This window comes from Collinsella sp. LCP19S3_B7 (assembly GCF_052121795.1).
Taxonomy (GTDB): Bacteria; Actinomycetota; Coriobacteriia; order Coriobacteriales; family Coriobacteriaceae; genus Collinsella.
The window spans coordinates 1-93,958 of record NZ_JBQKDO010000009.1 but is presented as its reverse complement, the minus strand read 5'-3'; the positions used below and the strand labels follow the sequence as shown (position 1 = coordinate 93,958).

The 93,958-nt window shown below is 60.6% G+C and carries 87 protein-coding genes, 2 tRNA genes and 1 pseudogene; 68 read left to right on the top strand and 22 right to left on the bottom strand.

Going from position 1 to position 93,958, the window contains the following annotated elements; genetic code table 11:
- Positions 1 to 221 precede the first annotated feature (221 nt).
- Genes acpS through tsaD form a run of 6 tightly spaced genes read left to right on the top strand, consistent with a single transcriptional unit; the run spans position 222 to position 7,045 of the window.
- Positions 222 to 761: a holo-ACP synthase gene (gene acpS / locus ACTQW0_RS05465; protein WP_441567248.1), complete on the top strand. Its 540-nt coding sequence runs from the start codon at positions 222 to 224 to the stop codon at positions 759 to 761.
- Positions 762 to 2,378: an NAD(P)H-hydrate dehydratase gene (locus ACTQW0_RS05460; protein WP_441567246.1), complete on the top strand. Its 1,617-nt coding sequence runs from the start codon at positions 762 to 764 to the stop codon at positions 2,376 to 2,378. It begins immediately after the preceding gene.
- A gap of 2 nt (positions 2,379 to 2,380) precedes the next feature.
- A complete protein-coding gene (gene alr, locus ACTQW0_RS05455) occupies positions 2,381 to 3,526 on the top strand; it encodes an alanine racemase (protein ID WP_154515162.1) in 1,146 nt (381 codons plus the stop codon).
- 8 nt (positions 3,527 to 3,534) lie between these two features.
- Positions 3,535 to 4,155 (top strand): uracil-DNA glycosylase, encoded by a 621-nt coding sequence (locus tag ACTQW0_RS05450; RefSeq protein ID WP_441567244.1) that lies wholly within the window; start codon positions 3,535 to 3,537, stop codon positions 4,153 to 4,155.
- A 12-nt stretch (positions 4,156 to 4,167) separates the two neighbouring features.
- A complete protein-coding gene (tsaE, locus tag ACTQW0_RS05445; RefSeq protein ID WP_441567242.1) occupies positions 4,168 to 4,674 on the top strand; it encodes a tRNA (adenosine(37)-N6)-threonylcarbamoyltransferase complex ATPase subunit type 1 TsaE in 507 nt (168 codons plus the stop codon).
- Complete coding sequence (gene tsaD, locus ACTQW0_RS05440) at positions 4,661 to 7,045, top strand: tRNA (adenosine(37)-N6)-threonylcarbamoyltransferase complex transferase subunit TsaD (protein ID WP_441567240.1); 2,385 nt, start codon at positions 4,661 to 4,663, stop codon at positions 7,043 to 7,045. The genes tsaE and tsaD overlap by 14 nt, the downstream gene beginning before the upstream one ends.
- Positions 7,046 to 7,305: 260 nt before the next feature.
- On the opposite strand, the gene ACTQW0_RS05435 is transcribed toward tsaD, so the two are convergent.
- Entirely contained in the window at positions 7,306 to 7,620 is a 315-nt protein-coding gene (locus tag ACTQW0_RS05435) for a type II toxin-antitoxin system RelE/ParE family toxin (RefSeq protein WP_441567239.1), read from the bottom strand.
- Positions 7,604 to 7,879, bottom strand: coding sequence for a type II toxin-antitoxin system Phd/YefM family antitoxin (locus tag ACTQW0_RS05430; protein ID WP_152077364.1), 276 nt, complete (start codon positions 7,877 to 7,879; stop codon positions 7,604 to 7,606). The genes ACTQW0_RS05435 and ACTQW0_RS05430 overlap by 17 nt, the downstream gene beginning before the upstream one ends.
- A 594-nt stretch (positions 7,880 to 8,473) precedes the next feature.
- Between ACTQW0_RS05430 and ACTQW0_RS05425 the strand changes: the two genes are divergently transcribed.
- Together ACTQW0_RS05425 and ACTQW0_RS05420 are read left to right on the top strand one after the other, a co-directional pair.
- Positions 8,474 to 10,363, top strand: a complete 1,890-nt coding sequence (locus tag ACTQW0_RS05425; protein WP_441546445.1) for a carbon starvation CstA family protein — start codon at positions 8,474 to 8,476, stop codon at positions 10,361 to 10,363.
- Positions 10,364 to 10,545: 182 nt separating this feature from the next.
- On the top strand, positions 10,546 to 12,708 hold the full coding sequence (locus ACTQW0_RS05420) for a hypothetical protein (protein ID WP_441567237.1): 2,163 nt from the start codon (positions 10,546 to 10,548) through the stop codon (positions 12,706 to 12,708).
- A 411-nt stretch (positions 12,709 to 13,119) separates the two neighbouring features.
- Here the strand turns inward: ACTQW0_RS05420 and ACTQW0_RS05415 are convergent.
- The 4 genes from ACTQW0_RS05415 to ACTQW0_RS05400 form a co-directional block, all read right to left on the bottom strand.
- A tRNA-Gln gene (locus ACTQW0_RS05415) sits at positions 13,120 to 13,194 on the bottom strand.
- A gap of 38 nt (positions 13,195 to 13,232) precedes the next feature.
- Positions 13,233 to 14,138 carry a peptidoglycan-binding domain-containing protein gene (locus tag ACTQW0_RS05410; RefSeq protein WP_441567235.1) on the bottom strand — a complete coding sequence of 302 codons (906 nt, stop codon included), beginning with the start codon at positions 14,136 to 14,138 and terminating at the stop codon, positions 13,233 to 13,235.
- A gap of 138 nt (positions 14,139 to 14,276) precedes the next feature.
- Positions 14,277 to 15,290 (bottom strand): polyprenyl synthetase family protein, encoded by a 1,014-nt coding sequence (locus tag ACTQW0_RS05405; protein WP_441567233.1) that lies wholly within the window; start codon positions 15,288 to 15,290, stop codon positions 14,277 to 14,279.
- Between the two features lie 128 nt (positions 15,291 to 15,418).
- Positions 15,419 to 15,907 (bottom strand): HAD family hydrolase, encoded by a 489-nt coding sequence (locus ACTQW0_RS05400; RefSeq protein WP_441049365.1) that lies wholly within the window; start codon positions 15,905 to 15,907, stop codon positions 15,419 to 15,421.
- A 495-nt stretch (positions 15,908 to 16,402) separates the two neighbouring features.
- Between ACTQW0_RS05400 and ACTQW0_RS05395 the strand changes: the two genes are divergently transcribed.
- Both ACTQW0_RS05395 and ACTQW0_RS05390 read left to right on the top strand, forming a co-directional pair.
- Positions 16,403 to 17,122, top strand: coding sequence for a GntR family transcriptional regulator (locus ACTQW0_RS05395; protein ID WP_441055353.1), 720 nt, complete (start codon positions 16,403 to 16,405; stop codon positions 17,120 to 17,122).
- 274 nt (positions 17,123 to 17,396) lie between these two features.
- A pseudogene (locus ACTQW0_RS05390) lies at positions 17,397 to 18,245 on the top strand (ABC transporter substrate-binding protein).
- A 114-nt stretch (positions 18,246 to 18,359) separates the two neighbouring features.
- Here the strand turns inward: ACTQW0_RS05390 and galE are convergent.
- Positions 18,360 to 19,421 (bottom strand): UDP-glucose 4-epimerase GalE, encoded by a 1,062-nt coding sequence (gene galE / locus ACTQW0_RS05385; protein ID WP_154515134.1) that lies wholly within the window; start codon positions 19,419 to 19,421, stop codon positions 18,360 to 18,362.
- 266 nt (positions 19,422 to 19,687) lie between these two features.
- On the opposite strand from galE, the gene ACTQW0_RS05380 reads away from it, so the two are divergent.
- Complete coding sequence (locus ACTQW0_RS05380) at positions 19,688 to 20,893, top strand: PcsB-like coiled-coil domain-containing protein (protein ID WP_441567231.1); 1,206 nt, start codon at positions 19,688 to 19,690, stop codon at positions 20,891 to 20,893.
- Between the two features lie 217 nt (positions 20,894 to 21,110).
- Here ACTQW0_RS05380 and murB read toward each other — a convergent pair whose 3' ends face one another.
- The gene (gene murB / locus ACTQW0_RS05375) at positions 21,111 to 22,073 is read right to left on the bottom strand and encodes a UDP-N-acetylmuramate dehydrogenase (RefSeq protein ID WP_441038917.1); all 963 of its coding nucleotides are present in this window, start codon (positions 22,071 to 22,073) and stop codon (positions 21,111 to 21,113) included.
- 183 nt (positions 22,074 to 22,256) lie between these two features.
- Between murB and ACTQW0_RS05370 the strand changes: the two genes are divergently transcribed.
- From ACTQW0_RS05370 to hisE, 26 genes are all read left to right on the top strand, one after another.
- Positions 22,257 to 23,285: a LacI family DNA-binding transcriptional regulator gene (locus tag ACTQW0_RS05370; protein ID WP_441567229.1), complete on the top strand. Its 1,029-nt coding sequence runs from the start codon at positions 22,257 to 22,259 to the stop codon at positions 23,283 to 23,285.
- A gap of 204 nt (positions 23,286 to 23,489) precedes the next feature.
- Positions 23,490 to 26,018: a phosphoketolase family protein gene (locus tag ACTQW0_RS05365; RefSeq protein ID WP_441038904.1), complete on the top strand. Its 2,529-nt coding sequence runs from the start codon at positions 23,490 to 23,492 to the stop codon at positions 26,016 to 26,018.
- A gap of 422 nt (positions 26,019 to 26,440) precedes the next feature.
- A complete protein-coding gene (locus ACTQW0_RS05360; RefSeq protein WP_441560747.1) occupies positions 26,441 to 26,929 on the top strand; it encodes a hypothetical protein in 489 nt (162 codons plus the stop codon).
- Between the two features lie 38 nt (positions 26,930 to 26,967).
- Entirely contained in the window at positions 26,968 to 27,735 is a 768-nt protein-coding gene (locus ACTQW0_RS05355; RefSeq protein WP_441055349.1) for a GntR family transcriptional regulator, read from the top strand.
- Complete coding sequence (locus ACTQW0_RS05350; protein WP_427719867.1) at positions 27,720 to 28,433, top strand: GntR family transcriptional regulator; 714 nt, start codon at positions 27,720 to 27,722, stop codon at positions 28,431 to 28,433. The genes ACTQW0_RS05355 and ACTQW0_RS05350 overlap by 16 nt, the downstream gene beginning before the upstream one ends.
- A gap of 193 nt (positions 28,434 to 28,626) precedes the next feature.
- Entirely contained in the window at positions 28,627 to 29,742 is a 1,116-nt protein-coding gene (locus ACTQW0_RS05345; protein ID WP_441042619.1) for an SIS domain-containing protein, read from the top strand.
- A 60-nt stretch (positions 29,743 to 29,802) separates the two neighbouring features.
- Positions 29,803 to 30,864, top strand: coding sequence for an SIS domain-containing protein (locus ACTQW0_RS05340; protein ID WP_441069062.1), 1,062 nt, complete (start codon positions 29,803 to 29,805; stop codon positions 30,862 to 30,864).
- Positions 30,865 to 30,910: 46 nt separating this feature from the next.
- Positions 30,911 to 31,330, top strand: coding sequence for a PTS sugar transporter subunit IIA (locus tag ACTQW0_RS05335; protein ID WP_138374549.1), 420 nt, complete (start codon positions 30,911 to 30,913; stop codon positions 31,328 to 31,330).
- A gap of 57 nt (positions 31,331 to 31,387) precedes the next feature.
- Complete coding sequence (locus ACTQW0_RS05330) at positions 31,388 to 31,870, top strand: PTS sugar transporter subunit IIB (protein ID WP_427719850.1); 483 nt, start codon at positions 31,388 to 31,390, stop codon at positions 31,868 to 31,870.
- Between the two features lie 60 nt (positions 31,871 to 31,930).
- Positions 31,931 to 32,704, top strand: a complete 774-nt coding sequence (locus ACTQW0_RS05325; RefSeq protein ID WP_441567228.1) for a PTS mannose/fructose/sorbose/N-acetylgalactosamine transporter subunit IIC — start codon at positions 31,931 to 31,933, stop codon at positions 32,702 to 32,704.
- Complete coding sequence (locus tag ACTQW0_RS05320) at positions 32,685 to 33,518, top strand: PTS system mannose/fructose/sorbose family transporter subunit IID (protein ID WP_118935483.1); 834 nt, start codon at positions 32,685 to 32,687, stop codon at positions 33,516 to 33,518. Before ACTQW0_RS05325 ends, ACTQW0_RS05320 begins: the two co-directional genes overlap by 20 nt.
- Positions 33,519 to 33,606: 88 nt before the next feature.
- A complete protein-coding gene (locus tag ACTQW0_RS05315) occupies positions 33,607 to 34,497 on the top strand; it encodes a DMT family transporter (RefSeq protein WP_427719853.1) in 891 nt (296 codons plus the stop codon).
- 225 nt (positions 34,498 to 34,722) lie between these two features.
- Positions 34,723 to 35,496: a PTS mannose/fructose/sorbose/N-acetylgalactosamine transporter subunit IIC gene (locus ACTQW0_RS05310; protein WP_035137735.1), complete on the top strand. Its 774-nt coding sequence runs from the start codon at positions 34,723 to 34,725 to the stop codon at positions 35,494 to 35,496.
- A complete protein-coding gene (locus tag ACTQW0_RS05305) occupies positions 35,477 to 36,310 on the top strand; it encodes a PTS system mannose/fructose/sorbose family transporter subunit IID (protein ID WP_118935483.1) in 834 nt (277 codons plus the stop codon). Before ACTQW0_RS05310 ends, ACTQW0_RS05305 begins: the two co-directional genes overlap by 20 nt.
- 91 nt (positions 36,311 to 36,401) lie before the next feature.
- On the top strand, positions 36,402 to 37,616 hold the full coding sequence (locus ACTQW0_RS05300; protein ID WP_441567227.1) for an MFS transporter: 1,215 nt from the start codon (positions 36,402 to 36,404) through the stop codon (positions 37,614 to 37,616).
- Between the two features lie 170 nt (positions 37,617 to 37,786).
- Positions 37,787 to 38,848: an SIS domain-containing protein gene (locus ACTQW0_RS05295; protein ID WP_441567226.1), complete on the top strand. Its 1,062-nt coding sequence runs from the start codon at positions 37,787 to 37,789 to the stop codon at positions 38,846 to 38,848.
- Positions 38,849 to 38,921: 73 nt separating this feature from the next.
- A complete protein-coding gene (locus ACTQW0_RS05290) occupies positions 38,922 to 39,758 on the top strand; it encodes a sugar phosphate isomerase/epimerase family protein (protein WP_441031382.1) in 837 nt (278 codons plus the stop codon).
- Positions 39,759 to 40,222: 464 nt separating this feature from the next.
- Complete coding sequence (hisG, locus tag ACTQW0_RS05285) at positions 40,223 to 41,938, top strand: ATP phosphoribosyltransferase (RefSeq protein ID WP_441031380.1); 1,716 nt, start codon at positions 40,223 to 40,225, stop codon at positions 41,936 to 41,938.
- Positions 41,939 to 42,043: 105 nt separating this feature from the next.
- A complete protein-coding gene (hisD, locus tag ACTQW0_RS05280) occupies positions 42,044 to 43,480 on the top strand; it encodes a histidinol dehydrogenase (RefSeq protein ID WP_441031378.1) in 1,437 nt (478 codons plus the stop codon).
- Position 43,481: 1 nt separating this feature from the next.
- The gene (gene hisC, locus ACTQW0_RS05275) at positions 43,482 to 44,597 is read left to right on the top strand and encodes a histidinol-phosphate transaminase (protein WP_441031376.1); all 1,116 of its coding nucleotides are present in this window, start codon (positions 43,482 to 43,484) and stop codon (positions 44,595 to 44,597) included.
- On the top strand, positions 44,598 to 45,185 hold the full coding sequence (hisB, locus tag ACTQW0_RS05270; RefSeq protein WP_441567224.1) for an imidazoleglycerol-phosphate dehydratase HisB: 588 nt from the start codon (positions 44,598 to 44,600) through the stop codon (positions 45,183 to 45,185).
- Positions 45,186 to 45,322: 137 nt separating this feature from the next.
- Positions 45,323 to 46,024 (top strand): imidazole glycerol phosphate synthase subunit HisH, encoded by a 702-nt coding sequence (locus tag ACTQW0_RS05265; RefSeq protein WP_441567222.1) that lies wholly within the window; start codon positions 45,323 to 45,325, stop codon positions 46,022 to 46,024.
- Positions 46,021 to 46,764 carry a HisA/HisF-related TIM barrel protein gene (locus ACTQW0_RS05260; RefSeq protein ID WP_427718862.1) on the top strand — a complete coding sequence of 248 codons (744 nt, stop codon included), beginning with the start codon at positions 46,021 to 46,023 and terminating at the stop codon, positions 46,762 to 46,764. The genes ACTQW0_RS05265 and ACTQW0_RS05260 overlap by 4 nt, the downstream gene beginning before the upstream one ends.
- Positions 46,765 to 46,767: 3 nt before the next feature.
- The gene (gene hisF / locus ACTQW0_RS05255) at positions 46,768 to 47,550 is read left to right on the top strand and encodes an imidazole glycerol phosphate synthase subunit HisF (protein ID WP_117769949.1); all 783 of its coding nucleotides are present in this window, start codon (positions 46,768 to 46,770) and stop codon (positions 47,548 to 47,550) included.
- Between the two features lie 142 nt (positions 47,551 to 47,692).
- Positions 47,693 to 48,022: a phosphoribosyl-AMP cyclohydrolase gene (hisI, locus tag ACTQW0_RS05250; RefSeq protein WP_154515095.1), complete on the top strand. Its 330-nt coding sequence runs from the start codon at positions 47,693 to 47,695 to the stop codon at positions 48,020 to 48,022.
- A 46-nt stretch (positions 48,023 to 48,068) separates the two neighbouring features.
- A complete protein-coding gene (hisE, locus tag ACTQW0_RS05245; RefSeq protein WP_006235893.1) occupies positions 48,069 to 48,386 on the top strand; it encodes a phosphoribosyl-ATP diphosphatase in 318 nt (105 codons plus the stop codon).
- A 109-nt stretch (positions 48,387 to 48,495) separates the two neighbouring features.
- Here the strand turns inward: hisE and ACTQW0_RS05240 are convergent, their stop codons facing one another.
- Positions 48,496 to 49,407, bottom strand: coding sequence for a hypothetical protein (locus ACTQW0_RS05240; protein ID WP_441567220.1), 912 nt, complete (start codon positions 49,405 to 49,407; stop codon positions 48,496 to 48,498).
- A 338-nt stretch (positions 49,408 to 49,745) separates the two neighbouring features.
- On the opposite strand from ACTQW0_RS05240, the gene larC reads away from it, so the two are divergent.
- From larC to ACTQW0_RS05215, 5 genes are all read left to right on the top strand, one after another.
- Complete coding sequence (larC, locus tag ACTQW0_RS05235; RefSeq protein ID WP_441567219.1) at positions 49,746 to 50,231, top strand: nickel insertion protein; 486 nt, start codon at positions 49,746 to 49,748, stop codon at positions 50,229 to 50,231.
- A gap of 59 nt (positions 50,232 to 50,290) precedes the next feature.
- A complete protein-coding gene (yfcE, locus tag ACTQW0_RS05230; RefSeq protein WP_441567218.1) occupies positions 50,291 to 50,839 on the top strand; it encodes a phosphodiesterase in 549 nt (182 codons plus the stop codon).
- A 2-nt stretch (positions 50,840 to 50,841) separates the two neighbouring features.
- Entirely contained in the window at positions 50,842 to 51,702 is an 861-nt protein-coding gene (gene mazG, locus ACTQW0_RS05225; RefSeq protein WP_441567217.1) for a nucleoside triphosphate pyrophosphohydrolase, read from the top strand.
- A 168-nt stretch (positions 51,703 to 51,870) separates the two neighbouring features.
- Positions 51,871 to 52,632 (top strand): hypothetical protein, encoded by a 762-nt coding sequence (locus ACTQW0_RS05220; protein ID WP_441567216.1) that lies wholly within the window; start codon positions 51,871 to 51,873, stop codon positions 52,630 to 52,632.
- Positions 52,633 to 52,651: 19 nt separating this feature from the next.
- Complete coding sequence (locus tag ACTQW0_RS05215) at positions 52,652 to 53,653, top strand: Ppx/GppA phosphatase family protein (RefSeq protein WP_441567214.1); 1,002 nt, start codon at positions 52,652 to 52,654, stop codon at positions 53,651 to 53,653.
- Positions 53,654 to 53,802: 149 nt separating this feature from the next.
- Here the strand turns inward: ACTQW0_RS05215 and ACTQW0_RS05210 are convergent.
- Both ACTQW0_RS05210 and ACTQW0_RS05205 read right to left on the bottom strand, forming a co-directional pair.
- Positions 53,803 to 53,887: transfer RNA gene (locus ACTQW0_RS05210), tRNA-Leu, on the bottom strand.
- Between the two features lie 31 nt (positions 53,888 to 53,918).
- On the bottom strand, positions 53,919 to 54,542 hold the full coding sequence (locus tag ACTQW0_RS05205) for a hypothetical protein (RefSeq protein WP_427718884.1): 624 nt from the start codon (positions 54,540 to 54,542) through the stop codon (positions 53,919 to 53,921).
- 163 nt (positions 54,543 to 54,705) lie between these two features.
- Between ACTQW0_RS05205 and ACTQW0_RS05200 the strand changes: the two genes are divergently transcribed.
- Together ACTQW0_RS05200 and ACTQW0_RS05195 are read left to right on the top strand one after the other, a co-directional pair.
- Positions 54,706 to 54,993, top strand: coding sequence for a PTS sugar transporter subunit IIB (locus ACTQW0_RS05200; RefSeq protein WP_055252380.1), 288 nt, complete (start codon positions 54,706 to 54,708; stop codon positions 54,991 to 54,993).
- Positions 54,994 to 55,004: 11 nt separating this feature from the next.
- A complete protein-coding gene (locus ACTQW0_RS05195) occupies positions 55,005 to 55,379 on the top strand; it encodes a VOC family protein (protein WP_427718886.1) in 375 nt (124 codons plus the stop codon).
- 294 nt (positions 55,380 to 55,673) lie between these two features.
- On the opposite strand, the gene ACTQW0_RS05190 is transcribed toward ACTQW0_RS05195, so the two are convergent.
- The 3 genes from ACTQW0_RS05190 to ACTQW0_RS05180 are packed head-to-tail and all read right to left on the bottom strand — an operon-like array spanning position 55,674 to position 58,296.
- Positions 55,674 to 56,966, bottom strand: a complete 1,293-nt coding sequence (locus ACTQW0_RS05190) for a sensor histidine kinase (protein ID WP_441567212.1) — start codon at positions 56,964 to 56,966, stop codon at positions 55,674 to 55,676.
- Positions 56,950 to 57,735, bottom strand: coding sequence for a response regulator transcription factor (locus tag ACTQW0_RS05185; protein WP_441567210.1), 786 nt, complete (start codon positions 57,733 to 57,735; stop codon positions 56,950 to 56,952). Before ACTQW0_RS05185 ends, ACTQW0_RS05190 begins: the two co-directional genes overlap by 17 nt.
- A gap of 18 nt (positions 57,736 to 57,753) precedes the next feature.
- Complete coding sequence (locus ACTQW0_RS05180; RefSeq protein ID WP_441567208.1) at positions 57,754 to 58,296, bottom strand: DUF4342 domain-containing protein; 543 nt, start codon at positions 58,294 to 58,296, stop codon at positions 57,754 to 57,756.
- Positions 58,297 to 58,851: 555 nt separating this feature from the next.
- Between ACTQW0_RS05180 and ACTQW0_RS05175 the strand changes: the two genes are divergently transcribed.
- The 3 genes from ACTQW0_RS05175 to ACTQW0_RS05165 are packed head-to-tail and all read left to right on the top strand — an operon-like array spanning position 58,852 to position 60,492.
- Complete coding sequence (locus ACTQW0_RS05175; RefSeq protein ID WP_427718894.1) at positions 58,852 to 59,091, top strand: hypothetical protein; 240 nt, start codon at positions 58,852 to 58,854, stop codon at positions 59,089 to 59,091.
- Positions 59,092 to 59,101: 10 nt separating this feature from the next.
- The gene (locus ACTQW0_RS05170; protein WP_441567206.1) at positions 59,102 to 59,770 is read left to right on the top strand and encodes a metallophosphoesterase; all 669 of its coding nucleotides are present in this window, start codon (positions 59,102 to 59,104) and stop codon (positions 59,768 to 59,770) included.
- Positions 59,767 to 60,492: a metallophosphoesterase family protein gene (locus ACTQW0_RS05165; RefSeq protein ID WP_441567205.1), complete on the top strand. Its 726-nt coding sequence runs from the start codon at positions 59,767 to 59,769 to the stop codon at positions 60,490 to 60,492. The genes ACTQW0_RS05170 and ACTQW0_RS05165 overlap by 4 nt, the downstream gene beginning before the upstream one ends.
- 15 nt (positions 60,493 to 60,507) lie before the next feature.
- On the opposite strand, the gene gluQRS is transcribed toward ACTQW0_RS05165, so the two are convergent.
- Entirely contained in the window at positions 60,508 to 61,518 is a 1,011-nt protein-coding gene (gene gluQRS, locus ACTQW0_RS05160; RefSeq protein WP_441567204.1) for a tRNA glutamyl-Q(34) synthetase GluQRS, read from the bottom strand.
- A 525-nt stretch (positions 61,519 to 62,043) separates the two neighbouring features.
- Here gluQRS and ACTQW0_RS05155 point away from each other — a divergent pair.
- A complete protein-coding gene (locus tag ACTQW0_RS05155) occupies positions 62,044 to 63,984 on the top strand; it encodes a DUF2207 family protein (protein WP_441567202.1) in 1,941 nt (646 codons plus the stop codon).
- Between the two features lie 275 nt (positions 63,985 to 64,259).
- Here the strand turns inward: ACTQW0_RS05155 and ACTQW0_RS05150 are convergent, their stop codons facing one another.
- A complete protein-coding gene (locus ACTQW0_RS05150; RefSeq protein ID WP_441567200.1) occupies positions 64,260 to 64,901 on the bottom strand; it encodes a GNAT family N-acetyltransferase in 642 nt (213 codons plus the stop codon).
- A 277-nt stretch (positions 64,902 to 65,178) separates the two neighbouring features.
- Between ACTQW0_RS05150 and purH the strand changes: the two genes are divergently transcribed.
- Entirely contained in the window at positions 65,179 to 66,786 is a 1,608-nt protein-coding gene (purH, locus tag ACTQW0_RS05145; RefSeq protein ID WP_441560909.1) for a bifunctional phosphoribosylaminoimidazolecarboxamide formyltransferase/IMP cyclohydrolase, read from the top strand.
- 278 nt (positions 66,787 to 67,064) lie between these two features.
- Positions 67,065 to 67,775, top strand: coding sequence for a hypothetical protein (locus ACTQW0_RS05140; RefSeq protein WP_441068715.1), 711 nt, complete (start codon positions 67,065 to 67,067; stop codon positions 67,773 to 67,775).
- 18 nt (positions 67,776 to 67,793) lie between these two features.
- Here the strand turns inward: ACTQW0_RS05140 and ACTQW0_RS05135 are convergent, their stop codons facing one another.
- The gene (locus ACTQW0_RS05135) at positions 67,794 to 68,975 is read right to left on the bottom strand and encodes a PucR family transcriptional regulator (protein WP_441567198.1); all 1,182 of its coding nucleotides are present in this window, start codon (positions 68,973 to 68,975) and stop codon (positions 67,794 to 67,796) included.
- A gap of 217 nt (positions 68,976 to 69,192) precedes the next feature.
- Between ACTQW0_RS05135 and ACTQW0_RS05130 the strand changes: the two genes are divergently transcribed.
- From ACTQW0_RS05130 to ACTQW0_RS05115, 4 genes are all read left to right on the top strand, one after another.
- Positions 69,193 to 70,224 carry an ornithine cyclodeaminase family protein gene (locus ACTQW0_RS05130; RefSeq protein ID WP_441567196.1) on the top strand — a complete coding sequence of 344 codons (1,032 nt, stop codon included), beginning with the start codon at positions 69,193 to 69,195 and terminating at the stop codon, positions 70,222 to 70,224.
- Between the two features lie 24 nt (positions 70,225 to 70,248).
- Positions 70,249 to 71,379, top strand: coding sequence for an aminotransferase (locus tag ACTQW0_RS05125; protein WP_441054162.1), 1,131 nt, complete (start codon positions 70,249 to 70,251; stop codon positions 71,377 to 71,379).
- Between the two features lie 170 nt (positions 71,380 to 71,549).
- Positions 71,550 to 72,221, top strand: coding sequence for a response regulator transcription factor (locus tag ACTQW0_RS05120; RefSeq protein WP_427728526.1), 672 nt, complete (start codon positions 71,550 to 71,552; stop codon positions 72,219 to 72,221).
- Between the two features lie 9 nt (positions 72,222 to 72,230).
- Positions 72,231 to 73,274: a sensor histidine kinase gene (locus tag ACTQW0_RS05115; protein WP_441567193.1), complete on the top strand. Its 1,044-nt coding sequence runs from the start codon at positions 72,231 to 72,233 to the stop codon at positions 73,272 to 73,274.
- Positions 73,275 to 73,526: 252 nt separating this feature from the next.
- Here ACTQW0_RS05115 and ACTQW0_RS05110 read toward each other — a convergent pair whose 3' ends face one another.
- On the bottom strand, positions 73,527 to 73,964 hold the full coding sequence (locus ACTQW0_RS05110) for a universal stress protein (protein ID WP_154515052.1): 438 nt from the start codon (positions 73,962 to 73,964) through the stop codon (positions 73,527 to 73,529).
- 242 nt (positions 73,965 to 74,206) lie between these two features.
- On the opposite strand from ACTQW0_RS05110, the gene ACTQW0_RS05105 reads away from it, so the two are divergent.
- From ACTQW0_RS05105 to ACTQW0_RS05090, 4 genes are all read left to right on the top strand, one after another.
- Positions 74,207 to 75,187: an undecaprenyl-diphosphate phosphatase gene (locus ACTQW0_RS05105; protein WP_441016070.1), complete on the top strand. Its 981-nt coding sequence runs from the start codon at positions 74,207 to 74,209 to the stop codon at positions 75,185 to 75,187.
- Positions 75,188 to 75,333: 146 nt separating this feature from the next.
- Positions 75,334 to 78,234, top strand: a complete 2,901-nt coding sequence (locus ACTQW0_RS05100; RefSeq protein WP_441567191.1) for an ATP-dependent helicase — start codon at positions 75,334 to 75,336, stop codon at positions 78,232 to 78,234.
- A gap of 366 nt (positions 78,235 to 78,600) precedes the next feature.
- On the top strand, positions 78,601 to 79,623 hold the full coding sequence (locus tag ACTQW0_RS05095) for a hypothetical protein (RefSeq protein WP_441567189.1): 1,023 nt from the start codon (positions 78,601 to 78,603) through the stop codon (positions 79,621 to 79,623).
- The gene (locus ACTQW0_RS05090; RefSeq protein WP_441567187.1) at positions 79,611 to 80,378 is read left to right on the top strand and encodes a hypothetical protein; all 768 of its coding nucleotides are present in this window, start codon (positions 79,611 to 79,613) and stop codon (positions 80,376 to 80,378) included. Before ACTQW0_RS05095 ends, ACTQW0_RS05090 begins: the two co-directional genes overlap by 13 nt.
- Before the next feature lie 238 nt (positions 80,379 to 80,616).
- On the opposite strand, the gene ACTQW0_RS05085 is transcribed toward ACTQW0_RS05090, so the two are convergent.
- The gene (locus ACTQW0_RS05085) at positions 80,617 to 81,549 is read right to left on the bottom strand and encodes a type I phosphomannose isomerase catalytic subunit (protein ID WP_441567185.1); all 933 of its coding nucleotides are present in this window, start codon (positions 81,547 to 81,549) and stop codon (positions 80,617 to 80,619) included.
- A 72-nt stretch (positions 81,550 to 81,621) separates the two neighbouring features.
- Positions 81,622 to 82,341, bottom strand: a complete 720-nt coding sequence (locus ACTQW0_RS05080; protein ID WP_427795091.1) for a GntR family transcriptional regulator — start codon at positions 82,339 to 82,341, stop codon at positions 81,622 to 81,624.
- A 340-nt stretch (positions 82,342 to 82,681) separates the two neighbouring features.
- Between ACTQW0_RS05080 and ACTQW0_RS05075 the strand changes: the two genes are divergently transcribed.
- The 3 genes from ACTQW0_RS05075 (at position 82,682) to nhaA (ending at position 86,347) form a co-directional block, all read left to right on the top strand.
- Entirely contained in the window at positions 82,682 to 83,635 is a 954-nt protein-coding gene (locus ACTQW0_RS05075) for an ROK family protein (RefSeq protein WP_427728539.1), read from the top strand.
- A 166-nt stretch (positions 83,636 to 83,801) separates the two neighbouring features.
- Positions 83,802 to 84,725 carry a manganese-dependent inorganic pyrophosphatase gene (locus tag ACTQW0_RS05070; RefSeq protein WP_441567184.1) on the top strand — a complete coding sequence of 308 codons (924 nt, stop codon included), beginning with the start codon at positions 83,802 to 83,804 and terminating at the stop codon, positions 84,723 to 84,725.
- Positions 84,726 to 84,988: 263 nt separating this feature from the next.
- The gene (nhaA, locus tag ACTQW0_RS05065) at positions 84,989 to 86,347 is read left to right on the top strand and encodes a Na+/H+ antiporter NhaA (RefSeq protein WP_154515038.1); all 1,359 of its coding nucleotides are present in this window, start codon (positions 84,989 to 84,991) and stop codon (positions 86,345 to 86,347) included.
- 100 nt (positions 86,348 to 86,447) lie between these two features.
- On the opposite strand, the gene ACTQW0_RS05060 is transcribed toward nhaA, so the two are convergent.
- Positions 86,448 to 86,702, bottom strand: a complete 255-nt coding sequence (locus ACTQW0_RS05060) for a hypothetical protein (RefSeq protein ID WP_441537198.1) — start codon at positions 86,700 to 86,702, stop codon at positions 86,448 to 86,450.
- A 158-nt stretch (positions 86,703 to 86,860) separates the two neighbouring features.
- On the opposite strand from ACTQW0_RS05060, the gene ACTQW0_RS05055 reads away from it, so the two are divergent.
- The 7 genes from ACTQW0_RS05055 to ACTQW0_RS05025 all read left to right on the top strand — a co-directional run bounded on the left by ACTQW0_RS05055 (position 86,861) and on the right by ACTQW0_RS05025 (position 93,798).
- Positions 86,861 to 88,165 (top strand): aminotransferase class I/II-fold pyridoxal phosphate-dependent enzyme, encoded by a 1,305-nt coding sequence (locus ACTQW0_RS05055; protein WP_441567182.1) that lies wholly within the window; start codon positions 86,861 to 86,863, stop codon positions 88,163 to 88,165.
- A gap of 66 nt (positions 88,166 to 88,231) precedes the next feature.
- Positions 88,232 to 88,546 (top strand): STAS domain-containing protein, encoded by a 315-nt coding sequence (locus ACTQW0_RS05050; protein ID WP_154515032.1) that lies wholly within the window; start codon positions 88,232 to 88,234, stop codon positions 88,544 to 88,546.
- A 153-nt stretch (positions 88,547 to 88,699) separates the two neighbouring features.
- On the top strand, positions 88,700 to 89,272 hold the full coding sequence (locus ACTQW0_RS05045) for a twin-arginine translocase TatA/TatE family subunit (protein ID WP_427718929.1): 573 nt from the start codon (positions 88,700 to 88,702) through the stop codon (positions 89,270 to 89,272).
- Positions 89,272 to 90,069: a twin-arginine translocase subunit TatC gene (gene tatC, locus ACTQW0_RS05040; protein WP_427718932.1), complete on the top strand. Its 798-nt coding sequence runs from the start codon at positions 89,272 to 89,274 to the stop codon at positions 90,067 to 90,069. The genes ACTQW0_RS05045 and tatC overlap by 1 nt, the downstream gene beginning before the upstream one ends.
- Positions 90,070 to 90,075: 6 nt before the next feature.
- Positions 90,076 to 90,432 carry a hydrogenase maturation nickel metallochaperone HypA gene (gene hypA, locus ACTQW0_RS05035; protein WP_441567180.1) on the top strand — a complete coding sequence of 119 codons (357 nt, stop codon included), beginning with the start codon at positions 90,076 to 90,078 and terminating at the stop codon, positions 90,430 to 90,432.
- Positions 90,433 to 90,486: 54 nt separating this feature from the next.
- A complete protein-coding gene (gene hypB, locus ACTQW0_RS05030; protein WP_441567178.1) occupies positions 90,487 to 91,170 on the top strand; it encodes a hydrogenase nickel incorporation protein HypB in 684 nt (227 codons plus the stop codon).
- 54 nt (positions 91,171 to 91,224) lie between these two features.
- On the top strand, positions 91,225 to 93,798 hold the full coding sequence (locus ACTQW0_RS05025) for a DNA topoisomerase I (protein ID WP_441567176.1): 2,574 nt from the start codon (positions 91,225 to 91,227) through the stop codon (positions 93,796 to 93,798).
- An 88-nt stretch (positions 93,799 to 93,886) separates the two neighbouring features.
- Here ACTQW0_RS05025 and ACTQW0_RS05020 read toward each other — a convergent pair.
- A partial coding sequence (locus ACTQW0_RS05020; RefSeq protein ID WP_441038702.1) for an IS3 family transposase occupies positions 93,887 to 93,958 on the bottom strand: 72 nt, incomplete at its 5' end.

The window sequence follows — 93,958 nt, the reverse complement described above, 5'->3', positions numbered from 1 at the left end:
GAGTACTGCGGGGCCAGCCCGTGGGAGGCCAGGGCGCCGCTGACCGGTGGACGGCACCGAGCCGTGCGCTTGGACTGGGAAGGGGGAGGCCTCGCGGCCTCCCCCTTTTTTCGTTTCTCAGGCAATTTGTCTCACATAGTAGCTGTGTTTTATAACCCTCGTTTGTCGCATCTTCTTTGAACGGGCTACAATATCGTAGTCTGTGTAGCATGGAGGTGAACATGGCTGAAGCTGGTATCGGCGTTGATATCGTCGAGATTTCCCAAATGAAATCAATCCTTGAGAAGACGCCGTCGTTTGCCCGGCGCGTGTTTACCGATGAAGAGCGTGCGTATTGCGATGCGTCGTCTCGCCCTGCCGCTCATTATGCCAGCCGCTTTGCCTCTCGCGAAGCGGTACTTAAGGCACTTGGAACGGGGTTTAGTCAGGGCGTTGGACGTAAGGACGTTTCCGTAACACGCGATAGGCTCGGCAAGCCAAAGGCTCTGCTTTCTGGTCGCGCTCTCGAAATCGCCCAGGATTTGGGTGTTGTCGAGGTTGCTCTTTCTATTACCCTTACGGGTGACTTGGCTGTCGCTAATGCCATTGCGATCACCGAGGATGCTCGACCTAAGCCAAAGGAAGAAAATATGAGCACCAAGGAGCGCGTTGCCCAGACATTTAAAGAGGCTCGTTCTGTATTGGATGAGCTTGAACAGCTGCAACAATCTGCTTTGTCGGAGCATTTGATCGATGATCCGCAAGATACGCAAGGAGCATAGATGAAACCGGTTTTGAGTACCGAGGAAGTCGTTCGCCTCGAGGATATCATCGAGCGCGAGGGCACCTCGAAGGCCGAGCTCATGGAGTTGGCAGGTGAATTTGCCGCCAACGAAATTTTAAAGCTCAACCCTGATCGCGTTCTTGTGCTGGTCGGCTTTGGCAATAACGGCGGTGATGGTTGGGTCGCTGCGGATATCCTGACCCATAAGGGCGTTGATGTTGATATCGTTTCTCCAGTTGAGCCGGATGAGATTCCTGCTGCCCTTGCTCGTCACGTTGCCCGTCGCACCGCTGGTCGCGACGTTCATGTGTGCGTTGGGCCTTCGCGAGACGAGCTAGAGGTTCTCATTAACAAAGCGGATGTCGTGGTCGATGCTATTTTTGGTACCGGTTTTCACGGCAACCTTCGTGCGCCGTTTTCTATTTGGATTCCTACGGTTAACGAGTGCGCCGATCACGTTGTCTCTATCGATGTTCCCTCGGGCCTGAATGCCGAGACGGGCGTTGTGGATGACGACTGCATCCGTGCCGAGCGTACCGTGACGATGATTGCCCCTAAGATTGGCCTCTACAGCGCTGACGGTCCGGAGTATGCTGGCGACCTGGTGTGTGGCGGTCTGTACGACCGCCTCGACGAAGTCATCGATGATGTCGATCATGCTGCCGAGATCGTTGAGCCCGGTGATCTGGTGGACTACTTTGCCCCGCTGCCCACGAACATCGATAAGTATTCGCGCGGCTCCGTGCTCATCGTTGCCGGGTCGGCACAATATCCTGGTGCCGCCATCATGGCCGCAAAGTCTGCCGCTCGTGCTGGTGCCGGTTATGTGGCCGTTGCGACGCCCGATGCGTGCGCCAACCTTATTCGTATGGCGCTCCCGTCGATTCCCGTTTTCTCCATTCCGTCTGATTCCCGTGGATCTTTTGGTGCCGCTGCGCGTATGACAGTGTGCGAGATTGCTAAGAAGTACAGCTGCGTTGTGTGTGGGCCTGGCATGACGACGTCTGCCGGATCGATGCAAGTCGTTTCGGGCCTGCTTGAGCTCGATGTGCCGCTTATCCTAGATGCAGATGCGCTCAACTGCCTTGCCAAGATTGCAATCGACGGTATCGACAGTAATCCCGAGATGTACCGTCGCGAGCAGCCGCTCGTTATGACGCCGCATTATCGCGAGCTTTCGCGTCTCGTTGCCGGCGACGAGGTCAATGATCTTGGCACTGCGATTGCCGCTGCTCAAAAGATTGTCTGGGCTGCCGGTTCCGATAATCTCGTTGTTATCGCTAAGGGCCCGACGACGGCCATTTGCGGCGTCGAGCGCGTGCTGCTGCCGCTTTCGGGCCCAGCGTCGTTGGCGACCGCTGGCTCGGGTGATGTCCTCGCAGGTATCCTTGCAGGAACGCTTGCGACCATGCGTGACGAGATGGACCGTTGGGAGCTGCTGTACTCGTATGCCGTCGCACTCCACAGCTATGCCGGCTTTGCTGCGGCGACGGAGTATGGCGAGAAGAGCGTTATCGCGACCGATCTTATCGACTTGATCGGTCCCGCCATGGAATTGGCGGCAAAGGATGCGCTCGATGATCTGGGAATCATGGACGAAGGGTCGGATGACTAATCATGAATAAAGCCGATTTGACGCGTTGGTCCTGGGTCGAGATCGACCGCGGGGCGCTCCGCCGCAATACGAGGGCCTATAAGAACTTGCTAGATCCGCGTCAGCGCCTTTGCTGCGTGGTTAAAGCCGATGCTTATGGTCATGGAGCCGTCGAGTGCGCCAAGATCATGTATTCGGCCGGTGCCGACATGTTTGCCGTGGCGACGGTCAGCGAGGGTATTGAGTTGCGCCAGGGCGGAATCACCAAACCCATCCTGATTCTAAGCGAGCCTCCCATCGAGGCTATTCCTTCATTGCTCGAGTTCGATATCATGCCCTCGGTCTATACGTCCGATTTTGCTCTTGCGTATGGTGAATGTGCCGTCGCGGCGGGCAAGGTGGGCAAGTATCATCTTGCCATCGAGACGGGTATGAACCGCATCGGCGTTCACTACACGCAGGTGCTCGACTTTGTCCGCGGTATTAATTTCCATCGCGGTATTCAGTGCGACGGCGTATTTACGCACTTTGCCACGGCCGACGAACCATCGGGTTGGGACTACAAGTTGCAGTGCCAGCGCTTTACCGAGGCCGTTCAGGCCATTAAGGATGCGGGTTTTGAGTGCGGTATCGTGCACTGTGCCAACACGCCGTCCTCGATGCTCGATCCCTCGATGCATTTTGATATGATTCGCGCTGGCGTTGGCTTGTATGGCATGCAGCCGTGCGAGCTGAGCGGCCGCGTGATGCAGCTTGATCCCGTGATGAGCGTCCATGCGCGCGTGACGCGCGTGGCGCATCCTGCGATGGGCGAGGGCGTAGGCTACGGTTTTACCTACCGCGTACCGCGCACACGCGTTCAGATCTGCACGCTGCCGATCGGATATGCCGACGGCCTTTCGCGCACGCTTTCCAATCGTATGGACGTGCTGTATCGCGGTGAGCGCGTGCGTCAGGTCGGAAATATCTGCATGGATCAGTTTATGGTTGCCATTCAGTCCAACCCGGCTCACGAGATTCCCGAGGCCGAACATGGCGACGAGATGATAATTATCGGTCGCGATGGCGATGCCGAGATTACCATGGATGAGATGGCGCGCCTGCGCGGCACGATTAACTACGAGGTCGCCTGCGGCTTTGGCATGCGTCTCGACAAGGTCTACGTGTAGGAGCCGCTATGGGCGTTATGCACATCCCCGGCCATAGCCATCAGGCGCCGCGCGAAGTTGCACTCGAGGAGATCGAGGCCGTCCTGGGTGATTGCCACCTTTGCCAGCTTTACCAGTCGCGCCACAATATCGTGTTTGGGGTGGGAAACCCCCGCGCTCGCGTGATGTTTATTGGTGAAGCGCCGGGCCGTAACGAGGATTTACAGGGCGAGCCCTTTGTGGGGGCGGCGGGTGAAGACCTCAACGGCATTCTGTCCCTGGCGGGCCTTAAGCGTGAAGATGTCTATATCGCCAATGTGCTTAAATGTCGCCCGCCGGGAAACCGCAATCCGCGTCCCGAGGAAGTGCTTGCTTGCTCACCGTTTTTGCGCGAGCAGATTCGAAGCGTTTGGCCCGATATCATCGTGACGCTCGGTAATCCCGCAACGCACTTTGTGCTCAAAACCGAGATTGGCATTACCAAGCTGCGCGGCAGGTTCCATCAGATGGGGCACTTTGTGGTGATGCCGACGTTTCATCCCGCGGCGGCGCTGCGCAATCCGGCGTGGCAGGAGCTGCTGGAGGAAGACTTTAAGATGCTGGGCGACTATCTGGAGCGGCATCCCGCGCCAGAGGGCGCCTCGGAATAATAAGGAGCGTATATGTCCCTGGAGCGCCTGGGGCTAGGTACCTACAAAACGGCTCGTACTGCCGATACGGAGCATTTTGGCGAGTTGGTCGCACCGTGTCTAGAAAATGGCGATGTGCTGATACTGACCGGCGGCTTGGGCGTGGGAAAGACCCACTTTACCAAGGGCGTCTCGCGCGGCTTGGGCGATGAGCATATGGTCACGAGTCCTACGTTCGCGCTCATGGCCGTTCACGACCAGGGGCGTATTCCGCTGTTCCATTTTGATCTGTACCGCTTGGAGCATGCCTACGAGCTCGAGGATACGGGCATTTTTGACGTGCTCGGCTATGAGGGCGCTTGCCTGTTGGAATGGGGCGAGCAGTTTCAGGACGAGCTGGCGGATGAGTATCTCTCGGTGACGCTTAGGCGCGATGAGGACGATAGCGACGTGCGAACGATCGCGCTCGAGGCGCACGGCGAGCGCGCGACGGAGCTTTTCGATTTGATTGATAAGGCTGTACAAGATGAGCTTGCATAACGACAACGCGCTGGTAGTGGCGCTCGATACTTCGACCGACATGCTTGCCTGCGCGGCAAGCTGGATTGATGAGCAGACGGGCGAGGCGAGGCTGGTGAGCGGGGACCATCTGTGTCGTCGCCATGCCAACGTGGAACTTGTGAATACCGTCGATGGCGTGTTGGCGCAGGCCGGGCTGAATCGCGGCGATGTCGGCTGTTATGTGGTCGGGCGCGGCCCGGGTTCGTTTACGGGCGTTCGCATTGGCATCTCGACCGCCAAGGGTCTGGCGCGCGGTGCCAACGTGCCGTTGCTGGGCGTGTCGACACTTGACGCTTGCGCCTGGACGGCATGGAAGGCTGGCGTGCGCGGCAAGCTTGGTGTTCTTGCCGACGCCATGCGTGGCGAGGTGTATCCGGCTCTGTACGTGCTGGGGGACGAAGGTCCCGAGCGTCTGTTTGAGCGCGAACACGTGGTCAAAGCCGCCGTGGCGCTTGATGAGTGGCGCCAGGCCGCGGACTGGAGCCAGGTTAAGCTGACTGGTGACGGTCTCGTACGTTATGGCAAGCTGCTGAGTGAGGACGAGACTGCGCGCTGCGTGGAGCGAGACCTGTGGTGGCCCTCGGGCGAGGGCCTTCTGATGGCGCACGCCGCGGGCGACGGTAATCCGGCTCGCGTTTTGCCGATCTACACGCGTCTTTCGGATGCCGAGGAAAATGAGCGCAAGCGCCTTGGGCTTGCCGAGAGCGCCCAGAGCGAGATTACGGGTGTTGCCGACGAGCTCGCCGGCCGCCACCTGCAGTTCCGTCCCATGGGCGCGGCGGATGCCGAGGGCGCGAGCGCATTGGAGGCCGCCTGCTTTGAAGGCGCCGGACACGAGGCGTGGACGCCGGGCATGTTCCTGTCCGAGCTGGGCGAGGGCGTTGCCGCGCCGCGTAGCTGGTGGGTGGCGCACGACGACGGTCAGCTGCTGGGACTTGCCGGCGGCATGGTCGTCGACGGTGACGTTCAGATTATGGACGTCGCGGTTGATCCTGCTCATCGTCGCGAGGGCATTGCCCGCAAGTTGCTGTCGCACGTGAGCTATGACGCCCAGATGCTCGGCTGCACCACTGCTTCGCTTGAGGTTGAGGACGGCAACGAGGGTGCGATTGCGCTCTATAGCGCCTTGGGCTTTACCGAGGCGGGTCGTCGCCGTGGCTACTACGGCGTCGGCAAGGATGCCATCGTCATGACGGCGTCGCTGCCCCTGGTGCTTCCTCTCGACAATGCCTCGCCCGAGCCAACGGCTGCCGAGCAGCGCGTCTGGCCGCTGCCTGAGCCCGAGCGCACCGCCGAGGAGCGTGCCGAAATCGAGCGCCGTCGCCTAGTTCTTGCCATCGAGAGCTCTTGCGACGAGACGGCTGTTGCGATTATCGATGCGGACGGCAATATGCTGGCCAACCAGGTGTCGACGCAGATTGATTTTCATGCTCGCTTTGGCGGCGTGGTGCCCGAGATCGCCTCGCGCAAGCATGTCGAGGTGATTGTGAGTGTCGTAGATGCGGCGCTTGAAGATGCCGCGGTATCGCTTGGCCTTGAGGGTGGAGCGATTGCGCCAAGTGAGCTTGCCGCCGTGGGTGTGACGCAAGGCCCGGGCCTGGTGGGTGCCCTGGTGGTGGGCGTCGCCTTTGCCAAGGGCTTTGCGTATGCTGCCGGTAAACCGCTCGTGTGCGTCAATCATCTGGAGGGTCACCTGTTCGCCAACCTGCTGGCGCAGCCCGACCTTAAGCCGCCGTTTATCTTTACGCTTGTCTCGGGTGGGCACACCATGCTCGTGCACGTAAAGGCATGGGGCGACTACGAGGTGCTTGGCGAAACGCTGGACGACGCCGTGGGCGAAGCCTTCGACAAGGTTGCCAAGGCGCTGGGTCTGGGCTATCCCGGCGGCCCCATCATCTCCAAGCTCGCCGAGACGGGCAATCCCCGCGCGATCGATTTTCCCCGTGCGCTTAACAGCAGGGGAGACTACCGCTTCTCGCTTTCGGGCCTCAAGACGGCGGTGACGCTCTATATTGAGCAGGAGACCAAGGCTGGGCGCACGATTCACCTGCCCGACCTTGCGGCCTCGTTTGAGGCGGCGGTCTTTGACGTGCAGTACAAGAAGGCCAAAAACGCCCTGCACGCCACCGGGTGCAAGGAGTATTGCATCGGCGGCGGCGTCTCGGCCAACCCGCATCTGCGCGAGATGATGATTAAGAAACTCGGGCGTCAGGGGATTCGCGTAACGGTGCCGCCTCTCTCGGCCTGTACTGACAACGCCGCCATGATTGCGGAGGTCGCTCGCCGCAAATTCGACCGAGGTGAAATCTCGCCGTTCGACGTCGACGCCGATCCAAACATGACGCTGTAGTCGTATGGGTGCGGTCCCCGACCGGAGGGGCCGGATATAAGGTTTCCTGCTCTACAGTCCTGCTCACGACGGAGGCCACATTAAGTGGCCTCCTGTTCGTGCGGAACTCGCGATAAAGTTCATATGCGGCCGCTGGCGCCCGGGCAGCGTCGGGAACCTTTCTGTATCTATGCAGCTACTGAGCTGGATCGGCGTCGACAACGTCCGGCAAGGTTAGCCAGCCTGCGTCGAATTTACGGCGTGCTTTAGCTGAAAGAAACCTACCTGATAATCGACTCAATATCTCGGCTTTTATATAGCAGTCGGCGGACTTCCATGACGTCGTCGATGACGACATAAAAAACCATGTAGCTGCCAACGTAGAAGCGGTAATACGGGTGCAACCGTCTTCTTGTCGAAGGGTATGTTGGTGACATGGTTGGATTCTTGAGATGCTCGAGTATGCCTGCTTCAACATTGTCGACAAGCCTATTTGCTGCAGCGGGGTTATTGAGATCAAAGGCGATATATGACGCTGCTTGGCTGAGGTCCTCCCAAAATAGGGGAAGATAGCGGAGCTTATAGTGCCTGTTCATCGAGACCGCCGTCGAGCATTTTTCTGACAGAGCCAAAGACATCGTCGTGTGTATAGCGAAGTTGCATGCTGGCAGCCTGACGATCAGCGGCATCAAGTGCGCTCTCGATTGTATTGCTCAGTGACTTGTACTGCTCAAAGCTCATGACGACCATAGAGCCCCGCCCGTTTTTAGTTAGAAAAACCGGACCCTCCTGTTCGACTTCGCGTTCAACGTCCGGGTAGTGATTTCTAAGATCTGAGACTGGCCTAATATTCACAGCTACCTCCTGAGCTATCAGGATATTATCGTAATTATGATAACAGAGTTGAGATTTGGGATGGGAACTCCTCGGGGGCGGGGCGGGCGCCTGCCGCCATATGTGAACTTTATCGCGAGTTCCGCACGAACAGGAGGCCACTTAATGTGGCCACCGTCGTGAGCAGGACTGCCCGAGCAGGAAAGTTCATATATGGCGGCAGGCGCCCGCCCCGCCCCCGAGGAGCATCTCTCAAGCAAAAACTGTCGTTCGGTAAAGTCCGAGGCCAGTGACGTTTTATACCGAGTAATTCAAATAAAGTTGAAAATTCATTACATATTTGCGTTGACTTTAGGCAACTAAAGTTTCATACTCCTTTTCATCCACTGGGGGATGTGAACACGCACGGATCGTTCGCATCATGATCGAAGAGGATTTCTTAGACATGTTCACGCATCAGCTAAACATTATCAGCGTAGTAATTATCTGATGCGGGTTAGCACATACAGCTAGCCCGTACGATAACGGGCGGCTGATGAAGATGAGGGCCGTCGAGCGCAACCGACGGCCCTCATTTTTTATGTCTAGGAAGTTCTTTTTAGAGGAGGAAATGTTATGAACGGAGTTTTGCTCATGGTTGTGGCCGCGGCGGTGCTCGCCTGCGGCTATCTGGGCTACGGCCGCTGGCTGGCTAACAAGTGGGGCGTTGATAAAGAAGCCCTCACGCCTGCCAAGCGCATGAAGGACGGCAAGAGCTTCTCGCCCGTCTCCGCCTTCACCGCGTTCTCGCATCAGTTCAGCTCGATCTGCGGTGCTGGCCCTGTTACGGGTACGATCGTCGCCATGGCCTTCGGCTGGCTGCCCGTCGTGCTCTGGGTCCTCGTCGGCGGCATCTTCTTTGGCGCCGTTCACGACTTTGGCGCCCTGTACGCTTCGATGAAGAACAACGGCAAGTCCTTGGCTCAGCTCATCGAGAAGTACATCGGCAAGACCGGCCGTCGCCTGTTCCTGCTGTTCTGCTGGCTGTTCTGCATCATCGTCATCGCCGCTTTTACCGACATGGTCTGCAAGACGTTCATGTTCACCCCGGTCGTTGACGCCTCTGGTGCTGCCACCGGTGCCATCGACTTCACCAAGTCCTATGCCGCTGGCTGCGCTGGCACCATCTCCATCCTGTTCACCTTCGTCGCCATGGCCTTTGGTTGGGCTCAGAAGAAGTTCAACCTCACCGGCGCTGCCGAGTTCGTCACCGGCGTGGTGCTCATGGTCCTCATGTTCGCCGTCGGTATGCAGTTCCCGGTTTACCTGGACAAGTTCCAGTGGTTCGCCGTCGTCATGGTCTACCTGGTCTTTGCCGGTGCCATGCCCATCCAGATGCTCAAGACCCCTCGCGACTACCTCACTTCCATCATGATGATCGTCATGATTGTCTGTGCTGTCCTCGGCATCGTCGTCCTGGGCGTTAACGGCCAGGCCACCATCACCGCTCCGGTTTTCACCGGCTTTAGCAATGCCTCGGGCATGATGTTCCCGGTCCTGTTTGTCTCCGTTGCCTGCGGCGCTCTCTCCGGTTTCCACAGCCTCGTTTCTTCGGGCACCTCTTCCAAGCAGGTCGAGAAGGAGCAGGACGCCGTCAAGGTCGGTTTTGGCGCCATGATCGTCGAGTCCTTCGTCGGCATCCTCGCCATCATCGTCGCCGGCATCATGTTCTCCGACATGAACACTGCCGGTACCGGCGCCCTCAACGCCGGCGTCGCTTCCACCCCGTTCCAGATCTTCGCTGCTGGCATTTCTCGCGGTATGCAGGCCTTCGGCGTTGACGGCACGCTCGCTACCGTCTTTATGACCATGAACGTCTCCGCTCTGGCCCTGACCTCGCTCGACGCCGTCGCCCGCATCGCCCGCACCTCGTTCTCCGAGTTCTTTGCCCAGACCAACGACGCCCTGGCCATCGAGTCCAAGGCCGGCTACATGAAGGTCCTCGGCAACCCCTGGTTCGCCACGGTTGTCACCCTGCTCCCCGGCCTCGCCCTCGCCTTTGGCGGCTATGCCAACATCTGGCCGCTCTTTGGTGCTTCCAACCAGCTGCTCGGCGGTATGACCATGATCACCCTCGCTGTGTTCTGCAAGTGCACCGGTCGCAAGGGCTGGATGCTCTACGTGCCCGTCGCCTTCCTGCTCTGCTGCACCTTCACCTCGCTGGTCCAGAGCGCCATGGGCTGCATGACCGCCGTCCAGGCCTACGGCTTCTTCGGTACCATCCCAGCTACCGCCACCACGGCCGCCGTCTCCGTCGCCGCCACCAAGGGCCTGCAGCTCGTCTTCGCCGTCCTGCTGATGGTCCTGGGCCTCATCGTTGCCGTCAACTGCCTCAAGGAGTTCTTCGGCAAGGAGGTCGGTTCCATGCCCGACGAGGAGCCCGAGTGGTCCGAGATGGGCAAGGCCGAGTACGGCCGCGCCGCTGCCGCCGAGGCTCCCGCAAACGCCGAGGCCGCCAAGGCCTAATCGACCTAAGGGATTGAACGTCACATCTATATGACTCGGAAAGGCCGGGTCCGCAACTGCGCGGACTCGGCCTTTTTCCATGCAAAAGCTAGTGTGCCCGGGTGTTCTCGCAGATGTTTTGCGTGGATAGGGGCGTGCGTTGTACCATATAGACGTATATGTGTACATATGAAAGGGGCCCCGTGGCCAAGACGGTATATTCCGATAACCAAAACAACGTCGATGCCCTGGCTGAGCGTCTGAGCAGCCAGACGTCGCTTTCTGCCGAGCGTGCCAAGCTGGTTGCCTACGACCTGCTCTGCCGCAAGGCGCTCAAGATCAAGTCGAGCGCGCTGGCACAGATTTTCCGTTCCGTCGATAAGGAATGTGACACCAAGGCGATGCGCGATGAGCTCATCGCGGCAAAGATCGTTACCAAGATCGAGGGCAGCGGCATTAACGGGCGCCCAGCGTTCTATACCATTAATGCCGAGATTCGCGATGTCCAGGAGCAGCCTGCCGAGGCTGCCAAAGAGGCCGTCGAGGACGTTGTCGAGGCGCCTGCTGCGGTGGAAACGGCTCCGCGCGAGAACGTCGACACCGATGAGCTGCTTGACGAGAGCGTCGTTCGCGCCTTTACGGCCAAGGCGGGCCGCGGCGGTTTTGGCGGGGGCGGTAAACGCGATGCACAGCGCCGTGCCCAGCAGGAGCGCTTCCGTCGCGCCGTGGCTCAAAAGGATGCGACGGATGTCGAGCCCGTCGAGGATGAGTCTGTTGCCGAGCCGCAGTACGCCGCTGAGGTCCAGGAGCCTAAGCGTCGCCGCGGTGCTCACTTTAAGGCCGAGCAGGGAGGTGTTGTGTGCGACGTTCAGGAGTCCGTCGAGGCTGCTGATGCACCCGAGGGGCCCGTCAAGAAGGCTCCGGGTTCATGCCGTCCCGGACGCGGCTTTATGGATCGTGCGTATCCCGCAAGGCGTCAAGAAAAGACCGACCAGGCTCCCGCTGCACCAGCGGAGAAGGCTGAGAAGGCTGCCGAGCCGATGGTCCGTGAACAGAAGCCTGTTGAGCCGCGGCCTGCGGGCGATGTCGAGCCCCGAGGCCAGCAGTCTGCGGGCGAGAAAGCGGGGGAGAGCGCTTCGAGCAAGCCTCGCCGTCGTCGTCACCGTGGCGGCCGTGGCTCAAATGCCGAATCCGTGGCCGAGCAGGCGGCGGGGCAAAACAAGGATGCGAAGGCTGAGATCCCGGCGGAGCAGCCCAAGCGCCAGCCAGTAAAGGGGGGCAAGCCTGAGCGTTCGCAAAAGGGCTCGTCCGCGCCAAAGCAAGAGCGCAATGCTCGGACAGATTCCAAGTGCAAATCCCAGACGCAGCCCAAACCGACTGCAAACGATGCGGCCGCCCAGCAGCCTGAGTCGACCGCTCATGGCGAGGTTTCGGCGTTTGCTCTGGCCCGTGTCCTGGGCAGGCAGCTGCTCAAGGTCGTTCCCACGCCTGCTGCACTCTCCAAGATTAAGGAGCAACAGACTCAAATCGTTAAGGTTGAGGGCAAGGACGGCAAAAAGGTTTCGCAGCGCACTCAGCACAACGAGATGTCCAACCGCAAGATTGCCGAGGAGATTGCGACCATCCAGGCTTGGATTGAGCAGAATCGCGGCGCCGACACGCCGGTCGCCTCGCGTCGCCAGCGCGCCTACCAGATTTTTAACGATGAGAAGGCCTTTGACGGCAAGCACGGCGAGCGCTTGATTCGGCGTATGACCGAAAAGGGTATCAGCATGCAGGCGATTAAGGTCGCCCCCAACCGCCCCGTGCACTTTACGGGTTTCTTTACGCTGGGCGCCGACAAGCCGTTCATTATGGTCGAGAACCTGGACACCTATGACGAGATCGTCAAGCTCTTGCGCGGCCGCAAGCACGCTAAGCTTTTTGGCACCAAGGTGGGTGGCGTGATCTTTGGCGGTGGCTGCAAGGCGAGCGTCTCGCACGCACTGGATGATTATCTGGCCGAGATCGGCTATCGCTTTAACTATGTCTACTACGTGGGCGATATCGACCGAGAGGGTGCGCGCATCGTCGAGCAGGCCCGCAATGCCAATGTGGTTGAGATTCGCTTGCATGCCGGCATGTATCGTGCCATGCTCGCCGAGCACAAGCGTCGCGTGAAAGCTGGCGGCGAGTGCGAGCCTGCGGCTGCCAATCAGGGTGTGCCGCAGAATTTGGCGGCGACGATCAAGGATCTGCCTATGGTCACGCGCGTGCAGTTCCGCAATGTGCTGCGCGAGGGAGGTCGCATTCCGCAGGAGATTCTGATGACCGCCGACTATCGGGATGGCGACTCGGGAAGCTTCGACCGCATGCTGAACAATTAGTTCCGTCGGCCCCGGGAGAGCGGGGACACCGGCTTAGGTTTCCTGCTCTACAGTCCTGCGCAAGACGAAGGCCACATTAAGTGGCCTTCTTTGCGTGCGGAACTCGCGATAAACCTAAGCCGGTGTCCCCGCTCTCCCGGGGCCTGTGGCTACTTGGTTGTTATATGCGGCTCGCTTTTCGGAACTGGGCTGATATTTCTTGATGTAAGGCGCTCATGGCTGATATGGGACGGAGGGATTCCGCGTCCGCCTGCCGGCGGCCGCGCCCCGCTGCGTCGCTCCGCTCCTTGCGTGCTGCGCTGGAAAACGCTTCGCGTTTCCTCAGCTCCGCACCCTTGCGGGTTCGAATCCCTCCGCATGCCCACAAGAAAGCGCCCCGGGCTGATGAAAGCCCGGGGCGCTCAGTTACCTTGGCTGGGACGGAGGGATTCGAACCCCCAACAGCCGGCACCAAAAACCGGAGTTCTACCGTTGAACTACGTCCCAATGTGTGGTGCTGCCCAAAAGCAGCTCGTCTAGTTTACCTAATCTGCGAGGGCATCGCAAACGCCATCGAGCAGGCGTACGGCGAGTGTCTGTGCATCGCTTGCGGTGAAGGTTCCGTTGTAGCGCGTCATGCCCGTGAGCTCAATGCGGATGCGCGCGGGCTTTTGCTGCGCGGCGACATTAGCGGTGCGGATGCGCTGCGCCAGGTTGTGACATTCGGCAAGGGCGATCGTGGCGCGCGGCGCTGCATCTGCGGGCAGCTCATCGCTTGCGATCTCGAGTACCAGGTTCACGTCGGTCGGAACCTCGGAATCGCAAAGCATCATGCCGCTGTTGTCGGTCGTCGCCGTGGCGATGTTCCACATGCGCGATGCAACGCTGCGTGCGATGGGGTCCTCACCGATAACGGCAATCTGGAAGCGCTCGAGCACGTTGGCGGCGCGGGCAAAGCCGATGCGCGACTCGGCCTCGGTAACCGAGGGTTTGCCCTCCCACACGTGATGCAGACGGTTGATATAGGCGTAGGTATCCTGGAATGCCATGCCGTCGGCAAACAGGCCGACATTTTCTTGGAACTGCTGCAAGGCCGCCTCGGTGTGCGGGCCAAAGTAGCCGTCGTCCTCACCGCAGGCAAAACCCAAAACGTTGAGTGCCCTCTGCAGGGCACGAACGTCGGCACCATGGAAATTGGGCATACGCAGATAAAGCGTGCGGTCGCCCAGCTTATACGAGGCGTCTACCAGGGCGCTCCAACAGGGGATATCGACGGCGTAGCCAGCGGCAAGGCCGCTGTCGAGCCTAAAGGTGCCAACAGCCTGCTCGGTGGTGGTGCCAAAGCGCTTGTCGGCGACCTCGGCGTCATCGATTGTATAGCCGAGCTGCAGAAGGCGGGACTGGACGTCCTCGACGGCTGCTCCCTGCATGCCCGTTGTGATAGGTTCCATGAACGAGCCCCTTTCGGCGTACCATTCGTACTATTTGAGCGTGTGTCGGATAGACAACGCAAAGGGTTGCATAAACATGCACTCAACAGTGTAGCAAGTTGTACCCAAATGCGCTGCTGACAGGTTTTATAACCCCCGCTAGTTAAGGCGCTCCACAAAGAAATCTGCCATGGAGTCGAACAGCTCGCGTGCATGCGGGTCGAGCTCGACACCTTCGATAGCGGCCTTGGCCTTGGCGGTCAGGTTGAGTGCGTAAGTGTGGGCGAAATCGACAGAGCCGGTCTGCTGGAAGATCTCCACGGCGCGTGCGAGTTGCGCGGGGTCCTCGGTGCCCGAGGAAAGGATTGCCTCGACTTCGTCGTGATAACGCTCGTCTGACAGGGCATGCACGGCGACGAGCGTGCGCTTGCCCTCTGTGATATCGGTGCGGAAGTCCTTGTTGGCGGCCTCCTTGGTGCCAATAAGGTTGAGCAGATCATCTTGGATCTGAAAGGCAAGGCCCGTGTGCAGGCCAAAGGCACGCAGCGCCTCAATCTGGTCTTCGTTGCCACCACCGATAATGGCTCCGGCGGCAAGTGGCGTGGCTCCGCTGTAGTATGCGGTCTTGTGCGTCGCCATGTCCAGATAATCGTCGACCGAGATGTCAAAGCGCCCATCGCGGACCCAGCCCAGGTCGAGCGCCTGACCCTCGATGGTGCGAACGATCATCTCGGTGAGCTCGTGGAGCACGCGGAGCTTCACGTCTGCCTCGAGCGTGGAGTCGTCGAGAACCGTCTTGGTAACCATGGTGAGCGCTAGGTCGCCGCAGTTGATGGCAAGTCCCGTACCCTCGGTAAGGTGCATACAGGGCTTGCCGCGGCGCAGCTGGCCGTTGTCGGCGATGTCGTCATGGATAAGCGCTCCCGACTGAAAGTGCTCGATGGCCGCCGCCGCGCTTCGGGCGCTCTCAAAGCTGCCGCCTACCGCGGTGGCGGCGAGCATGCAGATGAGCGGGCGGTGGCGCTTGCCGGCGTTGGCCGTAAAAGCCGAGAGCGGCGCGTACAGATAGCGCTCGATATCGGCAGAGGTCGCCTGTCCGTCAAAGAACGTGGCCAGATAGTCGTTAATCTGGTCAAAATGCTGGGCTAAAAAGCTGGTAAACGGACTGGACACGGGTTCTCGCATTCTTTCTTAGGTTGCATCGTTGCGTTATGCAGACAACATATTGCCACATTAGGGCATCGAGCGCGGCGGTTGAAGACGATTGAGCCATGTTGTCGCAAATGCGGCAAGAGGCGCGGCTAGATAAGTCCAAAGTGCTCGAGCGCGGTGACGACGCCGTCGTGGTCGAAGCTGTCGGTGACGTAGTCGGCCTTTTCCTTGAGGAAGTCCGGCGCGTTGCCCATGGCGACGCCAACATCGACCGCCTCCATGAGGGCGATGTCGTTGCTTGCGTCGCCGATGCCGTACACAGTGCCGTGATCTGGCCCCAGGGCATCAAGCACGGCCTTGATTCCGGCCCGTTTGGTGCACTCGCGAGGCGAGATTTCCGTGACCTCGAGTTCGAGCTCGTTGAGGCAGAGCAGAGGCCCAAGCTCTTCGTCTTGGGCGATGCGGTTGGCGAGCGGTGTGGACATAAGAATTTTAATGCCGGTGTCGAGCGTCTTGATGCCGTCGATGATGGTGATGCCGCTGGCGGAGGTCAAAGACGACGGGTACTTAAGTCCAAGGTTGTCGCCGCTCAGCTTAATGATCTCGCTCAAAAAGAAGCAATAGGCAAAATAGGCCACGAGTGCCTCGAAGCAGCAGCGCGCCGGTTGCTTTTGGGCAAGGCCGATGGGCAGCGCTACGGCAAAAGCAGTGGGAGGCGTTTAAAGACCGTCCACGAGCCGCGCTGGATGATAGCCCAAAAACATACCAAGGGGTTCCGTATACGGCGAGGTCGCCGACGATGTCCGCAGACGTTGCGAGGGCGGAGACGCCGACCATAAGGCCCGATATGGAAAACAGCATGGCGGGCGCGAACATTGCCCCGCCAAAGCGTTGGATTTTCTGCAGCATAATATGCCTTCCGGATGCAACATGCTGTGCGAGCAAGAACGTTTAAACAATGAACTCATTGTAGAGGACTGGCTGCTTGCCGCATTGACGGTTTTGATTCGGTCCGATTTGGGTGCCGGGGGAACCGTCGACGGTAAATAATCCGTGCTTTGCCGATAGACGGTTTAAACAACCCCAAGAAATGCTATCGTGCCTAGCCATACATATTCATTAGAGGTGAAGCCATGCCAAAAGCGATTTACGAAGGAATCTACCGCGAGATCCGTTCGCGCATCATTAACGGGACCTATGCGTTCCAGGAGATGCTGCCAACCGAAGCCGAGCTGACCGCAGAGTTCGACTGCACGCGCAATACCGTCCGCCGCGCCTTGAGCATGCTGGCCGACGAGATGTTTGTGCAGCCCATACACGGCAAGGGCGTGCGCGTTATTTGGCTCAAGGGCGAAACCGACATGCTGGGCGCACTCGAGGAAGTCGAGTCGTTTGGCGAATTTGCAAAGCGCAGCAATGCCGTTGCATCGACGGACGTTAAGTCCTTTGAACATCTGGTCTGCACCGAGCAGCTCTCTCGTCGCCTGGGCTTTAAGGTGGGCGAGGAGCTGATTCGCGTAGTGCGTGTCCGAAGCCTCAACGGCAGCGCGCGCCAAGTGGACCATGGCTACTTTTTGGAGTCGATCGCCAAGGGTCTGACTCCCGAGATCGCGGCAGAATCTATCTACGACTATCTGGAGCACAAGCGCGGCATCAAAGTGATGGCGAGTCGCCGTACGGTGAGTGTCGAGCTCGCCAACGATGAAGACTGCAGCTATCTTGACCTCGGCAAATACAACTGCGTTGCCGTCATGGAGAGTCAGTCGTACACATCGGATGGCATCTTGTTCGAGGTGACGCATGCTCGCACACACCCCGAGATCTTCCATTACCGCGTCAATTCCAAACGATAGGTAACAGACGCATAAGCTTGCGTTTCGATATGAAGCGCCCCGTGCTGTCGATGGGATATCGGCCGCACGGGGCGCTTTAATTGTTTAGACAATATTTGTCAAGTACGAATGTATCAAGAACCGTTCACCGAAGTTTTTCTACCGCTCTATTAATACTTGTTCAGACAACTAGGCAAACAGCGTATTGCACAAATCAGAAAAAGGGGCAAAGTCCCCGAACCAATCTCCGAAGGCGGCGGCAAAGGGCGCCGCCACGGTCTTTGGCCTGGGTCTCGTGGGCTGCGGTGGCTCCGCCGGCTCCGGCTCCTCTGCTTCTGGTGACGCTGCCGAGGTCTACTTCCTCCAATTCAAGCCCGAGGTCGACAAGGAGTGGAAGGAGATCGCCAAGGCGTACAAGGAGGAGAAGGGCGTCGAGGTCAAGATCGTGACCGCCGCCTCCAACACCTACGAGGAGAAGCTCAAGTCCGAGATGTCCAAGAGCTCCGCTCCGACCCTGTTCCAGGTCAACGGGCCCACCGGTCTTAAGAACTGAAAGGACTACTGCGCCGACCTGTCCGATACCAAGGTCCGCGGTGAGCTCGTCGACGACTCCCTGGCTCTGCAGTCCGACGGCAAGGATCTAGGTATCGACTGGGTCCAGGAGAGCTACGGCATCATCTACAACAAGCAGCTCCTCGAGAAGGCTGGCTACAAGGCCGAGGACATCAACTCCTTCGACAAGCTGAAGGCTTGCGCCGATGACATTCAGGCCCGCAAGGACGAGCTTGGCGTTGACGGTGCCTTCACTTCCGCCGGCATGGATGACTCCTCCAGCTGGCGCTACACCACCCACCTCGCCAACCTCCCGCTCTACTACGAGTTCGAGAAGGAGCACAACCAGGAGGATGACGAGATTAAGGGCGAGTATCTCGACAACTTTAAGCAGATCTTCGACCTGTACATCACCGACTCCACCTGCGATCCTTCGCAGCTTGCCTCCAAGACCGGCGACGACGCCACCAACGAGTTCGCAACTGGCAAGGCCGTCTTCTATCCTTCTCGTTGTGGGGTCGGCCTGCCGATGGGTGTGCAGTCCGCCTCCGATGTTCTGATTCGATACACCTATTGTATACATGTTGTTTAAACATGTATAGGCAAGATAAAAAAGTTGGTCGATTTTCGGCGAATGGTTACATGCCATGAAAAAGCCCCGGTCTCACATCGTGAGATCGGGGCAAGAACGGTGTGTAGGTTTTTGCTACTCGGCGTCGGCGAAGCCGTTGGGGTTGTGGCTCTGCCAGTTCCAGCTGTCGCGGCACATGTCCGCGATGTCGTACTGGGCCTTCCAGCCCATCATGCGCTCGGCCTTGGAGGCATCACACCAGTTGGCGGCGATGTCGCCGGCGCGGCGCTCGCGAATCACATAGGGCAGCTCCTTGCCGCAGGCCTTGGAGAAGGCGGCGACGACCTCGAGCACCGAGGTGCCGGTGCCGGTGCCCAGGTTGAAGATCTCAACGCCGGTCTTGCCGTTCATCCAGTTGAGGGCGGCCACATGGCCCGATGCCAGGTCGCACACGTGGATGTAGTCGCGCACACCGGTGCCGTCGGGGGTGGGGTAGTCGTTGCCAAAGACCTGAACGGCCTCGAGCTTGCCCACGGCAACCTGCGCGACATAAGGCACCAGGTTGTTGGGGATGCCCTTGGGGTCCTCGCCGATCAGGCCCGACGGATGTGCGCCGATGGGGTTGAAGTAGCGGAGCAGCACAACGTTCCACTCGGGGTCGGCGGTGTGAACGTCCATAAGGATCTGCTCAATCATCCACTTGGTCCAGCCATAGGGGTTGGTCGCGGGCTTCTTGGGGTCTTCCTCGGTGACGGGCGGGTTATCCGGATCGCCGTAGACGGTCGAGGAGCTCGAGAAGATGATGGACTTGCAGCCATGGTTGCGCATAACGTCGACGAGCACCAGGGTGTTCTCAATGTTGTTGTGATAGTATTCGACGGGCTTGCTCACCGACTCGCCGACGGCCTTAAAGCCGGCGAAGTGGATGACGCGGTCGATCTGATGGGTATCGAAGATCTTGTTCATGGCATCGCGGTCGAGCACGTTGGCCTCGTAGAAGGTGAGGTTCTTGGCGGCCTTGTCGCCCACGATGGTCTTGACACGGTCGACGGCGACGGCGCTGGAGTTGGAGAGGTCGTCGACGATGACGACCTGGTAGCCACCCTCGAGCAGCTGAACGACGGTGTGCGAGCCGATAAAGCCGGCGCCACCGGTTACGAGGACGCAGGTGTCTTTGGGGTCGAGTGCTTTGGACATGTAGTCTCCTATCGAATCAGGAACACTTCCTGAGGGAGTATAGCGCAGGCAGGGGCACCCAAAACGTGCAGGGCAGGAAAAGCAGACGAACATGCTAACGTACTCATGGAAATGTTTGGCGTGGGCATAACCTTGACTTTGACGTTTGCATACGAGCCGCCGACCATGGGGTTTCCTGCCGTTCGTGGAAATCGTTGGGACGCGTCGGATGTACGCTAATATGTATGAGTTGAGCGACATATAAATAAACATGTAACGGAGTAGATATGTCACCAAACAGCGATTCCATCCTTTCCCAGGAGCTTTCGCGTCGCACTGCCCTCAAGGCCTTGTTCGGCGCCGCTTCTGCAGCCGTTCTTTTTGGTCTGCCCGCTCGCGCCCATGCTGCGGAGGCCACCAAGGAAACCACCGACAAGCTCAATGCGGCCCAGGCTCAGCTTGACGAGGTCCAGGCCCAGCTCGACAGCATCGCAAATGAATACGCGGCGCTGGCCAACAAGAACGCCCAGACCCTCAACGATATCGAGAGCGTACAGGGCCAGATTGACAGCACGCAGGCGCAGATTGACGAAAAGAAGGCCGAGCTCAAAAAGAAGCGTGGCGATCTTTCCGATCGCGTTTCCGCCAACTATAAGTCGGGCGGCACCAACATCCTGTCGCTGCTGCTCGCCTCGGGCTCGTTTGAGGAGCTCGTCGCCAATGCGCACTATGTTGAGAAGATCAACAAGAGCGACCGCGACGCCATCGAGGATATCCAGACCATCCAGAAAGAGCTCGATACGCAGAAGTCCGAGCTCGAGTCGCAAAAAGCCGACTTGGAGAAGCTCAAGGACCAGCAGACTGCTCAGATGCAGGACATGCAGGCCAAGCAGCAGGAGGTCCAGACGGTTCTGAACGGCCTCTCCGACGATGTCAAGGAGCTCATGGCCCAGCGCGATTCCGAGATTCTCGCTGCCGCCCAGGCTGAGGAGGCCGCCAAGAAGGCTGCCGCTGCTGCGGCTGCCGCAAACAAGAACAATTCCTACTCGGGTGGTTCGAGCTCGGGTGGCGGATCGTATGCGCCCGGAAATCCGCAACAGAATGCCGGCTCGGGCAAGCAGCAGGCTGTCGTCAACGCATGCTACTCTACGCCTTCGCCTGGCCTAAACTGGTGCGCCGCCTGGGTCACCAACGTCTTCCGTAACGCCGGCGTGGGCTACTTTGGTGGCAACGCGTGCGACATGTTTAACGCCTGGTGCTACAGCTCCGATCGTTCGGCGCTGCAGGTGGGCATGATCGTGGCCGACTCGTCGCACAGTGGCACCGGTATGCCGGGTCTGCTGTACGGACACGTGGGCATCTATGTTGGCGGCGGCATCGTTATGAGCAACGAAGGCGCCATCACGTCGAGGTCGCTTGACTCGTTCATTGGGTTCTACGGCACTGGCTCTGGTGTGCGCTGGGGCTGGCTTGGCGGTATTGCGCTGTCGTAGCTGCGGCTTGGTCCGGGACTGCGGGCGAGGCATAAGGTTGCCTGCTCGGGCAGTCCTGCTCGCGCGGAGAGCACATTAAGTGCTCTCCGGCTCGTGCGGAACTCGCGATCAACCTTATGCCTCTCGGACTGTCCCGGCCCTCACGGGTCCTGAGCACGACACACCGGACTGGGTTATCTGAATAAATATGGTGAAGGCCCCTTTTGGGGCCTTCTTTTTATAAAAATTCGCCTACTCGGTGGACTTCGGGTTCTAGGTCTACGCCGAATTGGTCTTTGACGGTTGCTTGGATGTGGCGGATGAGTTCGTCGACGTCGGCGGCGGTGGCGTGGTCGGCGTTGACGATGAAGCCGCAGTGCTTTTCGCTCACCTGGGCGCCGCCGACAGCGTGGCCGCGCAGCCCGGCGTCCATGATGAGCTTGCCGGCAAAGTGGCCCTCGGGGCGCTTGAAAGTGGAGCCGGCACTCGGCATGTCGAGCGGCTGCTTGTCCTCGCGGCGTTGACGGTAGTCGTCCATGTCGGCCTTGATCATCGCGGCGTTACCCGGGGCGAGATTGAAGGTGGCCGAAAGCACGATGAAGCCGTCGTCGGCGATGCGGCTCTTGCGATAGCCCAGATTGAGCTCGTCGACATCGAACTTGATGATGCTGCCGCTACCGCGGGTGCCGTCGTCGAGCATGCGGGCGGGCTTGTAGACGCGTACAGACTCCAGCACGTCGGCCATGCAGGCACCGTAGGCGCCGGCGTTCATGTAGCAGGCGCCGCCGACCGATCCGGGGATGCCCGAGATGGGCTCCATGCCGGTGAGACCGGCCTCGGCTGCCGCGGCCGCAACATCCGAAAGCAGCGCACCGGCTGCTGCCGTAACGTGCGTGCCGTCGACGGTAATGTCGGAAAGGCCCTCGCCTAGCGCTACGACGACGCCGCGTATGCCCTTGTCGCCGACGAGCAGGTCGGAGCCGTTGCCCACGATGGTGAGTGGCAGATCGCAGCGATAGCAGGTATCGAGCGTGGCGACGAGGCCCTGCTCGGTGTCGGGCGTGACAAAGACGTCGGCCGGGCCGCCAATCTTAAACGTGGTGTGCTCGCGCATGGGCTCGCTCATCAACACGTTGTCCTCGCCGGCAACGCCAGCGAGCGCGCACAGCAGGTCCTCGTTAAAAAAGTCGTTCTCGTGCATCCGAATATCCGCCTTTTGGTGGTCGTTGTCATCAATCGACTGCAATATACCCCACCTGGACGTATTTGGTGCGCTGGCGGCGATAAAACAGCCGTCTACCGGATTGGTAAAGTGTTTATCACCGAGGTAGAGGGGCAGTCGCTATACTTTCAAGAGATTGCGCGTAAACCCGGAAGGAGCGAGATGGCCAACAAAGTCACCCTCAAGCAGATCGCCCAGGAGGTGGGGCTTTCCCCCTCGTCGGTCTCGCTTGTTCTCAACAATCGGCCTTGTCGCATCTCGGAAGAAAACCGCAAGCTCATCAAGGAGGTCGCGGCGCGCAACCACTATGTTCCCAACCAGATTGCGCGCAGCCTGGTCATGCGCGTGTCACGCACCCTGGGTCTTATCGTCCCCAACATCGAGAGCCGATTTTTTGCCTCACTTGCCGGTAGCTTGGAAAAGCGCTGCCGCGAGGACGGCTATGCGCTCTTTATTACCAGCTCGGGCGGAAGCGCCGACGACGACCTGGAGCTGCTGCGCCAGCTGGTGACGCGCGGCGTCGATGGTGTCTTCCTGGTGGTAGGCGACGAGTTCTCGGACGACCGTGCCCTGCGCGAAGAGGTCAGCCATCTACCCATCCCTGCCGTGATGGTCGACCGCGCCATTGAGGGGCTCGAGTGCGACAAGGTGATGTTCGACCACGAGATGGGTGGCTATATGGCTACCCGCTATCTGATCGAGCAGGGCCACCGTCGCATTGCCTGCTTGGTTAATGCGCGTCGTTCCAATACGGGTCGCAAGCGACTTGCCGGCTATGAGCGCGCGCTGCGTGAGGTTGGCCTGCCTATCGACGCGCGTTTGGAGTTTGAGAGCGAGTACTACATTCCGAGCGCCTACGAGGCCTCGGAGGCGGTGCTCGCAACCGACGCCACTGCCGTGTTCGCAAGCTCGGACAACATTGCCCTCGGTCTGCTCAAGCGTTTGCACGAGATGGGGAAGAGCATTCCGGGCGATATTTCGGTGGTGAGCTATGACAACTCGGCGGCCGACGTTCTCTTTGAGCCGGCGCTGACCGCCATTGAGCAGGATCCTGGTGTCCTCGCGGAACATGCTTTTGGCTGCATGTCCAAGCGTCTTGCCGGTAGGGGCGGTAGGCGTGCCGAAGAGGTCATCCTGGAGCCGGCGCTTATCGTTAAGGGCAGCGTGCTCGAGCTCACTAAACATAACTAAACATGTTTATCAATTTGCAGAGACCGAATGTGGAGCACTTGTGGCAGACAATGCCGCAGGTGAATGTCGCGTTTTGTTGATCGATGTGATTGATAAGGGTGATAAAACGTTTTTTCACCATGATAAAACGTTTTAGCAAATATACTAGTCCCAACGAATGGTTGCCGTATTGGAGGGCGACCGCACAGCGGAGGGACATAAACAATGGCTAAAACACTGGGGACGCCGTGGCAAAAGCTGGGCCACGAGGTGCCGGCTTCCGAGCTCGAGGGCGTCGACCTGTATTGGCGTGCATCGAATTATCTGTCCGTCGGTCAGATCTACCTTCGCTCTAACCCGCTCATGCGCCCCGACTTTGTCGATGAGAAAACCGGCGAGGTGCGCGACTTCGGTCGCCCGGACGTTAAGCACCGCCTGGTCGGTCACTGGGGCACCACGCCCGGCATCAACTTCCTGTTCGGTCATGTCAACCGCCTCATCGCCGATCACAACCAGAACGCGATCTTCTTGATGGGCCCGGGTCACGGTGGTCCCGCTGGCACCGCCCAGTCGTTGCTCGATGGTACCTACCGCGAGATTCGTCCCGACATTACCAATGACGAGGCCGGCCTGCAGAAGTTCTTCCGCCAGTTTTCCTACCCCGGCGGTATTCCGAGCCATTTTGCGCCTGAGACGCCTGGCTCCATCCACGAGGGCGGCGAGCTCGGCTACACGCTCAGCCACGCCTACGGTGCCGTCATGGATAACCCGAGCCTGCTGGCCGTGGCTGTGGTGGGCGACGGCGAGTCCGAGACCGGTCCGCTCGCGACCTCTTGGCAGTCTAATAAGCTCGTGAACCCGGCAACCGATGGTATCGTCCTGCCGATCCTGCACCTCAACGGCTACAAGATCGCCAACCCCACCATTCTTGCCCGCGTGTCCGACGAGGAGCTCACCAAGTTCTTTGAGGGCATGGGCTATAAGCCGCATTTCTTTGTCGCCGGCTTTGACGACGAGAGCCATGCGAGCATTCATGCGCGTTTCGCCGCCCTGTTCGAGCAGGTCTTCGATGAGATCTGCGACATCAAGGCCACCGCTATGGCTCAGGCCGCTGCGGGCGAGACCGTGGTCCGTCCGGCCTATCCCATGATCGTGTTCCGTACGCCCAAGGGTTGGACCTGCCCCAAGCAGATTGATGGCAAGAAGACCGAGGACTCCTGGCGCGCCCATCAGGTGCCGCTGGCGAGTGCCAAGGACACCCACGAGCACTTCCGCGTGCTGCGCGAGTGGCTGCGCTCCTACAAGCCCGAGGAGCTCTTTACGCCCGAGGGCCAGGTGCGCCCCGAGGTGACGGCCTTTATGCCGACCGGCGAGCTGCGTATCGGCGCCAATCCCAACGCGAACGGTGGCAAGGTACGCCGCGAGCTCGAGCTTCCCGATATTCACGCTCACGAGATCCCCGTCGCAAGTAAGGGCCACGGCTGGGGCTCCACCGAGGCCGCCCGCGTCTTTGGTGAGTACACTGCCGATGTTCTGGCCAAGAACATGGATGTTTTCCGCATCTTCGGTCCCGACGAGACCGCGTCCAACCGCCTGCAGGCTGCCTATAAGGTGACCAAGAAGCAGTGGGATGCCGGTTTCTACGAGGACGATGCTAACGACGAGCTGCTGGCCGGTTCCGGTAAGGTTGTCGAGCAGCTGTCCGAGCACCAGTGCGAGGGCTTCCTCGAGGCCTACGTGCTCACCGGCCGCTCCGGTGTGTGGAGCTCCTACGAGAGCTTTGTCCACGTGGTCGATTCCATGGTCAACCAGCACTGCAAATGGCTCGAAGCAACCAAGCGCGAGATTCCGTGGCGTGCTCCTATCAGCGGCCTCAACATTTTGCTGTCGAGCCATGTCTGGCGCCAGGACCACAACGGCTTTTCGCACCAGGACCCCGGCTTTATCGACCTGCTGCTCAACAAGGCCAACGACACGCATGTCGTGAATGCTTATTATCCGGCCGATGCCAATATGGCCCTTGCTGTGGCCGAGCGCGTCTACCAGTCCACCGACTGCGTCAATGCCATCTTCTGCGGCAAGCAGCCCGCCCCCACCTTCCAGACGGTCGACGAGGCCAAGTCTGAGCTCGCCGAGGGCGTAGCGACTTGGGAGTGGGCATCGACTGCCGACTCGCTCGCCGAGGCCGACGTCGTGGTCGCTACTTGCGGTGACGTGCCGACGCTCGAGGCACTGGCCGCAACCGATATGCTGCGCGGGCTGGGCATCAAGGTCTGGTTTGTCAACGTAGTCGATCTGCTCAAGATCCAGAACGTCTGCGAGAACGACCAAGCCATCAGCGATGAGCGCTGGGCTGAGCTGTTTGGCCGCGGCGAGAAGCCCGTGCTCTTCGCATTCCACGCCTATGCCGGCACGATTCGCCGTCTGATCTGGAACCGTCCCGGCCACGATGCCTTCCGCGTTCACGGCTACGAGGAGAAGGGCTCCACGACCACGCCGTTTGACATGCTGCGCCTGAACAACATGGACCGCTGGGCCCTGGCCGCCGACGTACTGCGCATGGTTGACGCCGATAAGTTTGCCGAGCAGATTGATGAGTGGGAGGCCTTCCGCACCGAGGCCTTTGAGTTCGCGTGCGACGAGGGCTTCGATCACCCGGCCTTTACCGACTGGGTCTGGCCCGACGCCGCAGCCGCAACCGCTGCCGACGGCGTACTCTCCGCAACGCAGCTAACTGCCGGCGACAACGAATAGCATCCGGGACGGTCTCGCGCTGGGGCCGCCTCCGGGCGGGTGCCTTCCTCTGAGAAGTGGGCTTCGCGAACTTCTCAGAGGAAGGCACCCGCCCGGAGGCGGCCTCTCGACCGTTTCGATATGCGGGGGCTGATTCTTTTTTATGTAATGGGGACCTTGCTAACGCTGCCTTAGAAGCCGTGCATCTAACTATGGTTAGCCAAGATTGCATTGCCGGGGCGGGGACGGGGGGGGTTGGTTTTGGTGTTTTCGCACACCACAACAAAACAAAAAAAAACCCCCCCCCCCCCCGCCCCGGCCCTCGTCCGTGAACTTTTCCGCTGGGCGAGCCATAGACACCACGCACCGATGCGGTAAAGCGGCGGCTTGAAATTGGTGCTATATTCGGCTTGAGTTGTTTAATGCTAGTACGGGAGGCTGATATGGGGCTGTTCAAGAAGAAAAACCCGCAGGACGCCTTTGATCCCGATGTGTTTACCATCACGGATACTATTTTGGACCCGCCGCGGTTTACGTTTTTGCCGGCCATCTACCAGGATGCCGCGCGTCGCAAGTGGGCCGTGCATCAGCGCGGTGCGCAGCCGAAGATCTTTGACTATGCGGACGTTTTGCAGTGCGAAGTGGCCGAGGCGGGCGATCCGGAGGCCGAGGAAGTGGTCTCAAAACAGGAATTTGCCCAGCGTATCCTGGCAAATCCTGCCAAGGCGGCGAAAATAAACGCTGCCAAGCGTAATATGTGTCTTGGTATGGGCGTTGTTGTGGCGGTTCAGACGGGAAAAGACGAGGTTTCCAAATTAGAGATTCCCGTTATGACCGACGAAGTCAAACGCGATTCAAGTCTATATAAGTCGTATCGGAATGTTGCCGAGAAGATCAAGGCCGAATTTGATGCCATGGGAGGGCTGGTCTAATTTTGGCGGCATACGTTTCTGAATGAGGAGTCTGTGCAATGGCAGGCGAATCTTATGCAATTCCCCCCAAAGATCGTGCTGTTGAGGGAATTCTTTGGTATATCCAGCACCACCAGCTTGCCGGCGGCGATCGCCTGCCGGCCGAGCGCGTGCTGTGCGAAGAGATCGGCGTTTCGCGTACAGCGTTGCGCGCCGGTATCACGCGGCTCATCTCTTGTGGAACGCTCGAGAGCCGTCGCGGATCGGGTACGTATGTGTGTCCTCCCAAGCCGCTGAACATCTTCCAGGAAACGTATAACTTCTCCGATGCTGTGCGGACTGCCGGCCTGCACCCCTCTTCTCGTCTGGTTTCCACCGGGACCATCGAGGCGGATGAGGCGCTTGCCGACAAGCTTGGGGTGTCTGTAGGCGCTCCTTTGCTCCGCATGCAGCGCGTTCGACTTATAGAGGGCGAGCCGGCGTCAATCGAGACGGCTCACGTTAACCTGTCCCTGTGCCCATCGCTTACCGAGCACGATTTTGAGTGCGAGAGCCTTTACGATGTCTTGCTCAAAGAAGGTGGCGTGCGTGTTGAGCATGGACGTGAGCATATCTCCATCTCGCGTTTGAACGTCGAGGAGGCCGAGCTGCTCCAGCAAGAAGAGGGAACGCCGGTGTTCTATGAGAGCTCGATCGAATTTGATAAGGACATGCGTTTTGTGGAGCATTGCAAATCGGTGATTTTGCCCACAAAGTTCCGCTTTGCCGATAACGGCGAAAAGAACGGAATGAGAAGCGTGGCAGGTGAACAATGGCTGAAACAGTAGATGCCACCCCGGTTTATATGCGCATTCGACGCCGCATCGAGGAACGTATCGAGCGCGGTATATATCCCACGGGTTCCATGATTCCGTCCGAAAAAGACCTCGCCGAGGAATTTGGTACGACACGCTTGACCATCCGAAGCGCTGTCGATGAGCTGGTTCGGCGCGGGCAGATTCGACGCGTCCGCGGAAAGGGCGCGTTTGTGGCGCAGAAAGTACCCGTTGCCTACGAGCGAACAGGAGGCTTTCGCGAGTCGGTTCGTGCTTCGGGCGGCGAGCCGTCCGTCCGTATCCTCGCGCGTTCCAAGCGTTATGCGGGCCCATATTATGCCAACCTGTTTGGCATTGCCGAGGACGATTTGTTGTATTCGATTCGGCGTTTGAACTGCGTCAACGGCGATCCCGTATCGATTGAGATGGCGTTCATCCCGTGCCGGCTGTTTCCCACAATCGAAGATATTGACGTGTCGGTCTTCAGCTTGTACGAGACCTATGAGATGCTAGGCCGAAAGCCGGTCATGGCTCAGGAGAAGCTCGATATCGAGGCGGTGGGCGCACGCGACGCGGGCTTGCTTGGCTTGGAACAAGGGGATCTTGTTTTGCTTTTGGAATGCGTGAGCTATGACGCGAGCGGTCAGGCTATCGAGTATGTAAAGTCCTTCAATCGTGGCGATGCGGGCGGCTACACCTATACGTACTAGCTGGGGCTTTGCATCGCGCGCGGTAACAGCCGGTCTGTTTGGGCAATTTGACCGACTGTATATACAACCTTACATGGCTCAAAATCGACCGTTCGCCGAAGGGGATAAATTAATCGACAAAGAGGTATCAAAAAGCCGTAACCTGTAACTGTGATTGGTATCAAATACTAATGATTTGTTACGAGGTGAGACGATGAAGATGCTCGATTACGTTCAGCTTGCCCATGTGCGTATGGGAGAGAACCTCGAGCGTTCGTCTGAGCTGGTAGCGCAGCTCGTTGATATTTTCCAGTCCGGTTCTTTTGACGCGCTGCGCATCGTTGCTTCGGGTTCGTCGCGCCATGCTGCGGATTGCGCCCGCGATTACCTGCAAGATGCGCTGCAGATGCAGGTGTCCGTCGTGACGCCCGAGGCCTTCGTCGATTTTGAACACACCTATCCACAGCATGCGCTTAACATTGCCGTCTCGCAGAGCGGCTATTCAACCAATACGATTGCGGCGCTCGATTACATGCGCGCACACGATATGGCTGCAGTTGCGCTCACGGCAAACGTCGAGGCACCCATCAAGGAATACGCTGACATCGTTCTTGACTACGGTGTGGGCGTCGAGTCGGTGGACTTTGTGACTCTGGGCGTCGAGGTTCTCGTTGAGTACCTGGTGCTCTTTGGTATTTACGGCGGTCAGGCGCGCGGAACGATTGACGCCAAGGGCGTTGCCCAGCGTCTTGACGACCTGCGCGAGGCTATCCAGGCCAATGCCGTGATGTGCAAGACCGCCGAGGCATATGTCCAAGACCACATGCTCGAGCTTTCTGAGCACACGCCCGCTATGGTCGTCGGCAACGGCCCCAACTACGGTGTTGCCGAGGAGGCGGCGCTCAAGCTGAGCGAGACCATCAAGATTCCTGCCATGCATCACGAAGGCGAGGAGTTCGTCCACGGTCCCGAGATGCAGATCGTTCCGGGCTATCTGGTGTTTATCGTCGACGATCCGCAGGGGTCGGAGCGTCTTGCGGATATCGCCGATGCGCTATCGAACGTTACGGCAAAAACGGTGCTGCTCACGGCCCATCCCAAGGGTAGGGCTCACGAGGTTGCGGTGCCTCAGGTGGCTCCGCTGCTCAGCGCAATTCCCAATCTTGTGTTCTTCCAGACGGTTGCGGCCATGATCGCCGAGCGTCTGAAGTCATGGGACGTGCACCCGTATCTCGATGCCGTCTCCAAGCAAATGGAGGTCAAGGCAGAGGGCTACGAAGAGTCAATCAATGCGCTTAAGGCCAAAGCGGCTGAGTGTTACGGAATGTAAGCGGGTTTTGATGCCCGTTGGCATGGGGGATGTGGAAACAACCCCAGAAAGGAGAGACAAATGAAGGAAACCGAGAAGATCGAGATCATGCATTTCGACCAGGAGGGCTACCTCGAGGACGGCAAGGCGCTCTACGAGACCGGCAAGAAGATGACCGCGCTCGCCGACAAGGTCGCCGACGAGGGCTACGACGCCGTGTTCCTGATGGGCGTCGGCGGCACCTGGGACGAGCTCATGCAGCTCGAGTACCTCATGAACAAGTTCGGCGACCGCGACCTCGAGGTCTACCTGATCCACGCCGCCGAGTGGAACGTCTCCGGCCACAAGCGCATGACCGAGAAGTCCGTCGTGCTCACCGCCTCCGAGTCCGGCACCACCCCCGAGGTCCTCGAGGCCGTCAAGAAGATGAAGGGCATGGGCGTGCGCGTCTACGCCATGACCAAGCCCGAGGGCCCGATCGGCCAGGCCGTCGGCGCCGAGAACTGCGTCGCCATGGCTTCCGACCATGGTTCGGGCGGCTGCGAGAAGGGCTACTACCTCGCCGACTGCTTCGGCCTGCGCCTGCTCAACCGCCGCGGCTGCTTCCCCAAGTTCGACCTGTTCATCGAGCAGACCAAGGACATCTGGAAGGACATGCTCGACATCCGCAAGCGCTTCGAGCCGCGCGCCGAGGAGCTCGCCAAGAAGTACGCCCTGGCCCCCTACACCATGTTCATCGGCTCGGGCGCCCTGTGGGGCGAGACGATCCTGTTCTCGATGTGCATCCTCGAGGAGATGCAGTGGAAGCGCACCCGCTACATCACCTCGGCCGACTTCTTCCACGGCACCCTCGAGCTCGTGGAGCCCGGCGTCCCCGTGTTCCTGTTCATGGGCGAGGACGAGAACCGCAAGCTCGACGAGCGCGTCCGCGCCTTCCTGACCCGCGGCGTGACCGGCGACACCGACATCAACATCATCGACACCGCCGAGTTCGCGATCCCCGGCCTTGACGACGAGTTCCGCGTCATCGTCTCCCCGTGGATTCTGACGGTGCTCGTGACCGACCGCCTGGCTCGCTACTACGAGACGGTCACCAAGCACAACCTCAAGTATCGTCGCTACTATCACCAGTTCGACTACTAAAGAAAACGGGTGCGGGAACGTGCCGGGCTATTGAGAGGAACACAGAATGAGACAGTACATTATCGCCAGCCATGCGCACTTCGCCACCGGCATCAAGGAGAGCGTCGAGCTGCTTTCGGGCGCTCGCGACAACGTCCACGATCTTTCGATGTTCGTCGATGGCCGCATGGACGTGGCCGAGGAGGCCCAAAAACTGCTGGCAGGCATGTCTGCCGACGATGATGTTGTTGTCTGCACCGACCTCTTTGGCGGCAGCGTTAACAACGAGTTCACCAAGATCGTCCAGACGCGTCCCCGCACGTACCTCGTTACCAACATGAACCTTCCTCTGCTCATTCAGCTGCTGTTCTCTGACGAGTCGGCGCCGGTTGAGGAGACGATTCGCGCCATCGTCGCTGCGGACGATACGCGCGTGAAGTTTGTCAACGATCTTTTGGTCGATGGCGACGAGGAAGAAGAGTTCTAATCCGCAGCACCTACTGACACGCCGTAAGACGGCACAAGACCTTTGGGGGGTCACATTATGATTCAGCTACTTCGCGTTGACCATCGCCTGCTTCATGGCCAGGTCGCAGTTTCCTGGGTTCAGGGCCTTGGCTCCAACTGCATCTTCTGCGTGGGCGATAAGGTCGCTAACGACCCGGTGTGGAAGACGACGCTCAAGATGGGCAAGCCTGCCGGCTGCAAGCTCGTCATCAAAGATATGGCGAATGCCATCGAGGCCATTAACTCGGGTGTGACTGACAAATACAAGATGATCATCTGCGTCGCCACCATCGCTGAGGCAAAGCAGCTTGTTGAGGGCTGCCCGCAGATCAAGTCGGTCAACCTGGGCAACACCAAGCCCAAGGACGAGAAGCGCCCCGATGCTCGTCAGGTCTCTCGTCAGATCTTCCTGACTGCGGCCGAGGAAGCCGATGTGCGCGAGATGCTGAGCCGCGGCGTCGAGGTCGAGATTCGTCCTCTGGCCGACGACCCCAAGGTCGACTGCGCCAGCGTGCTCTAGGCGTTTAATTTCGAAGAGCCTGCGGGTTCTTCGTAGTGTCCTATTAGGAAAGGGGGATGTATGCTTGTCCAAGCAATCCTCATCGGACTTATCGCCGCGTTTGGTAAGTTCGACTACCAGCTCGGTACGCTCTATGCGTTCCGCCCCATCGTCCTGTGCCCGCTCGTGGGCCTGGTGCTGGGGGACCTGCAGTCCGGCCTCGCGATCGGTGCGAGCCTGGAGCTGCTGTTCATGGGCTCGATCTCCATCGGTGCCTACGTGCCGCCCGATGAGACGATCGGCGGCGTGCTCGCCTGTGCCTTCGCTATCCAGCTGGGCCAGAGCACCGAGGCAGCCATCGCGCTCGCTATGCCCATCGCCACGCTGTGCCTTGCCATCAAGAACATCCTCAACGCCGCCCTGCCGATTTTGGTTGACCGCGCCGATGTTTTCTCTGCCCAGGGCAACCTTAAGGGCGTCTATGCGATGCACTTCCTGATCGGTTCCACCGGTATCATCATGGCGTTCCTGTTGTGCTCGCTGTCGTTCTATCTGGGTGCTGACGCCATCCAGGGCGTGCTCGACTTCATCCCGCCCTTTGTCCTTGCTGGCTTTGGCGTTGCCGCCAACATCCTGCCGGCCATGGGCTTCGCCATGCTCGGCCGCCTTGTGCTCACCAAGCAGCTCGTGCCCTTCTACTTCCTGGGCTTCCTGCTGTGCTCCTACGCCAACGTGCCCGTCCTGGGCGTCGCCCTGATCGCCATCATCATCGGCATCGACAAGTTCGACCTGCTCGGCCTGGGCGGAGCCCAGCCCCAGCTCTCCGCGGAAGGGGATGAGGACGATGACTTCTAGTCCCGAGAACAAGATCACGCGCTCCGACCTCGTCAAGAGCGCCGTCAACGTCGGCGCCCTGGGCATGGAGTTCTCCTGGACCTACTACAAGCAGATGAACATCGCCTTCTGCCTGATGGTCGCCAACATGCTCAAGAAGATCTACGCCGGCCGCCCCGACGACTACGCCGAGGCCCTGCACCGCCACTGCGCGTTCTTCAACATCACCGTCCAGTTCGCCCCGTTCGTCGGCGGCATCGCGATGGCCATGGAGGAGAAGGTCGCCCGCGGCGAGATCGAGCCCGAGAGCGTCAATGACGTCAAGGCCGCCCTCATGGGCCCGCTGTCCGGCATCGGCGACTCCATCTTCCTGTCGACGCTGCGCGTGGTCGCCGCCGCGGTGGGCATCAGCCTGTGCCAGGCCGGCAACCCCTTCGGCCCCATCGCCTTCCTGCTCATCTACAACGTCCCCGGCTTCGCGCTGCGCGTCTGGGGCGCCGTCAAGGGCTACGAGCTGGGCGTGGGCTTCCTGGACGAGGCCCAGAGGACCGGCCTCATGCAGAAGATCATGACCTGCGTGGGAATCGTGGGCGTCATGGTCGTGGGCGCCATGTGCAAGGACATGTTCTGGGCCAGCATCCCGGTGGCCATCGGCTCGGGCGAGGACGCCCAGACCCTCCAGGACATCCTGGACGGCATCATGCCCGGCATGCTCGGCATGCTCGCCTTCTGGCTGTACTACTGGCTGCTGTCCAAGAAGATCAACCCCATGGTGCTGATCGTGGCCACCATGGCCGTGGGCATCGTCGGCGCGTTCTTCGGCGTGCTGGCGTAGGTTCCTGCGTTCTATTCTGCCCCCAAGGGAAACGGCGACCCATTGCGGTCGCCGTTTTTTATTACCGAAAGCTAGCTGGAGGTGCTTCGTGATTCGATCTGACAATCCACCCGATAATGGCGTGAGCGGGGCGATGTATCTATTTGGCACGGCGCTCTTGTGGAGTTTTATCGGCATCCTCGTTCGCGCCAATTCGCAGTCAGCTCTTTTGATCGGTGCCGTTACGGCAATATTTATGGCGCTCTTTATCCTGCTCGTCGGCAGGCCCGTCTTTCGCGTCAGCCGTCTTATTGTCCTTGTGGCCGTCTGCAACTTCGTGACGGGCACCACGTTTAACTTTGCCAACCAGCTCACGACGGTCGGCAACGCGATCGTTTTGCAGTACACCTCGATGATTTTCGTTATCGTGTATCAATCGCTCGCAACTCGCACGTTGCCCTCGCCTGCGAAGATTGCCTCCGTGGTGGTTGCTTTTACGGGTATGGGACTTTTCTTTTTAGGTGATTTGAGTGCCGAGGGCATGCTCGGAAATCTGCTTGCCGTCATTTCGGGCGCCACCTTTGGGCTGTGTTTCTTTTTAAACTCTCGCCCCGATGCGTCGCCTATGGTGTCCTCGCTCATCTCCTGCGGCATCTCGATACTTCCGATCGTCTATTTTGCCGGCGACCTAGGATCCGTGAAACCCTTTGAGTGGGGGCTTATGCTGGTGCATGGCCTTTTTTGCAGCGGCCTTGCGAGTGTGCTGTATGCCAAGGGGATTGCGCGCACCAACGCGTTTGCGGCCAACTTGGTTTGCATGAGTGAGGTCGTGCTCGCTCCCTGCTGGTCGGCGCTCCTCTTTGGCGAGGTCTTTCGCTGGAACGAGTTTTTGGGCGCAGCGATTATCGTTTTGGTGATTATGGCCAACTTGGCATCCGATGCCTTTGGCGATGGCTTTCTGGTGACGCTTGTCCTCCATCGAAACAAAGAGCGCGCCTGACGGGATACGTCTGCCGTTTACGGTAAAAAACACTCCGCTGAGCGAGTGGTATTAAATAGTAAGAACCTGCATACCTATAATTGGTGTCAAATCATTTGTGCCTGGCATGGGTGTTAGCAGCACACCAGGTACGCTTCGAGCCGTGGAATCGAACTCCCGGAATTGATATCAACAACGCGCGCGACGGGAGTGACGACGGTTCGAGATTCCTTATTGGGAGGAATTATGCTTGTCCAAGCAATACTCGTCGGCTTAGTCGGAGCGTTTGGATGCCTCGACTACCAGCTCGGCACCCTCTACGCGTTCCGCCCCATCGTCCTGTGCCCGCTCGTGGGCCTGGTGCTGGGGGACCTGCAGACTGGCCTTGCCGTTGGCGCCAGCCTGGAGTTGCTGTTCATGGGCTCGATCTCCATCGGCGCCTACGTGCCGCCTAACGAAACCGTCGGCGGCGTGCTCGCCTGCGCGTTTGCCATTCAGCTCGGTCAGGGTACCGAGACGGCCATCGCGCTCGCCATGCCCATCGCCGTCCTTGCACTGACGATCGGCAACATTACCAATGCCTTGTTCCCTGTGTTTGTCGATATGGCAGACAAGTTCGCCCTCAAGGGAAACCTCAAAGGCATCTACGCCGTTCATTGGGGAATTGGAATCTGGGGCTGCGTCGAGTACTTCCTGCTGTGCGGCGGCGCCTTCTATTTGGGTTCCGACGCCATCCAGGGCCTGCTCGACTTCATCCCGCCCTTCATCATCGACGGTTGCGGCGTTGCCGCCAACATCCTGCCTGCCATGGGCTTCGCCATGCTCGGCCGCCTTGTGCTCACCAAGCAGCTCGTGCCCTTCTACTTCCTGGGCTTCCTGCTGTGCTCCTACGCCAACGTGCCCGTCCTGGGCGTCGCCCTGATCGCCATCATCATCGGCATCGACAAGTTCGACCTGCTCGGCCTGGGCGGAGCCCAGCCCCAGCTCTCCGCGGAAGGGGATGAGGACGATGACTTCTAGTCCCGAGAACAAGATCACGCGCTCCGACCTCGTCAAGAGCGCCGTCAACGTCGGCGCCCTGGGCATGGAGTTCTCCTGGACCTACTACAAGCAGATGAACATCGCCTTCTGCCTGATGGTCGCCAACATGCTCAAGAAGATCTACGCCGGCCGCCCCGACGACTACGCCGAGGCCCTGCACCGCCACTGCGCGTTCTTCAACATCACCGTCCAGTTCGCCCCGTTCGTCGGCGGCATCGCGATGGCCATGGAGGAGAAGGTCGCCCGCGGCGAGATCGAGCCCGAGAGCGTCAATGACGTCAAGGCCGCCCTCATGGGCCCGCTGTCCGGCATCGGCGACTCCATCTTCCTGTCGACGCTGCGCGTGGTCGCCGCCGCGGTGGGCATCAGCCTGTGCCAGGCCGGCAACCCCTTCGGCCCCATCGCCTTCCTGCTCATCTACAACGTCCCCGGCTTCGCGCTGCGCGTCTGGGGCGCCGTCAAGGGCTACGAGCTGGGCGTGGGCTTCCTGGACGAGGCCCAGAGGACCGGCCTCATGCAGAAGATCATGACCTGCGTGGGAATCGTGGGCGTCATGGTCGTGGGCGCCATGTGCAAGGACATGTTCTGGGCCAGCATCCCGGTGGCCATCGGCTCGGGCGAGGACGCCCAGACCCTCCAGGACATCCTGGACGGCATCATGCCCGGCATGCTCGGCATGCTCGCCTTCTGGCTGTACTACTGGCTGCTGTCCAAGAAGATCAACCCCATGGTGCTGATCGTGGCCACCATGGCCGTGGGCATCGTCGGCGCGTTCTTCGGCGTGCTGGCGTAAGGGCCCGGCTGCATAGACTGTCATTGCAAACTGGTAAGGGGATGGAGCGGGCCTATGCCCTCCATCCCCTTTTTGTATAGAAGGAGTTCGTATGTTCGCGAGGGATCGCGAAGCAATGCGCCTGACGCCGGCAGAGGTCAGGCTGATTCTTATTGAGTCCCTGCAATGGTGCGCCAACAACGCGGTCTACTTTTTAGGGCTTATCGGCGCGGCGACGTATGATTTGGCTGGCACGGCCTTTTTGGTTGCTGCCATTACGCTCGTACGCAATCTTATGACGTCGGCGGGCAATATGGTGTCGGGCTCGGTCATCGACCGCTTTGGACCGCGCCGGACGTCGTTTGTGACGTGCATGATTACGGCGGTGCTATCGCTTGGCGTGGGGTTGGCGCCGTTGTCTGTCCACGGGCTTGTGTTTGCCGCGTGCGTCTTGGGGCTTGCGGGCGGCTTTATCAACACCTGTACGCATGCGTTTCCGGGATACCTGGAGTCGACCACCGAGGGCCGTACCCGCGTGAACGGTCTCATGGTGTTCTACAGCAATATCGCCTATACCGCTGGCCCGCTGCTCGGTGGTGCCATCGTGAGCTGTTTTGCCACGCAATCGGTCTATCTGCTCATGGCGGGCATGATGGGTGTGGCGGCCGTGCTCTCCTTGGGCTGTCACGAGTGTGTTGCTCCCGCAAAAGGGGAGAAGCTGAAGGGCGGCATTCTGGGCGGCATGGCCGAGGGCGCGCGACTTACGTTTCGCGACCACGACCTGCGCCTTATCTTTATCTCGGGCTTTCTGGGCTTCTTTGCGTTTGGCGCGTTCGATTCGCTGGAGTCGTTGTTCTATCGCGATGTGCTCAACGTGGATATCGTCTGGCTGGGCTGGCTGTCCTCGGTCGTGGGCCTCACTTCCTCGGTGGGCGCGTTCATCCTGACCAAGCTTTCTGCCCGCCATGTCAACCTGCGATTGCTGCTCGGCGCGCTCATGGCCGTGGGCATTGGGTCCATGGTGTACGTGGGCACCGATATGCTGGGGGTCGCGATTATCGGTCAGGCGATTAACGGTCTGGCCTGGGGATTCCTGGAACCGCTGCAGATGATCTTGATTCAGGAGCGCGCTGACATCAAATACCTGGGCCGCATTACCGGCTTTGTGCGTTTTGGCCTGATGAGCGCCGGTGTGCTGCCGCTGCTGGCGGCTCCTTTTTTGGCGGAGGCTTTGGGCGTCCAAGCGGTGCTATTTGGGGCATCGACCATTATTGCGCTGGTAGGAACGCTGTTCTTTGTCACACAAGGGAGGCGCCAGAGGTGTTAGCTATACATTCAATTCTAATTTAATACCACTCACCAGAGAATTTCGACCGTTCACCGAGGATTGGAACAGATTGATAAGTGGTATTAAAAACACCTTAGGTGTATGTCTATAATTGGTATCGAAAAGAAACGCGATGTATAGAGTCGCGTGCAGGACAGAAAGGAAAAGCCATGAAGGAAACCGAGAAGATCGAGATCATGCACTTTAGCCAGGAGGGCTATCTCGAGGACGGCAAGAACGTCTATGAGACCGGCAAGAAGATGATCGAGCTCGCCGACAAGGTCGCCGACGAGGGCTACGACGCCGTGTTCCTGATGGGCGTCGGCGGCACCTGGGACGAGCTCATGCAGCTCGAGTACCTCATGAACAAGTTCGGCGACCGCGACCTCGAGGTCTACCTGATCCACGCCGCCGAGTGGAACGTCATGGGCCACAAGCGCATGACCGAGAAGTCCGTCGTGCTCACCGCCTCCGAGTCCGGCACCACCCCCGAGGTCCTCGAGGCCGTCAAGAAGATGAAGGAAAAGGGCATTCGCGTCTACGCCATGACCAAGCCCGAGGGCCCCATCGGCCAGGCTGTCGGCGCCGAGAACTGCGTCAAGATGGCTTCCGATCACGGTAACGGCGGCTGCGAGATGGGCTACTACCTCGCCGACTGCTTCGGCCTGCGCCTGCTCAACCGCCGCGGCTGCTTCCCCAAGTTCGATAAGTTTATTGAGCAGACCAAGGATGTTTGGACCCACCTGGTCGACATCCGCAAGAGCTTCGAGCCGCGCGCCGAGGAGCTCGCCAAGAAGTACGCCCTGGCCCCCTACACCATGTTCATCGGCTCCGGCGCCCTGTGGGGCGAGACCATCCTGTTCTCGATGTGCATCCTCGAGGAGATGCAGTGGAAGCGCACCCGCTACATCACCTCGGCCGACTTCTTCCACGGCACCCTCGAGCTCGTGGAGCCCGGCGTCCCCGTGTTCCTGTTCATGGGCGAGGACGAGAACCGCAAGCTCGACGAGCGCGTCCGCGCGTTCCTCAACCGCGGCGTGACCGGCGACACCGACATCAACATCATCGACACCGCCGAGTTCGCGATCCCCGGCCTTGACGACGAGTTCCGCGTCATCGTCTCCCCGTGGATCCTCTCCTCGCTGATTACCGATCGCCTTGCCGCTTACTACGAGACGGTCACCAAGCACAACCTTAACTATCGCCGCTACTATCACCAGTTCGACTACTAAGAGCAAATAACGTTTGTGTAATTGGGCCCCGCTCCTATATGGAACGGGGCCTCGTTTAGGTTGGAGAGTAATTATGAGCTACCCCCTGCTTGCCGTCATGAATATCAGCCATCGTTATTTTGACCTTGAGGAATTCTTTTCTTCGGCAGCGGCCTCGGGCTACACGTGTTGCGAGCTTTGGACCGGGGCGATGCATCTGTATGTCGATTGCCATGGATACGATTCGCTCGAGCAGGTGCGAAAGCTGTCGCAGCGGTATGGGGTTCGGATTGTGGGGCTTTGTCCCGAACAGAACAACCCCAAGCCGTGGAATATCGCGGCGCGCGGGAATGAGGCGCGTGCCCGCACGCTCGCGTACTTTAAGAACGTTGTGGATATCGCGGCGGAACTTGGAGCCGAGCAGGTCATGGTCTCGAGCGGCTGGGCATTTTTGAACGAACCGATCGAGGACGCGTGGGGTCGCAGCGCCTCGATGCTGCGTGCGATTGCCGAGCATGCGGGAGAGCGCGGCGTGCGACTGGTGCTCGAGGCCCTACAGCCGGTTGAGTCGATGATCGTGAACTCGGCGGCCGACACGAAGCGCATGATCGAGGCGGTTGATCATCCGGCACTTAAGGCGTGTCTGGATTTGGGCGCTATGGCGGTGGCGGGGGATACCATCGACGATTATTTCGATCTGCTTGGCGAAGATGTCGCCCATGTGCATTTTGTCGATGTTGCGGCAAACGGCACGACGCATCTTGCCTGGGGTGACGGCGACCGCGATATGCGCGCCGACCTGGATAGGCTGGTGGCGCGCGGCTATCGCGGAGTTGTTTCGGCCGAGACCTATGACTGGCGCTATTTTGCCGACCCCGCAGCTGCCGATGCGCAGGTAATGGCAGAGTATCGTCGTGCGATTGGCGCCTAAGTGGGACAGGGCGCCGAGCTGGCGTTTGGCGAATTTTAGTTTGGCGCTCCCTGAGAAATGGGACAGGCTTTCCGCTTGAAGCCCAACCGGAAAGCCTGCCCCGGAATGAGCTTCCAGAATGGGATGTACTTTCCGTATGCGGTCCCATCCGGAAAGTACATCCCATTCCAAGCCCAAATTCCGGGACGCACTTTCCGCTGAAGACCTCAACCGGAAACCGCATCCCGTTCTGGACTGTAATTTCGGGGCGCAGTTTCCGCCAGAAGTCTCAACCGGAAACCGCATCCCAGTTTTTGGCTGGCGGGCGGGATGTGCCTCCTCCAATGTTTCCAAATGAATACGCTGTGAGCCGAGGGGGACGGTTCTCCCCGCAAGCACTCTAGTATGCTAAAGTACCCAGAAGACCGGCGGAGCTATGCCGGTCTTTCGTTCTATATGAAACGCAGTATGAGGAGGCTCACCAGATGACGGCCACACCGTGGGGATTCCGGGACATATTGCCCGAGGAGGCTCAGGCACGCGAGGAGATCGCGTATACGGTGAAGGGCTGCTTAAGGGAGCATCATTACCTTCCGGTCGAGACGCCGCTGCTCGAGGACAAGGGTTCGCTCGAGGAGGGCGGCCTCATTGCGGACACGCCGTTTAAGCTCTTTGATGACGACGGCCGCCTGCTGGTGGTCCGTCCCGACAACACGCTGCCGATCGTGCGCCTGGTTTCGACCCGCATGCGTGCGGCCGATCTGCCCCTGCGCCTTCGCTACGAGGCGCCGGTGGTTCGCGAGTGCCAGCGCCATGCCGGTGGCTCGCGTCAGTTTACGCAGCTGGGCTTTGAGCTTATCGGTGCGGGCGATACCGCGGGCGATGTAGAGATTGTTTCGCTGGTGGCCGAGGCCGTGCGTAAGCTGGCGCTTCCCGATGCTCGTATTATCGCAGGTAGCGTGCGTCCTTTTAAGGAGCTGCTCGCGGCGTGCGAGGATCGCGAGCTGGCAGCCGAGGCCCTGCGCTGCGTGCATGCCAACGACTTTGTGGGCCTCGATGCCCGCGTGGCTGCCAGCACCGAGTCTGATGCCGTCAAGGCCGCCATTAGCGAGCTGCCGCGCCTGCACGGTGGTGCCGAGGTGCTCGACCGCGTGGACGCGCTGCTGGAGGCCGCCGGTATCGTCGCGCCGCCGACGCGCGAGCTGCGTGCCCTGGTCGAGGGTTTGGCTCCCGAGGACGCCCAGGTGCTGTCGTTCGATTTCTCCATCATGAACTCTTTCGATTACTACACGGGCCTGGTCTTTAAGGCCTATGCCGGTGGCTTGCCCGATCCGGTGGGTTCGGGCGGACGCTACGACTCCATCTTTACCGGCGCATTTGGCGACGGCATCGAGGTGCCGGCGGCGGGCTTTGCCTTTTCGCTTGAGCGTTTGGAGGCCGCGCGTACCTCGGCAGAGGAAACCGCTTCCGACGGCGATCACGCCGCGGGCCGTGGCGCCGAGGGCCCGCTGCGCATTGCCGTGCCCAAGGGCTCGCTTAAGGCAGACACGCTCGACGTGCTCGAGGCCGCGGGCCTGGACGTCTCTGAGTTGCGTGACCCCGGCCGTCACCTGATTGTGCGCGGTCGCGACATGCGTGCCGGTGAGGGCGCGATCGGCGATATCGAGTTTGTTATCGTGCGACCCAGCGATGCGCCCGCCTTTGTGGGCTGCGGTGGCGCCGATTGCGGCATCTGCGGCTGGGACTCGCTCATCGAGGCCGACCTCAACCTGCTGCAGCTGGTCGATCTGGGCTATGGCCTGTGCACCTTTATCGAGGCAGAGCCCGCGTGGCGCGCCGGTCAGGCCGAGCGCAACTATGCCCGCCGCGGGTCGCTTCGCGTGGCAACCAAGTATCCGCGCATCGCGAGTGCCTGGTATGCCGAGCGCGGTGTGAACGCCGATATCGTTTCGCTGCACGGCAACATCGAGCTGGGCCCCATTGTCGGCATGACCGATCGCATCGTGGATATTACCGCCACGGGTGCCACGCTGCGCGACAACGATTTGGTCATCACCGGCCGCATTATGGACTGCACGGCGCGCTTTTTTGTCAACCCGGGTGCCGCTCGCTTAGATCCGCGCGTACGCAATCTGGCAGATCGCTTGGCGGCGGCCGTTAAGGACAAGCATTTTGAGCCCGTTGCGGGCTCGGCACAATAGCGCGAGCACGCACGGGCGCCCCAACGTCTGGGCTGCGGGCCGATTGGCGCCGCCGCCCGGCCTCTCGTTTTTCGAACACAACCTCGACCGATAGGGGATACCGATATGAAGACTATCAAGCTTGCTCCCGGTGAGCGTCTCGTTACCAACCAGCTCAACCGTAAGGGCGTGCTGCCGCAAAACATCGTCGACGCCGCCCGCGATATCGTGGCCAACGTGCGCGCCAACGGCGATGCCGCGGTGCGCGACTACTGTCAGCGTTTTGACGGTGTAGAGCTGCAGAGCTTCCGTCCGCCGCAAGAGCAGATCGATGCCGCGCTCGAGGGCCTCGATCCGGCCTTTGTTGCGGCGCTCGAGAAGGCTGCGCGCCAGATTCGCGAGTTCCACCAGCGCGAGGTCGAGCAGAGCTGGTTTACCACGCGTGCAGACGGCACCATGCTCGGCGTTAAGGTGACCCCGCTTGCGGCGGCCGGCATCTACGTGCCGGGCGGTCGCGCGCAGTATCCCTCCACGGTGCTCATGAATGCCATTCCCGCCAAGGTCGCCGGCGTCGAGCGCGTGGTCATGGTGACCCCGCCGCAAAAAGATGGCCTGATCAACCCCTACACGCTCGCCGCGGCAAAGCTCGGCGGCGTGGACGAAATCTATATGGTGGGCGGCGCCCAGGCCGTGGCCGCGCTGGCGTACGGTACCGAGACCATTCCTCGCGTCGACAAAATCACCGGTCCGGGCAACGCCTTTGTTGCCGCGGCCAAGCAGATTGTCTCGGGCGACGTGGGCATCGACATGGTCGCCGGCCCCTCCGAGGTCTGCGTGCTGGCAGATGCCACGGCCAAGCCCATGGTGGTCGCGGCCGACCTGATGGCCCAGGCCGAGCACGATCCGCTAGCAGCCTGCTATCTGGTGACCTGCGACGAGCAGTTTGCGCGCGAGGTCGAGGCGGGTATCGACATTTTGGTGGCACAGTCCCCGCGTGCCGAGATCACGCGCGCCTCGCTCGACAACGAGGGCACCATCGTGGTGGCCGCCGATATGGCTGCTGCCGTCGAGGCGGTGAACACCGTGGCGCCCGAGCACCTGGAGCTGCACTGCAAGGATGCGATGGGCCTGCTCGGCGGCATTCGCAACGCCGGCGCCATCTTTGTGGGCGCTTGGAGCTCCGAGTCGCTTGGCGATTATGTTGCCGGCCCCAACCACACGCTGCCGACCGGTGGCACGGCCATGTTCTCCAACCCGCTTTCGGTCGAAGAATTCGTCAAGCGCTCGAGCGTCATTTGCTATACGCCCGAGGGCCTGCTCTCGGACGCTCCCGCGACGCAGCGCCTGGCCGAGGCCGAGGGCCTGTGGGCGCACGCGCTTTCCGCCGCGCTGCGTCGCCGTGTGCTGGAGCAGGGCGAGGGTGCCGTGAGTGCTGAGTCTCTGGCCGCGGCCGACCTGACCAAGGTCGCCTGGCCGGGCGACGCCGTGGCGACGGTCGCCGAGGGTGTGGACCTAGCGGCTGCAAGCGCGGATGGCGCTGGCGCGACCGGCGAGGAGGCCTAATATGGCCGAGCTGACGTCTCGCATGAAGGAGCTCGTCCAGCCCTACTTGGCTGGCATTGAGCCCTACAACCCCAACTTTACGCCCACGCGCATCAACCTTTCGGCCAACGAGAACACCTATCCCGTGCCGGCTGGCGTGCGCGAGGCGGTCGACGCCGCCCTGGCTGCCACGCCGCTCAACCGCTACCCCGATCCCATGTCGAACGACCTGCGCGACGAGCTTGCCGCTTGGCATGGCGTGGCGCGCGAGAATATCTGCGTGGGCAACGGCGGCGACGAGCTGCTCTATAACTACCTGCTGGCGTTTGGCGGCGCGGGGCGGACCCTGCTCAACTGCCCGCCGTGTTTTAGCGAGTATGCGTTCTTTGCGTCGCTCTGTCAGACCGAGGTGTGCGACGTGTGGCGCGACCCGGCGACCTTTGAGCTCGACCAGGCTGCCGTGCTAGCGGCGGCGCCCGAGTGCAACTTGGCCATTGTGACCTCGCCCAATAACCCCACGGGTGACGTGGCACCGCTCGACTTTGTCGCGGCCCTGTGCGATGCGTGCCCCGGCATGGTGATGGTCGACGAGGCCTACGTTGAGTTCGCCGACGCTTCGTTTGGCGCGGTCACCACAGCGCAGGGACTTATCGCCGAGCATCCCAACCTGGTGATCCTGCATACGCTGTCCAAGGCGTTTGGCGCCGCCGGCACGCGTCTGGGCTATGTGATTGCGGCGCCCGAGGTCATCGACGTGTTCGCGGCGATTCGCCAGATCTATTCGGTCAACGTGCTGAGCCAGGCGGCGGCGCTTGCCTGCGTGCGCGCCCGCGATGCGTATGCGCCCGTGGTGGCACAGGTCGCATCCGAGCGCAAGCGCGAACTGTGTGCCCTGCGCGCAATGGCTGCCGGGGGTCTGCCCGTGGAGGCATGGCCGAGTGCGGCGAACTTTGTGCTCGTGCGCACGCCGCATGCTACGCGCGTGCGTGAGCGCCTGCGCGACGAGTATTCGATTTTGGTGCGCGACTTTAGCTACGCGCCGGGGCTTGCGGACTGTCTGCGCATTACCGTGGGCACCCCGCAGGAAAACGATGAGGTGCTGGCTGCGTTTGCCGCGCTGGTGAAGGAGGAGATGTAGATGAGCCGTTATGCCGAGGTGACCCGCAAGACGGGGGAGACCGACATTGTTGTCAAACTCGACCTGGACGGATGCGGCGTGTGCGATATCTCGACCGGCGTGCCGTTTTTCGACCACATGCTCAACGCCTTTGGCCGCCATGGCCTGTTTGATTTAACGGTGCATGCAGTAGGCGACGTGGAGGTCGACGCGCACCATACCGTCGAGGACACGGGCATTGTGCTGGGTGAGGCGTTTTGCCAAGCGCTGGGCGACAAGGCGGGTATTACGCGCTTTGCAGACGCGGCGATTGCCATGGACGAGACGCTCATGATGGCCGCCGTGGACATTTCGGGTCGCGGCCAGGCCTACTGCGAGCTGCCCGTGCCGACCGAACGTGTGGGCAGCTTCGATACCGAGCTGGCCGTCGAGTTCTTCTATGCCTTTGCGCGCGATGCCAAGCTCACGTTGCACGTGCGCGAGCTCGCAGGCGGCAACTCGCATCACATTATCGAGGCCGCCTTTAAGGCCGTGGGCCGCACGATGCGCCACGCCTGCGAGCTCGATCCCCGCGTGCAGGGCATCCCCAGCACCAAGGGCTCGCTGTAACCTGCCAAAAAGGGACAGGTTTATTTTGGCAGGTTTTATCTGCGGAAATGCTGTCTTATACGGTGGGTGAACGTTTAACCGACCAAAATAAACCTGTCCCTTTTTGGCAGGATTTGAATGGGAAAAAGGAGGGTCGCGTGGGCGAACCGAAGATCGTGGTGGTCGACTACCACAAGGGCAACTTGTCGAGCGTCGTGCGCGGGCTTGTGCGCGCCGGTGCCGCCGCCTGCACGTCGGACGATCCGGAGCAGATCCGCCGCGCCGACGGTCTGGTCATCCCGGGCGTGGGCGCGTTCTATGACGCGATCGCCTTTATGCGCCAGAGCGGCGAGGCGGACGCGGTGCTCGACGCCGTTGCCGCCGGAACTCCGCTGTTCGGCATCTGCCTGGGCCTTCAGCTATTTTTTGAGCGCGGCAACGAGGGCGTGCCTGCGGACGAGGGCGCGGTCGCCGACGGCAGCGCCCCCGAGCAGGCTGGCGGTCCCTGGGTCGATGGCCTGGGCATTATGCGCGGTTCGTGCACACGCTTGGAGTCGAGCCGCCTGAAGGTGCCGCACGTGGGCTGGGACCAGGTGCACATGACGCCCGCCGGTGCGGCCGATCCGCTGCTTGCCGGTTTTGCCGAGGGTGCCAACATGTACTTCACCCACAGCTACGCGGTGGCTGACGACGCCGATGCCGCCGATGTGCTGGCGCGCACACACTATACGCGGAGCTTCCCGTGCATCGTGCGCCATGGCAACGTGTGGGGCTGCCAGTTCCATCCCGAGAAATCCTCCGCGCTGGGTCAGCGCATCCTTAAGAACTTTGTGAGCATCGTCGAGGAGGTTGGCCGATGATCCTGTTTCCCGCAATCGATCTGATCGGCGGCAAGGTCGTGCGCCTGGAGCGCGGTGACCGCAGCCGCTGCAAGGTATATTCCGACGATCCCGTGGCCGTTGCCCGCACGTTTGCCGAACAGGGCGCGAGCTGGGTGCACGTCGTCGACCTGTCCGCTGCCTTTGGCGAGGACGAGGGCGCACGTGCTGCCAACTCGGCGGCGATTAAGGCCATCTGCGGCGTCGACGGTCTGTCCGTGGACGTGGGCGGCGGCGTCCGCTCGCTTGCGCGCATCGACGAGTTGGCAGGCTACGGCGCATGCCGTATCGCGCTGGGCACCGTGCTGGTGACCGAGCCGGGTTTTGCCGAAGTGGCAGCCCAAGGCTTTGGCGAGTTGCTGGTGGCAGACATCGCCGCGCGCGACGGTCAGGTCAAGGTGAACGGCTGGCGCGACGGCGCAGGTGTGGCGCTCGACGATGCCGTGGCGCAGCTTTCCGAGCTGGGCTTTAAGCATCTGGTGTATACCGACATCGCGCGCGATGGCATGCAGACGGGTATCGATGTGGCGGCGTATCGCCATGTGGCCGAGGTCGCGGGCTTTCCCGTCGTGGCTTCGGGCGGCATCTCGACGCTCGACGATATCCGCGCACTGGCCGCGGTGGGTGAGGGCGCGATTGAAGGCGCCATTACCGGCCGTGCGCTCTACGAGGGCAATTTTACGCTGGCCCAGGCGCTGGCCGCCGCCCGAGGGGAGGAGTAGCCCATGCTTACCAAGCGCGTAATTCCCTGCCTGGACGTCAAGGACGGCCGCGTGGTCAAGGGAGTTAACTTTGTGAGCTTGCGCGATGCGGGCGATCCGGTGGAACTGGCCCGCGCCTACGACCGCGAGGGTGCGGACGAGGTCGTCTTCCTGGACATTACTGCCACGAGCGACAACCGTGCGACGACCATCGAGATGGCGGCGCATGCGGCCGAGGAGCTCGCCATTCCCTATACCGTGGGCGGCGGCTTTCGCGACCTGGCGGGCATGCGCACCATGGTTGCCGCCGGTGCCGACAAGGTGTCGCTCAACTCGGCGGCCGTGCGCGATCCGTCGCTGATTAGCCAGGCCGCCGCGGCGTTTGGCAGCCAGGCCGTGGTCGTGGCGATTGATGCCAAGCGCGTCGGTTTGCCCGGCGCATCCGGTGCCGACAAGTGGGAGGTCTTTACCGCAGGAGGTCGCAACGCCACGGGCATCGACGCGGTGGCGTGGGCCGAGGAGGCGGCTCGTCGCGGCGCCGGCGAGATCTTGCTCACCAGCATGGACCGCGACGGCACCAAGGCTGGTTTTGATTTGGCGCTCACCCGCGCCGTGGCCCGCGCGGTGCCAATCCCCGTCATCGCGAGCGGCGGCGTGGGCACGCTCGAGCATTTTGCCGAGGGCGTGATCGAGGGCGAGGCCGACGCCGTGCTGGCGGCGAGCGTCTTTCACTTTGGAACCTTCAGCATTCGCCAGGTGAAGGAGTATATGGCCTCTCAAGGCATCCCTGTCAGGTTGGACTTCTAGCGCTGCGGCTTGCCCAGGCACCCGACCTTCCGGCTCCAACCCTCCTCGCGTACTTAAGTACGCGTCGTCGGGCTTGTCGCTCGGAATCTCGGGCACCTGGACAACCCTCGCCGACCTGCGAAGTTTGTATTTGGGGAGAGAAATGGAAGAGATAACCGATCCTTCAAAGCTTGCGTACGACGCCCGCGGGCTGATTCCTTGTGTGGTTCAGCAGTATGACACCGGCGAGGTGCTCATGGTTGCCTGGATGAACGAGGAGTCGGTGGGGCTGACGCTCAAGACCGGCACCACGTGGTTTTGGAGCCGCAGTCGCCAGGAGCTCTGGAACAAGGGCGCGACGAGCGGCAACATGCAGGAGGTTCGCGAACTCTGGGCTGACTGCGATAGCGACACGCTGCTGGTCAAGGTCGACTCGCCGGGTCCGGCCTGCCATACCGGCAACCGTACCTGCTTCTTTAAGAAACTCGCGTAGGGCGGGCGCTCGACCAGGCGCTTGGCCAACCAGAAAGGATTGAACCATGGGTGTGCGTACCGCAAATGTTCAGGATGGAAATATCGGCGAGACGCTAACGGGGCTGGCCGAGGTGATTCACGGTCGTCGCGATGCGTCGCCGCAGGAAAGCTATACCGCTCGACTGCTGACTGACGTCGAGGATGAGCTGCTCAAGAAGCTTGCCGAGGAGGCGAGTGAGGTGATCATGGCCTGCAAGGATAACGACCACGATCACATTCGCTACGAGGCTGGCGACCTGGTCTACCACCTGCTCGTGACGCTTGAGCGCTACGGCATCACCCTCGACGAGCTGGCCGGCGAGCTCAACGCCCGCCGCCACTAGTCGTTAAAGAACATCCCCGATGACCATGGAAGTTGCGGTGGAATAGTTCTTGTTTGACGGTCTTAGGGCTATAAACAGGAACTATTTCACCGCAACTTATGAAGGATGGCTAGGCGAGGGATATGGACTCCCATTCGCCGGTGGGGTGGGGGATGTCGAAGGTTCGGTAGCCGCAGTCGTAGACATGGGCTTGGGCCTCGCGGATATGCCAGCAAATATCACAGGCGCGGTGCGCATCCGAGCCAAAAGTAATCGGCACCTCAGCATGGGCAAAGCAGCGCAAAAGGCCGGTCACGGGGTAGTAGTCGTCGAGCCCCTTGCGCGGTGCGGCCGTCGAGACCTCAACGCGGCGGCCCGTATCGTGCGCACACTCGGCCATCTGCCGCCAAAACGGCGCGGGGTCAAAGTCGGGCGCAAAGCCTTCCTTCGAAAAGCGCATGACCAGGTCGGGGTGAGCCATCACATCAAAGTTGAGCGAGCTTTCGCAGGCGCGGCACCAGTCATCGACATAGCGCTCCCACACGCCGCGCACGCCTAAGTTTTCCCAAACGTGCAGGTTGGTGTCGTCGTCGATCCAGCCGCAGCGTGAGTCAGGCGTATCGGGGCGTGCGACGCCCTCTGTCCCCGTCGCGCCCGCAGCGCCTGCCATGATATTGCCCGGGTTACCAATCCAATGCACGCTGCCCAGGCGTACGACGGCGCCCCGGGACCAGCGCTCAACCAAAGGCTCGCAGCCTTCGTACCAATCGCACTCAAAGCCATAGACAAGCTCGAGCTCCGGCGCAATCTGCGCGGCAATCTTGCGGGCATCCTCAAAAGCCAGACGATGCGCCGGCAGGTCGCCCTCGACAACCTGCACCTCGCAGGTGGCATCCATGCTGGCAGGCAGGGTAAGGTGATCGGCCGAGACCATGGTGCGGCAACCGGCCGCAGCAGCGGCGCGGACGTTGTCTTCAAACGAGGCGTGTCCGTCCGAAAACGAGGTGTGAGTATGGCAATCGACCAGCGGGCAAGCAGGCATGTCGGCTCCTTTACGTCAAGCGAATCTGCTCCATTGTAACGGCGCGGCCCCCAGTGCGATGTACGCGCCGGGGGCCGAAATCGACTGGAAAGGACGGGCGGCGCATAAGGGCGAGCTCGCGACATCGGCCTTGCTTCGAATCATGACCTCAGCCTCCAAAAACCGACAAAAAATGACAGGTTTGGAGGCTGATGTACATGTTTGGCCGAGGCGGTGGAGTGTCGGTTCTTGCAGACAAGGAAAATCGCGCTCATCGCGCGCCGCCACACTTGCGCCGCTCGCGATGTGCTAGCGTTTGGGTGAATAAAACGAGCCCGTGCGGAAAGGAGCCGGACCGTATGCAACGTGGAACTACATTTCCGCTGTCCCGCGAGACCGATGCGCCCGAAACCATCGTCAAGCTGGAGTGCGACATCGACGACGCGTCGCCCGAGGTGCTCGCCTACGCCGCCGACCGCCTGCGCGAGGCCGGCGCGCGCGAGGTGCACTGGCTGCCCCTCTATTGCAAGAAAGGCCGCCCTGGCTGGCAGTTGCAGGTAATCTGCACCCACGAGGATATCGAGCGCCTGCAGACGATCATCTTTTTGGAAACCACGACCAATGGCATCCGCCGCCAGGTTATGGAGCGCGTTTGCCTGCCACGCTACTTTGAGCGCGTAACGACGCCGTGGGGCGAGGTCTCCGTCAAGGTGGCCACCTTGCCCGACGGCAGTGAGCGTGCGGCGCCCGAGTACGAAGACTGCGCCCGCCTTGCCCGTGAGCACAATGTGCCGCTCCAACGCGTGATGCAGGCGGCCCAGAGTGCGGCACTGCGATTTGAATAACGCGGCTGGTGGCGACATTCCGCGCCCGGCCACGTCAACCCCACCCCGAAAGGACCTCCATGAAATACCTCATCGCTTCTGACATCCACGGCTCGGCATATTGGACCGAGCGTCTCTGCGCCGCCATCGAAGCCGAGCAGCCCGACCGCATCGTCCTGCTGGGCGACCTGCTTTATCATGGTCCGCGCAACGACCTGCCGCGCGACTACGCTCCCAAGCGCGTGATTCCGCTGCTCAACGCCCTGGCCGACCGCATTATCGCGGTGCGCGGCAACTGCGACGCCGAGGTCGACCAGATGGTTCTCGACTTTCCCGTCATGGCCGACTACGCCACGCTGTTCGACGAGACCGGCCACGAGCTGTTCCTGACGCACGGCCACGTCTTTGGCGCCGGCATGCACAACAGCGTCGATCACGCGCCCGCGCTGCCCGAGGGCTCCGCGCTCGTCTACGGTCACACGCACGTCAAGGTCAACGAGGAAAGCACCGCGCACCCGGGTCTGTGGCTCTTCAATCCCGGCAGCGTGAGTATCCCCAAGGACGGCACGCACAGCTATGGTATCTACGAGGGCGGCGCGTTCCGCCATGTGATCATGGAGGAGGACTAACCATGGCCGAGCACATGGCTCAGCAAAATGCCGAAGGTTCGCGCGACCTGTCCACGCTGGTCGATGCATCGGCCGAGTTACAACATCTGGTACAGACTATCTGGCGCCTGCGTCAGCCCGACGGCTGCCCGTGGGACCGCGAGCAGACGCACCAGAGCATTGGCAAGAACATGATTGAGGAGGCCTACGAGGCGCTCGACTGCATCGAGGCGGATGACGCGGCCCATCTTCGCGAGGAGCTGGGCGATGTGCTCATGCAAGTCGTGCTGCATGCGCAGATCGCGGCGGACGCCGGCGAGTTTACGCTGGCCGACGTGGCGCGAGATATCGACGCCAAGCTCATTCGCCGCCATCCGCACGTGTTTGGCGATGTGGATGCCGACAACTCCGACGAGGTGCTCAAGATTTGGGACGAGGTCAAACTTGCCGAGAAGGCCGCCAAGGACCAGGCCGTGGCGGCGGGCGATGCTGCGCCCGAGGGCCTGCTCGACGGCGTGCCCACGCATCTGCCGGCGCTGATGCAGGCTCAGAAGGTGTCGCGCAAGGCGGCTGCCGTGGGCTTTGAGTGGGATACGGTCCAGGACGTGTGGGACGAGGTCGCCGAGGAACGTGCCGAGTTTGAGGCCGAGGAACCCGGCTCGCCCGAGCGCGAGATGGAGTTTGGCGACCTGCTCTTTGCCCTGGTCAACGTTGCGCGCAAGGAGGGCATTGACGCCGAGAGCGCCCTTCGTGCCAGCACGGCAAAGTTCCGCCGCCGTTGGGCCGCGATGGAGCAGATGGCGGCCGATGCCCATGTTGATCTTGCTGAGCTTTCGACCCACGGGCTCAACGACCTGTGGGATGCCGCAAAGGCAGAGGAGTAGGACACGGTGTTGGTCGGCGGGGCGTAAGGGCGGCGCCCCGTCGACTTGCCCGTTGGCGACCACGCGCGCTCGAGTAATGGATTTGTCCTACGGCTCGTCCGGCTGGTCCGCCCGCGTGCTATAACTAAAGGACTTAGCGCAAACAAACCTCAACCGCACAAGGCGCACATGGATCAGATTTACGACAACAGGTACTATTCCGCCGGTTCGCGCGAACCGTCACCTCGCCGTGCGCATTCGGTGCAGCTTGGCGGGTCTGGTTATGCTGGCGCTGATCGCTCCAGGTATAGCTCGCCGGCGACTTCGCATCCCAATGCTCAGCCAAATAGTTCCTCGGACAGTCCGGTGCGCCCATCGCGTTCCAAGCATACGTCGCGCCCTTCGACCCAGGCGTCCGACAAGCCGCGCCGTCCCTCAAGCCGTCTTTCGGGCTCGGACTTTATGCACTACGCCAACGATAACGCGGTGGTCAAGGCAATCTATGATTTTACCCACGGTCCCCAGCGAGGGCTGTTTGTTGGCATTGTCGTCGCCCTGGCGCTCGTGAGCCTGTACTTCCCCGTACGCGACCTGTATGTGGCAAAACGCTCGAGCGACATCTTGGCCAAGCAGGTCGAGATTCGCGAGCAATATAATGACGACCTGCAAAAAAGCGTCGACAAGCTGCTCTCGGAGGAGGGCATTAAGGACGCGGCGACCGAGGACCTGGGTCTGGTGATGCCCGGCGAGAAGAGGATTGAAGTGCAGGGCCTGGACGACGATTCCGATGCCTCGTCGAGCCAGAAGTCGTCGAACGCCAAGAAGGCCAGCGAAGTTGCCAAGGAAATCGAAGAGGTCGGCAAGGACGCGCCGTGGTACATCCAGACGCTCGACATGCTGTTTGGATTTAACGGCGTCGAGGGCCAGACAGTCGTGTCCAATGGCGAGTAGCGCCCGGAGGGGGGCCGCAATGACGAATTGCAAACGATATAAGGTGGCGGCGATTGACCTGGGAACGGTGTCGTCGCGACTGGTTCTGGCCCAGGTCGAGGACGGGGCGATCGTGGAATCGTCCAAGCATACCGAGATTACCGACTTGGGCGAGGGCGTGGACGCAACGGGGCGCTTTTGCGAGGCGGCCGTTGGGCGCGTGCTCGCTGCGTGCCGAATGTTTGTGGACGAGGCCCGTGCCTTTGGGGCCGCGTGCATCTGCACCACGTGCACGAGCGCCGCGCGCGATGCGTCCAATGCCGCGCTGCTGCTGGACGGCCTGCGCGAGCTGGGGCTCGAGCCGCAGGTGATTCCGGGCGAGGTCGAGGCGCGCCTGACGTTTTTTGGCGTGGCGCACGACTTTGCCGGCGAGCGCATCATTGTTACCGATTCGGGTGGCGGATCCACGGAGCTCGCGACGGGCGTCTTTGCGCCGGAGCGTGGGGTCTTTGCGCTGGAGGGAACGCGCTCGCTGGACATCGGTTGTCGCCGCGTGACGGAGCGGTTTTTCTCGGCGCTGCCGCCAACGGGCAGCGAGCTTGCCGCCGCTGGCGCGTGGGCAAACGAGCAGTTTGCAGGCTACTTTAAGAGCTTGCCTGTCGACTTTGAGCGAGCCGAGCGCCTGGTCGCGGTGGGTGGCACCGTCACCACGCTCGTTGCGCTCGTTCACGAGCTGGAGCCGTATGATTCGAGTTTTGTGCACCTGCGCGAGCTTTCGCTGGACCAGGTTTCGGCCGCTATCGAGCGCATGTCCTCGCTGGATGTCGCGGGCATCGCCGCGTTGCCAGGCGTGCAACCCAAGCGTGCGGGCGTGATCCTGGCTGGTGCTGTGGTGATTCGCGAGCTCATGCGAGCCGGCGGCTACGACGCGCTCACTGTAAGCGAGAACAGTCTGCTCGCCGGAATGGCCGCCACCATCAACGAGGTTCTCGACGGCGCGACCCCCACCATCGCCTGGACCCCCAGCCTCAGCGTCCTTTAACTATCCCCTCATAAGTTGCGGTGAAATAGTTCCTAAATGGGCTGATAAACTGCCAAAACAGGAACTATTCCACCGCAACTTAGAGGCTTGACGGTGTCCAAAAGAAACGAGCCCGCATTCCAAAGGGACACGGGCTCGTAAACAATACGTGGTAGGGGCGGTGGGACTCGAACCCACAATCCTTGCGGCGAGAGATTTTAAGTCTCCTGCGTATGCCAATTCCGCCACGCCCCCGTAAGACTAGAAGTCTAGCACAAGCCGTCCGTTACGCGTTGACGGCCATCGAGTGTTGGCCCGACTTCTCGAGGAACTCTTGGAACTTTGCCTCGTCGCCCTTGTTTTGGTACTGCAGGGCCAGCAGGTACTCCAGTCGGCAGCGCTTGACCGGGTCGTTGCCGACATCCTCGAGCATGCGCTCCAGCTCGGGAATGTCGTTGTGGCGCTTGAGGATCATCGTGTCGTACATCAGCTGGCATTCGTGCGCGACTGCCTCGGCTTGGCCACCCTCAAAGCCCTTGATCTCGTGCAGCAGCTCCTTGGACTTTTTGCGGTCCTCCTGGCCAACGTAGTAGTTAAAGGCCTTGATCACCAGATCGACGCGCTGCATCTTGGGCAGGTTGAGCCCCAGCAGCAGGTCAAACATCTCGTCGGCGCGCTCGTGGTCCTCGCGCAGCAGATAGGAGTTCAGGCGCAGGTAGTCGCGGTTGTAGCGCGGGTACAGCATGCTGGTGAGTTTGCCGTCGAGCAAACGATCGAACTCGTCCCACTGTTTGGCGGCCATGAGCCGCTGCAGGCGTTTAAACGTGGTGCGTTTTTTGATGCTAAAGAGCAGCGACACGGCGATACAGATGACAACGACGACGGTCCAGAGTGTGCGGGAATCGGGCATATTGAGCTCCTCGGTCGCTCGTAAAACAAGCGGTATGACAAAACCTACTAGATGTATTATACGCAGCGTGCAAGCAAACTGGCACAAAAGTGCATCGAGGCCGAGCGCCATCGCTCGCTGCGGTACACTTACCTAAAGTAAACCATGAAGGGAGACATTACCTATGAAGAAGATCGTTTTGGCTTGCGGTGCTGGCGCTGCTACTTCCACGCTCGTTGCCCAGAAGGTCGCCACCATGCTCGACGCCAACGGTTACGCCGGCAAGTATGAGATCGTGCAGTGCGCCATTTCCGAGGCCAAGGACGCTTGCGACGAGGGCGCCGACCTGCTGATCGCCACCACCGTTGCCCCCGAGGGCCTCACCTGCCCGTACGTGAGCGGCGTGCCCTTTATGACCGGCATGAACCGCGTCGCTGCCGAGAAGGCCGTTCTCGACGTCATGGCTCAGTAGACGCTGCCTGTATGAACGAGCAGAACGCCAACCCGGTCGAGCTCTTTGGCATGCGCGTTGCCCATGTGGGCATTAACGCCACCGACCCGGCAGACGCCCTGGAGATCGCGGAGCTGTTCTCGACGATGATGGGCCTGCCCGTCAGCGAGACCCCGATTTCGTACTTTAACGACTCGCTGGTCGAGATCATGAAGCAGAACGGTCGTGGCGCCAAGGGCCACATAGGCTTTGCCGTCAACGACATCGATGCTGCCGAGAAGTGGTTTGCCGAGCACGGGCTCGAGGTCAACGAGGAGTCGCGCGTGCTGCTGCCCGACGGCGGCACCAAGCTTGTGTACTTTAAGCGCGAGTTCGCCGGCTTCGCCGTGCACCTGTGTCGCGAGTAGCGCACAATCTGCTATAACGAAAAAAGGGGATAGGGCCGCATGGCCCTATCCCTTTTTTTGCCGAGGGGGCGACCTTTTGAGGGGACATGAAATCGGGGTCTAATACTTTTCCCGAGAAGTGAACGAGCAGAATTGGACCCCCGAAGCATCGACACTTTGAGGGTACCGTTTCCTGCGGTTTTGATGCTGGAATCCTGCGATTATCCCGTCGAAAAATGTGGATGCTTCAGGGGTCCAAATACGCTCGTTCACTTCTCCGGAAAAGTATTAGACCTCGATTCACGAGGGGGCTTCCTACCGTGGCAGGCGAATCGTAAAGCGGCTACCGACGCCCTCGACCGAGGTCACGCCAATGGCGCCGCCATGGCTATCGACAATCCACTTAGCAATGGCAAGCCCCAGGCCCGAGCCCTGCGCGCCGGCATCGCGTGCGTTGTCGGCGCGGTAGAACCGTTCAAACGCGTGAGCTGCGGACTCCTGGTTCATGCCGATACCCTCGTCCTCAACACTTATGTCGATCGCGCCCGTGCCCGTATCGGGAGTTATGGCAAACGTGACGGTCGTTCCCGCGTTCGAATACTTGGCGGCGTTCTGCACGATCACGCGCAGAGCCTGCTTCACAAGCGCCACGTCGACAGGTGCGTCGCAGCGCGGATCGTTGGCAAATGCAGCGTCAAAAGCCAGCCGATACGTGTGCGCGGCGTCGATCATCTGCGATTCCTCGCACACCTCGCCGGCCAGTGCGGCCAGGTTGGTATGCGCACGCCGCAGGACCGTGCGCCCGGCATCGCCGCGTGCCAAAAACAGCAGCTGCTCCACGAGCTCCTGCATATGCTCGCTTTCGGCCTTGAGGGACGCGATGGATTCCGCCAGCACGTCCGGGTCGTCTTTGCCCCAGCGGTCGAGCATGTTTACGTAGCCCTGAATCACCGCGATGGGCGTGCGCAGCTCGTGGCTTGCATCGTTGACAAAGCGCATCTGCTGCAGCTTGGCCTCTTGCATCTGGCGCAGCAGCCGGTTGAGCGCGACCTCGATGCTTGCCAGGTCGGCGTCGCCGGTGGTGACGCTCGGCGAGTCGACACTCGCGCGCTCGATGGCCTGCTCCAGTGTTTCCATCTTGCCGCCGGAGAGTTGCATGCGGCCGAGTTCGTCCACGCGCAGGGCCAAGTCGTTGAGCGGTGCCATGGTGCGACGCACGTGCCTTGCGCCGCCGAGCATGTTGAGCACGCTGATGACCTGCCAACCCACAACGACAAGGTAGAGAGGCCATAGCGCGACGAGGTCCTGCGCGAGAGGGAAAGTCTTGGTGGTAGCAAGTTCGACGGTATAGGTGAGCGTTGTCAGGTCCCAGTCGCGCGCGGGCTTCAGCGACATGCCGTGAACGGCGGCGCTGGGGATCCATCCTGCGGTAAACGCGCCTTCGGGCAGCGTCTGGTTGTATCCATAGACGAGGATCGCCGCCGCAATCACCATCAGCAGCAGATCGAGCCAGACGTAGCTCATCAGGCGGCGCCATATATAGCTCCAGTTGATGGCGCGGGCGATGGAGGTGACACGCTTGGCTTCGGCGTTACGCACGGCAGACATAGCCCACCCCGCGCACGGTCTGGATGATGCGGGCGCCGCCGGCGTCCTCGATCTTGGCACGCAGGTGCGCGATGTGCACGTCGACGTTGTTGGTGTCGCCCACGTATTCGTAGCCCAGCGCCTCGTGCGCGATGCGCTCGCGTGTGAGCACGGTTTCGGCATGTGTCATAAGCAGGGCGAGAACGTCGAACTCGCGGGCCGTGAGCGCGATGGGCGAGCCGCCGACCGTGACTTCGCGGCGGTCGGGGTCGAGCACGACCGAGCCCACGGTGAGCGCGGCGGGGGAGGGCGCGACGGAAGCCTTGGTCGACCTGCTGACCGGGGGCACCGCAGCGGCGTCGCCGCCCGCGCCGCCCGCCATGCCCGCCCCAGCGCCGGCGCCGCCAACGCCCGAAGCCGTCCGCACGGCCTCCGCGCGCTTCAGCGCCACGCGAATCCGTGCGAACAGCTCCTCAATCGCAAACGGCTTGGTCAAGTAGTCGTCGGCACCGGCATCGAGCCCGGCCACCTTGTCCATCACGGCATCGCGCGCGGTGACCATAATCACCGGCACATCCTTGTGCTTGCGGACACGCCGCAAGACCTCCATGCCGTTGAGCTGCGGCAACAGCACATCGAGCAGAATCAGATCGTAGTCGCGCTCCAGCGCCAAGTCCACGGCGGTGCGGCCGTCGGCGGCGTGCTCCACCTGGTAGCCCTCGTGCTCCAGCTCGAGCGTCACAAAGCGGGCGATTTTCTCCTCGTCCTCTACGATCAGGATCTGTGTCATGCGTGTCCCCGTCTGCGATTACTTGTCGTCGTTCAGGTTTTGCTTGATGTCGTCCGCGGCGTCAGCGGCGTGATTCATAAGGTTGTTGATGCTGCCGGGCACGTCGCCGTCGCTATCGATGCGGTAGCGCATGCCAAAGAACAGGCCAATCAGCATGAGCCATATCGTGGCGCCCCAGGCAAACAGGGCGACGATGGGGATCAGGATGGGGATGTTGAGGATGATGGCGTCGCGGCGCGTGGCGATAAACTTGGTGTCCAGGCTCAGGCGGAAGAGCTTTTTGAGGTACTCCCACACGCTGTCCATCTTCTTGGAAAAGTCAGTCTTTTCGCTCGACTTCTCGTAGGCTGCCTGCGCGGCGACCATCTCGGCCGAGGGTTCATCGGCCGGCTCGGATTCGGTGGCGGCGTGCGCCGATGTGGTCTGGGTCTTGCCTTGCGACTCGAGCCAAATGATGGCGTCCAAAACGTTGCCGTCGGCGGCTTCGAGCGCGGCCTTGGCATCGGTGTAGCTCACGTTGCACTTGGTGCGGATGGTTTCAACTTTTTCGAGGTCGTCCATGACCTGTCCTTTCGTTCGATGGGCGCGACGTCGGGCGATCTGCCCGGGCGCGAGCGTTGCGTTCAGCGGTCTGCGTTGCGCGGCGCCGCCCCGCCCTTGGTCGAACTTTATAGTGCAGGTTATAGATTAAGCGATTCTTGAGCCAAGATTAATGTTGGATGAGTTTTTGGGTGCTGTGGGGAAGGAAGAGGTGCCCTTCTGGGTAGCTAGCAGCGAGGTTTAATACTTTTCCGAGAAGTGAACGAGCTAAAACGGACCCCCGAAGCATCGACACTTTAGAGGTGTCGTTTCCTGCGGTTTCGATGCTGAAATCCTGCGATTTTGCCGACGAAAAATGTGGATGCTTCAGGGGTCCAAAAACAGCCGTTCACTTCGCGGAAAAGTATTAGACCTCGATAGCGGGGGATGGGGTGCCGGTGCAAAACGGCGTCAAGGGTTGGTCGAGCAGGCGGTTTCTCCATTGATGTCCGCACGGCATGTGACACTTACCCTGCCGCCCTGCTCTGCCGCGGCGGCATGTGCCCAAACAACGGCCCTCTAAGGAGCTCGATAGCAATGAGTGACAACACCAAGCATCTCGCAAAGAAGTGCGTCAAGGACGCGGGGCCGTGCCTCGCGCTGTGCGTGGTCGGCGCAGCGGTCGCGCTGTTGGCTGTTCTGGGACCATTCGACGTGCTCCGAAGTGCCGGTTCTCTGCACGTTTGCATGGCCCTTGCCGGCGCCATGATGACCGGCGGCGTACTCGATCTGATTTTTTGGGTGCTCGACCCGTTTGGATGGAAGAACGAGGGGTAAGCCCTAAGGGATGGATACCCCGCAGCAACAGGAGGTCCCCGTGATCTGGTTTACCGGCGATACTCACTTTGGACATGAGAACATGCTACGGCTTAGCGATAGGCCTTGGTCGACTGTTGCGCAGATGAACGATGCCATGGTCGCCAACATTAACAGCAAGGTTGCTGCGGATGACGAGCTCTACATCTTGGGTGACTTTAGCTTTAAGATGACGGTCCAAGACGCCTACGAGCTGCGCAAAAGCATTGCCTGCAAGCGCGTCCATCTGCTGCCTGGCAACCACGACAAAGACTGGACGCAGCCTGCGGTAGCGGATGCTTTTATCGTCGAGCCGCCCATTTGCGCGCTCAAGATCAGCCGCCAAAAAATCGTGCTGAGCCACTATCCCATGGTCGACTGGCAGGGCATGTCGCACGGCAGCTGGCATTTGCACGGGCATATCCACAGTTGCGGCAGCGCATACAACGAGTTCAACCGCAGGCAGGGACTGCTGCGCTATGACGTGGGCGTGGACGCCAACAGCTACGCCCCGGTGAGCTTGGAGGAACTCAAAGCTTGGTTTGCGCAGGTAGACGAACCGATGTGTTGCGTTAAATGGCCGTGGTGGGTCAATGCCACGGGCGACGAGCAGGTCGAGCACGATCTCGAAAGTTATAAGAGGGAAGTGGTAATCCGATGACGGTCTATGTGACGGGCGATATTCACGGCGGCCTCGACATGCAAAAGCTGCGCGACTGGGATCTTGGGGATAGTCTGACGAGCGACGACTATCTGATTGTTGCGGGCGATTTTGGCTTTCCGTGGGATTTCTCTGCCGAGGAGTGCGCCGACATCGCTTGGCTGGAGTCGCGCCCCTATACCGTGCTGTTCGTCGACGGCAACCACGAGCGTTTCGATCACTGGGCGGAGCGTCCCATGGAGCTGTGGCACGGTGGGCTAACGCAGTGCCTGTCGGATACCTCTCCCATACGGCGCCTGACGCGCGGCGAGGTTTTTGAGCTCGACGGCTCAATGATCTTTACCATGGGCGGCGCCACGAGCGTGGATAAGGAATACCGCATTCCCTATTCCAGCTGGTGGCCACAGGAGCTGCCGGACGAGCGCAACTTTGAGGAGGCGCGGACAAAGCTCGACAGCGTGGGCTGGAAGGTTGACTACGTGGTCACCCACACCTGCTCTACGCGCATGCTTTCGCCCACGCTCTATCCTGCGCCCGGCTGGAATTGCCCCGCCGTTGATCGGCTTACGGCATTTTTCGATGAGCTGGAAGACCGCTTGGACTACAAGCGCTGGTACTACGGGCATTTTCATCGGGATGCCAACCCTGCCGAGCGCCATACCGTGCTCTACGACTGTATCGTTCGCTTGGGCGACGAACTCCAGCCCTGGGACGTTGCGTAGGGGCGAGGTATTTGGCTACTCGGCCGTTACGGTGATGTTCTCGCGGTGCGCGCGGATGACATTCCAGCTAAAGTGCTCGACCAACTGCTCGGCAGAGCGCGACGTGGTGTCCGGCGCGATGCCCGTTTGCCCGGCGAGCCATCCCAGCAGTGCCTCGGGCGTGCCAAAGCGTACGCGTAGCTCGCCCAGGTCCAGATCGCGGTCGCGCTTGGAAAGGCGGCGGCCGTCCGGCGACATGAGTAGCGGAATGTGCGCGTAATGCGGCGTGGGAAGTCCCAGCAGATGTTGCAGGTAGATTTGGCGGGGCGTGGAGCCCAGCAGGTCGCATCCGCGCACGACCTCGGTGACGCCCATGGCAGCGTCGTCGACCACCACGGCTAGCTGGTAGGCAAAAACGCCGTCGCTGCGGCGCACCAAAAAGTCGCCGCACTCGGTGGCGAGTGCCTCGCATTGGGCGCCGTACGTACGGTCCACGAATTCGATCACGTCGCCGGCGAGATCATCGACAGTAGGCACGCGCAGACGCGTGGCCGGGGCGCGCAGAACGCTGCGGCGGGCGATCTCTTCGACAGAAAGGTTTCGACAGGCGCCGCGGTAGATGGGCGTGCCGTCGCTGGCATGCGGCGCGCTCGCGGCGTGGAGCTCGGCACGCGTACAAAAGCAGGGATAGGTGAGGTCGGCGTCATTCAGCCGGCGCAAGGCGCTCTCGTACAGGTCCAGACGATCGTGCTGGTAGTGGGGGCCTTCGTCCCACTCAAGCCCTAGCCAGGCCAGGTCGTCAATCAATTGAGCGGCAAGTTCCGGGCGCTTGCAGCGATCGTCCAGGTCCTCGATGCGCAACACGATGCTGCCGCCTTGGCTGCGGGCCGAAAGCCACGAGCACAGGCAGCTGAACACGTTGCCCAGGTGCATGCGGCCCGAGGGCGACGGGGCAAAACGGCCTACGACAGGTACGGGAACGGAGGCGGGCGGCGTTGTTGGCGCGTTCGCGGCGGGCGTTGCTATGTTGCGTGCGTTGATATCCATGCGGACGAGTATAGCGCGGAGCGCGATGGGGAGGCGTCACTGTGGTCCGCAAGTTGTCGAGGCCCCGCATTGCGTATGGTGGGCCGCAGGCTCGGTGCTTTGATTCCTGTCGATCAACTCAGTACCTTAGACAACAGAAACCCCGGCAGCTCTTCGCAACTGCCGGGGTTTCCGCGGAAAAGGGGGACATGATCCTCGAGCGAACGGCAAAGGGGCAAACCAGTTTCGCTCAACTGCTTTATGCCCCTCGGCTGGCGGCTCAATCAGCGCGTGCCGCGCCCACACAAAGCTGCTACACCTGTGACGGAGCTGTGAAGTGGTATCTATTGCTGGCGCGGGCCATGCCAAGGATGTCCCTCATGACTAGTCATTTAAGAACGTCCCCAATGACTACCCAATGATTAGCTGCTGGCGGCAGGCATGACTTTCATCCCGTTTGGCGCTCCGGTCGCCTAGATGTTCGTCATGTGTACCCGCAAACGTGGGACAATGGCGCTGTTGGTTTTACAGACAAAGGATGTGCCTATGAACGCCCCCGTTGCCAATGCTTGTCGGCAGCGCTGCCTGCTTGCGCGATTTGCTTCCATTTGCGCACTCGTCGCGTGCGTGCTGCTGCTGTTGCCCGCCGTTGCACGTGCCGACGGGTATTCCATGACCCAAACCTATATCGGTGCCACGGTTGAGGCCGATGGATCGCTGACCGTTGTCGAGGGGCGCCAGTTTGATTTCGACGACGACATCAACGGCGTGTATTGGGATATCAATACGGGCACCAACCAGCAGGGTGGTACGGCGGGTGTCGATGTGCTGAGCGTCGAGGAAGATGATGCCGCGTTTAGCAGGGTTGACTATGCAAACAAAGGCGACAACGGCGTCTATACGGTTGAGCAGTCCGACGGCGGCGTAAAGATCAAGGTGTTCAGCCCCCACGAGAGCGGCGACAGCGCGATCTATTACGTGAGCTACACCATGACCGGTGCGGTTATGAACTGGTCCGATACCGCCGAGCTCTACTGGAAGTTTGTGGGCGACGGCTGGTCTGCGGACTCCGATGACGTCGAGATGGAAGTTTACTTCGCAAATGCCGCTGCCGGAACGGCGGCCGTCAAGGGCGATAACTTCCGTGCATGGGGCCACGGTCCGCTCACGGGCGACGTGTCGCTCGACGCGGACGAGCCCATGGTCACCTATACCATACCCTGCGTGCATCAGGGCGAATTCGCCGAGGCGCGCATCGCCTTCCCCAGCGATTGGGTGCCGCAGCTCGCCGCCTCGGGCAAGGAACGCATGTCGACAATTCTGAGCGAGGAGAAGGCGTGGGCCGAGGAGGCCAACGCCCGCCGCGCTCGCGCCCGCATGATCGCCAATGCACTTGCCGTGGTTAGCGTTGTCGCGGCGGTTGCCTTTACCGGCACAATCGTCGTGCTCAAGTTGCGCAAGCGCAAGCCCAAACCGCTGTTCCAGGACGAATACTTCCGCGACGTGCCCTCGGCCGACCATCCCGCCGTGCTTTCGGCCCTCATGAGCTGGAACGAGGTGCCCGATCAGGCATATATCGCCACGCTCATGAAGCTCACCGACGATCGCGTGATCAAGTTAGAGGAGGCAATCGCGACCAAGGGCAAGAAGGGCCTGCTCCGTCGCGAAAAAGAGGAGCAGACGTATCGTGTGACGGTGAGCGATGCGGGCTGGAAGTCGGCCAAGGGCATTGACCGCATGGTGCTCAAGGTCTTCTTTGCCGGTGCTAAGCCCGACATGAACGGCGATCGCTCGCGCACGTTTGACGAGCTGCAACACTATGTTAAGCAGCACGCTACGCCCGTGGGCGACAAGCTCAAGGACTATCAGAGCACCGTTAAGGGCAAACTGGCCGATAGCGAGTACGTTGCCTCGGACGGCATTGTCGCAATGGTGTTTTGCCTGGTTCTTGGCACTCTGATCGCCTTTGTTCCCGTGGGATCCATCTTCTTTACCGACGGCGCACAGGTGAACATTGTCGCCGCGGTTATCTCGGTGCCGATTGTGCTGGTGGGTATTGGCGTGGGCCTTACGTTCCGCCGCCTTACGCCGGAGGGCGCCGAGGTGGCGGCTCGCTGCAAGGCGCTCAAGCATTGGCTCGAGGACTTCACGCGTCTAAAGGAAGCCGTCCCCGGCGATCTGGTGCTGTGGAATAAACTTCTGGTGATGGGTGCGGCGCTGGGCGTTTCCAAGGAAGTTCTGCGTCAGCTTGCCGAGGCCGTGCCGCCCGAGGTGCGCGAGGCCGACGGCTTCTACGACAATTACCCCTGCTACTGGTGGTACTACCATCACTACGGAAACCAGTCTCCGCTCGATTCGTTCGATGGCGTGTATCACGAGAGCATCCGTGAGCTGGCTTCGAGTTCCGATAGCTCGAGCGGCGGCGGTGGTGGCTTCTCGGGCGGCGGGGGCGGCGGCGTTGGCGGAGGCGGCGGCGGAACGTTCTAACGGTCCTAAAATATGGGATGGGCTTTTCTCGGCAGCCGTCGGGGAAAGCCCGTCCCCTTTTTATGCGCCAAAATGCGCCGATCTTTTACTTTTGCCCACCGCTATTTGCAGAATCCTCTATAGGGTGATGCCAGCGAGGGTTTCGGTGACTCTTTTGTTCAAGACTGTCCCCGGCGACTAGTCATTTAAGAACGTCCCCAACGACTAGGTGTGGTTGCTGCCAAGGAGTGTCCCGGGGCGCCGGCACAAAGGGGACACTCCCTTAACTGCCGGTTTTAGGCTGTCAGGTCGAGTTCGTAGAGGAAGCTTTCGCGCGGCATGTCGTGGCGGCGCTCTTCGCGGTTGGCGCGGTGCGTGGCCGTGCGCTTAAAGCCGTGCAGCTCGTAGAACTTCCACGAGCAGTTGGAGTCGGTATACAGGTACGCTCTCGACGCTCCGCGCGAGGACAGGTGCGAGACCGCGGCATCGAGCAGAACCGAGCCAACGCCCAGGCCGTGGACATCGCGATCAACGGCAAGCAACGTGACCTCGTTGTCATGCGGCAGCGGGCTGCTCTCGAGCAGGCGGTTGTTGGTCCGGATGGTGGCGCGCACAAACGAGAGATACTCGGCACAGGCATCGGGCTCCAGCTCACGCATCTGCGACAGCAATGCGCGTTCGGTATCCATCCAATGCTCCTTAACGGTGGCGCCGCTGCTTTGCCCCGCACGTGCGAGTGCAATGCCGCGCGCCTGGCCGTCGATTACGGCGACCTGCGAAAACGTCGAGGAAGAAAGGCAATAGGCGAGGTCGCACGCGGCCTCAAGGCGGTTGTACTCTTCGTTATCCGAATTATTATGCCAAAGCTGCTGCAAGATCAGCGCGATGGCGTCGAAATCTTCGGTATCAAACGGTCGGTAGAGAACCCGCGAGACCATGGTGCCTCTTTCTATTGCGGATGCATATCGAGCACAGTTCTACCACGCCATTGGCATCTAATTATGGTGCCCCTGTGTTCCATCAACTCACCGTGCCCAGTGGTGCTCCTGCAACCCCCGCTCGCAAGCTTTTTCTGCACATGCGCCCGTTACGGGGTGCATCAATGCGCTCGATGCGCTACATTGAATCAGTATTTTCAATGCCGCTGCGCGAGCGCTGCAGATCGACGTATCACCGACTCACAGAGCACGGCGGCGTACCAGACAGGAGGACTGCATGGGATCTGATGTGAAGATCGCACGCGCGTTGATCTCGGTTACCGATAAGACGGGCGTCGTCGATTTCGCACGGACGCTGGTTGACGACTTTGGCGTCGAGATCATCTCTACGGGCGGCACGGCTCGTGCCATCGAGGACGCGGGCGTTCCCGTAACCCCCATAGAGGAGTTCACGGGCTATCCCGAGATGATGGACGGCCGCGTCAAGACGCTGCACCCCAAGGTTCACGGCGCGCTGCTGGCTCGCCGCGATTCCGAACAGCACATGCAGGAGGCAGCTCAGCACGGCATTAAGCTGATCGACCTGGTCGTCGTCAACCTGTACGAGTTCGAGAAGACCGTCGCCAACCCCGAGGTCACCTTCGCGGATGCCATTGAGCACATCGATATCGGTGGCCCCTCCATGCTTCGCTCTGCCGCCAAGAACGCCGCGAGCGTTACCGTCATCTCCGACCCGGCCGACTATGATGCCGTCCTGGCCGAGATGCGCGAGACCGGTGGCTGCACCACGCTTTCCACCCGTCGTCGCCTGCAGGTGAAGGTCTACCAGACCACCGCCGCCTACGACACGGCTATCTCCCGTTGGCTTGCTGCCCAGGCAAGCGACGTGGCGGACACCTCTGCCAAACTCGAGGTCTCGCTGGAGAAGGTCGACGACCTGCGCTATGGCGAGAATCCTCAGCAGAAGGCTACGGTCTACCGCTTTGCCGATGGCTGCGAGAACTCCGCGAGCTCGCAGTTCCCGCTCGTGGGCTCCGAGCAGATTCAGGGCAAGCCGCTCAGCTACAACAACTATTTGGACGCCGATGCCGCTTGGAACCTGGTTCGCGAGTTCGACGAGCCTGCCTGCGTGATCCTCAAGCATCAGAACCCCTGCGGCTCCGCCGTTGCCGAGGACATCACGGCTGCCTACGACCGCGCCTTTGCCTGCGATCCCAAGAGCGCTTTCGGCGGCATCATCGCCTGCAACCGCGAGGTTCCCTTTGAGCTGGTTGAGCACTTTGCCGATCAGAACAAGCAGTTCGTCGAGGTCATCATCGCCCCGAGCTACACCGCCGAGGCGCTCGATCGCATGGCCAAGCGCCCCAACCTGCGCGTGCTGGCTACCGGCGGCGTGGACCACGGCGCCAAGGTGGAGCTGCGCTCCATCGACGGCGGCATGCTGGTGCAGGAGGTCGACCACGTGATCGAGGATCCCGCGACCTTTACGTTCCCCACCGACCGCAAGCCCACCGATGCCGAGATGGCCGAGCTTGAGTTTGCCTGGAAGGTCTGCAAGGGCGTCAAGTCCAACGCCATCCTGGTCTCCAAGGGTAAGGCCGGCATTGGCATGGGCCCGGGCCAGCCCAACCGCGTTGACTCCGCACTGCTTGCCTGCGAGCGCGCCGAGGACTTCTGCGAGCGCGAGGGCGTGGAGAAGGGCGGCTTTGCCTGCGCAAGCGACGCGTTCTTCCCGTTCCGCGACAACGTCGACGTGCTTGCTGAGCACGGCGTGACCTGCATCATCCAGCCCGGCGGCTCCAAGCGCGACGACGAGAGCATCCAGGCCTGCAACGAGCATGGCATCGCAATGGTCTTCACGGGCGCCCGCCACTTCCGCCACTAATGATCGTTACGCGGTTTTACCAAACCGCGTAACTGCTCGACGCTGCGCCGGCCCCAAGCACCTCATCTCGCCGCTCAAACCGTCGCTCGCGTACAGAAGTACGCGTCGCTCCTCTTTCGCGGCGACCTGAGGCACTTGGGTCCGGCTCGCTGGCTTATGTTCCACCAGCGGTATTGGCTCGCCCCGAACTAAAGCTATCTATTGCCGCCCGTGCCGGTTGGTGCAGGCGGCTTTTTTGGGTATAACGGTGCGGTGTATGTTTTTGAGAAAGGTTGGATATGGCCGTTGTGGATGATGCCGAGCTGTTTGGCAATGCCGAGGACCAGCGTGCGTACGAGGACTTTTGCGCCAATCAGGAGGCGGTCGAGAAGTTTACGCTCGACAAGCCCGCGCTTGTCTGCCGTTGGCGCATGTCCAACAAAAAGGTGCCCATGCTCAACCGCCACATTCGTGCGCTGTCCGAGCGCCTGGTGCAGGGCGAGCCGCTCACCCATAACATGCTCAGCTGGGCCAAGCAGCACGTTGAGTGGTCGCTTGCCGAGGGCGATTACACCGCGCGCGACGGCGTGCTCATGCTGGTGATCGACGTTAACGGCAATGCCGCCATGACGGTGGGGGAGTACGAGCCGCTGGCCGATACTTCGGCCAAGGCGCTGCGTGCCCGCTCCGCCGAGGCCCGCTCCGAGGCCGACGAAACCGGCGTGGCGCCCGAGCTGCTCGCCGCCGTCAACAACGGCGAGCTGGTCTTTGTGGCACCGGCGGACGAGTGCCTGTGTGGCACGGCGACGCTTATCGAGCAGCTGGCCCAGACCAAGGGCATCCCGGTCACGCGCGTGGACATTCCCGCGCAGCTCAAGGGCGCGCTGTTCCTGGTGAGTGACGAGCACGGCGTGGTCCCTGCCGCCGAGACGGACGCCGTCGAGTCCGACGCCGCTACGGTTGCCTTCTTTGCCGAAGGCTACGAAAAGCTCCGTGCCCGCCGCTCCTAACCTCAAGGCGGGGTGGGCTTACTGAAGCGAGCGAGCGCGTTCGATGGCGTAGGCGAGCGACAGCTGCTCCATCTCCGGGGCGCATTTGTAGCTCAGCCCGGTGAGAGCTGTCACCTTATCGAGGCGATATCGAATCGTGTTCGGGTGCTGGCTAGTCTGCTTGGCGGTTCGCTCGATACGTCGGTCGTTCTCGATGAATGCGGCGAGCGTGGATTCCAGTTCGCTGCCATGCTCGCTGTCGTGCTCGCGTATCGGCGAGAGAATCGCCTCCGAGAACGATCGCATCTCCGGGGTTTCCGCAAAAGGCATCACGGTTCTCAAGATGCCGAGCTGCGTATAGCGGACAGGGCCCTCGGCTCGTTGACAAGATAGGCGCTGTGCGTAAATCGCCTGCGAGATCGCCTGCGCCACCGCCTCGTCTCCAAACAGAATATCGCTGATGCCGAGCCCTTCCGCTCCGCCATCGATACCGCTAACCTCGACGAGCTCCGTGAGCGCCTGCGCGATTCGCTCCACATCGAGCGTCTGCTCCGAGTCGCTTGTCGCTACGAATAGCAGACCTCCGTCATAGGGTGCCAGCATGTTGTGGCATCCGGCGAGGGCCGATTTTGAACAAAGACGTTCGATTTGCAAAAACGTACGCGGGTCGAGGGGCTCTGCAAACGATGCGAACAGGGCGACCGCTTCGTCCAGAAATGACGGGTTAAGGCCTCGGATGCGTCGGCAGATGGACTCAGGCGATACGTCTGTCCTCAGGGCATCGATCTCGCGCTGTGCGAAGTCGATGGACGCGAGCTGCTCGATATGCCGTTTGACCTCATAGATGACGCTGTCAAAGAACAGTGAGTCGTCGGTCGTGAGAAAGACGGGGTAGTGCCGCGCGTTGGCGTAGCGGATGGCTTGGTCGGGAATCGGGATGTGCAAGACGTTTTTGATGATGAGACCGCTCGTTCCCTTGGCGACAAGGTATTTCACGGCTTCAGTGATGAGGTACGGGTCGTCCTTCGCATAGAGGAAGGTGCTGAGGACGATCTCGTCTGAGGTGAAGTTGACGCGCTGGTACTTGTTCTTGAGACCGGGCATGAGTTCATAATCGAGGATCCCGACGCCAGAGACGGCACGCGAGACGCCATCGCTGCCGGCGATTAGACGGACCGATCCCTCATATTCCCGTGAGAAGTCCGAGACGGTGTATAGCATCAACATCACCTTGTAAATCACTACAGTAAGTACCGATATAAATAGGATATTCGCACATCCATATGCCTTTGATGAGAGAAAAAGTTCAAATATCTGCTGATAGAACAAATAATCAGATTGAGAGTCGTTGTAGATTCCAACAAAAAATGATCCTTGGCGGCATCGTTACTAAACCGTACAGTGAAGCAACGTAAAGCTTTCGCTGAAAGGAGCGATGATGGGGCAGATGATGGTGCTTTCGGCTGAGGAAGTTTCCAAGGTGCTGACGATCGAGGATGCAATCGCTGCCGTGGAGGAGGCATATCGCCAGAAGGCAACGGGCAAGGGTGTTGCGTGGCCGATGGTATATGAGCAGTTCGAACCCGGCGTGGCCGACATGGATATCCGCTCGGGCGAGTTGGCGGGAAGCGGCCTCTTCGGTCTGAAGCTCACTGCTTGGTTCTCTCAGAATCCCAAAAAGGGGCTGCCCGAGATCTTTGGCACCACGCTGCTGTGCGACAACGCGACGGGCGAGCCGTTGGCGCTGCTCAACGCCTCCGCCGTCACTGGACTTCGCACCGGTGCCGCCGCTGCGCTCGGTGCCAAGTGGCTGGCTCGGGCGGATGCGTCCAAACTGCTTGTTGCGGGTGCCGGCCATATGAGCACCTATATGGTGGCGGGCGTGCTCGCCGCCTGTCCCAAGGTGAGCGAGGTCAAGGTGTGGGAGCCGGTTTCCGATGCCGCGCCCGAGGCCCGCGTCGAGCGCATGCGAGACGAGGTCGCCCATATCTTGGGCGCCTGCGAGCATGCTCGCGAGGCATCCACCTATTCCATCGAGGCGACGGCCGACGGCCAAGGTGCCGCGGCAGAGGCCGACATCATCGTGACGATTACGCCGGCAACCAAGCCCATCATCCCCGATGCATGGGTGCGCCCCGGTACGCATATCTCCTGCGTCGGTGCCGACATGCCCGGCAAGCAGGAGCTCGCCTCGGCACTTGTCGCCCGTGCCACTGTTTACGTCGACGACCGCGAGCAATCGGTCGCGTCCGGCGAGCTGGAGATTCCGGTTGCCGAGGGCGCCATCACGCCCGAGGACATCAAAGCGGAGCTCGGCGAAGTCATCGCCGGCACGGCTACGGGGCGTTCGGATGACGAGCAGGTAACGGTGTTCGATACGTCGGGCATCGCCGTTCAGGACCTTTCGGCATCGAAAATCGCCTACGACCGCGCCGTCGAGGCGGGGCTGGGCACCGCGGTGGAACTGTAAGAAAGTCAAGGAAAGGAAAGGACAATGCAGATCAAGGATTTTGCCGTCGAACAGTGGATGAACGAGTGGGAGACCAAGTGCACCCACAACGTTGCGGAGACGTGCGTCTACTCCCTTACGCTCGACCAGCTGTTCGAGCTTACGAACACCGACAAGAAGGCGTGGCTCGATAGCCTGTGCTCGCGCCGATTCACCTACGGAGACATCGAGGGGCAGCCCGGCTTCCTCGAGGGGGTCGCGCGTCTCTATAAGACGGTCGAGCCCGGGCATATCGTGCCCACGCACGGCGCGACCGGTGCCAACTCCCTGGTTATTTCCACGCTCGTCGAACCGGGCGATCACGTAGTCTCCGTCAAGCCTACCTACCAGCAGCTTTACTCGATTCCCGAGATGTGCGGTGCGAAGGTCGATATCCTTCAGCTCGATCGCAAGAACGGCTACCACGTCGACGTCGACGCGCTCGATGCCCTGGTGACCGACGATACCAAGCTCATCTGCATCAATAACCCGGACAACCCCACGGGCGCCCTGCTCGACACCGATACGCTCAAGGCGATTGTCGAGGTCGCGCGCAAACACGACGCGTGGCTGCTCTGCGACGAAGTCTATCGTCTGCTTACTCAGACGGATGAGTACTGCGAGTCCGTGGTCGACCTGTACGACAAGGCCGTCGCCACCGCATCCATGTCCAAGGTCTGGTCGTTCGCCGGCCTGCGTCTGGGCTGGGCGGTCACCAAGAGCCCGGAGCTCCGTCGCGCGCTCCTCTCGCATCGCGATTACAACCTGATTTCCGCCGGCATATTCAGCGAGTCGGTGGCGGAGTTGATTCTGAGTAACGCTTCCGTGATCCTTGAGCGCAGCCGTCGCATCGTCCGTCAGAACCTCGCTGTTCTGGAAAAGTGGGTCGAGAGTGAGCCGCACCTGTCGTTCGTCAAGCCCGAGGCGGGTAGCACCGCGCTCGTGTATTACGACTACGACATCGACTCCAGGACGTTCTGCACCGACATGATTAAGAAGTCCGGCGCGCTCGTCACCCCGGGCGATTGCTTCGAGGAGCCCAAGAGCATGCGTATCGGCTATGCATACTCCGATAACACCGACGACCTGCAGAAGGGCCTGGATGCCATCTCTGCGTACATGCGTACGCTCGAGTAGAGGCTCAAGGTCGAAGTGATGGGGCCGATCGGTTTAGGACCGGTCGGCCCCCATTTTCTCTCAAGGCTACCGAACGCTTTTGTCACATTAGGTGCCCACGGGGTCGTATCGCTGCGACGCCGTGGGCATAATGGTGTGGAAGGTGCAAGTTGCGCGAAATGGGAGGACACATGGCGCTGATCTATGTCGTTGAGGACGACGAGCGCATTCGTCGTGAGCTTGTCGACATCCTTGCCCGCGCCGGGTTTGAAATCGAGGCCTGCGAATCGTTTGAGCATGTCTCGCGCGATATCCTTGCCGCCGCGCCCGACCTGGTGTTGCTCGACCTCACGCTTCCCGTCAAGGACGGCCAACATATCTGCCACGAGGTTCGCCGCGAATCCGAGGTTCCTATCATCGTCCTCACGTCGCGCACGACCGAGATCGACGAGGTCATGGCCATGACGCTTGGCGCGGACGACTTTGTTCCCAAGCCTTACAGCGCCCGTGTGCTCGTGGCGCACATCAATGCGTTGCTGCGCCGCACCGCGGCGGCGGGCGATCGCAGCACGCTCGTCCACAAGGGGCTGGAGCTCGACCTTGCCCGCTCCATGGTCACCAATACGGCAACCGGCGACAGTACCGAGCTCACCAAAAACGAGCTGCGTATCCTCTCGCTGCTCTTGGGCCGCGCGGGCAAGATTGTCTCGCGCTCGGCTATCATGCAGGACCTGTGGGACTCCGACGCCTTCGTGGACGACAATACGCTCACCGTCAATATCAACCGCCTGCGCACCACGCTCGAAAAAATCGGCATCAAGGGGTATTTGACGACGCATCGCGGCCAAGGCTATTCGGTCTAGGGGCCGGTTATGTCGTTTGCCAAGTTCTTTAAAGATGCACTGCTTCCCGTTGCCGTGTGGACCTGCGGCGTGCTGCTGAGCTGTTTTGTACTGACGGTCGCCGGCGCCCCGGCATCCATCGTGGCCGTGGCGGTCGGTGTGTCCTTTATCTTTGGCATGCTGGGCATCGTGATCGAGTACGTGCGCCGTCGTCGTTTTCTGTGCCAGCTGGAGCGCGCGGCAGAGGAGCTGGGGAGCCCCGCATGGGTGCAGGAGATGGTGCAATGCCCGACCTATGCCGAGGGCGAGCTCGAATATGAGGTCTTGCGCCGGGTGGGCAAAGCCGCTTGCGACGAGGTGGCGGAAGGCCGGCGCCAGACCGATGACTACCGCGACTATATCGAGAGCTGGGTCCACGAGGCCAAGCTGCCCCTGGCGGCGGCTCATCTGATTTTGGAAAACCTGGACGGCAGCGAAGACGACCTGTCGCGCGTGGATGACCTGGGTCGCGAGCTGGCTCGCGTGGAGCGCTATATCGATCAGGCGCTGTACTATGCGCGCTCGGAAGTCGTAGAGCGCGACTACCTAATTCGCCGCTGGGGTCTCAAGAGCTTGGTGACGGGCGCGATTAAAGCCAACGCGCGCGAGCTCATTGCGGCGCACGTGGCTCCGGTGTGCGAGAACCTCGACTTTGAGGTGTTCACCGACGAGAAATGGCTCGAGTTTATTCTGGGCCAGCTCATTCAGAACAGCATTAAATATGCGCGTGAGGACGGCGCGAAGATTGTGTTTTCGGGTGCGTTGCTGGACGAGGGCCTGGCAAGCGAGCGCATCGAGCTTACCGTCGCGGACAACGGCTGCGGCGTGAGCGCGGCTGACCTGCCGCGCGTGTTCGAGAAGGGCTTTACCGGCGATAACGGCCGCACCACCAAGCGCGCAACGGGCATCGGCCTCTACCTGGTGGCACGCCTGTGTTCCAAGATGGGCATCGACGTCACCGCGGCATCCGACTCCGGCGAAGGCTTTGTCGTAACATTCGCTTTCTCGACCAACAAGTTTCAATACTTCGAGTAGTCGGGCCGTCTTGTGGTGCGGATGGCTATGTTCCCGAGCGTGACCATGGCTATGAGGCTCTAAAAAATCACCCAAACAAAACGTGCCGCCCAACCAGGGCGGCACGCCATCTCTCTATTCAGCTAACTCGCTGAAGTACGGTGACGAAGGCGCAAGGCCGGGAGGGGTTATCTAAGCCGACATCCCGCAGCCGCGAAGCGGCGAGGACGTCGGCGTGATAACCCCGCAGGCCATGCGCCGGCGGGAAGGAACCTACTTCACGACCAGAATGTCGCAGTCGGTGTTGCGCAGCAGGAATGTCGAAATCGAACCCAGGAGCGCATACTTGATCGAGGAAAGGCCACGAGCGCCGCAGAGCACCAGATCGGGCTTGACCACGTCGAGCATCTCGTCCTTGAGCGTCTCGCGAATACGGCCGGCGCGAATCATGACTTCGACCTCGGGAATGTTGGGATTAGCCTTGGCCTCTTCGAGCTGCTTGGCGATGGAGTTCTTAAAGGCCTCCTCCAGGCCGTTGACCAGATCGACCGGATAGGAACCGGCGCTCTCGAGCGCCGTGGAATCGATGACGTGACCGATGATCAGCTTGGCGCCATTGTTTGCGGCGACCTTGATAGCGCGTGTGAGCACAAAATCCTGCTGCTCAGTACCGTCGAGTGAAACAAATACCTTGGTATAGCCCTCGTTCATGGTTTCCTCCTTGGTCTATCGCACGGGCGCGGGGCTCGTGCATCGGACGACGTGTTGGCCGCCGGACACTTTAGCTTGTTGCAGTTATACCCAAGGATTTCGGTTTGACCGCTCGCAATTCTGTGAACGGGCGAGATTTTTGGTAAGGGTGGGCGCGGCCGCGGCCGAACGGTTGATAATGGGACATCGCCCGCAACCGTCCGCAGAACAACTATCGGCGGGTGACAAACGAGGGGGTCCCTTTGGATATCATCGAGCTTCTAAAATCTGCCTTCATGGGCCTGGTCGAGGGCATCACCGAATGGCTGCCCGTTTCGTCGACGGGCCACATGATCTTGGTGGACGAGTTCGTCAAGATGAATGTGAGCGAGACATTCTGGAATATGTTCCTGGTCGTGATTCAGCTTGGCGCCATTTTGGCCGTTTGCGTTCTGTTCTTCTACGACTTAAATCCGTTCTCGCCCAGCAAGGGCAAGGAGGGTCGTCGCGACACCTGGGTGCTGTGGGGCAAGATTGTGCTTGGCTGTATTCCCGCCGCGGCGATCGGTCTGCCGCTCAACGACTGGATGGAGGAGCATTTCTATAACGCTCCCGTCGTGGCGCTGGCGCTCATCGTGTACGGCGTGTTGTTTATCGTGATTGAGAACTGGCGTGCAAGTAAGCGCGAGAACGCCGCTCTTGCCGATTCGTTTGGTTCGCGTGCTGTGGTGGCGGGCGGGCGTCCCGCCGGTGCACACTTCGCGGCGCCTGCGGCGGATATTGCCGAAGACAATGACAATGACGAGGATTTGGATTTTGGATCCATCGCCACGCTCGAGGACCTGAGCTGGAAGACCGCATTGGGTATCGGTTGTTTCCAGGTGCTTTCGTTGATTCCGGGCACATCACGTTCCGGCTCCACCATCATCGGCGGCCTGCTGCTGGGCTGCACGCGCTCGGTGGCGTCCAAGTTCACGTTTTTCCTGGCCATTCCCGTTATGTTTGGCGCGAGCGCGCTCAAGCTGGTCAAGTACTTCGTTAAGGGCGGTACGTTTGGCACCAACGAGATTGCCATTCTGGGCGTGGGCTGCGTCGTGGCCTTTGTGGTTTCGCTTATTGCCATCAAGTGGCTCATGGGCTTCGTTCGCCGTCACGACTTTAAGTGCTTTGGCGTCTACCGCATTATTCTGGGCATCGTGGTGCTCGCGTACTTCTTTGTTCTGGAGCCTATGCTCGGCCTGTAACTTGGTTGACGCTGCGCGGCGGTCAGAGCGCGGCGCACGGAGTCGTGGTGTGATTTGCATCGGTGTCCGCGCGGCTCGGTATACTGGTACGGCTCAAACTATGGCGCCGCCCGCAGGCGCGCCGTCCGTCAGATGAGGAGTCGCCCATGACCCAGCCCTTGCCCTGGGAAAAGAACGCCGCGGTACCCGTGCCGCCCGCGCCGGAACCCGTGCCGCTCGATGCATACACCGCCCCCGCTGCGCCGGAGCCCGAGCTCGTTCCGCTCGACATCTACGACGCTCCCGCGTCGGCACCCAAGCCCGTCAAGCCGCTCGTCGACATCGACAGCCTTAATCCCGCCCAGCGCGAGGCCGTCCTGACCACCGAGGGCCCGTTGCTGGTCCTCGCCGGCGCAGGCTCGGGCAAGACTCGCGTCCTGACCTTCCGCATCGCGCATATGCTCGGCGACCTGGGTGTTAAGCCTTGGCAGGTTCTTGCCATCACGTTTACCAACAAAGCCGCGGCCGAGATGCGCGAGCGTCTGACGGCGCTCATTCCCAGCGGTACCCGCGGCATGTGGGTGTGCACCTTCCACGCCATGTGCGTGCGCATGCTGCGCGAGGACGCCGACCTGCTGGGTTACACCGGTCAGTTCACCATCTACGATGACGATGACTCAAAGCGCATGGTGCGTGACATTATGCAGGCGCTCGGCATCGAGCAAAAGCAGTTCCCCATCAACATGATTCGCAGCAAGATCAGTTCGGCCAAAAACGCCATGATCGGCCCCGAGGACATGCTCAAATCCGCCGATAGCCCCAACGACAAAAAGGCCGCGCAGGTCTACCTGGAGCTGGAGCGCCGCCTGCGCGCCGCCAACGCGATGGACTTCGACGATTTGCTCGTGCGCACACTCGAACTGCTGCGCACCCGCCCCGAGGTGCTCGACAAGTACCAGGAGCGCTTCCGCTACATTAGCGTCGACGAGTATCAGGACACCAACCACGTCCAGTACGAAATCGCCAACCTTCTGGCCGCCAAGTACCAAAACCTCATGGTTGTGGGCGACGATGACCAGTCCATTTACAGTTGGCGTGGCGCCGACATCACCAACATCTTGGACTTTGAGCAGGACTTTAAAAACTGCAAGACCGTTAAGCTCGAGCAGAACTACCGCTCTACGGGCCATATCCTAAATGCCGCCAACGCCGTGGTGCGCCACAACTCGCAGCGCAAGGACAAGCGCCTGTTTACGGCTGAGGGCGATGGCGAGAAGATTCAGGCCTTCCAGGCGAGCGACGAGCGCGACGAGGGTCGCTGGATTGCCGGTGAGATCGAGAAACTGCATGCCAAAGGCACGAGCTACGACGACATCGCCGTGTTTTATCGCACCAACGCCCAGTCGCGTATTCTCGAAGATATGTTTCTGCGCGCGGGCGTGCCCTACAAGATCGTGGGCGGCACTCGATTCTTCGACCGTGCCGAGATTCGCGACGTCATGGCCTACCTCAAGATGATCGTGAACCCGGCCGACGAGATGAGCGTCAAGCGCGTCATCAACACACCGCGCCGCGGCATTGGCTCCACCTCAATCCAAAAGATCGAGCAGCTGGCACGCGACAACCGTTGCTCGTTCTTCCAGGCTTGCGAGATTGCGTGCGCCGAAACCGGCATGTTTAGCGCCAAGGTGCGCAACGGCCTGTCGAGCTTTGTCTCACTGGTGCGCGAGGGCCGCCGCATGGACGGCGAGCTCAAGGACGTTGTCGAGATGATCGTCGATAAGACGGGCCTGCTGCAGGCGTTTCGCGCCGAGGGCACCATGGAATCTGAGAGCCGCGCCGAGAACATCCAGGAATTTCTGGGCGTTGCGGCGGAATTTGAGGAGACGCACGAGGATATCGAGGGTACGCTCGAGAGCCTAGAAGAGCTGCGCGCAGCCGGTGTTGCCGACGTGCCTGCCGGCGCCGAGCCCGAGCCCGTCATGGTGAGCGTGTCTGCGCCCGAACCGGGGCCATCTGTCCCGGCATCCTCGTTTGAGGCGCTCGTCGGCGCCCGTGACGTCGCGGGCTCCAATCCGCTCGATGGCTTGGCCGCTCCGGCGCTGTCTCCGCAGGATGCCCTGGCCGCCGCCATCGCAGGCAACGCGTATACCGCGCCGACGGAGCTGCCGGCGGCTGCCGTGCATGCCGGCGAGATCGAGCGTACCTACGGTCCGCTCACCTGTAAGGCGCTGCCGGCACTCATGGAGTGGCTGGCCTTGCGCTCCGACTTGGATTCCCTGGCCGGCGAGACGCATGCCATTACCATGATGACCATCCACTCCGCCAAGGGCCTGGAGTTTCCGGCGGTGTTCGTGGCCGGCATGGAGGAGGGTATCTTTCCGCACGTGCACGACTTTGGCGGTAGCGATGATCCGGGCAAGCTCGAGGAGGAGCGTCGCCTGGCCTACGTCGCCATCACGCGTGCCCGTAAACGCCTGTTCTTGACCTATGCGGCCACGCGTCGCACCTACGGTTCGACCTCCGCCAACCCGCGTTCGCGCTTTCTCAACGAGATTCCGTTTGAGGATATCGAGTTTAGCGGTATCGGTTCTGCCGGTTTTGAGGGCACGGGCTGGGAGAAGCGCGGCGACCGTCGCGGCACCTTTGGCTCGGGCATGGGTTCGGATATGTATGGCGGCAAGGTGTTTGGTTCGCATACGCGCTCGACCGGCGGTTCCGGTTCGCGCGGTGGATCGAGCTTCGACGATTTCTTTGGCGGCAGCAGCTACGGGACCGAGCGCCATCGTGGGGTCTCGCCCGACGCCGGTCGCGTTGCCTCGACCTTTGGCTCGGGCGCACCGCGAGCCAAAAAGCCGTCGTCCAAGGTGTCCCCGACAGTGGAGCGCAAGGTCGATCGCGCCAGCGCGTCGCAGGACTTTGCCGCGGGCGATACCGTGAGTCATAAGACCTTTGGCACGGGTACCGTGATCTCGGTCGCTGGAGACATGATCGAGGTCCAATTCGAAAAGACCGGCCAGACCAAAAAGCTGATGAAGGGCTTCGCTCCGATCGTCAAGCTGTCGTAATTCCGGCGGACCCGGGCGGGCGTATGGGGCAACATCGCCTGCTCGGGCAGTCCTGCGCAAGACGGAGGCCACATTAAGTGGCCTCCTTTGCGTGCGGAACTCGCGATCGATGTTGCCCCATACGCTCGCCCGGGTCCTTGGGTAACGTTGCTGGACGAACGTCGCTTTGCTCGTTCGCTTTTTGATCTAGAGAACCGGGTGGGCTGAATACTTAGACATGGCAAGGGGCTCCCCCGTTAAAGAACGGGGGAGCCCCTGTTGCGTTTTGAATGGTGCGCTTGACTTTGATGATTGATGATTTTATACGATTCAGTATAATTTTAGATAGATAGTAAAATGTAACTGAAATGAAAATGGTGAGTGGACATGCTGCTAAATTGTCTCCCTAAAAGACTCTTCTCTTTAGAGCTCGCCATCGATTCAGAGCCAGTTGAGATGCAGATTCCTCGCATGTATCTCGAGCGCTATTCGCTTCGCTTAGCACGGCTCGGCATGTCTGAGCAAGGCCGTTTTATTGTTGCGGAACCAAAAGAACCGCCCAGTGTCATTTCGGCGCGAAATCTCGCCAATGCAGTGCGCAAGATAGATGCTCGCCCGGTGGCAATTTGCTGGGACGCTATGGATTTAGGCTTTATGCGCGCGCTTTCTTCGGAGGGGATCGCATATATCCGAGATGAGCGAAATGCGTTTCTGCCGTTTATCGGAGCCGTTATTTCCGGTGAGGTGCTGGGTGCTTCTCCCGCTGCTCCGCTTTCGCCCCAATCTCAACGAATCGTCCTAAATCTCATCGCGGGACGATGGGTTGACTGCTCCGCCGGCGACCTGGCGCGTCTGTGTGGCAAAAGCGCGGCAAGCGTCAGCGGCTATCTTTCGGAAATCGCCGCTATAGCTCCTGGGTTGATTATGCGGGACGGCAAAAAGCGTATATTGTGCGATGCCGGGTTGTCGACCGAGACGCTGCTGGATGGGTTTGAGGACTATCTTCGCACACCAGTTTTAGAGCGAATCCGGCTCAAGAAGGTTATCGAGAGAACAGAGCTACGTGCCGTTGACGCGCTGCTTTCCGGTATGTCTGCCCTTAGCTATATGTCTGACCTTGCTCATGAAGACTCTGCTCCAACCATTGCTCTCGAAAAGAATCAGCTAGAGGACCTAAAAGAGCACATGGGTGACAGATGGCTGGAGGCCCAGTGGTACGAACCGGCTGGTGTCGAGATTGAGGTCTGGTCGTATCCCGTGGACGAGCCGTCCGATGTTAGTTTTGACACGACAGGTTTGCAATGTGTCGACCCGTTCTCCTTATACGTTGCCTGCGCAAAAGAGGATTACAAAGATGACCGTCTGCTCGATGCGGTCGAACAGCTCAGGAGGACGATATGCCAAAAGTGAGGGGGATAGAGCGATTTGCCGACGCCATGAGCAGCTGCAAAGGTGGTTACGTCCTTATTGGCGGGGGAGCCTGCAGCGTTCTGTTTGACAATGAGGGCGATTCGTTTAGAGCTACCGAAGACTTGGATGTCGTCGTAATTGCTGATGGGGAAGGCGTTGAATTTGCCACTGCATTGTGGGCATTTATCAAAGCAGCTGGATACGAGATTGGAAAGGTCGGCGATGGAAAGTGCACTTACTATCGGTTCTGCTTGCCCAAAGGATCGAAGCGGGCCCTAGACTATCCCGGTCAAATTGAGCTATTTGCCCGACATCCTGATTTTGTGCTCGAAGATGAAACGAGCGAAGTGGCACCTCTTTCCTTTGACGGGGCCGTATCAAGTCTCTCGGCAATTATCCTCGACGATGGCTACTACGAATTTATTCGCGACAACGCAGCGAACGTAGAGGGCATTACGTTGCTCGATGCACTCCATATCATTCCCCTCAAGATGCGTGCGCACATTGATATCAACAGAAGTTATGAAGAGGGACGTCGTTGCAACAACATTGATCGGCGGAAGCACCGTTCGGATGTTGCTCGACTTGCTGACTTGTTGTCGCCTTCGGCGCGTTTGGAGCTAACGGGGCAAATGAGAGTTGATGCGGAGGATTTTCTTACGGACTTTGCTTCGTATGTAAATCGGCAGACCAACCGTAAGGAAAGAGTGCGGCTTCAGGACACGCTATCGTTTCTCGAAAAGGTCTACCTATAGGCACCTTGAGTCGTTTTGTATGGCAGGGGCTCCTCCGTTGATGAACGGGGGAGCCCCTTGTTGCTTTTTGATTGTCGTTACTAGCCAGAGGCTCGCCGGGATGGGGCGCGGGGTTTGATCGATCGCGAGTTCCGCACGAGCCGGAGAGCACTTAATGTGCTCTCCGTGCGAGCAGGACTGTCCGAGCAGGCGACCAAACCCCGCGCCCCATCCCGGCGAGCGCTCGGGGACCGGTAACTTACAGGTGCGAGACGATCAGTTCCATCTGGCCTTCGAGGTCAATGGAGCTGACGGTGCTGGGTGCCAGCAGGTGACTTCCCTTGTGGACGGGGTCGCCGCAGACGGTGCCTTCGCCGTCGATGACCGACAGGCACATGAAGGGCCAGCGCTGCTCCAAGGTCTTGCTGCCGTCGACGCGCACGCGATCGACGGTGTAGCAGGAGTTAGACTCGAGCTCGGTTACGCCGTTCACCTCGGGCGCGGCCACCGTGCCGTCGGTCGGAGCCTGAGCATCAAAGTCGATGCAGTCGAGGCTCTGCTCAATGTGCAGCGGACGCAGTTTGCCGTCGGTGCCGGGACGGTCGTAGTCGTACAGGCGATATGTCACGTCGCTTGACTGCTGCGTCTCCAAAATGAGCGTGCCGGTCTTGATGGCGTGCACGGTACCGGAATCAATCTGGAAAAAGTCGCCCTTGTGGATCGGCAGCACGTTGAGCATGTCGTCCCAACGGCCCCCCTCGATCATCTGTGCGGCCTCGGCGCGGTCATACGCGCGCTGGCCGACGATGATCGTGGCGCCGGGCTCGCAGTCCAGCACATACCAGCACTCGGTTTTGCCCAGGCTGCCGTTCTCGTGCTTGGCGGCGTACTCGTCGTTGGGATGAATCTGGATCGAAAGGTCGTCCTTGGCGTCCAGAATCTTAACGAGCAGCGGGAACTCCTTGCCCTCGCACCTGCCAAAGAGCTCGCGGTGCTCGGCCCACAGCCACGACAGCGTGTGGCCGGCATACGGGCCCTCCGCAATCTGGCAGTCGCCGTTGGGGTGGGCCGAGATGGCCCAACACTCACCGATGGGTCCATCGGGAATGTCGTAGCCAAATACGGTTTCGAGCTGGCGGCCGCCCCAGATCTTCTCGTGGAAGATCGGCGTCAGTTTAATCAAATCGGACATATTCATACCCCATTGTGTTGCGCGGGCGTTGCACAAACAGCTCAAAACGAGCGCCCGCATGACTACAAAAACCTATGCCAACGTTACGTTGTGCAACTCAAAGCGGTCGCCAACGTTGCGCGAGACCGAATACTCAAAGGCCGCGCCGCTGTCCAAAAAGCCAATCTGGTTGAGCTCGAGCAGGGGAGAGCCAGGTTTGGTGTCCAGGCGCTCGGCTTCTTCCTCGGTTGCTGCCACGGCGCGAATGATACGGTGGAAGCTCGAGATCTTCAGCCCACATTGCTCGCGGACAAAGCGGTAGACCGATCCGTACAGGTCCTTCTTTTTAAGGCCCGGAATCAGCTCGAGGGGCATGTAGGTGTACTCGATAACGATGGGCTTCTCATCGGCCTGACGCACGCGCACGATGTGATAGGCAAAGTCATCCTCGGCAATTCCCAGCTGGGCTGCGATGTCCGCTGGTGGATTAACAATCGAGAAATCGTAGACCACCGAGGTCACCTTCTCCCCGCGGTGCTCATACGAAAAGCCCTGGGCACGGTCGTTTTTGCCCTGGAAAAACGCTTGGCCGGGAAGTCCCGCCGTGTCCTTAACGTAGGTACCCGATCCACGACGGCTGGTAACAAGACCTTCCTCGGTGATTTGCTCGATAGCTCGTTTGACGGTGATTTTGGAAACGCTATAGAGCTCGCAGAACTCAACGACGGTGGGAAGCTTGTCGCCTGGTTTAAGAGCGCCATCCTCAATACTTCGACGAATATCTGCAGCTATCGCCTCGTATTTGGGAATCATGAGACCTCCTTTCCAACTTGATTGAGTATAAAAGAAAGTATACTCAACACCTAAGTATCCCTATTGAGTCATTGAAAAGTTCGATAGATATATTACTAAAAGTCGCTTTGCGCTAAAAATAAAAGCGCTCTAAATAAATATACATTCGAATAATGTCGTGTTGAGAAATCTAATCGGTCCGAGGACGGGGCCGAACCGATTTAGCACCCAGCGAACCGAATCCTGTATTCTGCATTTCCTCAGATAAAACCTACCAAAACAAACCTGTCCCTTTTTGGTAGGTTTTTGCCTTGGGAGCGGTACCATACAGACAATGTTTAAACGAGAAAGGCGGGCCCCTATGGAACCTAAGCAGTACTACATCGGCATCGACGTCGGCGGCACTTCGGTTAAGGAGGGCCTGTTCGACGGGGATGGCAACCTGCTTGCGAAGGTCAGCGTGCCCACGCCTCCCATCGTTGACGCTGCGGGCTTTGCCGCGGTGACCGAGGCTATCGACCAGGTGGTCGCCAAGGCACAGATTCCGCGCGCCTTTGTGGCGGGCATTGGCCTTGCTGTTCCGTGCCCCATTCCGGCAGCGGGCGATGCCAAGGTCAAGGCCAACATTGCCATTAACTTGCCCGAGTTGAAGATCGCCATTCAGGAGCACTGCCCCGATGCGGTCGTTAAGTACGAGAACGATGCCAACGCCGCTGCCATGGGCGAGGCTTGGCTCGGTTCTGCCAAGGACGTGCAGAATGTGGTGATGGTCACCATCGGTACCGGCGTGGGCGGCGGCGTTATCGTCAACGGCGATGTGGTGTCGGGTGTTGTGGGCGCTGGCGGCGAGATTGGCCATATGTGCCTGAATCCGGCTGAGGAGCGCACTTGCGGCTGCGGCGGCCATGGCCACCTGGAGCAGTATTCCAGCGCCACCGGCGTGGTGAGCAACTACCTTGCCGAGTGCAAGAAGGCGGGCGTCGAGCCCATCGAGCTCACCGGCCCCTCCGATTCCAAGGACGTGTTCCAAGCCTGCCGCGAGGGTGATAAGCTCGCGCTGGCCGCGGCCGATACCATGGCCGACTATCTCGGCCGTGCCCTGGCGCTTATTGCCAACGTGGTCGATCCCGAGATGTTCCTGATCGGCGGCGGCGCCTCCGCCTCGGCCGATGTCTACCTCGATAAGGTTCGCGAGTACTTCCAGCGCTACGCGCTTTCCGCCTCGCGCGAGACGCCCATTAAGGTTGCCTCGCTCGGAAACGACGCCGGCATCATCGGTTCTGCCTACGTAGCCCTGCGCGCTGCCGGTAAATAGCTGGTGCAAGGGGGCCAGGTTACTTTGCACCAACATGGTGCAAAAGGGACAGCCTTGGCCCCCATACCTGCCACAAAATATGCCGTGGCCCTTCCGTCCCCAAAGGCCAGCTGCCAGCGTGCTACCATAGCTACGTCTAAGTACACATACCAAGTGGAGGATACCCATGGCAAACGTTCTTGTCTTTGGTCACCAGAACCCCGATAACGACGCCATCATGAGCGCCGTCGTTCTGTCTCAGCTGCTCAACCAGGTTGAGTATGCCGGCAACACCTATGAGGTCTGCGCTCTTGGCCAGCTTCCGGCAGAGTCCGCCAAGCTGCTCGCAGACGCCGGCATTGCCGAGCCCCGCGTGATTGAGTCCGTCGAGGCCGGCCAGCTTGTCGTTCTCACCGACCACAACGAGTCCGCCCAGTCCGTCGCCGGCCTTAAGGACGCCACGGTCTTTGGCGTCGTTGACCATCACCGCATCGGCGACTTTGAGAGCGCCGGCCCGCTGCACTACATCTGCCTGCCCTGGGGTTCCAGCTGCACCATCGTCACTAAGCTCGCCGGCGTGCTCGGCGTTGAGCTTTCCGACGTTCAGGCCAAGCTGCTGCTCTCGGCCATGATGACCGACACGCTCATGCTCAAGAGCCCCACCACCACCGATGTCGACCGCGCCGTCGCCGCCAAGCTCGGCGAGCAGGTGGGCGTCGACCCGGTCAAGTTTGGCATGGAGGTCTTCCTCACCCGTCCGTCCGGCTCCTTCACCGCAGCCGAGATGGTCGGCAACGACATCAAGATGTTCGGGCCCGCCGGCAAGAAGCTGCTCATCGGCCAGTACGAGACCGTCGACAAGAGCCGTGCGCTCGGCATGATCGACGAGATCCGCGAGGCCATGCGCGCCTACGCCGCCGAGAAGGGTGCCGACGGCATCGTCCTGTGCATCACCGACATCATGGAGGAGGGCTCGCAGGTCCTGCTCGAGGGCGAGACCGAGGCCGCTCAGAAGGGCCTGGGCATTGCCGACGAGCACGACGGCGTCTGGATGCCGGGCGTCCTCTCCCGTAAGAAGCAGGTCGCTGCCCCCATCATGGCCGCCTGCTAGGTTTTGTAACCTGCTACGACCGGACCGCGGACGCCCCGCGCTCCGGTCGTTTTTTGTGCGCGGGACCGCGTCCTCTATTGGACAGGGGCGCCCGTACCGCTGGGCAAATAATGTTCAACCTGTGGTTCCGCTTTTCGGCCACGCCTGCGTGCTTGTCGTGCAGGGTAGGCTAGATGCAAGCGTAATACGTTGGAGCGCGGTGCCGCCACTTGGGCGGGCCGTGCTTTTTTAAGACGGGAGCTTTCCCGTGAAAGGAGCCGCCCATGGCAGCAACTGAGCAGCTGTTCAACGTTCGTGAGCGCAAGCGCTTTGAACGTCATGACATCTGGGAGCGCATCGCCGAGAACGGCACGATTTCCGCCGCCGTCATGGTCATCGCCGCCATCGCCGCCGTTATCTGCGCCAACACCGATGTCTACGAGGCTATCCATCACTTTTTGGAGACCCCGCTGTATGTGGGTCTGGGCAACCTTACGGCTGGCCTCACCGTCGAGCTTTTCGTCAACGACTTTCTCATGGCGATCTTCTTTTTGTTGGTGGGCATTGAGCTTAAGTACGAGATGACGGTCGGCGAGCTCAAGAATCCGCGTCAGGCCATGCTTCCCATGCTGGCAGCCGTGGGCGGCGTCGTCGTTCCCGCCTGCATCTACCTGATCTTTAACCATGCCGGCGCCCGCAACGGTTGGGCCATCCCCATGGCAACCGATATTGCCTTTGCGCTGGGCGTGCTGTCGCTTTTGGGCAATCGCGTGCCCAACGGCGTGCGCGTGTTCTTCTCGACGCTCGCCATCGCCGACGACCTCATCTCCATCGCCGCCATCGCCATTTTCTACGGCCAGAGCCCCAGTCCGTTTTGGCTGGGTGCCGCTGCAGTTGTGACCTGCGCACTTGTGTGGCTCAACAAGACTCAGCATTATCGCCTTGCCCCGTACTCGGTGCTTGGTCTGCTGCTGTGGTTTTGCATGTTTAAGAGCGGCGTGCACGCCACGCTTGCCGGTGTCATCCTGGCCTTCACCATTCCGGCCAAGTGCGGTGTTAAGCTCGATAGCCTTACCGATTGGCTAGGCGAGTACCTGCCGTTGCTCGACGACCGTTACGACGACGAGGCGCACATCCTGGGCCAGCACGACTTTACCCTTTCGACTACCAAGGTCGAGCGTGTCATGCATCGTGTGACCCCGCCGCTCATCCGCATGGAGCGCCTGATCTCTACGCCGGTCAACTTTGTGATCCTGCCGATCTTTGCGTTTGTCAACGCGCAGGTTCGCCTTGTGGGCGTGGACATGAGCGTGCTGCTTACCGACCCGGTGACCCTCGGCGTGTACTTTGGCATGCTGCTGGGTAAGCCGATCGGTATCTTTGGCGTGACGTTTGCCCTGGTCAAGCTTAAGGCTTGCGAGCTGCCTCATAACGTTAACTGGCATATGATCGCCGGCGTGGGCATTTTGGGTGGCATCGGCTTTACCATGTCGATCCTCATCAGCGGCCTCGCCTTCCCGACGGCCCAGTTCGAGGTTCTGGCCGCCAAGGCCGCCATTCTTGCCGGTTCTGTTACCGCGGCCGTGCTGGGCATGATCTACATGAGCGTGGTCTGCAAGCATCCTTCGCCCAAGGACGAGTAGGAGCGCGAAAACCGGGGCCGGACATGCCCCGGATGCCCTCGTGTGAAAAAATGCCGTTTGTGAGCACTGTCACAAACGGCATTTCATTTATTTGCCATTTTTATTCCACGGTGCCGTAGACGGCGCCCCAGCCGTGGGCGGCAAGGGCCGAGTTAAGCTGGTCGCAAAGCGATTGGCGGTCGTAGTGGCCGGGCGGCAAAAGATTCACGATTTCCATGAGATCGGGCGCCAGGTCCAAGATCTCCGCCTGAACGATTAGATCCAGGCGGTCAATGGCCTTACGGCCATAAAACAAGCCGTCGACCAGACGCTGCAGGTCTCCGAACTCCTCGGCTTGAAAAGAGCCGTATTCCATACTGCCTCCTTGGATGTGCCATGCGGCTATATGGGTCATACGGTGGATATCGTAATTCATTGCGATGGACTTAATCTATCACGGCTTCATACCGTTGCGGCGGTAGCGGTCTATACTTAGACAAACTGCAACGTCCCGCTTTGCGAAAGGTCGCACCCATGCAGACGATCTACCAGAAGATGGAAACCACCGAACTCGATGCCGCCATCGAGGCGCTCAAAGCCGAGGTTGCCGAGGTCAAGGCCAAGGGCCTGGCGCTCGACATGGCGCGCGGCAAGCCGTCGCCCTCCCAGGTGGACATCTCGCGCCCCATGCTCGATATCCTCAATGCCGACGCCGATCTGCACGACGGTAACGTCGACTGCTCCAACTACGGCTGCTTTGAGGGCATCCCCTCGGCACGCAAGCTGGCGGGGGAGTTCCTGGGTTGCCCCGCCGATCAGACGCTCGTACTGGGTTCGTCGAGCCTTTTGATCGAGCACGATATCGCCGGTATGTTCTGGCGCTGCGGCTCGTGCGGCAGCGAGCCTTGGGAGGCTTATGAGGCCGCGCACGACGGTAAGAAGGTCAAGTTCCTGTGCCCGGTTCCCGGCTACGACCGTCATTTTGGCATCACCGCCGACCTGGGTATCGAGAACGTCCCCGTCGCGATGACCGGCAGCGGCCCCGACATGGACGAGGTAGAGCGCCTGGTTGCCACCGACGACTCCATCAAGGGCATCTGGTGCGTGCCCAAGTATTCCAACCCCACGGGCATCACCTTTAGCGAGGACACCGTGCGCCGCTTGGTCGAGATGCCCACGGCCGCGCCCGATTTTCGCATCTTTTGGGACAACGCCTACTGCGTGCACGACCTGTACGACGAGACCGACGAGCTCGCCAACATCTTCGATCTTGCCCGCGCGGCGGGTACCGAGGATCGCGTGGTGGCATTCGCCTCGACGTCCAAGATCACCTTCCCGGGCGCGGGCATCGGCTTTATCGGTGCGAGTCCTGCGGTCATCGCGGAGTTCTCCAAGCGCCTGAAGGCCGGTCTTATCAGCGCCGACAAGCTCAACCAGCTACGCCACGTGCGCTTCCTTCCCACCATCGAGGCGGTCAAGGAGCACATGAAAAAGCATGCCGAGTTCTTGCGTCCGCGCTTTGAGGCCGTCGAGCGCAAGCTCACTGAGGGCCTGGGCGATACGGGTTGCGCTACTTGGACGCATCCCCGCGGCGGCTACTTTGTGAGCTTTGATGGCCCCGAGGGCTCGGCCCAAAAGGTCGCCGCGCTTTGCGCCGACCTGGGTGTCAAGCTCACGCCGGCAGGTGCCACCTGGCCTTATGGCAAGGATCCGCGCGACACCAACATCCGCATCGCGCCGAGTTATCCCACGGTCGAGGACCTGGAGGCCGCACTCGACGTGCTGGTGCTGGCCGTCAAGCTTGTCGCTGCCGAGCTTGCTCGTGCCGAGCGCGCCTAACGCGTAGGGCCCCGCAAATCCGCGTCCAGTACCATCCGCACTCTCGATACGCAAAGGAGCGTATACATGGATTTGGGTATTTCCACCAACCCCACGCCGGAGCTCTACACCATCAGGGTGACCGGTGAGATTGATATCTCTAACGCCGACAGCTTGCGTAACGCCATCGACTTGGCGCTCGAGCAGCCCACCGAGGCCGTTGAGCTCGACTTTGCCCAGGTGAGCTATATCGACTCGACAGGTATTGGCGTACTTGTGGGCGCCGCGCACCACGCAGCCGATCACGACAAGCGGTTTGGCTGCGTCAACGTGCAGCCCCCGGTGATGCGCGTGGTTCAGTTGCTGGGTGTCGACCAGGAGATTTCAATTACGGCGGCATAAGCCCTGCCCCAAAAAGGGCGTGCCGTTTGGTATATGTTTGTGATGCGCTCGGATGTTTTGACGTCCGGGCGCTATACTTGACCGAATGAATAGACGAGTTCCGGCCGAATGGCGCGGTGCGGGCTCGACTCACATCGAGCCTTGGAGGTATGTGTGTTTGGTATTGGAGAGGGTGAGCTCGCGATCATCGTGGTCTTCGGCTTTTTGCTGTTTGGCCCGGATAAGCTCCCGCAGATGGGCCGCACGATCGGCCGTGCCATCCGTCAGTTCCGCGAGACGCAGGAAAAGATGACGGCTGTTGTTCAGTCCGAGATTATCGATCCGGTAAGCGAGGCCGCTTCGGCTCCGGTCAAGCCCAAGAAGGCTGCCGTCGATGACGATTCCGATGCGGACGAGGATGCCGTCGAGACGGCCGCGCCCGCAAAGAAGGAGACCTTTGCCGAGCGCCGTGCCCGCCTTGCCGCCGAGAAGGCCGCGAGTGAGGGTGCTGCCGAGGACGAAGGTGCTGCTGGTGAGGCTGAGGGCCCCGAGTCTGCCGCTGCCGCCGTCGAGCCCGAGCCTGCTGCAGAGCCGGAGCCCGAGCCCGAGCCGGCAGAGCCCACGACGGCTGACCTCTACGCCCGTCGTCCCCGCAAGCGCAAGGCCGTCGTCGACCAGCTCGCTCGCGAGCTCGAGGCCGAGGACGACGCCGCTGCCGCCCATGCCCCGAAGGGAGGCGATGAGTGATGCCTATCGGACCTGCGCGCATGCCGCTCTTCGATCATCTGGGTGAGCTCCGTCGTCGCCTGACCATCGTGGTCGTGTCAGTCTTTGCCGCCGCCATCGTGCTGTATTTCGCCACGCCCGTGGTGCTCGACATCCTGGAAGACCCCATCCGCTCTTTTGTGCCGGACGGTAAGTTCTACATCACCACCACGCTCGGCGGCTTTGGTCTGCGCTTTTCGCTGGCTCTCAAGATGGCCGTTGTCATGTGCACGCCTATGATCATTTGGCAGATTCTGGCGTTTTTCCTGCCGGCGCTTCGCCCCAACGAGCGCAAGTGGGTTGTTCCCACGGTGCTCGCCTCGACGGTGCTGTTCTTCCTGGGCGCAATCTTTTGCTACTTCATCATCATCCCTGCGGGCTTTGAGTGGCTCATCGGCGAAACCTCGGCCGTCGCTACGGCGCTGCCCGATCTGGAGAACTACGTCAACATGGAGCTGCTCTTTATGATCGGCTTTGGTGTGGCGTTTGAGCTGCCGCTCATCATCTTCTACCTTTCTGTCTTCCATATCGTGTCCTATGCGGCCTTCCGCGGTGCCTGGCGTTACGTATACGTTGGCCTGCTTGCGGGCTCGGCTGTGATTACGCCCGACGGCTCGCCCGTTACACTGGGTCTCATGTATGGCGCCCTGCTCTCGCTCTACGAGATTTCGCTCGCCATCGCCCGCGTGGTCATTACCGCGCGCGATGGCAAGGAAGGCTTGTTTGTGAGCCGTCTGGATCTGTTCTCGAACGACGACGAGGACGACGACGAGGAGTAAATCCGTATGCACGAGGTTGGCATTGTCAACGGCATACTCGATACAGTGATTCGCGCGGCGCGTGGGGCGGGGGCCTCGCGCGCTGTTTTGGTAACGCTGCGCATTGGGGATATGACCGAAGTTGTGCGTGAGGCGCTCGACTTTGCGTGGGAGACGTTTCGCGACGAGGACATACTCACGCGCGGCTGCGAGCTTGCCGTGGAGGAAGTCCATCCACAAAGTGAGTGCCTGGACTGCCGCGAGGTCTTTGAGCACGACCGCTTCCATTGCCGCTGTCCTCAGTGTGGCGGCACCAACGTGCGCCTGCTGCACGGCCGCGAGCTCGACATCGCCAGCATCGAGATCGAAACCCCCGACAATTAACCAGCCTGCCATTTGGGGACGGGGTATAAATGGTAGAAGTAAGGAGTGCCGAGTATGGCCGAGAAAACTATTGATATCGCATCGCCGATTCTGTCGCGCAATGAGCGCCTGGCAGATCAGCTGCGCCAGCGATTCAAAGAGACAGGCACCTATGTGATCAATGTGCTGTCGAGTCCCGGCTCTGGTAAGACCACCACGATTCTGGGCACCAACGAGCGCCTGCGCGACAAAGCCGGCCTGCGCTGTGCCGTCATCGAGGGCGATATCGCCTCGGATGTCGACGCCATCACCATGAAGGAAGCCGGCATGCCCGCCATTCAGATCAACACGGGCGGTCTGTGCCACCTCGAGGGCAACATGATCATGGAGGCCGTCGACGCGTTCGACCAGGCAGTGGGCCTTCAAAACATCGATGTTATCTTTATCGAAAACGTGGGCAATCTGGTCTGTCCGGTCGACTTTGACCTGGGCGAGAACCTGTCCATCATGATTCTCTCGGTGCCCGAGGGCGACGACAAGCCCATTAAGTACCCGGGCATCTTCCAGCACGCTGGCGCACAGCTGCTCAACAAGGTCGATGTGGCCCCGGCTTTCGATTTTGACATGGATAGGTATACTAAGACACTCGATGACCTCAATCCGCAGGCGCCGCGGTTTGTCGTGAGCGCACGCAAGGGCGAGGGCATGGATGCCTGGTGCGATTGGCTCATCGGGCAGATCGAACAAACAAGGGCGTAAGTCGGCCGTCGTACGTGCGGGCGCAGCCGCAGACACACGAGATAGGAGCCTCTTTTGAAGCTCATCATCGCCGAGAAAAACGACGCCGCGCGTCAGATTGCCGAGCGTCTTTCCACGGGCAAGCCCAAAAAGGACAAGGTGTACAACACCGCCATCTACCGTTTTGAGTGGAAGGGCGAGGAGTGCGTGACAATCGGCCTTGCCGGGCACATCCTTGCGCCCGATTTTTGCGACAGCGTACTGTTCGATAAAAAGCTGGGTTGGTATTCGGTCACCGAGGACGGCGAGATGCTGCCGGCCGATATACCCGATGGCCTGGCGCGTCCGCCCTATGACACCAAGCGCAAACCGTTCCTTGCCGACGGTATCTCCATCAAAGGCTGGAAGCTCGAGAGCCTGCCCTACCTTACCTGGGCGCCCGTTATCAAGCTGCCGGCCGAGAAAGAACTCATTCGCTCGCTCAAGAACCTTGCCAAGAAGTCCGACAGCGTCATCATCGCCACGGACTTCGATCGCGAGGGCGAGCTGATTGGTTCGGACGCCCTCAACAAGGTGCGCGAGGTTGCGCCCGACTTGCCGGTTGCCCGCGCCCAGTACTCTTCGTTTACCAAGGCCGAGATCACGCAGGCCTTTGATAACCTCGTCTCGCTCGACCAGAACCTGGCCGATGCCGGCGAGAGCCGTCAGCACATCGACCTCATTTGGGGTGCGGTGCTCACGCGCTACCTGACGCTCGCCAAGTTTGGCGGCTTTGGCAACGTGCGTTCTGCCGGCCGCGTGCAGACCCCGACGCTCGCCCTGGTGGTCGAGCGCGAGCGCGAGCGCATGGCGTTTGTGCCCGAGGACTACTGGCAGATCCGCGGCATGGCTGCCGCGCAGGCTGCTGCCGAGGACGACCGCTTTAAGATCGCGCACAAGACGGCGCGTTTTACCGACAAGGATGCTGCCGAGATGGCGTACGGCCATGTCGACGGCGTTGCGACGGCAACCGTTGCCGCGGTGACCAAGCGCTCGCGCAAGCAGCAGCCGCCCACGCCGTTTGCGACCACCTCGCTGCAGGCTGCCGCTGCGGCCGAGGGCATCTCGCCCGCACGCACCATGCGCATCGCCGAGTCCCTCTACATGGCGGGTCTTATCAGCTATCCGCGTGTCGACAACACCGTGTACCCCGCGACGCTCGATCTGGGCGCCGTGGTGAGTGACCTTGCAAAGATCAACCCGGCGCTGGCGCCCGTATGCAAAAAGGTGCTCGCCGGTCCCATGAAGCCCACGCGCGGCAAGGTCGAGACCACCGACCACCCGCCTATCTACCCCACGGGCGAGGGCGATCCGTCCATGCTCGACGGTGGCCAGCGCAAGCTCTACGACCTCATCGCTCGTCGCTTCCTGGCGACGCTTATGGGCCCCGCCACCATCGAGAACACCAAGCTCGAGCTCGACGTGAACGGCGAGCCGTTCGTGGCTTCGGGCGATGTGCTCGTGACCCCGGGTTTCCGCGAGGCATACCCGTACGGACTCAAGCGCGACGAGCAGATGCCGCCGCTGGAGCAGGGCGACACGGTCGACGTGTTCGACATTAAGCTCGAGGCCAAGCAGACCGAGCCGCCCGCACGCTACAGCCAGGGCAAGCTCGTGCAGGAGATGGAAAAGCGCGGCCTGGGCACCAAGTCCACGCGCGCGAGCATCATCGAGCGCCTGTACGCCGTGCGCTACCTCAAAAACGATCCCGTGGAGCCGAGTCAGCTGGGTATCGCCATCATCGATGCACTGTCGCAGTTTGCCCCGCGCATCACGAGCCCCGATATGACCAGCGAGCTCGACGGCGACATGACCCGCGTGGAGCGCGGCGAAGATACCGAAGAGCATGTCGTGACGCACTCGCGCGCGCTGCTGGCCGGCGTGCTCGATGAGCTGCTCAAGCATACGCAGGAGCTGGGCGACGCCATCAGCGATGCCGTCACGGCCGATGCGCGCGTGGGCGCCTGCCCCAAGTGCGGCAAGGATCTGGTCATGAAGACGAGCGCCAAGACCCGCGGCAGCTTTATCGGCTGCATGGGCTGGCCCGACTGCGACGTGACCTATCCGGTGCCGAGCGGTGTCAAGGTGAGCCCGCTCGAGGGCGAGGCTGCCGTGTGCTCCGAATGCGGCGCGCCGCGCATTAAGTGCCAGCCGTTCCGCCAGAAGGCCTTCGAGATCTGCGTGAACCCGACGTGCCCCACCAACTACGAGCCCGACCTTAAGGTGGGCGAGTGCAAGGTGTGCGCCGAGGCCGGACGCCATGGCGACCTGATCGCGCACAAGAGCGAGAAGAGCGGCAAGCGCTTTATTCGCTGCACCAACTACGATGACTGCGGCGTGAGCTATCCTCTGCCGGCGCGCGGTAAGCTCGAGGCGACGGGTGAGACCTGCCCCGAGTGCGGCGCCCCCATCGTGGTGGTCAACACGGCGCGCGGTCCGTGGCGCATCTGCGTGAACATGGACTGCCCGACCAAGGAGAAGAAGCCCGCCCGCGGCCGCAAGACCACGACTAAGGCGAGCACGGCAAAGAAGACCACGGCGAAAAAGACGACTGCCAAGAAGGCTGCCGCGAAAAAGACGACCACAAAGAAGGCGGCCGCCAGCAAGTAGCGGCGCAGCCGAAACATTGCCCAAAACAAAAACGGGCGAGGGTCCCATGATGAACTGCACCCCAAAACTTGGACGGCTTAAATAAGAACTACGCCGCAAGGGGCTGGTTCCGGAACTCCTCCGGGGTCAGCCCCTTCAGTTTAACCTGCCTTCGCCTCGT

Coding starts and splice junctions, on each gene's coding strand:
- ACTQW0_RS05100 (WP_441567191.1), top strand. CDS start 75,334: ATGACCCAGCCCTTGCCCTGGGAAAAGAACGCCGCGGTACCCGTGCCG.
- ACTQW0_RS05125 (WP_441054162.1), top strand. CDS start 70,249: ATGCAGATCAAGGATTTTGCCGTCGAACAGTGGATGAACGAGTGGGAG.
- ACTQW0_RS05220 (WP_441567216.1), top strand. CDS start 51,871: ATGGATCAGATTTACGACAACAGGTACTATTCCGCCGGTTCGCGCGAA.
- ACTQW0_RS05050 (WP_154515032.1), top strand. CDS start 88,232: ATGGATTTGGGTATTTCCACCAACCCCACGCCGGAGCTCTACACCATC.
- ACTQW0_RS05120 (WP_427728526.1), top strand. CDS start 71,550: ATGGCGCTGATCTATGTCGTTGAGGACGACGAGCGCATTCGTCGTGAG.
- ACTQW0_RS05460 (WP_441567246.1), top strand. CDS start 762: ATGAAACCGGTTTTGAGTACCGAGGAAGTCGTTCGCCTCGAGGATATC.
- ACTQW0_RS05095 (WP_441567189.1), top strand. CDS start 78,601: ATGCTGCTAAATTGTCTCCCTAAAAGACTCTTCTCTTTAGAGCTCGCC.
- ACTQW0_RS05355 (WP_441055349.1), top strand. CDS start 26,968: ATGGCAGGCGAATCTTATGCAATTCCCCCCAAAGATCGTGCTGTTGAG.
- ACTQW0_RS05335 (WP_138374549.1), top strand. CDS start 30,911: ATGAGACAGTACATTATCGCCAGCCATGCGCACTTCGCCACCGGCATC.
- hisF (WP_117769949.1), top strand. CDS start 46,768: ATGCTTACCAAGCGCGTAATTCCCTGCCTGGACGTCAAGGACGGCCGC.
- ACTQW0_RS05310 (WP_035137735.1), top strand. CDS start 34,723: ATGCTTGTCCAAGCAATACTCGTCGGCTTAGTCGGAGCGTTTGGATGC.
- ACTQW0_RS05080 (WP_427795091.1), bottom strand. CDS start 82,341: ATGATTCCCAAATACGAGGCGATAGCTGCAGATATTCGTCGAAGTATT.
- ACTQW0_RS05170 (WP_441567206.1), top strand. CDS start 59,102: ATGGATACCCCGCAGCAACAGGAGGTCCCCGTGATCTGGTTTACCGGC.
- hisD (WP_441031378.1), top strand. CDS start 42,044: ATGAAGACTATCAAGCTTGCTCCCGGTGAGCGTCTCGTTACCAACCAG.
- ACTQW0_RS05200 (WP_055252380.1), top strand. CDS start 54,706: ATGAAGAAGATCGTTTTGGCTTGCGGTGCTGGCGCTGCTACTTCCACG.
- ACTQW0_RS05370 (WP_441567229.1), top strand. CDS start 22,257: ATGGCCAACAAAGTCACCCTCAAGCAGATCGCCCAGGAGGTGGGGCTT.
- ACTQW0_RS05165 (WP_441567205.1), top strand. CDS start 59,767: ATGACGGTCTATGTGACGGGCGATATTCACGGCGGCCTCGACATGCAA.
- ACTQW0_RS05290 (WP_441031382.1), top strand. CDS start 38,922: ATGAGCTACCCCCTGCTTGCCGTCATGAATATCAGCCATCGTTATTTT.
- hisI (WP_154515095.1), top strand. CDS start 47,693: ATGGAAGAGATAACCGATCCTTCAAAGCTTGCGTACGACGCCCGCGGG.
- ACTQW0_RS05330 (WP_427719850.1), top strand. CDS start 31,388: ATGATTCAGCTACTTCGCGTTGACCATCGCCTGCTTCATGGCCAGGTC.
- ACTQW0_RS05295 (WP_441567226.1), top strand. CDS start 37,787: ATGAAGGAAACCGAGAAGATCGAGATCATGCACTTTAGCCAGGAGGGC.
- ACTQW0_RS05155 (WP_441567202.1), top strand. CDS start 62,044: ATGAACGCCCCCGTTGCCAATGCTTGTCGGCAGCGCTGCCTGCTTGCG.
- ACTQW0_RS05260 (WP_427718862.1), top strand. CDS start 46,021: ATGATCCTGTTTCCCGCAATCGATCTGATCGGCGGCAAGGTCGTGCGC.
- hisC (WP_441031376.1), top strand. CDS start 43,482: ATGGCCGAGCTGACGTCTCGCATGAAGGAGCTCGTCCAGCCCTACTTG.
- ACTQW0_RS05215 (WP_441567214.1), top strand. CDS start 52,652: ATGACGAATTGCAAACGATATAAGGTGGCGGCGATTGACCTGGGAACG.
- ACTQW0_RS05140 (WP_441068715.1), top strand. CDS start 67,065: ATGGCCGTTGTGGATGATGCCGAGCTGTTTGGCAATGCCGAGGACCAG.
- ACTQW0_RS05435 (WP_441567239.1), bottom strand. CDS start 7,620: ATGAACAGGCACTATAAGCTCCGCTATCTTCCCCTATTTTGGGAGGAC.
- hypB (WP_441567178.1), top strand. CDS start 90,487: ATGGCCGAGAAAACTATTGATATCGCATCGCCGATTCTGTCGCGCAAT.
- murB (WP_441038917.1), bottom strand. CDS start 22,073: ATGCACGAGAACGACTTTTTTAACGAGGACCTGCTGTGCGCGCTCGCT.
- galE (WP_154515134.1), bottom strand. CDS start 19,421: ATGTCCAAAGCACTCGACCCCAAAGACACCTGCGTCCTCGTAACCGGT.
- tsaD (WP_441567240.1), top strand. CDS start 4,661: ATGAGCTTGCATAACGACAACGCGCTGGTAGTGGCGCTCGATACTTCG.
- ACTQW0_RS05205 (WP_427718884.1), bottom strand. CDS start 54,542: ATGCCCGATTCCCGCACACTCTGGACCGTCGTCGTTGTCATCTGTATC.
- ACTQW0_RS05325 (WP_441567228.1), top strand. CDS start 31,931: ATGCTTGTCCAAGCAATCCTCATCGGACTTATCGCCGCGTTTGGTAAG.
- hypA (WP_441567180.1), top strand. CDS start 90,076: ATGCACGAGGTTGGCATTGTCAACGGCATACTCGATACAGTGATTCGC.
- purH (WP_441560909.1), top strand. CDS start 65,179: ATGGGATCTGATGTGAAGATCGCACGCGCGTTGATCTCGGTTACCGAT.
- ACTQW0_RS05450 (WP_441567244.1), top strand. CDS start 3,535: ATGGGCGTTATGCACATCCCCGGCCATAGCCATCAGGCGCCGCGCGAA.
- ACTQW0_RS05340 (WP_441069062.1), top strand. CDS start 29,803: ATGAAGGAAACCGAGAAGATCGAGATCATGCATTTCGACCAGGAGGGC.
- ACTQW0_RS05300 (WP_441567227.1), top strand. CDS start 36,402: ATGTTCGCGAGGGATCGCGAAGCAATGCGCCTGACGCCGGCAGAGGTC.
- ACTQW0_RS05090 (WP_441567187.1), top strand. CDS start 79,611: ATGCCAAAAGTGAGGGGGATAGAGCGATTTGCCGACGCCATGAGCAGC.
- acpS (WP_441567248.1), top strand. CDS start 222: ATGGCTGAAGCTGGTATCGGCGTTGATATCGTCGAGATTTCCCAAATG.
- ACTQW0_RS05055 (WP_441567182.1), top strand. CDS start 86,861: ATGCAGACGATCTACCAGAAGATGGAAACCACCGAACTCGATGCCGCC.
- larC (WP_441567219.1), top strand. CDS start 49,746: ATGCAACGTGGAACTACATTTCCGCTGTCCCGCGAGACCGATGCGCCC.
- ACTQW0_RS05305 (WP_118935483.1), top strand. CDS start 35,477: ATGAGGACGATGACTTCTAGTCCCGAGAACAAGATCACGCGCTCCGAC.
- ACTQW0_RS05380 (WP_441567231.1), top strand. CDS start 19,688: ATGTCACCAAACAGCGATTCCATCCTTTCCCAGGAGCTTTCGCGTCGC.
- hisG (WP_441031380.1), top strand. CDS start 40,223: ATGACGGCCACACCGTGGGGATTCCGGGACATATTGCCCGAGGAGGCT.
- ACTQW0_RS05130 (WP_441567196.1), top strand. CDS start 69,193: ATGGGGCAGATGATGGTGCTTTCGGCTGAGGAAGTTTCCAAGGTGCTG.
- tatC (WP_427718932.1), top strand. CDS start 89,272: ATGCCTATCGGACCTGCGCGCATGCCGCTCTTCGATCATCTGGGTGAG.
- gluQRS (WP_441567204.1), bottom strand. CDS start 61,518: ATGGATATCAACGCACGCAACATAGCAACGCCCGCCGCGAACGCGCCA.
- ACTQW0_RS05365 (WP_441038904.1), top strand. CDS start 23,490: ATGGCTAAAACACTGGGGACGCCGTGGCAAAAGCTGGGCCACGAGGTG.
- ACTQW0_RS05350 (WP_427719867.1), top strand. CDS start 27,720: ATGGCTGAAACAGTAGATGCCACCCCGGTTTATATGCGCATTCGACGC.
- hisE (WP_006235893.1), top strand. CDS start 48,069: ATGGGTGTGCGTACCGCAAATGTTCAGGATGGAAATATCGGCGAGACG.
- ACTQW0_RS05425 (WP_441546445.1), top strand. CDS start 8,474: ATGAACGGAGTTTTGCTCATGGTTGTGGCCGCGGCGGTGCTCGCCTGC.
- ACTQW0_RS05185 (WP_441567210.1), bottom strand. CDS start 57,735: ATGACACAGATCCTGATCGTAGAGGACGAGGAGAAAATCGCCCGCTTT.
- ACTQW0_RS05060 (WP_441537198.1), bottom strand. CDS start 86,702: ATGGAATACGGCTCTTTTCAAGCCGAGGAGTTCGGAGACCTGCAGCGT.
- ACTQW0_RS05395 (WP_441055353.1), top strand. CDS start 16,403: ATGCCAAAAGCGATTTACGAAGGAATCTACCGCGAGATCCGTTCGCGC.
- ACTQW0_RS05075 (WP_427728539.1), top strand. CDS start 82,682: ATGGAACCTAAGCAGTACTACATCGGCATCGACGTCGGCGGCACTTCG.
- ACTQW0_RS05135 (WP_441567198.1), bottom strand. CDS start 68,975: ATGCTATACACCGTCTCGGACTTCTCACGGGAATATGAGGGATCGGTC.
- ACTQW0_RS05360 (WP_441560747.1), top strand. CDS start 26,441: ATGGGGCTGTTCAAGAAGAAAAACCCGCAGGACGCCTTTGATCCCGAT.
- ACTQW0_RS05115 (WP_441567193.1), top strand. CDS start 72,231: ATGTCGTTTGCCAAGTTCTTTAAAGATGCACTGCTTCCCGTTGCCGTG.
- alr (WP_154515162.1), top strand. CDS start 2,381: ATGAATAAAGCCGATTTGACGCGTTGGTCCTGGGTCGAGATCGACCGC.
- ACTQW0_RS05180 (WP_441567208.1), bottom strand. CDS start 58,296: ATGGACGACCTCGAAAAAGTTGAAACCATCCGCACCAAGTGCAACGTG.
- ACTQW0_RS05320 (WP_118935483.1), top strand. CDS start 32,685: ATGAGGACGATGACTTCTAGTCCCGAGAACAAGATCACGCGCTCCGAC.
- ACTQW0_RS05110 (WP_154515052.1), bottom strand. CDS start 73,964: ATGAACGAGGGCTATACCAAGGTATTTGTTTCACTCGACGGTACTGAG.
- nhaA (WP_154515038.1), top strand. CDS start 84,989: ATGGCAGCAACTGAGCAGCTGTTCAACGTTCGTGAGCGCAAGCGCTTT.
- ACTQW0_RS05240 (WP_441567220.1), bottom strand. CDS start 49,407: ATGCCTGCTTGCCCGCTGGTCGATTGCCATACTCACACCTCGTTTTCG.
- ACTQW0_RS05070 (WP_441567184.1), top strand. CDS start 83,802: ATGGCAAACGTTCTTGTCTTTGGTCACCAGAACCCCGATAACGACGCC.
- ACTQW0_RS05190 (WP_441567212.1), bottom strand. CDS start 56,966: ATGTCTGCCGTGCGTAACGCCGAAGCCAAGCGTGTCACCTCCATCGCC.
- hisB (WP_441567224.1), top strand. CDS start 44,598: ATGAGCCGTTATGCCGAGGTGACCCGCAAGACGGGGGAGACCGACATT.
- ACTQW0_RS05175 (WP_427718894.1), top strand. CDS start 58,852: ATGAGTGACAACACCAAGCATCTCGCAAAGAAGTGCGTCAAGGACGCG.
- tsaE (WP_441567242.1), top strand. CDS start 4,168: ATGTCCCTGGAGCGCCTGGGGCTAGGTACCTACAAAACGGCTCGTACT.
- ACTQW0_RS05195 (WP_427718886.1), top strand. CDS start 55,005: ATGAACGAGCAGAACGCCAACCCGGTCGAGCTCTTTGGCATGCGCGTT.
- ACTQW0_RS05150 (WP_441567200.1), bottom strand. CDS start 64,901: ATGGTCTCGCGGGTTCTCTACCGACCGTTTGATACCGAAGATTTCGAC.
- ACTQW0_RS05345 (WP_441042619.1), top strand. CDS start 28,627: ATGAAGATGCTCGATTACGTTCAGCTTGCCCATGTGCGTATGGGAGAG.
- ACTQW0_RS05410 (WP_441567235.1), bottom strand. CDS start 14,138: ATGGAACCTATCACAACGGGCATGCAGGGAGCAGCCGTCGAGGACGTC.
- yfcE (WP_441567218.1), top strand. CDS start 50,291: ATGAAATACCTCATCGCTTCTGACATCCACGGCTCGGCATATTGGACC.
- mazG (WP_441567217.1), top strand. CDS start 50,842: ATGGCCGAGCACATGGCTCAGCAAAATGCCGAAGGTTCGCGCGACCTG.
- ACTQW0_RS05085 (WP_441567185.1), bottom strand. CDS start 81,549: ATGTCCGATTTGATTAAACTGACGCCGATCTTCCACGAGAAGATCTGG.